The organism is Bordetella ansorpii (assembly GCF_900078315.1).
Taxonomy (GTDB): domain Bacteria; phylum Pseudomonadota; class Gammaproteobacteria; order Burkholderiales; family Burkholderiaceae_B; genus Bordetella; species Bordetella ansorpii.
Genome location: NZ_FKBS01000014.1, coordinates 736188 through 849033 on the forward strand (window position 1 = coordinate 736188; position 112846 = coordinate 849033).

103 protein-coding genes, 1 pseudogene and 2 riboswitches are annotated in these 112846 nt (G+C 68.1%); of the genes and pseudogenes, 46 read left to right on the top strand and 58 right to left on the bottom strand.

Going from position 1 to position 112846, the window contains the following annotated elements; genetic code table 11:
* Positions 1–334: 334 nt before the first annotated feature.
* The 6 genes from A7W11_RS11055 to A7W11_RS11080 all read left to right on the top strand — a co-directional run bounded on the left by A7W11_RS11055 (position 335) and on the right by A7W11_RS11080 (position 6503).
* Positions 335–1171: a DUF4189 domain-containing protein gene (locus A7W11_RS11055; RefSeq protein ID WP_066413917.1), complete on the top strand. Its 837-nt coding sequence runs from the start codon at positions 335–337 to the stop codon at positions 1169–1171.
* Positions 1172–1433: 262 nt separating this feature from the next.
* Positions 1434–1838 (top strand): NUDIX domain-containing protein, encoded by a 405-nt coding sequence (locus A7W11_RS11060; protein ID WP_162270264.1) that lies wholly within the window; start codon positions 1434–1436, stop codon positions 1836–1838.
* Between the two features lie 76 nt (positions 1839–1914).
* Complete coding sequence (locus tag A7W11_RS11065) at positions 1915–2979, top strand: LacI family DNA-binding transcriptional regulator (RefSeq protein ID WP_066411698.1); 1065 nt, start codon at positions 1915–1917, stop codon at positions 2977–2979.
* A gap of 106 nt (positions 2980–3085) precedes the next feature.
* Entirely contained in the window at positions 3086–3991 is a 906-nt protein-coding gene (locus A7W11_RS11070) for a dihydrodipicolinate synthase family protein (protein ID WP_066411700.1), read from the top strand.
* A gap of 82 nt (positions 3992–4073) precedes the next feature.
* The gene (locus tag A7W11_RS11075) at positions 4074–5057 is read left to right on the top strand and encodes a Bug family tripartite tricarboxylate transporter substrate binding protein (protein ID WP_066411702.1); all 984 of its coding nucleotides are present in this window, start codon (positions 4074–4076) and stop codon (positions 5055–5057) included.
* Between the two features lie 18 nt (positions 5058–5075).
* Positions 5076–6503: an FAD-binding oxidoreductase gene (locus A7W11_RS11080; RefSeq protein WP_066411703.1), complete on the top strand. Its 1428-nt coding sequence runs from the start codon at positions 5076–5078 to the stop codon at positions 6501–6503.
* Positions 6504–6597: 94 nt separating this feature from the next.
* Here the strand turns inward: A7W11_RS11080 and A7W11_RS11085 are convergent, their stop codons facing one another.
* From A7W11_RS11085 to A7W11_RS11095, 3 genes are all read right to left on the bottom strand, one after another.
* On the bottom strand, positions 6598–7074 hold the full coding sequence (locus tag A7W11_RS11085) for a hypothetical protein (RefSeq protein ID WP_066411705.1): 477 nt from the start codon (positions 7072–7074) through the stop codon (positions 6598–6600).
* 88 nt (positions 7075–7162) lie between these two features.
* The gene (locus A7W11_RS11090) at positions 7163–7453 is read right to left on the bottom strand and encodes a metal/formaldehyde-sensitive transcriptional repressor (protein ID WP_066411708.1); all 291 of its coding nucleotides are present in this window, start codon (positions 7451–7453) and stop codon (positions 7163–7165) included.
* A gap of 63 nt (positions 7454–7516) precedes the next feature.
* The gene (locus A7W11_RS11095; RefSeq protein WP_066413920.1) at positions 7517–8629 is read right to left on the bottom strand and encodes an S-(hydroxymethyl)glutathione dehydrogenase/class III alcohol dehydrogenase; all 1113 of its coding nucleotides are present in this window, start codon (positions 8627–8629) and stop codon (positions 7517–7519) included.
* Between the two features lie 348 nt (positions 8630–8977).
* Between A7W11_RS11095 and A7W11_RS11100 the strand changes: the two genes are divergently transcribed.
* The 3 genes from A7W11_RS11100 (at position 8978) to A7W11_RS11110 (ending at position 13140) form a co-directional block, all read left to right on the top strand.
* The gene (locus A7W11_RS11100) at positions 8978–10474 is read left to right on the top strand and encodes an ATPase domain-containing protein (protein WP_066411711.1); all 1497 of its coding nucleotides are present in this window, start codon (positions 8978–8980) and stop codon (positions 10472–10474) included.
* The gene (locus tag A7W11_RS11105; protein ID WP_066411714.1) at positions 10467–12539 is read left to right on the top strand and encodes an ATP-binding protein; all 2073 of its coding nucleotides are present in this window, start codon (positions 10467–10469) and stop codon (positions 12537–12539) included. Before A7W11_RS11100 ends, A7W11_RS11105 begins: the two co-directional genes overlap by 8 nt.
* Positions 12540–12723: 184 nt before the next feature.
* The gene (locus A7W11_RS11110; RefSeq protein ID WP_066411717.1) at positions 12724–13140 is read left to right on the top strand and encodes a hypothetical protein; all 417 of its coding nucleotides are present in this window, start codon (positions 12724–12726) and stop codon (positions 13138–13140) included.
* A 77-nt stretch (positions 13141–13217) separates the two neighbouring features.
* Here the strand turns inward: A7W11_RS11110 and dbpA are convergent, their stop codons facing one another.
* The 4 genes from dbpA to A7W11_RS11130 form a co-directional block, all read right to left on the bottom strand.
* Positions 13218–14603, bottom strand: a complete 1386-nt coding sequence (gene dbpA, locus A7W11_RS11115) for an ATP-dependent RNA helicase DbpA (RefSeq protein WP_066411719.1) — start codon at positions 14601–14603, stop codon at positions 13218–13220.
* A gap of 199 nt (positions 14604–14802) precedes the next feature.
* On the bottom strand, positions 14803–16056 hold the full coding sequence (locus tag A7W11_RS11120; RefSeq protein WP_066411721.1) for an Hsp70 family protein: 1254 nt from the start codon (positions 16054–16056) through the stop codon (positions 14803–14805).
* A 120-nt stretch (positions 16057–16176) separates the two neighbouring features.
* Positions 16177–16674 carry a YciE/YciF ferroxidase family protein gene (locus A7W11_RS11125; protein ID WP_066411723.1) on the bottom strand — a complete coding sequence of 166 codons (498 nt, stop codon included), beginning with the start codon at positions 16672–16674 and terminating at the stop codon, positions 16177–16179.
* A 199-nt stretch (positions 16675–16873) separates the two neighbouring features.
* Positions 16874–17959 carry a DNA topoisomerase IB gene (locus A7W11_RS11130; protein WP_066411734.1) on the bottom strand — a complete coding sequence of 362 codons (1086 nt, stop codon included), beginning with the start codon at positions 17957–17959 and terminating at the stop codon, positions 16874–16876.
* Between the two features lie 121 nt (positions 17960–18080).
* Here A7W11_RS11130 and A7W11_RS11135 point away from each other — a divergent pair, with 121 nt between their 5' ends.
* On the top strand, positions 18081–18623 hold the full coding sequence (locus A7W11_RS11135; protein ID WP_066411742.1) for a type 1 glutamine amidotransferase domain-containing protein: 543 nt from the start codon (positions 18081–18083) through the stop codon (positions 18621–18623).
* A gap of 72 nt (positions 18624–18695) precedes the next feature.
* On the opposite strand, the gene A7W11_RS11140 is transcribed toward A7W11_RS11135, so the two are convergent.
* Complete coding sequence (locus tag A7W11_RS11140) at positions 18696–20063, bottom strand: dihydrolipoyl dehydrogenase (RefSeq protein ID WP_066411743.1); 1368 nt, start codon at positions 20061–20063, stop codon at positions 18696–18698.
* 226 nt (positions 20064–20289) lie between these two features.
* On the opposite strand from A7W11_RS11140, the gene A7W11_RS11145 reads away from it, so the two are divergent.
* The 5 genes from A7W11_RS11145 to A7W11_RS11165 all read left to right on the top strand — a co-directional run bounded on the left by A7W11_RS11145 (position 20290) and on the right by A7W11_RS11165 (position 25726).
* Entirely contained in the window at positions 20290–20922 is a 633-nt protein-coding gene (locus tag A7W11_RS11145) for a VTT domain-containing protein (protein ID WP_066411747.1), read from the top strand.
* Between the two features lie 152 nt (positions 20923–21074).
* Positions 21075–23012: an LTA synthase family protein gene (locus tag A7W11_RS11150; protein WP_066411750.1), complete on the top strand. Its 1938-nt coding sequence runs from the start codon at positions 21075–21077 to the stop codon at positions 23010–23012.
* A gap of 47 nt (positions 23013–23059) precedes the next feature.
* Positions 23060–24511 (top strand): sensor histidine kinase, encoded by a 1452-nt coding sequence (locus A7W11_RS11155; protein WP_235816845.1) that lies wholly within the window; start codon positions 23060–23062, stop codon positions 24509–24511.
* Positions 24508–25143 carry a response regulator transcription factor gene (locus tag A7W11_RS11160; RefSeq protein WP_066411756.1) on the top strand — a complete coding sequence of 212 codons (636 nt, stop codon included), beginning with the start codon at positions 24508–24510 and terminating at the stop codon, positions 25141–25143. The genes A7W11_RS11155 and A7W11_RS11160 overlap by 4 nt, the downstream gene beginning before the upstream one ends.
* 88 nt (positions 25144–25231) lie before the next feature.
* Positions 25232–25726 carry a GlcG/HbpS family heme-binding protein gene (locus A7W11_RS11165; RefSeq protein WP_066411760.1) on the top strand — a complete coding sequence of 165 codons (495 nt, stop codon included), beginning with the start codon at positions 25232–25234 and terminating at the stop codon, positions 25724–25726.
* A 148-nt stretch (positions 25727–25874) separates the two neighbouring features.
* On the opposite strand, the gene A7W11_RS11170 is transcribed toward A7W11_RS11165, so the two are convergent.
* From A7W11_RS11170 to A7W11_RS11215, 10 genes are all read right to left on the bottom strand, one after another.
* On the bottom strand, positions 25875–26798 hold the full coding sequence (locus A7W11_RS11170; RefSeq protein ID WP_066411761.1) for an SMP-30/gluconolactonase/LRE family protein: 924 nt from the start codon (positions 26796–26798) through the stop codon (positions 25875–25877).
* A gap of 49 nt (positions 26799–26847) precedes the next feature.
* Positions 26848–27837, bottom strand: a complete 990-nt coding sequence (locus A7W11_RS11175; RefSeq protein ID WP_066411764.1) for a Bug family tripartite tricarboxylate transporter substrate binding protein — start codon at positions 27835–27837, stop codon at positions 26848–26850.
* A 29-nt stretch (positions 27838–27866) separates the two neighbouring features.
* Positions 27867–28832 (bottom strand): tripartite tricarboxylate transporter substrate binding protein, encoded by a 966-nt coding sequence (locus tag A7W11_RS11180; protein ID WP_066411768.1) that lies wholly within the window; start codon positions 28830–28832, stop codon positions 27867–27869.
* A 31-nt stretch (positions 28833–28863) separates the two neighbouring features.
* Positions 28864–29826 (bottom strand): tripartite tricarboxylate transporter substrate binding protein, encoded by a 963-nt coding sequence (locus A7W11_RS11185; RefSeq protein ID WP_066411771.1) that lies wholly within the window; start codon positions 29824–29826, stop codon positions 28864–28866.
* Positions 29827–29916: 90 nt separating this feature from the next.
* A complete protein-coding gene (locus A7W11_RS11190; RefSeq protein WP_066411776.1) occupies positions 29917–30987 on the bottom strand; it encodes a cyclase family protein in 1071 nt (356 codons plus the stop codon).
* 12 nt (positions 30988–30999) lie between these two features.
* Positions 31000–31950 carry a hydroxyacid dehydrogenase gene (locus tag A7W11_RS11195; protein ID WP_066411778.1) on the bottom strand — a complete coding sequence of 317 codons (951 nt, stop codon included), beginning with the start codon at positions 31948–31950 and terminating at the stop codon, positions 31000–31002.
* A complete protein-coding gene (locus tag A7W11_RS11200; RefSeq protein ID WP_066411781.1) occupies positions 31947–32630 on the bottom strand; it encodes an RraA family protein in 684 nt (227 codons plus the stop codon). Before A7W11_RS11200 ends, A7W11_RS11195 begins: the two co-directional genes overlap by 4 nt.
* A 44-nt stretch (positions 32631–32674) precedes the next feature.
* On the bottom strand, positions 32675–33670 hold the full coding sequence (locus A7W11_RS11205; protein ID WP_066411785.1) for a Bug family tripartite tricarboxylate transporter substrate binding protein: 996 nt from the start codon (positions 33668–33670) through the stop codon (positions 32675–32677).
* Positions 33667–34557, bottom strand: coding sequence for an amidohydrolase family protein (locus tag A7W11_RS11210; RefSeq protein ID WP_066411788.1), 891 nt, complete (start codon positions 34555–34557; stop codon positions 33667–33669). The genes A7W11_RS11205 and A7W11_RS11210 overlap by 4 nt, the downstream gene beginning before the upstream one ends.
* A gap of 26 nt (positions 34558–34583) precedes the next feature.
* The gene (locus A7W11_RS11215) at positions 34584–35555 is read right to left on the bottom strand and encodes a Bug family tripartite tricarboxylate transporter substrate binding protein (RefSeq protein ID WP_066411790.1); all 972 of its coding nucleotides are present in this window, start codon (positions 35553–35555) and stop codon (positions 34584–34586) included.
* 100 nt (positions 35556–35655) lie between these two features.
* On the opposite strand from A7W11_RS11215, the gene A7W11_RS11220 reads away from it, so the two are divergent.
* Positions 35656–36378 (top strand): IclR family transcriptional regulator, encoded by a 723-nt coding sequence (locus tag A7W11_RS11220; protein WP_235816846.1) that lies wholly within the window; start codon positions 35656–35658, stop codon positions 36376–36378.
* Positions 36379–36413: 35 nt separating this feature from the next.
* On the opposite strand, the gene A7W11_RS11225 is transcribed toward A7W11_RS11220, so the two are convergent.
* Positions 36414–37646: a D-amino acid dehydrogenase gene (locus A7W11_RS11225; protein WP_066411795.1), complete on the bottom strand. Its 1233-nt coding sequence runs from the start codon at positions 37644–37646 to the stop codon at positions 36414–36416.
* 49 nt (positions 37647–37695) lie between these two features.
* Positions 37696–37778: riboswitch (glycine riboswitch) on the bottom strand.
* A 3-nt stretch (positions 37779–37781) separates the two neighbouring features.
* A riboswitch (glycine riboswitch) is annotated at positions 37782–37873 on the bottom strand.
* Between the two features lie 81 nt (positions 37874–37954).
* Positions 37955–39298, bottom strand: a complete 1344-nt coding sequence (gene aptA, locus A7W11_RS11230; protein WP_066411796.1) for an omega-aminotransferase AptA — start codon at positions 39296–39298, stop codon at positions 37955–37957.
* 112 nt (positions 39299–39410) lie between these two features.
* On the opposite strand from aptA, the gene A7W11_RS11235 reads away from it, so the two are divergent.
* On the top strand, positions 39411–40316 hold the full coding sequence (locus tag A7W11_RS11235; RefSeq protein ID WP_066411798.1) for a LysR family transcriptional regulator: 906 nt from the start codon (positions 39411–39413) through the stop codon (positions 40314–40316).
* A 9-nt stretch (positions 40317–40325) separates the two neighbouring features.
* On the opposite strand, the gene A7W11_RS11240 is transcribed toward A7W11_RS11235, so the two are convergent.
* Entirely contained in the window at positions 40326–41078 is a 753-nt protein-coding gene (locus tag A7W11_RS11240; RefSeq protein ID WP_066411801.1) for an SDR family oxidoreductase, read from the bottom strand.
* 99 nt (positions 41079–41177) lie between these two features.
* Here A7W11_RS11240 and A7W11_RS11245 point away from each other — a divergent pair, with 99 nt between their 5' ends.
* On the top strand, positions 41178–42083 hold the full coding sequence (locus A7W11_RS11245) for an AraC family transcriptional regulator (protein ID WP_066411804.1): 906 nt from the start codon (positions 41178–41180) through the stop codon (positions 42081–42083).
* 20 nt (positions 42084–42103) lie between these two features.
* On the opposite strand, the gene A7W11_RS11250 is transcribed toward A7W11_RS11245, so the two are convergent.
* Complete coding sequence (locus A7W11_RS11250; protein WP_066411806.1) at positions 42104–43090, bottom strand: Bug family tripartite tricarboxylate transporter substrate binding protein; 987 nt, start codon at positions 43088–43090, stop codon at positions 42104–42106.
* 175 nt (positions 43091–43265) lie between these two features.
* On the opposite strand from A7W11_RS11250, the gene A7W11_RS11255 reads away from it, so the two are divergent.
* Positions 43266–43535 (top strand): hypothetical protein, encoded by a 270-nt coding sequence (locus A7W11_RS11255; protein WP_066411812.1) that lies wholly within the window; start codon positions 43266–43268, stop codon positions 43533–43535.
* A 34-nt stretch (positions 43536–43569) separates the two neighbouring features.
* Here A7W11_RS11255 and A7W11_RS11260 read toward each other — a convergent pair whose 3' ends face one another.
* The 5 genes from A7W11_RS11260 to A7W11_RS11280 form a co-directional block, all read right to left on the bottom strand.
* Positions 43570–44343, bottom strand: coding sequence for an SDR family NAD(P)-dependent oxidoreductase (locus A7W11_RS11260; RefSeq protein ID WP_066411817.1), 774 nt, complete (start codon positions 44341–44343; stop codon positions 43570–43572).
* Between the two features lie 72 nt (positions 44344–44415).
* Entirely contained in the window at positions 44416–45216 is an 801-nt protein-coding gene (locus A7W11_RS11265) for an enoyl-CoA hydratase/isomerase family protein (RefSeq protein WP_066411819.1), read from the bottom strand.
* Between the two features lie 20 nt (positions 45217–45236).
* Complete coding sequence (locus A7W11_RS11270; protein ID WP_066411822.1) at positions 45237–45701, bottom strand: MaoC family dehydratase; 465 nt, start codon at positions 45699–45701, stop codon at positions 45237–45239.
* Between the two features lie 4 nt (positions 45702–45705).
* The gene (locus A7W11_RS11275) at positions 45706–46677 is read right to left on the bottom strand and encodes a Bug family tripartite tricarboxylate transporter substrate binding protein (protein ID WP_066411834.1); all 972 of its coding nucleotides are present in this window, start codon (positions 46675–46677) and stop codon (positions 45706–45708) included.
* A gap of 65 nt (positions 46678–46742) precedes the next feature.
* Positions 46743–47966: a CaiB/BaiF CoA transferase family protein gene (locus tag A7W11_RS11280; protein WP_066411842.1), complete on the bottom strand. Its 1224-nt coding sequence runs from the start codon at positions 47964–47966 to the stop codon at positions 46743–46745.
* A gap of 158 nt (positions 47967–48124) precedes the next feature.
* Here A7W11_RS11280 and A7W11_RS11285 point away from each other — a divergent pair, with 158 nt between their 5' ends.
* The 3 genes from A7W11_RS11285 (at position 48125) to A7W11_RS27420 (ending at position 52013) form a co-directional block, all read left to right on the top strand.
* The gene (locus A7W11_RS11285; RefSeq protein WP_156523093.1) at positions 48125–49024 is read left to right on the top strand and encodes a LysR family transcriptional regulator; all 900 of its coding nucleotides are present in this window, start codon (positions 48125–48127) and stop codon (positions 49022–49024) included.
* Between the two features lie 96 nt (positions 49025–49120).
* Positions 49121–50332, top strand: a complete 1212-nt coding sequence (locus tag A7W11_RS11290; RefSeq protein WP_066411847.1) for a putative DNA modification/repair radical SAM protein — start codon at positions 49121–49123, stop codon at positions 50330–50332.
* A 13-nt stretch (positions 50333–50345) separates the two neighbouring features.
* Positions 50346–52013, top strand: coding sequence for a UdgX family uracil-DNA binding protein (locus A7W11_RS27420; protein ID WP_235816847.1), 1668 nt, complete (start codon positions 50346–50348; stop codon positions 52011–52013).
* On the opposite strand, the pseudogene A7W11_RS11295 reads toward A7W11_RS27420, so the two are convergent.
* A pseudogene (locus A7W11_RS11295) lies at positions 51925–52704 on the bottom strand (GntR family transcriptional regulator); the annotation flags it as partial. The gene A7W11_RS27420 and the pseudogene A7W11_RS11295 sit on opposite strands and share 89 nt — an antisense overlap.
* A 161-nt stretch (positions 52705–52865) precedes the next feature.
* Here A7W11_RS11295 and A7W11_RS11300 point away from each other — a divergent pair.
* The 9 genes from A7W11_RS11300 to A7W11_RS11340 all read left to right on the top strand — a co-directional run bounded on the left by A7W11_RS11300 (position 52866) and on the right by A7W11_RS11340 (position 64709).
* Positions 52866–53864, top strand: coding sequence for a ligase-associated DNA damage response exonuclease (locus A7W11_RS11300; protein ID WP_066411852.1), 999 nt, complete (start codon positions 52866–52868; stop codon positions 53862–53864).
* Positions 53861–55465, top strand: a complete 1605-nt coding sequence (locus tag A7W11_RS11305; RefSeq protein WP_066411856.1) for an ATP-dependent DNA ligase — start codon at positions 53861–53863, stop codon at positions 55463–55465. Before A7W11_RS11300 ends, A7W11_RS11305 begins: the two co-directional genes overlap by 4 nt.
* Positions 55462–57927, top strand: coding sequence for a ligase-associated DNA damage response DEXH box helicase (locus tag A7W11_RS11310; protein ID WP_066411863.1), 2466 nt, complete (start codon positions 55462–55464; stop codon positions 57925–57927). Before A7W11_RS11305 ends, A7W11_RS11310 begins: the two co-directional genes overlap by 4 nt.
* Positions 57908–58558 carry a ligase-associated DNA damage response endonuclease PdeM gene (gene pdeM / locus A7W11_RS11315; protein WP_066411865.1) on the top strand — a complete coding sequence of 217 codons (651 nt, stop codon included), beginning with the start codon at positions 57908–57910 and terminating at the stop codon, positions 58556–58558. Before A7W11_RS11310 ends, pdeM begins: the two co-directional genes overlap by 20 nt.
* A gap of 213 nt (positions 58559–58771) precedes the next feature.
* Entirely contained in the window at positions 58772–59809 is a 1038-nt protein-coding gene (locus A7W11_RS11320) for an alpha/beta fold hydrolase (protein ID WP_066411874.1), read from the top strand.
* Positions 59810–59874: 65 nt separating this feature from the next.
* Entirely contained in the window at positions 59875–60846 is a 972-nt protein-coding gene (locus tag A7W11_RS11325; protein WP_066411876.1) for a LysR family transcriptional regulator, read from the top strand.
* A gap of 84 nt (positions 60847–60930) precedes the next feature.
* Positions 60931–61908 carry a tripartite tricarboxylate transporter substrate-binding protein gene (locus A7W11_RS11330; RefSeq protein WP_066411878.1) on the top strand — a complete coding sequence of 326 codons (978 nt, stop codon included), beginning with the start codon at positions 60931–60933 and terminating at the stop codon, positions 61906–61908.
* Between the two features lie 36 nt (positions 61909–61944).
* On the top strand, positions 61945–63396 hold the full coding sequence (locus A7W11_RS11335; protein ID WP_066411881.1) for a sulfatase-like hydrolase/transferase: 1452 nt from the start codon (positions 61945–61947) through the stop codon (positions 63394–63396).
* On the top strand, positions 63393–64709 hold the full coding sequence (locus tag A7W11_RS11340; RefSeq protein WP_066411883.1) for an FAD-binding oxidoreductase: 1317 nt from the start codon (positions 63393–63395) through the stop codon (positions 64707–64709). The genes A7W11_RS11335 and A7W11_RS11340 overlap by 4 nt, the downstream gene beginning before the upstream one ends.
* A 7-nt stretch (positions 64710–64716) precedes the next feature.
* Here the strand turns inward: A7W11_RS11340 and A7W11_RS11345 are convergent, their stop codons facing one another.
* The 3 genes from A7W11_RS11345 to A7W11_RS11355 are packed head-to-tail and all read right to left on the bottom strand — an operon-like array spanning position 64717 to position 67911.
* Positions 64717–65712: a tripartite tricarboxylate transporter substrate-binding protein gene (locus A7W11_RS11345; protein WP_235816848.1), complete on the bottom strand. Its 996-nt coding sequence runs from the start codon at positions 65710–65712 to the stop codon at positions 64717–64719.
* Between the two features lie 46 nt (positions 65713–65758).
* Entirely contained in the window at positions 65759–66970 is a 1212-nt protein-coding gene (locus A7W11_RS11350; RefSeq protein ID WP_066411885.1) for a CaiB/BaiF CoA transferase family protein, read from the bottom strand.
* Entirely contained in the window at positions 66967–67911 is a 945-nt protein-coding gene (locus tag A7W11_RS11355; protein ID WP_066411895.1) for a hydroxymethylglutaryl-CoA lyase, read from the bottom strand. The genes A7W11_RS11350 and A7W11_RS11355 overlap by 4 nt, the downstream gene beginning before the upstream one ends.
* 114 nt (positions 67912–68025) lie before the next feature.
* Between A7W11_RS11355 and A7W11_RS11360 the strand changes: the two genes are divergently transcribed.
* On the top strand, positions 68026–68940 hold the full coding sequence (locus A7W11_RS11360) for a LysR family transcriptional regulator (protein ID WP_066411899.1): 915 nt from the start codon (positions 68026–68028) through the stop codon (positions 68938–68940).
* Between the two features lie 28 nt (positions 68941–68968).
* On the opposite strand, the gene A7W11_RS11365 is transcribed toward A7W11_RS11360, so the two are convergent.
* Positions 68969–69466, bottom strand: coding sequence for a DUF6985 domain-containing protein (locus tag A7W11_RS11365; protein ID WP_066411903.1), 498 nt, complete (start codon positions 69464–69466; stop codon positions 68969–68971).
* A gap of 158 nt (positions 69467–69624) precedes the next feature.
* Here A7W11_RS11365 and A7W11_RS11370 point away from each other — a divergent pair, with 158 nt between their 5' ends.
* From A7W11_RS11370 to A7W11_RS11380, 3 genes are all read left to right on the top strand, one after another.
* Positions 69625–70155 carry a DUF1801 domain-containing protein gene (locus A7W11_RS11370; protein WP_066411905.1) on the top strand — a complete coding sequence of 177 codons (531 nt, stop codon included), beginning with the start codon at positions 69625–69627 and terminating at the stop codon, positions 70153–70155.
* A 231-nt stretch (positions 70156–70386) separates the two neighbouring features.
* Entirely contained in the window at positions 70387–71013 is a 627-nt protein-coding gene (locus tag A7W11_RS11375) for a glutathione S-transferase family protein (RefSeq protein WP_066411908.1), read from the top strand.
* Between the two features lie 44 nt (positions 71014–71057).
* Positions 71058–72371, top strand: a complete 1314-nt coding sequence (locus A7W11_RS11380; RefSeq protein WP_066411911.1) for an MFS transporter — start codon at positions 71058–71060, stop codon at positions 72369–72371.
* Positions 72372–72392: 21 nt separating this feature from the next.
* Here A7W11_RS11380 and A7W11_RS11385 read toward each other — a convergent pair whose 3' ends face one another.
* Positions 72393–73403 carry a helix-turn-helix domain-containing protein gene (locus tag A7W11_RS11385; protein ID WP_066413931.1) on the bottom strand — a complete coding sequence of 337 codons (1011 nt, stop codon included), beginning with the start codon at positions 73401–73403 and terminating at the stop codon, positions 72393–72395.
* Positions 73404–73861: 458 nt separating this feature from the next.
* On the opposite strand from A7W11_RS11385, the gene A7W11_RS11390 reads away from it, so the two are divergent.
* The gene (locus A7W11_RS11390) at positions 73862–74617 is read left to right on the top strand and encodes an aldolase (RefSeq protein ID WP_066411919.1); all 756 of its coding nucleotides are present in this window, start codon (positions 73862–73864) and stop codon (positions 74615–74617) included.
* A 24-nt stretch (positions 74618–74641) separates the two neighbouring features.
* Here A7W11_RS11390 and A7W11_RS11395 read toward each other — a convergent pair whose 3' ends face one another.
* Positions 74642–75088, bottom strand: a complete 447-nt coding sequence (locus A7W11_RS11395; protein WP_066411928.1) for an SRPBCC family protein — start codon at positions 75086–75088, stop codon at positions 74642–74644.
* A 188-nt stretch (positions 75089–75276) separates the two neighbouring features.
* On the opposite strand from A7W11_RS11395, the gene A7W11_RS11400 reads away from it, so the two are divergent.
* From A7W11_RS11400 to A7W11_RS11415, 4 genes are all read left to right on the top strand, one after another.
* Positions 75277–75780, top strand: a complete 504-nt coding sequence (locus A7W11_RS11400; protein WP_066411930.1) for a sigma-70 family RNA polymerase sigma factor — start codon at positions 75277–75279, stop codon at positions 75778–75780.
* Entirely contained in the window at positions 75777–76733 is a 957-nt protein-coding gene (locus tag A7W11_RS11405) for a FecR domain-containing protein (protein ID WP_066411932.1), read from the top strand. Before A7W11_RS11400 ends, A7W11_RS11405 begins: the two co-directional genes overlap by 4 nt.
* Positions 76734–76856: 123 nt before the next feature.
* Positions 76857–79289: a TonB-dependent siderophore receptor gene (locus A7W11_RS11410; RefSeq protein ID WP_082887201.1), complete on the top strand. Its 2433-nt coding sequence runs from the start codon at positions 76857–76859 to the stop codon at positions 79287–79289.
* 322 nt (positions 79290–79611) lie between these two features.
* A complete protein-coding gene (locus A7W11_RS11415) occupies positions 79612–80331 on the top strand; it encodes an HpcH/HpaI aldolase/citrate lyase family protein (protein WP_162270265.1) in 720 nt (239 codons plus the stop codon).
* A gap of 22 nt (positions 80332–80353) precedes the next feature.
* On the opposite strand, the gene A7W11_RS11420 is transcribed toward A7W11_RS11415, so the two are convergent.
* The 8 genes from A7W11_RS11420 to A7W11_RS11455 all read right to left on the bottom strand — a co-directional run bounded on the left by A7W11_RS11420 (position 80354) and on the right by A7W11_RS11455 (position 89971).
* Positions 80354–80851: a TspO/MBR family protein gene (locus A7W11_RS11420; protein WP_066411937.1), complete on the bottom strand. Its 498-nt coding sequence runs from the start codon at positions 80849–80851 to the stop codon at positions 80354–80356.
* Positions 80852–80922: 71 nt separating this feature from the next.
* Positions 80923–81696 (bottom strand): class II aldolase/adducin family protein, encoded by a 774-nt coding sequence (locus tag A7W11_RS11425; protein WP_066411946.1) that lies wholly within the window; start codon positions 81694–81696, stop codon positions 80923–80925.
* Positions 81693–82694, bottom strand: a complete 1002-nt coding sequence (locus tag A7W11_RS11430) for a Bug family tripartite tricarboxylate transporter substrate binding protein (RefSeq protein WP_066411951.1) — start codon at positions 82692–82694, stop codon at positions 81693–81695. Before A7W11_RS11430 ends, A7W11_RS11425 begins: the two co-directional genes overlap by 4 nt.
* Positions 82695–82915: 221 nt before the next feature.
* Positions 82916–85357, bottom strand: a complete 2442-nt coding sequence (locus A7W11_RS11435) for a TonB-dependent receptor (RefSeq protein WP_235816849.1) — start codon at positions 85355–85357, stop codon at positions 82916–82918.
* Positions 85358–85537: 180 nt separating this feature from the next.
* Positions 85538–86548 (bottom strand): FecR family protein, encoded by a 1011-nt coding sequence (locus A7W11_RS11440; protein ID WP_066411954.1) that lies wholly within the window; start codon positions 86546–86548, stop codon positions 85538–85540.
* Positions 86535–87041 (bottom strand): sigma-70 family RNA polymerase sigma factor, encoded by a 507-nt coding sequence (locus A7W11_RS11445; protein ID WP_066411959.1) that lies wholly within the window; start codon positions 87039–87041, stop codon positions 86535–86537. Before A7W11_RS11445 ends, A7W11_RS11440 begins: the two co-directional genes overlap by 14 nt.
* Positions 87042–87243: 202 nt before the next feature.
* A complete protein-coding gene (locus A7W11_RS11450) occupies positions 87244–88848 on the bottom strand; it encodes a gamma-glutamyltransferase family protein (RefSeq protein ID WP_066411965.1) in 1605 nt (534 codons plus the stop codon).
* Between the two features lie 64 nt (positions 88849–88912).
* Positions 88913–89971: a Bug family tripartite tricarboxylate transporter substrate binding protein gene (locus A7W11_RS11455; protein ID WP_066411975.1), complete on the bottom strand. Its 1059-nt coding sequence runs from the start codon at positions 89969–89971 to the stop codon at positions 88913–88915.
* A gap of 155 nt (positions 89972–90126) precedes the next feature.
* On the opposite strand from A7W11_RS11455, the gene A7W11_RS11460 reads away from it, so the two are divergent.
* A complete protein-coding gene (locus A7W11_RS11460; RefSeq protein ID WP_066411977.1) occupies positions 90127–91068 on the top strand; it encodes a LysR family transcriptional regulator in 942 nt (313 codons plus the stop codon).
* Between the two features lie 34 nt (positions 91069–91102).
* Positions 91103–91894: an N-formylglutamate deformylase gene (gene hutG, locus A7W11_RS11465; RefSeq protein WP_066411979.1), complete on the top strand. Its 792-nt coding sequence runs from the start codon at positions 91103–91105 to the stop codon at positions 91892–91894.
* 108 nt (positions 91895–92002) lie between these two features.
* Here the strand turns inward: hutG and A7W11_RS11470 are convergent, their stop codons facing one another.
* The 4 genes from A7W11_RS11470 to A7W11_RS11485 form a co-directional block, all read right to left on the bottom strand.
* Positions 92003–92380, bottom strand: coding sequence for a YXWGXW repeat-containing protein (locus A7W11_RS11470; RefSeq protein WP_066411982.1), 378 nt, complete (start codon positions 92378–92380; stop codon positions 92003–92005).
* Between the two features lie 182 nt (positions 92381–92562).
* The gene (locus A7W11_RS11475) at positions 92563–93105 is read right to left on the bottom strand and encodes a hypothetical protein (RefSeq protein WP_066413939.1); all 543 of its coding nucleotides are present in this window, start codon (positions 93103–93105) and stop codon (positions 92563–92565) included.
* Between the two features lie 56 nt (positions 93106–93161).
* Entirely contained in the window at positions 93162–94679 is a 1518-nt protein-coding gene (locus tag A7W11_RS11480) for a tripartite tricarboxylate transporter permease (protein ID WP_066411984.1), read from the bottom strand.
* A gap of 3 nt (positions 94680–94682) precedes the next feature.
* Complete coding sequence (locus A7W11_RS11485) at positions 94683–95135, bottom strand: tripartite tricarboxylate transporter TctB family protein (RefSeq protein ID WP_235816850.1); 453 nt, start codon at positions 95133–95135, stop codon at positions 94683–94685.
* A 397-nt stretch (positions 95136–95532) separates the two neighbouring features.
* Between A7W11_RS11485 and A7W11_RS11490 the strand changes: the two genes are divergently transcribed.
* The 3 genes from A7W11_RS11490 to A7W11_RS11500 all read left to right on the top strand — a co-directional run bounded on the left by A7W11_RS11490 (position 95533) and on the right by A7W11_RS11500 (position 98821).
* The gene (locus A7W11_RS11490) at positions 95533–96966 is read left to right on the top strand and encodes an ATP-binding protein (protein ID WP_235816851.1); all 1434 of its coding nucleotides are present in this window, start codon (positions 95533–95535) and stop codon (positions 96964–96966) included.
* Positions 96963–98291: a sigma-54-dependent transcriptional regulator gene (locus A7W11_RS11495; protein ID WP_066411991.1), complete on the top strand. Its 1329-nt coding sequence runs from the start codon at positions 96963–96965 to the stop codon at positions 98289–98291. Before A7W11_RS11490 ends, A7W11_RS11495 begins: the two co-directional genes overlap by 4 nt.
* A 191-nt stretch (positions 98292–98482) precedes the next feature.
* A complete protein-coding gene (locus tag A7W11_RS11500) occupies positions 98483–98821 on the top strand; it encodes a hypothetical protein (protein ID WP_066411994.1) in 339 nt (112 codons plus the stop codon).
* A gap of 97 nt (positions 98822–98918) precedes the next feature.
* On the opposite strand, the gene A7W11_RS11505 is transcribed toward A7W11_RS11500, so the two are convergent.
* The 12 genes from A7W11_RS11505 to A7W11_RS11560 form a co-directional block, all read right to left on the bottom strand.
* Positions 98919–99566, bottom strand: a complete 648-nt coding sequence (locus A7W11_RS11505; protein WP_066411998.1) for a DUF2894 domain-containing protein — start codon at positions 99564–99566, stop codon at positions 98919–98921.
* On the bottom strand, positions 99563–100243 hold the full coding sequence (locus tag A7W11_RS11510; RefSeq protein WP_066412001.1) for an OmpA family protein: 681 nt from the start codon (positions 100241–100243) through the stop codon (positions 99563–99565). The genes A7W11_RS11505 and A7W11_RS11510 overlap by 4 nt, the downstream gene beginning before the upstream one ends.
* Complete coding sequence (locus A7W11_RS11515) at positions 100240–103182, bottom strand: DUF802 domain-containing protein (protein ID WP_066412004.1); 2943 nt, start codon at positions 103180–103182, stop codon at positions 100240–100242. The genes A7W11_RS11510 and A7W11_RS11515 overlap by 4 nt, the downstream gene beginning before the upstream one ends.
* Before the next feature lie 10 nt (positions 103183–103192).
* Positions 103193–103963, bottom strand: coding sequence for a DUF3348 domain-containing protein (locus tag A7W11_RS11520; protein WP_066412007.1), 771 nt, complete (start codon positions 103961–103963; stop codon positions 103193–103195).
* Positions 103964–104079: 116 nt separating this feature from the next.
* On the bottom strand, positions 104080–104805 hold the full coding sequence (locus A7W11_RS11525; RefSeq protein ID WP_066412010.1) for an anti-sigma factor: 726 nt from the start codon (positions 104803–104805) through the stop codon (positions 104080–104082).
* Positions 104802–105371: a sigma-70 family RNA polymerase sigma factor gene (locus A7W11_RS11530; protein WP_066412012.1), complete on the bottom strand. Its 570-nt coding sequence runs from the start codon at positions 105369–105371 to the stop codon at positions 104802–104804. Before A7W11_RS11530 ends, A7W11_RS11525 begins: the two co-directional genes overlap by 4 nt.
* 123 nt (positions 105372–105494) lie before the next feature.
* Positions 105495–106046 (bottom strand): DUF3455 domain-containing protein, encoded by a 552-nt coding sequence (locus tag A7W11_RS11535; RefSeq protein WP_066412021.1) that lies wholly within the window; start codon positions 106044–106046, stop codon positions 105495–105497.
* 147 nt (positions 106047–106193) lie between these two features.
* Complete coding sequence (locus A7W11_RS11540) at positions 106194–107201, bottom strand: D-2-hydroxyacid dehydrogenase (protein ID WP_066412023.1); 1008 nt, start codon at positions 107199–107201, stop codon at positions 106194–106196.
* The gene (locus A7W11_RS11545) at positions 107198–108346 is read right to left on the bottom strand and encodes a mandelate racemase/muconate lactonizing enzyme family protein (protein WP_066412025.1); all 1149 of its coding nucleotides are present in this window, start codon (positions 108344–108346) and stop codon (positions 107198–107200) included. Before A7W11_RS11545 ends, A7W11_RS11540 begins: the two co-directional genes overlap by 4 nt.
* Before the next feature lie 49 nt (positions 108347–108395).
* The gene (locus A7W11_RS11550; RefSeq protein ID WP_066412037.1) at positions 108396–109370 is read right to left on the bottom strand and encodes a Bug family tripartite tricarboxylate transporter substrate binding protein; all 975 of its coding nucleotides are present in this window, start codon (positions 109368–109370) and stop codon (positions 108396–108398) included.
* Positions 109371–109495: 125 nt separating this feature from the next.
* Entirely contained in the window at positions 109496–110425 is a 930-nt protein-coding gene (locus tag A7W11_RS11555) for a LysR family transcriptional regulator (RefSeq protein WP_066412047.1), read from the bottom strand.
* Positions 110426–110477: 52 nt separating this feature from the next.
* On the bottom strand, positions 110478–111902 hold the full coding sequence (locus tag A7W11_RS11560; protein ID WP_066412049.1) for an MFS transporter: 1425 nt from the start codon (positions 111900–111902) through the stop codon (positions 110478–110480).
* 187 nt (positions 111903–112089) lie between these two features.
* Between A7W11_RS11560 and A7W11_RS11565 the strand changes: the two genes are divergently transcribed.
* Positions 112090–112812 carry a hypothetical protein gene (locus A7W11_RS11565; protein ID WP_066412055.1) on the top strand — a complete coding sequence of 241 codons (723 nt, stop codon included), beginning with the start codon at positions 112090–112092 and terminating at the stop codon, positions 112810–112812.
* Positions 112813–112846 lie beyond the last annotated feature (34 nt).

Consider the following 112846-nt stretch of genomic DNA (forward strand, 5'->3'; position numbering starts at 1 on the left):
CATCATGCCGGGACTGACCGGAACGGTTCCCCGAAAATTGTGTCGCTTCGTGAACTCCTGGCTGCGGGGCATCGGCGGCGGGCGCGGGTTCGTTGCACCGTAAGCCCACGATTTCACGACAAACGTCCGGGTGCGTCGGCGACTCGGGCCGATACGTCGATGGCAGAGATTTTGTTACGTAATGAGGCCGGTGCGCCCCGCCTCGGTGCGCCTCGCAGGCAACCCCGTTGATAACATCGTGCCGCTTCCAGCCGGACGTTTCATCTTTCGTGGCGCGTCGGGTTGGCCCGGCGCCGCACGGCTCGCGCCGCTTCCCATCTTCCACGACATGACGATGCTTGCACGCCTCCTGCCTTCGCTTCGTATGGGCCTGGCCGCCCTGGTGCTGTTGTCGGGCGCCGGCTCGGTATTCGCGCAGGGCACGGGCAAAGCCTACGCGGGCGCAGCCACCGACGAGAAAAACACCCAGGTGTATTGGGTGACCTCGCAGGCGACCAACACGAAGGCCCAAGCCGCCGCGGTGGCCGAATGCAAGGCGAAGGGCGGCAAAGGCTGCGTGAAGCTGGGATGGTTCAGCGACAGCTGCCTCGTGTATGCCCGGAACTCGCGGGATACGCTCTTTCCGGGCAACAGCGTGTCGCCCGAGATCGCGGCGAAGATGGCCATCCGCCGATGCACGGCCGACAGCGCGGATGGCGGCTGCCGGATCACCACGCTGCCCGTGTGCGTGGGGCCGGGATACGCGGCCGAGCACCGTGCCCAGTCCGCGCTGCGCGCGTCGGCCGAGGCGCGTGAGGCGCTGTCCGCCAAGCTCGACAAGCGCGGCTATTGGGGCGTCATCGCGGAAGACGAGTCAGGCGGCCTGTCGTATGGCGATCAGTATCCCTCCGAGAACGAAGCGGTCGAGCAACTGTTGGGCTGGGAAGACTGCAAGGGTTGCACCAAGGTGCTGACTTATCAGAACAGTTGCGTGGGACTGGCCTGGCAAAAGGGGGCGAAGGGCCGGGGCACCAGCTTCACAGCCCTCGATCCCGATCCCGACACGGCGCGCAATCAGTCTCGTGCCGTCTGCAACAGCAAGACCGGCGGCCAGAGTTGCGTGGCCATGGTGCGCTGTTCGGGCCGCGGCTACATGCAGGGCTATAAAGGCCTGGACGAGAAGGCGAACTGAGCGTCCATCGCGGGCTTCTTCGTAACGGCATCGGCCGGCCAGACACACAGGCGCGTCGGCCGGCCGATTCGCATTCACGCCCGGTATGAATAGTTTCGAATCTATTAACTTAATGCGGGTGTAAAAAACCTTGCGTAGTACGGAAGTGATCCCCGGAAAAGCAAACGAAACCCGCTTTCCAGGCTTGCCCGGGGGCGAGCTGCCTGAGCCGAGACGAAGGTGGCGCACCCATACAATGAAGCCCGTTTCCAGGACGTCGCTCATGATTACCACTGTCAATATTCTTGTTCGCGACCGTCTGGGCCGCGTGCTCTTGCAAATGCGCGATGGCGCCGCGTCCCTCGGTCCGCTGACCTGGAGTTTCTGGGGCGGCGGGGTGGAGCCCATCGATCCGGACTACCTGCACACGGCATCGCGTGAGTTGGAGGAAGAACTGGGGATTGCCGCGAATCCCGCCGACTTCACCGAGATTGGCCGCCGCAAGGGCAGCGATGGCCAGGAGGCTCCCCTGATGCTGCTGCGCCGGTCTGTCGAGTGGGGCGACTTCCGCGTGCAGGAGGGCGCGGGGGCTGGTTATTTCCACCTTGAAGAGATACGGCAGCTTCCGGTCTCGCGGACGGTGTCGTGGTACCTCACGAACCAGCCGGCGGTTTTCGCGCCAGTCTGACCTGATCGTCGGGCAGGCGGGCGTGGGATGGTCGGCTCGGTACAATTTCGGGCCGCCCTGACCGTAGAGAGACCGCATGCCCTCCCATCCCAGCGAGCGAAGCAGCAAGCCTGCTTCGGGCCGTGCGCCTCGGCGAGGCTCCGGCCGGGTAACCATCGCCGACGTCGCACGCGTGGCGGGCATGTCCATGCACACGGTCTCCCGCGTGCTGAACGCGCCCGAGCATGTGCCCGCGCGTACCGTGAAGCTGATCCACGACGCCATTGCCCAGACGGGCTATGTGCAGGATCTGATCGCGGGCGGGCTGGCCAGCGGGCGCAGCCGGTTGGTGGCGGTGACGGTGCCCACCCTGGGCAGCCCCGTGTTCCTCGAGGCCTTGCAGACCCTCAGCCTGCACCTGGGCCGGCACGGCTATCAGATGATGCTGACCGAAAGCGGCTACGACCCCGAGCAGGAAGTCGAGGCCGTGCGGGCGATACTGGGCCGCAGGCCGGATGGCGTGGTCATGATGCGCACGGTGCTGACGGCTGTCGCGCGCACGCAGTTGCGCGCCGCCCGTATTCCCGTGGTCGAGGCCTGGGATTGGAGCGACGATCCGGTCGATACGCTGATCGGTTTCTCGCACGAGGCGGCCGGTGGATGCGTGGCCCGCTTCCTGGCCGAGACGGGGCGGCGGCGACCCGTGGCCGTGATCGGCGACGATCCGCGGGCAGGGCGCCGCTTGCAGGGATTCACGGCGACGGCGCGCGAGCTGGGCTTGATCGGCGCGCAGGCACAGACGCCTCATGTCTTGCTCAGGGCGCCGGCCACGATGGGCGCGGGCCGCAGCGGCCTGGCGGAATTGCTGGCCCGCGAGCCCGCTGCCGATGCCGTCGTGTGCAGCACCGACATGATCGCCATGGGAGTCTTGCTGGAAGCCGCGGCGCTGGGGCGGCAGGTGCCCGGCGACCTGGCCGTGGTGGGATTCGGCGACCAGGCCTACGCGGCGGCCACCACGCCCGCGCTGACCACCGTGCGCATCGACGGCTCGCTGATCGGCGAGCAGGCGGCGCGCGCCATCATCGATCGGCTGGACGGACGCGCCAGTGAAGGCATGCACGTGGATGTCGGGTTCACCTTGATACGGCGGCAAAGCGCCTGACGCGGCTGCGGCATCCTCCGGGAATGTCCTGATTCGAAGTATTAGCGCTAATAAAATATTAGCGCTAATATTTATCCTCAGCCCCTACCAAGAATCAGGAGACAGCATGCTGGACCAAGCTCGTGGCGTGTACATCGTGGCGCAGACGCCTTTCCAGGAAAACGGCGCCATCGACCTGGAAAGCGTCGATACGCTGAGCGACTTCTACTTCACGCACGGCGCCAGCGGCCTGACGGTGCTGGGGGTGGCCGGTGAATCCAACAAGCTCACGCCCACCGAGTCCCTGGCGGTGGCGTCCCGCTACATCACCCGCGCAAAAGGCAAGCCGGTCGTGGTGGGCGTCAGCAATAGCAGCGTCGCGCAGATGGCCGAGTTGACGAAGCAGGTGATGGACGCGGGCGCCGCGGGCGTCATGATCGCCCCGCCGGGCGGCCTGCGCACCGAACAAGAGGTGCTGAATTACTTCGAGGCGGTCTTTGCCCACATCGGCGACGTGCCGACGGTCTTGCAGGACTTTCCGTTTTCCACAGGCACCTGGATGTCCGTACCCGTGATGGGGCAACTGATCGAGCGCCACGCGCAGATCCAGGCGGTCAAGGAGGAAGACCTGCCCAGCATCACCAAGATCACCAAGCTGCGGGCGCTGCCCGGGCGTCGCGTGGCCATCCTGACCGGCAACAACGCCATGTTCCTGCCCCTGGAAATGGGCCGTGGCATCGATGGACCGATGGCCGGCTTCTCGCATCCCGAGATGCTCTCGCAGGTGTACACGCTGTACACGGCGGGGCGCATCGATGAAGCCCACGCGGTGTTCGATCGCTATCTGCCGCTGCTGAGCTATGAGAACCAGAGCCAGTGGGGCGTGGCGGTGCGCAAGGAAATCATGAAGCGGCGCGGCGCCATCAGGCACGCGGGTATGCGGCGGCCTGGCCCGAAGCTCGACGCCACGGATCATGCCGAGATCGATCTGCTGCTGGATCGCCTGAAGCGCAGCCTGGCCGAGGCGGGATAGTTCCCGTCGATGGTCGCGGCAAGCACGGCGCCCGGACGTGTCCAAGCAAACCGGGCATCACAACCATAAGCAAGGAGACAGCATGTTCAAGAGCACCAAGCAGGGCATTGCCTACGCGTGCGCGGGCCTCGTCGCCCTGGCGGCATCGGCGGGCGCGGCAGCGGCCGAGACCTGGCCGACCAAGCCCATCCGCATGGTCATTCCGTTCTCGGCCGGTGGCAACACCGACGTGGTCGCCAGGCTGATCGCGCCGCATATCGAGAAGGCGGTGGGCCAGCCCGTCGTGGTCGAGAACCGGCCTGGCGCGGCGGGCAACATCGCCGCCGAGTACGTGGCGCGCGCCGACGCCGACGGCTATACGCTGCTGATGGGAACGGTGGGCACGCAGGCGATCAACTACAGCATCTACAAGGACATCCGCTTCAAACCGGCCGATTTCTCGCCGATCACCCTGGTGGCATCCGTGCCCAACGTGCTGGTCGTGACGCCCTCGTTGCCGGTCAAGTCGGTGCAGGAACTGATCGACTACGGCAAGAAGAATCCCGGCAAGCTGAGCTTCGCCTCCAGCGGCGCGGGCAGCTCGATCCACCTGTCCGGCGAGATGTTCAAGACCCGCACCGGCGTGGACATGGTGCACGTGCCCTACAAGGGCAGCGCCGCCGCGGTCACCGACATCATCGGGGGGCAGGTGCATCTGATGTTCGACAATCTGCCGACGTCCTTGCCGTTCATCAAGAGCGGCAAGCTGCGCGCGCTGGCGGTGACCAGCGCCGAGCGCAGCACCAATTTGCCGGAGATTCCCACCATGGCCCAGGCCGGCGTGCCCAACTTCGAGGCGGGTTCGTGGTTCGGCGTGCTGGCGCCGGCCGGTACGCCGGCCCCCATCGTGGCGCGCATCGACCAGGCCATCGAAAAGGCCATGGCCACCCCCGAGATGCAGAAGCGCGTTGTCGAACTGGGCGCCGTGCCGATGGTCAAGGGTCCGAAGGATTTCAATGCCTTCATCGGCACCGAGATCGAGAAGTGGAAAGCCGTGGTGCAAGCCGCGGGCGCCTCCGCGAACTGATGCCAGAGCGAGCCGGCCATGCCTGACGATGATTTGAAAGCCTCGCTGCGCACCGCTTTCCGGGGCCGCGTGGTCGAGGATGCCGATGCCCTGGCACCGCACCTGACCGACTATCGCAAGCGCTGGACGGGCCGCGCCCTGGCGCTTGCCCAGCCGGACAGCGCCGAGGACGTGGCCGCGCTGGTGCGCTGGTGCGGCCAGCACCGGGTGGCCATCTATCCGCAAGGGGGAAACACGGGCCTGGTCGGCGGCAGTGTGCCGGATGGCGCCGGACACAGCATCGTGCTGTCGCTGGCCCGCATGAATGCCATCCTGGATGTTGACCGGTACAACAACACGTTGACTGCGCAAGGCGGCGCGGTACTGGCGACCGTGCAGGATGCCGCGGCCCAGGCCGACCGCCTGTTCCCGCTGAGCCTGGGGGCGGAAGGCAGTTGCACCCTGGGAGGCAATCTCGCCACCAACGCCGGCGGCATACAGGTGCTGCGCTACGGCAATGCGCGCGATCTGTGCCTGGGGCTGGAGGTGGTGACGCCCGACGGGCAGATATGGAACGGGCTACGCGGACTGCGCAAGGACAACACGGGGTACGACCTCAAGCAATTGTTCATCGGGGCCGAGGGCTCCCTGGGCATCATCACGGCGGCGACCGTGAAGCTGTATCCGCGTCCCGCCGCTCAGATGACCGCTTTCGCGGCCGTGCCGGATGCACACAGCGCGGTACGGTTGTTGTCCCTGGCGCAATCGTTTCTTTCGGCCAGCCTGACGGCGTTCGAACTGATCAGTGGCCCGGCGGTCGAGCTGGTGCTGCATCACACGCCTGCCGCGCGCAGTCCGGTGCCGGGTGCGTCGCCGTACTACGTGCTGCTGGAGTCCAGCGATGCGGAAAGCGCAGCCCATGCCACCGAGCGTTTCGAAGCCTTGATGCAGGCGGCTTTCGAGACTGGCATCGTCACGGATGCGGCCATTGCATCGACCCTCGCGCAGTCGGCCGCCTTCTGGCAGATCCGCCATCACCTGCCGGAAGCGCAGGCCACGGATGGGGAGAACATCAAGCACGACATTTCCCTGCCGATCTCGCGGATCGGCGAGTTCATCGATGCCGCGCAAGCCGCCGTGCATGCAGTGCTGCCTGGCGCGCGCATCTTCGTGTTCGGACACGTCGGCGACGGCAACCTGCATTACAACGTCTCGACGCCCGCGGGTGCCGACGCGAGGGCCTATCAGGCGATGCGCGCGTCGGAGAAGAACGTTTCGGCCGCGGTGTATGAAGTCGTGGCTAGAATGAACGGGTCGATCTCCGCGGAACATGGCGTGGGGCAGCTACGGGTCGGATCGGTGGCGCGGTACAAGTCGGCCGCCGAAATGGCGATGATGGCGGGGATCAAGCGCCTGTTCGATCCCCTGGGCCTGTTCAATCCGGGGCGTGTGATCGCGGCGGACTGATCTTTCGGCATCCTTCCGGTGAAAACCGTCGCGAGCGTTGCGGATGGCAGCCGCCCGCAACGAGGTGGCGCACGCGGGGGCCACTCCGCCTGCGTCAGTACCTGCCTTCGGGCAGGATGTCCTCGAGGTAGGCCTGTGCATCGGGCGCGGCCCTCATGATGTGCCGCACCCACGCATTGCGTTCATGGGCGGTGACGACCAGTTCCCACACGCAGGCCAGCGCCGGCGCGTCCACGGGCGTGAAACGGCTGGGATCCTTCAGTGGGGCGGACAGCATGCGCTGGCACACGATGCCGCCTGATATCCACCAGTCCACCAGCAGCCAGACGGCTTCCTCGCCGACGTGCGCGATGCAGAATCCCAGCCCCTGGCTGCGCTCGCCGCCGGCATGCTCGTCCAGCACGGCATGGACGGCGGCACGCGCGCAGGTGGCGACGGCATCGGAAAGAATGGTGCCTTGCAGATCCGGATCGCGATGGATGCCATAGGCCTTTATCGCATGGCCTGATTCAAGCCATGTGCCGATGGGCGCGATTCTGCGGGGACGATAGGGTTCGGAGCGTAGGGCCATGTCGACGAAAGACGAGCAAGTGGTTGCCGGACATGGATACTATCCGGTCCGCTCAGGGCGGACCGTGCCGCTGCCCCGGCATGCCCACCTATTTCAGATAGGTGCGCAACGTCTTCATCAGCGATTCGATCTCGGCGTCGGAATCCGACGGCTCCCGGGACCTGCGCGCCTCGCCCGTCGAGCCGAACAGCTCCATCAGGTGGGTCTGCAGGATCTCGGCCATCAGGCCGTTCGCGGCGCCTCGCAGGGCGGCGATCTGCTGCAGCAGGGCGCTGCAGTCGACGCCTTCCTCGACCGCGCGTTCAAGGGCTTCGGTCTGGCCCTTGATACGCCGCAAGCGCACGATGGTCCGTCGCTTGTCCTCTGCGGAATAGGGCATGTTGCCTGTTGCTCCGATGGTTCGCCCAGAGGCCCGGCGTGTTGCCGGGCCTTTGGACAGCGATCACGCGTAGTGGATGACCGAACGGATCGACTTGCCTTCGTGCATCAGGTCGAACGCCTCGTTGATCTCGTCCAGCCCCATCGTATGCGTGACGAACGGCGCCAGGTCGATGTCGCCCTTCATGGCGTCCTCGACCATGCCCGGCAGCTGCGAACGGCCCTTGACGCCGCCGAAGGCCGTGCCCTTCCATGTGCGGCCGGTGACCAGCTGGAAGGGGCGGGTGGAGATTTCCTGGCCCGCGCCCGCCACGCCGATCACGATCGACTGGCCCCAGCCGCGGTGCGCCGCTTCCAGCGCCGCGCGCATGACGTTGACGTTGCCGATGCACTCGAACGTGTGGTCGATGCCCCAGCCGGTCATCTCGATCAGCACCTGCTGGATGGGCTTGTCGTAGTCCTTGGGATTGATGCAGTCCGTGGCCCCGAAGGTCTTGGCAAGTTCGAACTTGGCGGGGTTGGTGTCGATGGCGAAGATGCGCCCGGCCTTGGCCTGGCGCGCGCCCTGGATCACCGCCAGGCCGATGCCGCCCAGCCCGAAGACCGCGACGGAATCGCCTTCCTGGACCTTCGCGGTGTTGTGCACGGCGCCGATGCCGGTGGTGACGCCGCAGCCCAGCAGGCAGACGTGCTCGGGGTTGGCGTCGGGATTGATCTTGGCCAGCGACACTTCGGCCACGACCGTGTATTCGCTGAAGGTGGAGCAGCCCATGTAGTGGTACAGCGGCTGGCCGTTGTACGAGAAGCGCGAGGTGCCGTCGGGCATCACGCCCTTGCCCTGGGTGGCGCGCACGGAGATGCACAGGTTGGTCTTGCCGGACAGGCAGAACTCGCATTTGCCGCATTCGGCGGTGTAGAGCGGAATGACGTGGTCGCCCGGCTTGACGCTGGTGACGCCTTCGCCGACTTCCACGACGATGCCCGCGCCTTCATGGCCCAGCACGACGGGGAACAGGCCTTCCGGATCCTCGCCCGACAGGGTGAAGGAGTCGGTATGGCACACGCCGGTGTGCGTGACGCGGATCATGACCTCGCCCTTCTTGGGCGGGGCGACGTCGATCTCGACGATCTGGAGCGGTTTGCCGGCCTCGAAGGCGACTGCTGCGCGTGACTTCATGGTGTGTTCCTTGGTGAAAGGGGCCGCCGGATCGGCGCGCATTGCGTGCCACGATCATCTCGTGTCGCAGCGCGAGGCGCAGGCGCCTGGATACTATGGGGTAGTATGATAGCCCATACTCTGGCCCAGTATCAATCGACAAGTTTGCATGTACGTGTCAGTCCTCATCATGACGGTTCGCGGATATCGCTGGTAACCAGCATTAACACTTCACAGCCTCGGGAACAGCCAGGGCAGCTAGGATGTAACGCAACGGCATCAGGCCAATCTGGGTAGTGCTTCGCACCGTCGGCCTGTCCGCCTAGGTGGCGGCGCCCTCTGCGCCGATACATCTTCAGGGAGGCCCGAATGAAAAAGATCAGTAGTGGTAATGCCGGACTGGACACGATCCTGAATGGCGGCCTGCCTCCCAGGCACCTGTATCTGCTCGAAGGGGCGCCTGGCTCTGGCAAGACCACCCTTGCGCTGGAGTTCCTGCGCGCGGGCGTCAGGCAGGGCGAGCGCGCCTTGTATGTGACGCTTTCCGAGACGCGCGAAGAACTGGCGATGGTGGCCGAGTCACATGGCTGGAGCGTGGACGAGTTCGATATTTTCGAACTCAGCACGGTCGACCAGGCCATGGGCGACAGCCGCGAGCAATCCATCCTGCATCCCTGGGAAATGGAGCTGGGCGAGACCATCAAGCTGATTCAACAAGAGGTCGATCGTGTGCAGCCCCAGCGCGTGGTGTTCGACAGCCTGTCGGAAATGCGCCTGCTGGCGCACGATGCCATGCGCTATCGCCGCCAGGTACTGTCCTTGAAGCAATTTTTCGCGGGCCGCAACTCCACCGTGATCCTGGTCGATGACATGACCGGCATGAGCGGCATGAGCGGACGGCAGGATTCGGATCTGCACAGCCTGTGCCACGGCGTCATCACGTTGGAGCGCCTGACGCTGGATTACGGCCCGTCCCGGCGCCGCCTGCACGTGCAGAAGCTGCGCGGCGTGGACTTCCTGGCCGGCTACCACGACTTCGCCATCCGCACGGGCGGCCTGGATATCTATCCCCGCCTGGTGGCGGCGGATCATCATGCGCCGTATTCGGGCGAGCCGGTGTCCAGCGGGGTTCCCGCGCTGGATGCGCTGCTCAGCGGCGGTCCGCTGCGGGGCACCAGCACGCTCATCACCGGCCCCGCCGGCACGGGCAAGACCACGATCGCGCTGCAGTATCTGCACGCGGCCTGCGATCGCGGCGAATGCGCCACCATTTTCGAGTTCGACGAGCGTGTCGGCACGCTGGGCAAGCGTGCGCAGGCCTTCAACATGGATATCGACCGATATGTCGAGAGCGGTTGCCTGTCGATCCAGCAGATCGATCCCGCCGCGCTGTCGCCCGGCGAGTTCACCGCGCGAGTGCGCCGGGAAGTCGAGGACCGTGGCGTGAAAATGCTGGTGATCGACAGCCTGAACGGCTACATGGCGGCGATGCAGCACGAGAAGCAACTGATCCTGCAGATGCATGAGCTGCTGTCCTATCTCAGCCAGAAAGGTATCGTCACGTTCCTCATCAATCCTCAACAGGGATTGCTGGGGACGATGGCCACCAACCTGAACATCTCCTATATCTCGGACGTGGTGTTGATGTTGCGCTTCTTCGAGGCGGGCGGGCGCATGCGCAAGGCGATTTCCGTCCTGAAGAACCGGGGCGGGCCGCACGAGGACGCGATCCGCGAATTGCGCATCGATGCCAGCGGCGTCAGGGTCGGCGCTCCGCTGACGGCCTTCCGGGGCGTCATGACGGGTACGCCGGAATACACGGGCGAGCCGGATCCTCTGATGGAAGACCGGAAGCGCCATGGGTGACGCGGGAGAAGGCCGGCAGGTATCGATCTGCGCGCCGTATGGCCGGGACGCGGAGAGCGTGTCGCAGCTGTTGCTGCGAGACGGCTATCACGCGGTGGTCCATCCCGATCTCGCGGCGCTGGCGGCCGGCCTGGACGAACACGTGGGGGTGGTGCTGCTGACCGAAGAGGCGCTGCGGTCCGGCGCCGACGCGCTGCGCGCCGCGCTGCTGCGCCAGCAGGACTGGTCGGACATTCCCTTCGTGGTGTTGGCGGCGGCGCGCTCGACGCGTTCCCGGTCGGTGGAGTGGGCCTATACCCAACTGCGGACCTTGTTCAGCAACGCGGTCGTGCTCGAACGGCCCCTGGGCCGCAAGTCGCTGTTGAGCGCCATCGATTCGGCGTTGCGGTCCCGGCGCAAGCAGTTCGAGATGCGTGACCGTCTGGCCGAACGGGACCGCGCCCGCCAGGAGCTGGCCGAAAGCAATGCGCGACTGCTGCTGGCCGCGGACGCGGCGGAGATCGGGTTCTGGAACGTGGACCCCGCCAATGGCAAGCTGGATGGCTCGCCCCGGATGCGGGCCATGTTCGGATTCGCGCATCACGCCGATCTGTCGCTGGCCGATCTTCACCATGCGCTGCATCCCGCGGATGCGCCGGCCGCCGAGCAGGCGTACGCCGCGGCCTGCGACCCCGCGCGCCGCGCGCCTTATGACGTGCAGTACCGCACGGTGTCCTCGGACGGCGTGGTGCGCTGGGTGGCGGCCAAGGGCCGTGGTCTGTTCGACGCGGACGGCGTCTGCGCACGCGTGATCGGCACCGCGATCGACATCACGGCGCTCAAGGCGTATTCGCTGGAACTGCGGTCGTTGAACGAGACGCTCGAAGAGCGGGTGAAGGAACGTACCGACCGGCTGATGCAGGCCGAGGCCGCGTTGCGCCAAAGCCAGAAGATGGAGGCGGTGGGCCAGTTGACCGGGGGTATCGCCCACGACTTCAACAACATGCTGACCGGCGTGATCGGCGCCATGGACATCATGCGCCGCCGCATGAGCGCGGGCCGCATGGAGGGGCTGGAGCGCTACATGGACGCGGCCTCGGCGTCGGCGCAGCGCGCCGCCACGCTGACCGCGCGGCTGCTGGCCTTCTCGCGGCGGCAGTCCCTGGACGCGCGGCCGCTGGATGCCGCGCAGTTGCTGCGCTCGCTGGAAGACCTGCTGCGCCGCACCCTGGGCGAGCGCGTCGACCTGCGCATCATCACCGGCCACGACCTGCCCTTTGCCGTGGCGGACGCGAACCAGCTGGAAAGCGCCATCCTGAACCTGGTCATCAATGCCCGCGACGCCATGCCGGACGGCGGCCAGCTCACCGTCGAGGCCCACGCCATCGACATCGGGACCGACTACGCCTCGGTGAATCCCGAGCTGGGCACGGGACGCTACGTCGTGGTGAAGGTTTCCGATACCGGCGTGGGCATGGCCCCTGAATTGATCGAGAAGGCCTTCGAGCCGTTCTTCACGACGAAGGCCGTGGGCCAGGGAACGGGCCTGGGCTTGTCGATGGTGTATGGCTTCGCGCGCCAATCGGGCGGGCAGGTCCGCATCCATAGCGAGCTGGGCGTGGGCACGTCGGTGTCTCTCTATCTGCGCAGTGCGCAGGCGCAGTCCGGGCAGCAGGCGGCGAGCCCCGCGCCGGCGCCGCCGCAAGGCGGCGGCGAACACGTGCTGGTGGTGGAGGACGACGCGTCGGTGCGCCTGCTGATAAAGGACGTGCTCGAAGAGCTGTCCTACCGGCCCGTGGAAGCCGCGGAGGCCGACGCCGCACTGGCGATACTGCGGTCGGACGTTCCCATCCGGCTGATGGTGTCCGACGTCGGGCTGCCAGGCATGAACGGCCGCCAACTGGCCGAGGCGGCGCGGCAGCACCGGCCCGACCTGCCCATCCTGTTCGTGACGGGGTATGCCGAGAACGCGGCGATCCGGGCCGGATTCCTGGGCACCAACATGGCGATGATTACCAAGCCTTTTGCCCTGGAGGCGCTGGCGGCGAAGATCTCGGAGATGTTGGCGCAACAGGCCGCCGGTTGAGGCGCGTCAGGCCCGGCGCCCATCGCTGAACGCGCGCATGGTAGCCCGCGGGTCGGTAAGAAATGCCTTTCTTGCACCGCGTCCGCTGCCTTTCATGCCGCGCACACCCGCGCGGGAAAGACCGACCCCGCAGGCACGCCGGATGCTAGTAGTGGTTTCCATCCCACAAGGCGAGGAGTCCCTGATGAAAACCCGCAACTATGTGACCAATGTGCTGGCCGCCGCCCTGGTGGCAGGCGGCATGACGCTCGGCGGCGGCGCCATCGCGCAGTCGTCGGCCAACACCAGCATGCCGTCGAAGTCGCCGAACGATTCGACGGCGGCCCAGCCGAATGCGCCCACGCCGCCGGGCGTGCAACCCGCCGCGCCGGCGAGTCAGACGCCGGGCGGCTCGTCGGCCAGCGGTTCGTCGATGAAGCAGGATTCGATGAAGCATGACGGCAGCTCGTCGTCCAAGCATCGCAGCGGCTCCGGCTCGTCGATGGGCGGCTCGCACGATAGCGGCGCGGGCTCGTCGACCGGAAGCAGTAGCGCGCCGTCCAGCGGCGGCGGCAACGGTTCGCCGCCGGCGGGCTATCCGCGTACGGGCGGTTCCAACTGACGTCCCGTGACACGCGGCTGGCATGAGTGAAGGCGTTCCCTCCGGGGAACGCCTTGTTGCGCCGGCCGCGGACGTCGTCAGCCTTGCATCAGGCGCATCCGGAAACGCTTGCCCTTGATGTTGCCGTTGCCGAGCTTCGCGCAGGCTGTCTTGGCGATGCCGCGTTCCAGCGCCACATACGTGACCTGGTCGCCCACGTTGATCTTGCCGACCTGTTCCTTGGTCAGCCCCGCATCGCCCGTGAGCGCCCCCAGCAGATCGCCCGGGCGCAGCTTGTCCTTCTTGCCGCCCAGGATCACCATCGTGACCATGGGCGCGCGCAGCGGCGTGCTCGAGGTGGCCGTGAACTTCTGCAGATCGGACCAGCGCAGCGGCTTGCCCTGGTATTGCTCGATCAGGTTGGCGGCCTGCATCTCGTGCGGCGCGCACAGGCTCAGCGCCAGGCCGTTCTCCTGGCCGCGGCCGGTGCGGCCGATGCGGTGCACGTGCACCTCGGGATCGCGCGTGACGTCGACGTTGATGACGGCGCCCAGCGCGGGAATGTCCAGGCCGCGTGCGGCCACATCGGTGGCCACCAGCACCGCGCAGCTCTGGTTGGCGAACTGGATCAGCACTTCGTCGCGGTCGCGCTGCTCCAGGTCGCCGTGCAGGGCCAGCGCGCTGACGCCCTGCGCGCGCAGGTCATCGGCCAGGTCGCGGCATTGGGCCTTGGTGTTGCAGAAGGCCAGCGCGGAGGCGGGACGGTAATGGTTCAGCAACTGCGCCACCGCGGCGTTGCGGCCGTCGGGCGCGATCTCGAAGAAGTGTTGTTCGATGCGCGAGGCATCGTGCTGCGCCTCGACGCGGATCTCGGCCGGGTTGCGCAGGAAGCGCGCGGCGTTCTTGCGGATGTCGTCGGGGTAGGTGGCCGAGAACAGCAGGGTCTGGCGCGTGGGCGGGCAGGCCGAGACGATGCTGGCCACGTCGTCGAAGAAGCCCATGTCGACCATGCGGTCCGCTTCGTCCAGCACCAGCGTGCGCAGGGCGCCGAGGTCGATGGTGGCGCGTTCCAGGTGGTCGATCAGGCGGCCCGGCGTGCCGACCACGATATGGGCGCCGTGCTGCAGCGATTCGACCTGCGGACGGATGGGCGTGCCGCCCGCCAGCGTCAGGATCTTGACGTTGGCCTCGGCGCGCGCCAGGCGGCGCAGTTCCTGGGCGACCTGGTCGGCCAGTTCGCGCGTGGGGCAGATCACCAGGCCCTGCAGGGCGAAGCGCGTGGGTTCGAGCGTGTGCATGATGCCCAGCCCGAACGTGGCGGTCTTGCCGCTGCCCGTCTTGGCCTGTGCGATCAGGTCGCGCCCTTCGAGGATGAGGGGCAGGCTTTGCGCCTGGATCTCGGTCATCTCTTTGTAGCCGAGGCTGTCGAGGTTGCCGAGCTGCGCCGGCGACAGGGGCAGGCTGGAAAAAGAGAGGGAAGTCATGGTGTGGGCCGCCGGCGGGTAAAGGTTGAAGTCTAGCAGGCGAGGGCTGTCCGGCCGTGCCGTCCGAGCCGGTAAACGATGTGATATCAAGCGCTTGCGCGATGTGGCCGGCCGCTGCGCCCTGGGGCATCGTCAGGGATGCCGGCCGAAAGGAGCGCGGGACGCTGTCTGCCGCGATCCGCGGGCAGCGGCTACGGTATCAGCCGAACTTGCGCACCGCATCCAACGCCAGGCCCGCGCCGATGCTGCCGAACAGGTCGCCTTCCACGCTGCGGGCCTGCGGCACCAGCGCCGACACGCTTTCGCGCAGGCGCGGCACGCGGCTCGACCCTCCGGTGAAGAACACGGTGTCCACGGCATCGAGCGCCACGCCGGCCTCGCGCAGCAGCGCCGACACGGTGGTCTCGATCCGGCCGACCAGGCCCCCGACGGCTTCGTCGAAGGCAGGCCGCGTCACGTCCACGTGCCGTCCGGGCGCGATGCGCGACAGGTCGATCCTGGTTTCCGAAGCGTCGGACATGGCGATCTTGGCTTCTTCCACCTGGTAGGCGAGCCAGTGGCCGGCGCGCTGCTTGATCACTTCCATCAGCAGGTCCACCTTTTCGCGTTCGGTGGATTGCAGGCGCAGCGTGGCCAGTTGATCGACCGACTTGCGCGCGTAGATGTTGTTGATGGTGTGCCAGCAGGCGAGGTTGCGGTAGGGCGTGGACGGCATGTCCTTGCCGCTGCGCAGTTGGGTGCCCAGGCCCAGCAACGGCATGACCTGCGCCAGGCTCAGCTGCATGTCGAAGTCCGATCCGCCAATGTGCACGCCGCCATGCGCCAGGATGTCTTCGCGGCGGTCGGCCTTGCCTGCGCGCTGCGGGCCCAGGCGGATCAGCGAGAAATCGGAGGTACCCCCGCCGATGTCGATGACCAGCACCAGTTCTTCGCGGTCGATCTGCGACTCGTAGTCGAAGGCCGCCGCCAGGGGTTCGAACTGGAACGCGATGTCGGTGAAGCCCACGCTGCGCGCGATCTCGCCCAGGGTGTCCTGGGCCAGTTGGTCGGCGGCCGGGTTGTCGTCGACGAAGAACACCGGGCGGCCCAGCACCACGCGGTTGAAGGGCGTGCCCGCGGCGGTTTCGGCGCGGCGCTTGAGCTCGGCGATGAAGCGGGTCAGCAGCACGCGGAAGGGCAGGGCGCGGCCTTGCACTTCGGTATGGCCGTCCATCAGCGAGCTGCCCAGCAGGTTTTTCATGGCGCGCATCAGGCGGCCGTCGTAGCCTTCGAGGTAGTCGGCCAGGGCGGCGCGGCCGAAGCTGACGTCGTCGTCTTCGTCATGGAAGAAGATCGCCGAAGGCAGGGTGGGCTTGCCATCTTCCAGCGTCAGCAGGGTGTGCTGGCCGGGACGGCTCCAGCCCACGGTGGAATTAGACGTGCCGAAGTCCAGGCCGCATGCAGGGGAAGTCATCGAAAAACGGGGATGTGAGGCGAAATGGCGCACAAGTGTAGCCGCAAGCGGTGGCCAGCCCGTTTCGGAACATGGGGACACATCGAAAAGCCGCCCACGCGAACGGCGGGCGGCTGGGGATCAGACTGCCGCAGCCTGGAGGTTGGTTTGCGCGGCCGCCAGGCCGCCGAGCTTGTCGTCGGCGCCCTTTTCCTCGGCCAGGGTTTCCTTCAGCAGCTTCACGGCATCGTTGAGGCCCAGCAGCTTGGCGTAGGTGCACAACGTGCCGTAGCCGGCGATCTCGTAATGCTCGACCTTCTGCGCGGCCGCGATCAGGGCCGCATCGCGCACGGGACCTTCTTCCACTTCTTCGATCACCTCCTTGCCTTCCTCGACCAGTCCTTCCATGGCCATGCACTTTATGCGCTTGAGCTTGAGGTCGCTGGCTTCGACGATGCGGTCGATGCGCTCGACCTGGCCTTGCGTTTCTTCCAGGTGCGAGCGGAATGCCTCGGCCAGTTGAGGATCGCTGGAGGCGCGCGCCATCTTCGGCAAGGCACGGGTCAGTTGCTTCTCGGCGCTGTAGATGTCCGAAAGCTCGTGGATGAACAGATCATGAAGGGTCTTGATTTTGGCCATTGCTTGCTCCCAAAAAGTAGGGGTTGCGGGACTGTCGCGTCCGCAGGTTCAGTAGCAACTGCCATTCCCGACGGCACTTCCGGGGGGCGTTTGGCGGCATCGCCGGCCATGCGTTGGGGGACGGGGTCTGCACCGTGTGCATCCGCGCCCGAACTTTACGCATCGCCTCCGGCACGGCAGCCGATGGCGCTGGTCGCCTTTACTTGGCCGGCACGCTATCGGCGGGCGTCCGCACGGGCAACGCCTGCAGAAACGCCAGCAGCCGCCGTTCCTCGGCGGCCAGCCCGCGCGGCGTATCCGGCGCACGGGCTTCGGCCTGCAACGTGCCCTCCAGATACGCTTCCATCACCGCCGGGTGGATGTAGCACGCGCGGCACACCGCCGGCGTGTTCGCCAGCCGTTGCGCCACGCGCTTTATCACTTCGGCCAGATGCTTCCGGGTGGCGGTCGGCGTGTTGGCTTCGTCGTCCAGCACGTCGCTCAACTGTGCCCGCAATGCCGCGTAGGCATACAACGTGCCGGCCCAGGTGCGGTAGTGCTTGGCCGTGAAGTCCGCGCCGCTGGCTTCCCGCAGATAATCGTTGACCAGATCGGAGTCCACCGCACGCGCTTCGCCCGCTTCGTCCAGGTAATGGAAAAGCTGCTGGCCCGGCAGGTCCAGGCAGCGCCGCACCAGGCGGGCGATGCGCCGGTCGGCCACGGTCACGTCGTGCGGGACGCCGCTCTTGCCCACGAAGCGCAGGCGGATGCGGTCGCCCGCGACCTGCGCGTGGCGTCGCGTCAGCGTGGTCAGGCCGAACGATCGATTGGCGCGCGCGTATTCCCGCGATCCCACGCGGATGCGGGTCAGTTCCAGCAAGCGCACCAGCGTGGCGGCAACCTTGTCGCGGGGCAGGCCTGGCAACGCCATGTCGCGCGTGATGCGCGCGCGGATGCGGGGCAGGCACAGGCCGAAGGCCGCCAACTGGCCGTACTTCTGGGCGTCGCGGACCGAGGTCCAGTCGGGGTGGTAGCGGTACTGCTTGCGTCCGCGCGCATCGCGGCCCGTGGCCTGGATGTGGCCCTGCGGATCGGGACAAATCCAGACATCGGTATAGGCGGGCGGGATGGCCAGGGATTGGATGCGCGTCACCTTGCCGTCATCGGTGATGCGCTTGCCGTGCGTATCGAAGTAATGAAAGGTCTTTGCATTGACGCGCTTGCGGCGATAGCCGGGCCGGGTGTCGTCGGCATAGACGAGGCCGGGGGACAGCGCGGGTGGCGGCAACGGTTCTGGAGCGTTCATGACGAGGATTGAGCAAACGGCGTGCCCGCGGGCATGGCGCTTGCGGCGACCGTGCGGTGGCGCGCGCGGCCCCGGCGCGCCGCGATGTTTTTCCTCGGGGGCCATGCAACGGGAGCAAACCATGGCGACACGCAAAGATCTGAACGTGGCAATCCTTGCCGTCGATGGCTTCGAGCAAGTGGAGTTGACCGGCCCGCGCGATGCCTTGCAGGAGCAGGGTGTGCGCACGGTGGTGGTCTCTGCCCGCGCCGATCCCATCCTCGGCATGCATCACGACAAGCCCGGCGACCGCTTCGACGTGGATCTGACCTTCGTGCAGGCGGAAACGGAAACCGGCAATTTCGACGCGCTGCTGCTGCCGGGCGGCGTGGTCAACGCCGATGAGATCCGCATGCAGCCCAAGGCGCAGGCGATCGTGCGCGCGATGATCGAGGCCGGCAAACCGGTGGCGGTGATCTGCCACGGCGCCTGGCTGCTGATCTCGGCGGGCGTGGTGAAGGGCCGCAAGATGACCAGTTGGCCGTCCTTGCAGGATGACCTGCGCAATGCCGGCGCGAACTGGGTGGACCAGGAGGTGGTGGTGGATGGCAAGCTGGTGTCGAGCCGCAAGCCGGACGATATTCCGGCTTTCAATCGCGCGTTCATCGAGCTGCTGCAAGCCTGACCGGATGCGACGGGCGCGCGGCGTGAGTCCTGCCTCGCGGCCTGATCCGGCCCGCGCCGCGCATGCGGGATGTCAGGGTTTCATCTGCCTGGCGATGTCCTTCAATGCGTCTTTCAGCATCTCTTCGATGCTCGGGTGATAGAACGGCATGGCCAGCAACTGCTCGGCCGTCTGGCCGTTCTGGATGGCCCACGCCAGCAGGTGCGCCAGGTGCTCGCCATGCGTGGCCAGCATGCTGGCGCCCAGCAGCTTGCCCGTGCCGCGCGCGGCATAGACCCGCAGCAGATTGTCGGTGGCCCCCATGATGCGAGCGCGTCCGTTCCCGTCGCCTGAAGCCGAGCCGATCAGGGCGCCCTGCTCGTTCGCCTTGTCGAATGGCAGACCTACCGCACAGAGGTCGGGATCGGTGAAGACGATGGTGATCGCGCAACGGCGCGCCAGTGCCTTCGGGGATTCGTCCCGCACACGGGCCAGCGCCGCGCGACCGGCGGCCTGGCCTTCGTCCGCGGCCTCGTGCATCAGGGGACGGTCGGGATTCACGTCGCCCGCGAAGAAGATGCCGTCGTGGCCGGCGGTCAGGCGGGCGGGGTCGATGCGGGGCTGGCCCTTGTCGTCCAGGTCCACGCCTGCGGCGGCCAGGTCCAGCCTGTCCACATTCGCATGCCGGCCCGTGGCGACCAGCAGGCGATCGACGACGGCGTGCCGGTCGGCCTGCCGCAACCGCACGGCATCGCCGTCCGCCTCCGCCGTGACGGCATCGCCCAGCCATAGCTGCATCAGCGAGCCGAAATGCGCCTGCGCGCGCGCCTGTATGTCCGGATCCTTGGCGCCGCCGATGGCGTCCAATTGATCCGCCCCGATCACGTCCAGGCCCAGGCGGGCCAGGGCGATGCTCATTTCCAGGCCGATGGCGCCCATGCCCAACACGCCGACGCGGGCGGGCAGAACGTCCAGGTCGAACAGGTTGTCGGTCGTCAGCAGGCGGTGCTGCAAGGGGCGCAAGGGTTCCGGAATGACCGGGCTCGAACCCGTGCAGATGACGAAGGCACGGGCCCGTATGCGGGTCTGGCCGGCCTGCAGGGTATCGGCCGCGATGAAGCGCGCTTCTTCCATGACCAGGCGGTCGCCGGCCGCCGAGCGGGTGCTTTGCGCGGCCTCGCTGGCGAACTCGTCGCGTATTTGGCGGGATTGTTGCCACGACACGTGGGGGGAGAGGGTCAAGCAGGCAGGGTCCGCCACCAGGCTGCGGGCCTCGCACCAGCGCGCCGCCGCGTGCAGCACGGCCTTGGAAGGCATGCAGCCGACCCGGGCGCAGGTCGTGCCCAGCGGGCCACGGTCGACCAGCAGGACGTCCGCGCCGGCTGACTTCAGTACGTGAAAGGCATTGGTTCCCGCGGTTCCCGCCCCGATCACCACGGCTTCGACATCCCGAGTCTGCATCGCTGTTCTCCTTTTAGTGTGAACAGGCCCTAGGCCAGGCCGTTGGGCGGTGGAGCCGCTGCCGACCCGGCCTGGCGCCCGCACGCGCAGCATTCTTCGTGCCAACGGGACCTGAAGTGTTACGTTTGACACGAAATCGATCCGCGGTGCTGATGGCACGCGGTATCGTTCGGTACTTCGCTGCTTCGTACTCGTTCCGGCCGCAAACCAAGGCAACTCACGCTACATGAATCCCATTGAAATGTTCGCATGGCTCACCGATCCCAACGGATTGATGGCCGTGCTGGCCCAGAACTGGATGCTGGGCACGGCCATCGTCGTGCTGATCATCTTCGCCGAAACCGGCTTCGTCATTTTTCCTTTCCTGCCGGGCGATTCGCTGCTGTTCGCCACGGGGGCATTCCTGGGGATCGCCGGCATCAATCCCATCGTCAGCATCGTCGCGCTGATCCTGGCGGCCATCCTGGGCGATTCGGTGAACTACTCGACTGGCCGCTCGGCGCTGCTGCGCGACCGGCTGCTCAAGCGCGTCAACCCTGCCCATGTCCAGCAGGCCCGGGCCTATTTCGAGCGCTACGGCGCGCTGACCATCGTGATCGCGCGCTTCATCCCCATCGTGCGCACCGTGGTGCCGTTCGTGGCGGGCCTGTCGCAGATGCCGCGCGCGACCTTTGTTTCGTACAACGTGGTGGGGGGCGTGCTGTGGTGCGGCTCGCTGACCACCGCCGGCTATTTCCTCGGCGGTATCCCCTGGGTGCGCGCGAACCTGCACTGGGTCTCCGTCATCATCATCGTGCTGTCCATCCTGCCCATCGCCATCAAGGGCCTGGCCTGGCTGCGCAACCGGCGCCGCGCCTGATTGTCCCGATTCGATGTTGCGTTGCAGCGAAATCTTGTTTCGCTGGCGAAAATTTGAAAATGACAGCATGATGACTTGACGCAAATTTGACGCGACGAGGACTAGACTCGTCGGTTCCTTGTGAATAGTCTGCGGCGGCCACGCCGCGCCTCATGTACGCACAGACACTCGTTTTCATTGCCGCCACCCTGTTGCTGCTGAGCGCCTCGCGCGCCGCGTTGATGGCATGGCAGAGGCCCAGGGTGCAGGCCAGCGGCCGGCCGGCGGCCATCGTGCTGGGCGGCCTGCGCATCGATGCCCACATGATCGCCGTGATCGCCATCCTGCCGCTGACGCTGGCGCCGTGGGTGGGGCAGTCGGCGCTGGCGCAGGCCATCAACGGCATCTGGTTGCTGATCGGCTGGCTGGCCATTGTGTTGCTGGAGCTGTCCACCCCGCAGTTCATCGACGAGTACGACACCCGGCCCAACCGCCTGTATGTCGTCTACCTGACCAATCCCCGGGAAGTCTTCACCATGCTGTGGCGCGGCTACCGTTCCACCGTGCTGGCGGTGGTCGTGGTGACGGGCCTGATGGCATGGGCGGGGTACGCCATGTTCTGGCAGCCGCTGTGGCCATCCGGTCCGCAACCGTTGTGGTTGCGCGGCCTGCAGACCCTGGCCGCGCTGGCTGGCGGCATCCTCGCCATCCGTGGCACCTTGAAGCACCGTCCCATCAATCCGTCGACCGTCGCGTTCTGCGGCGATGCGATGGTGAATGCGCTGCCGCTGAATTCGCTCTACAGCGTGCTGTACGCCGTCTACAGCATGAAGAACCAGCGGTCCAGCAGCGACGCTTACGGTTCGATGCCGGAAGACGAGATGCAGCGCATCGTGCGGCAGTCGGCGGGTCTGCCCGACCCCGCCAATGCCGCGATACCGACGTTGCACCCGCAGGCCTCGGCGTCGCGGCTGGCCCGTCCGCGCAACCTGGTGATGATCGTCGAGGAAAGCCTGGGCGCGCAGTTCGTGGGCCATCTGGGCGGGCGGGGCCTGACGCCGTGCCTGGACAAGCTGATGCAGGAAGGCTGGGCCTTCACCAATGCCTATGCCACCGGCACGCGCTCGGTGCGCGGATTGGAGGCGCTGGTCGCGGGTTTTCCGCCTTCGCTGTCCGAGGCCGTGCTGCGGCTGCCCGATGCGCAGTCGAATTTCTTCACGCTGGCGCAGTTCCTGAAGCGGCAGGGTTACCGGACGTGCTTCGTCTACGGCGGCGAGGCGCACTTCGACAACATGAAGAGCTTCTTCCTGGGCAACGGCTTCGACGAACTGTACGACCTGAAGACCTTCGAGGATCCGGCGTTCGTGGGCACCTGGGGCGCCAGCGACGAGGACATGTTCGCGCGGGTGCATCGCATCCTCGAGGACAGCGCCGAGCAGCCCTGCTTCGTGCTCGCTTTCTCGGTCAGCAACCATTCGCCCTGGGAGTATCCGCAAGGCCGTATCGAACCCGTGGGCGAGCCGGCGTCCGTCGAGAACACCGTGCGCTACGCCGATTGGGCGCTGGGGGAATTCTTCGGCCGAGCGAAACAGGCGTCGTACTGGAATGAATCGGTGTTCCTGGTGGCGGCCGACCATGACGCGCGTGTCGGCGGTGCGGCCCATATCCCGCTGAAGCATTTCCAGATTCCCGCGCTGATCCTGGGAGCGGGGGTGCCCGTGCGGCAGGACGAACGGCTGGTCAGCCAGATCGACATGCCGGTGACGCTGCTGTCGTTGCTGGGCGTCCATGGCCAGCATCCGATGATCGGCCAGGACCTGACCGATCCACGGGCAGGCGGGCGGGCCATGATGCAGTACGGCGATTCCTACGGCTATCTGCGGGACGACATCCTGACCGTGCTGGAACCGCGCAAACCCGCCAGCCAGTTCCGATACGTGCGTCCGGACCGCTACGAAAGGATGGAGCCGGACGCCGGCCTGGCCAGGGTGGCGCTGGCGCATGTCCTGTGGGTCGAGCGTACCTATCGGGATCGCGGTTATGGCTTGCCTGCCGTGCGTGATGGCGCGGTGCCGCGACGCCGTGCCGCCATGCCGACCGTGGCTCCGTAGCGCTACGGAGTCCGCCGCGGCGGGCCCGCTGCGATAATTGCGGCATCGTGACCCTCCCTTTCCTCCGTTGGCGCACCGTGGGCGCTTGGCTGCTGCTGAGCCTGGCCGGCATCGCGGCGCTGGGCCGCCAGGATTACCTGGCGCAGCGCGACCGCTTCCTGCAGGGCGCCAGCATCGCCCATCGCATGCTCAGCCAGAAAGCCGTGCAGCACGAGGCCGTGCTCGACACGCTGGCCGCGCTGTCGCATCCGCCGATGCCCCAGCGCCTGCTGCCCAGCCTGCAGCCCGCGCTGGGCGAGATCGTGGCGCTGGGCTGGCGCTCGCCGCAGGGTTGGCAGGGCAGCCAACCGCCGCCCGCCGACCTGGACGCCGCCATCGCCCGCGCCTCGGCCAGCGGGCATGCCGTGGCCTTGCCGCTGGATTCCCGCCACTACTGGCTGGTGTCCGCGTCTTCGTGGAGCATGCTGGTCGATGGGCAGGACCTGCTTGCGGCATCGGACATCGCCGCCGACGTCGGGCGCCTGACCCTCGCGGTGCAGCCGGGCGCCGAGGCGTTGGCCCTGCGTGCCGATGAGGGGGGCCGCGTGCCGGCATATGGCCCGGTGCTGAACATCGCCAAACCCCTGGGCGCGGCCAGCCAGCCTTTCCTGATGCAGGCCGAGCGCGGCCTCGGCCCCGCGGACTGGCCCTGGCGGGGATGGATGCTGTGGGCCGTCTTCAGCGCCTTGCTGGTCGGCGCCGCGCGGGTTTGGCAGGCCAGCCGCCGCCATGCCCGCCGGCAGGCCGAGCAGGCCCGCATGACGGCCCTGACGCGCCTGAGCACGCTGGGGGAAATGGCGGCCGGCATCGCGCATGAACTGAACCAGCCGCTGACCGCCATCCTGGCCCAGACCCGCGCCGCGCAACGCCTGCTGGACGATCCCGACGAAACGCCCGCGGTGCGGCAGGCGCTCGATGCCAGCGCCCAGCAGGCCCGCCGCGCCGCCGACATCATCGAGCGCCTGCGGGCGCTGGTGGGCCCGGGGGCGGCCGCCGCGCGCCAGCCGCTGGCCCCGGATGTCCTGGCCGGCAACCTGGCTTTCCTGTGCGAGCCTGAGCTGGAGCGTCATGGCATCGCGTTCGACTGGACCAATGCCGCGCCGGGCGCCAGGCCGCTCGGTGATCCCATCGCGGTGGAGCAGATCCTGCACAACCTGGTGCAGAACGCGGTCGCCGCGCTGGCGGGCCAGGCCGGGGCGCCGCGCCGCATCCGGCTGCGTGGGCAGAGGGCGGACGGGCAGTACCGGTTCACCGTCAGCGATACCGGTCCCGGCATCGCCGCCCACGATCTGCCGCGTCTGTTCGAGCCTTTCTACACCACGCGCAGCGGCGGCATGGGGCTGGGCCTGACCTTGTGCGAGACCCTGGCCGGCTCCATGGACGGCCACGTCCGCGCGGACAACCTGCCGGAAGGCGGCGCCTGTTTCACATTGACCTTGCCGCTGGAGCCCCGGCCATGAATGCCTTGCCGACCGACACCCCGGTGGTCTATCTGGTCGATGACGACGACGCCGTGCGCGAGGCGCTGGCGTTGCTGCTGCGCAGCGTGGGCCTGCGCAGCAGCGGCTATGGGGATCCCCTGACATTCCTGGACGAGCTGCCCGCGCACGCCATCGGCTGCGTGGTGCTGGACATCCGCATGCCCGGCATCAGCGGCCTGGACGTGCTGGCGCGCCTGGCCGCGCGCAGCGACCTGCCGGTCATCATGCTGACCGGGCACGCCAACGTGGACCTGTGCCGCCGCGCCTTCAAGGGCGGCGCCATCGAGTTCCTGCAGAAGCCGATGGACGATGACGTGTTCCTGGATGCGGTGCAGTCGGCCGTGCGCGGGCATGTCGCCGGCCGCGAGCGGGCCGCCGTCACCGAGGCCGCGCGGGCGCGCCTGGAACGGTTGTCGGGCCGTGAGCGGGAGGTGGCGCGGCGCGTGGCGCAAGGCCATGCCAACAAGGAGATCGCGCGCGAGTTCGACCTGTCGCCCCGCACGGTCGAGACCTATCGCGCGAATGTGTTCGTCAAGCTGGAGGTCGCGTCGCTGGCGCAACTGATCCGCCAGTACGCGCTGCTGCTGGACGGCGAGGCGCCGGCTCCGTAGCGCTACGGAGGCCGATGCGTAGCCGGGCGAATACCGCGATCCGGCACGCGTCCCTAAGCTGGAGTCTCTTTCCACAAGGACGATTTCCATGCTCAAACCCTCCCTGTTCCTGGCCGCGCTGAGCGCGGCGGCTGCGATGTGCGCCACCACCCAGGCCGCCGTGCTGACCGAAAAGAATGTCTCGCTGGAGGACGCCCGCCACGTGGCCGACGCCGCCGTCGCCGCCTGCCTGGCCAAGGGCTACAACGTGAGCGCCGCCGTGGTCGACCGCGCGGGCGTGCTCAAGGCCTTCGCGCGTTCGGACAACGCCGGTCCGCACACGGTGGATGGCAGCCGCCTGAAGGCCTACACCTCGGCCTCGGCCAAGGCGCCCACGCTGGCGATCATGGAGAATGCCCAGAAGAATCCCGGCGCGGCCAACCTGACCGACATGCCGGGCTTCCTGCTGCTGGGCGGCGGCGTGCCGATCAAGTCGGGCGAAACCGTGATCGGCGCGCTCGGGGTGGCCGGGGCCCCGGGTGGACATCTGGATGCGCAGTGCGCCGATACGGCGTTGCAGGACAACGCGGCGCGGTTCAAGTAAGCCGCGGCGCCTGCCCGCGGGCGATCGCAAGGGCGCCGGATCATGTCGTGCGGCAGGCGGAGGGGAGCTCATGCGCGCATGGCCTCGGACAAGCGTCTTGACGGGTCCTGCTGAAATAAGCCGAGCGCTCGTCCCCCTGCGGCTGCGACTACCGCGTGGCGCCGCGATGCGGCCTCAGCCCCGCATGCGGCGCCTGCGCCATCAGCACCGTCCCGCTGGTCGATTCGGTGCAATACAGCGTGCGGCCATCCTTTCCGCCGAATGCGATATTGGTCGTGGACATGCCCGTCGGGCTGCGCCACACCTGGATGGGCTCGGCCCGCGGATTCAGCAGCCACACATAGCCCAGTCCGGGGTTGGCGACGATGACGTTGCCTGCCACGTCCACCGCCAGTCCGTCGGGGCCGCTCGGCCCGTACGACGTGAAGAACTGGCTGACCTTGCTGACGCTGCCATCCGGCAGCAGCGGCACGCGCCATACGCAGTTGCCGCGCGTCACGGCCACGTACAGCACTTTGCCGTCGGGCGACAGCGCCACGCCGTTGGGGCTGGGCACGTTCGACAGCAGTTGATCGAGCTGGCCGTTCGGGCGCAGGCGGTACACGCGGCCGGTGGGATCGTGCAGGCCGGTCTGGCCCTGGTCGGTGAAATAGAGATTGCCCTCGGCATCGAAGACCAGATCGTTCACGCCCTTGAAGCGCTCGCTGTTGCGGCGTTGCAGGTAGGGCGACACCTGGCCGGTGGCGACGTCCAGCGTCATCAGGCCGTTCTTGTAGTCGGTGATCAGCAGGCGCTGGTCATCCAGGAACTTCATGCCGTTGGGCTCGCCGTCGTATTCGGCCACCAGCGTCCATTCTCCCGAGGGACCGACGCGGAAGATGCGGCCCCACGGGATGTCGGTCACGTACAGGTTGCCGGCGCGGTCGAACACCGGTCCTTCCAGGAACGAGTCGGCGATGGCGCCGCCACGATTGGCGTCGGCCCAGGCGCTGGGCTGGGCGCGGCGCAAGGCCGCCGGCATGGCAGAGAACACGGAGAATTCCGTGACCTGGGGGGGATTGAGCAGGAACATGCGGGTCCTTGTCGTGGCGGCGCGCCGTGGGGGCGGCGCCGCGTGAGGTTCAACGTGCCTCGAAACCGGTCTTCTCGCTGACCGATTTCCACATGGCGGAGCTGTCGCGCAGGATGCGCGCGAAGCCGGCCGAGTCGACCTGGCGCGGGTCGGCGCCCATGCTCTGGGCGAATTCCTTCATGTCGGGGGCATTCATGGCGGTGGCGACTTCCTTTTGCAGGCGGGCCAGCACCTCGGGCGGCGTGCCCTTGGGCGCCCACAGGCCCGTCCAGTTCACCACGCCGAAGTCCTTCACGCCAGCCTCGGCAAAGGTGGGAACGTCCTTCAGCACGGGCAGGCGCTGGTTGCCGCTGATGGCCAAGAGGCGCAGGCTGCCGCCCTTGACCGCGCCCATGACGCCGGTGGTGGAGGCGAACTGGAAGTCCACGACGTTGCCCAGCACGGCCTGCGTGGCCTCGGCGGCGCCCTTGAAGGGCACGTGCATGAACTTGACGCCCGTGGCCTGGCCCAACCCTTCCGCCGCGAAATGCGGCGTGGTGCCGGGGCCGCCCGAGCCGTAGGTAACGGTGCTGGGGGCCGCCTTGGCGCGGGCCACCAGGTCGTCCAGCGTCTTGTACGGGCCGTCGCTTTTCACCACCAGCGCCATGGGCGCGAAGATGAAGGCCGAGACGGGCTGCAGGTCGGCCCCGTGGTCGAACGGCAGCTTCTTGAAGATGAACGGCAGCAGGGAGTAGGTGGTGTCGTTGGCCATCAGCGTGTAGCCATCGGCGGCGCTGCGGGCCACCTGGCTGGCGCCGATGGTTCCGGTGGCGCCGGGCTTGTTCTCGACGATGAAGCTCTGGCCGGTCTGCTCGCCCAGCTTCTGCGCCATCTTGCGCGTGGCCACGTCCACCGCGCCGCCGGGGCCGTAGGGCACGACGATGCGCACGGCGCGCTCGGGCCATTCGGCATGGGCGGCGGCGGCGCCCGCCAGCAGCAGGGTGGCGGCCAGGGCCTGGGCAAACAGGGGCACGCCGCATGCGGTCGGATTCTTCTTCATGTGTCTCTCCTTTGTTGGAATAGTCAGGCTCATTGCGCCTGCAGATCAAGAGCGCGCGCCAGGGCGCGGTAGTCGGTGATTTCCTGTGTCAACTGCCGGCCGAAGTCGGCGCCGCAGACCGGGCGCGGTTGCATGCCGAGCGCCTCCAGGCTCTGGGCGGCGGCGCTGTCCCGCGCGAAGCCGGCGGCCACCTGGGACAGCCTGGCCAGCGCCGGCGCGGGCGTTCCCGCGGGCGCCAGCACGCCATACCAGGCGTCCGCGCGGTATCGCTTCACGCCGGCCTCCTCGAAGGTGGGCACCTGCGGCAGTTCGGCCAGCCGCTCGGGCGCGGCGACCGCCAGCGCCCTCAACTTGCCGGACTGCAACTGCGGCAGCACCGAGCCCAGCGTGGCCAGCGAGCTGTCGACCTGTCCGCCCATGACGTCCGTGATGGCCTGTGAGGCGCCCTTATAGGGAATGTGGTTCATCGACGTGCCGGTCAGGCGCAGGAATTGCGCGCTGGCGAAGTGGCCCGAGCTGCCGGTGCCCGGGGTGGCATAGGTGCGCTTGCCGGGCTCGGCCTTCAGTTTGGCGAGGAATGCCGCCAATGTGTCCGTGGGCATCGACGGCCCCACCACCAGCACGGTGGGGCTGACGGCCACGGTGCATACCGGGGCGAACGAGTCGCGTGCATCGAATTTCACTCGGTCGCCGTACAGGGCCGGAATCATCGTGTGGTTCGTCGCGCCCATCAGCAGGGTGTAGCCGTCGGCGGGGGCCTTGGCCACGGCCTCGGCGGCCAGGATGGTATTGGCGCCCGGTTTGTTCTCGACCACGACGGCCTGCCCCAGCGACTTGGCCGCGTAGGCGGCGAAGGCTCGGGCCACCACATCGGTCGGGCCGCCAGCAGAGAATCCGACGATGATGCGTATCGGACGGTCGGGGTAGTCGGCATGCGCGGCTGGCGCGGCGGCCGCGAGCCATGCCGCGCACAGCGAGGGAAGAAGGGCTTTCATGATGGATGTGTTTCCTTGTCCTGGGCGGCCTTCAGTCGCGCTTGATGCCGGAGTTGGCCAGCACCGTCTCGGCGCGGCGCATTTCGTCGGCGACGAAGGCGCCGAACGCCTGGGCCGACGAGCCGATCGGCTGCGCGCCCAGCTCCTTCAGGCTGGCCTGCAGCGAAGGATCCTGCATCGCCGCGCGCAGCGCCTGTTCGAGCTGGCCGGCGATCGCATCGGGCACGCCGGCCGGCGCGAAGATGCCGTTCCATTCATAGACCTCGTAGCCCTTCAGCCCCGTTTCCGCCACGGTCGGCAGGTCGGGCAGGGCATCGACGCGCGCGCGTGACGTCGTGGCCAGCGCGCGCAGCTTGTTGGCCCTCACCAGCGGATACGACGCGGCCATGTTGCTGAACATCATGTCCACCTGGCCGCCGACCAGATCGGTCAGCGCGGGCGCGCCGCCCTTGTAGGGAATGTGCGTGATCTCGATGCCGGACTGCTGCGCGTAGAGTGCCGCCGCGATGTGCTGGGCGGTGCCGTTGCCGGGCGAGGCATAGTTGACGTGGCCCGGCTGCTTGCGCGCCGCCGCGGTCAGGTCGGCCACCGTTCTGTAGGGCGAGTCGACGGGCACCACCAGCAGATTGGGCGTCAGGCTGACCAGTGTCAGGGGGCGGAAGTCACGCTTGCTGTCGTAGCTCAGCGAGGGATACAGGATGGGATTGACCGCGTGCGCGGTGGCGTCGTACAGCAAGGTGTAGCCATCGGCATTGGCGCGCGCCACGGCGGCGGCGCCGATGGTGCCGCTGGCCCCCGGCTTGTTCTCGACCACGATCTGCTGGCCCAGGCGCTGGCCCAGCTTCGCGGCCACCAGGCGCGATTGCGCGTCGGCCGCGCCGCCGGCCGAGTAAGGCACCACCAGGGTGATGGGGCGTTCGGGAAAAGCGGCTGTGGCGGCGCCGGCGGCGGTGGCCAGGGCAAGGGCGGCCAGGGTCCTGTGCAGGATGTGCATGAGTTTGTCTCCGTGTGTTCTAGGTATTGCCGGCCTCGGCGTTGCGCCGGGTCCGGAGGCAGAAGAAAAAGGACGTGAGGGAAATCCTGGTCAGACGGTGGCGATGGGCGTCGCCGGTGAACCGACGGCGCCCGGCAGCCGCAAGGGCGGGGCGGTCAGCAGGAAGCGGCTGCGGTGATGCGCGCGCAGCCAGCGCGCCAGCGGCGTCAGCCACCACAGTTCGCCCAGGTGGATGCCGTTCTTGAACAGGCAGTGTTCGTGCAGCGGCAGGCGCGGTCCGCGCAGGGGTTGGCCGATGCCGCCGAAGCGAACCGGCTGCACCAGTTCAACGGCGGGGTTGTCGGCGATCAGGCAGGCCAGCTTCGACTCGACGATCCATGACAGCAGCCGTGCGTCGTTGCCGTCCAGACCGCTGCCGGTCGCGTGCAGATGAGCCACGTCCGGTTGGCGCTTCATGGCCATCAGCGTGCCGCCGAAACCGGTGTGCAGGCACACCATGTCGCCGGGTTCCACCGTGACGCCATCGGCATCCATGATCGCCATCAGTTCCGCGTAGCCGACGGCATGGCGCTTGCGCCCCACATGGTGTTCCAGGTCGATCATCACGGCCCGTCCCTGCACGCCGTGCTCGGCCAGGTTCTCGATGCCCAGCGCGTCGGCGCGCGGTTCGGGAAAGCGCGCCCAGTCCGCCGGCGCGTCGGGGTCTTCGTGCGCGGCGTGCAGGTGCTCGCCGGCGCGATAGCCGTTGTAGAACACGGCCTCGGCCTGCCCGTCGCCATCGGCGTCGAAGCGGCTGCCCATGTGCGCCAGGCTGTCCCACTGGGTGGAGTACTGCGTGTTCATCAGCAGCACGTCGTCGCAGACCACGTCGGTCAGCGCCGGATCTTCATCCGCGTACGACCAGCAGAAGCCCTGCGCGCCCGCGCTCTTGCCGTCGCGCAGCGTGGCGTAGCGGCGCGGCGGCAGCCGGCGCGGATTCAGCGCCATGCCGCCTGGCACGTCCAGGGGCAGCGACAGGCAGAACGTCAGGCCCTCGGTGACCTCGGCGATGCCTTGCAGCGTCTTGCCGCCATCCACCAGATTCATGCGCCCCAGTTGGTCGTCGGGGCCGAATTCGCCCCAGTTGCCGCCGGCGGGCGCGTGTTTCCATCGTTGTGCCATGTCGTCGCTCCATCAGGCCGGGTGGGCGATGCCCAGCACGTCCAGCACGTTGCGCGCGGCGCCCACGCCCATGCCGATGTAGGCTTCGGGCGTCACGCCGCCGATGTGAGGGCTGAGCAGGATGCGCGGCTCCTGCTGGAAGGGGTGGCCGGCCGTCATGGGTTCGACGGCGAAGCTGTCCAGCCCGGCCGAGCCGACCTGGCCCGAGCGCACGGCCTGCAGCAGGTCGGCTTCTTCGATCAGGCCGCCGCGCGCGGTGTTGACGAGGATCACGCCGGGCTTGCACAGGGCCAGCGTGCGGGCGTTGACCATGCCGCGGTTGTCGGCCGTCAGCGGGCAGTGCAGCGAGATGGCGTCCGACTCGCGCCAGATCGCGTCCAGGTCCACCAGCGTGACGCCGTCGCCGGCATCCTTGGCATAGGGATCGAAGCCGACCACGCGCATGCCCAGGCCTTGCGCCATGCGCGCCATGCGGCGGCCGATGGCGCCCAGGCCGACCAGGCCCAGCGTCTTGCCGGCCAGCTCCACGCTCTTGTGCGTGGACTTGTCCCAGTGGCCGGCGCGCATGCGCGCGTCCAGCGATACGACCGACTTGGCGCAGGCCAGCAGCAGCGCCAGGGCCTCTTCGGCGACCGCGCCCGCGTTCACGCCGACCGCCGCGCGCACTTCGATGCCGCGCGCCGCGGCGGCGGTCCTGTCGATGGTGTCCGTACCGCTGCCGTGCTTGGAGATCACGCGCAGCGAAGGCGCGGCCTGCATGGCGGCTTCCCCGACCTTGCTGTAGCGCACGATGATGCCGACCGGATCGTGCTGGCGGCACAGGGCCACGATGTCGTCTTCGGAAGGCGTCTTGCCCGCGTACACGACGTCGAAATCCTGTAGCAATGCCAGCGCCTGCGGCGCGAGGTCGTTGGCGGTGACGAGGATGACCGGCCTGGGGCCGGAGGAAGCGGCTGGGCTCACAGCGATTCTCCTTCCTTCAGCACGCCGGCCGTGCGCAGGGCGGCGGCCAGCCACTTGGCGGCGGTGTCGCCGCCCTTGATGGCTTCGATGCGGGCGGCCTCGTCGCGCACCTTCTTCTCGGCGGCGGGCAGCAGGCCCTCGATCTTCTCGCGTTCGACCACGACCACGCCATCGTTGTCGCCGATGATGAAGTCGCCGGGTTGCACCGTGACGCCGCCCACGCTGACGGGATGGCCGATGCGGCCGGGCACGTTCTTGGTGGGGCCGTTGGGGTTGGTTCCGGCGGCGAACACCGGGTAGTTCATCTCGATGATCTCGATGCTGTCGCGCGCCGCGCCGTCCATGACCACGCCGGCCAGGCCGAGCTTCTGGCAGGCGGTCATCATGATGGTGCCCATCAGCGCCGAGCTCAGGTCGCCCTTGCCGTCGATGACCAGCACGTCGCCGGGCTGCGCCAGCGAGATGGCGGCGTGGATCATCAGGTTGTCGCCGGGGCGCACTTCGACCGTGAAGGCCGTGCCGGCCAGCTTCATGCCGGGATGCAGCGGACGGATGCGGCCGCTAAGGGCGCCGCGGCGGCCGGCCACGTCGGCCAGGATGGCGGGTTGCAGTTCGGCGGCGCGGGCGACGATCTCGGCGGGCACGCGGGGGAAGTTCTTGATGATGTCGGAGTGGCTCATGCTGGTTTCCTGGTCGGGGTTGCGGTGTTGCTGTCTGGAAGGGATCAGGGCTGGATGCCCGCTTTGCGTATCAGGTCGCCCCACTTGGCGTAGTCGGCGCGGCGCAGGGCGTCGAGGTCTTGGGGCGAACCGCCGGCGACGGTGATGCCCAGCTTGTCGGCCAGCGCGGCCACGTCGGGCGTCTTCAGCGCCTGGTTGATGCTTTGGTTCAGGCGGGCCACGACGTCGGCGGGCGTGGCGGCCGGGGCGAACACGGCCTGCCATTGCTCGACGACGAAGTCGGCGTAGCCTTCCTCGGTCATGGTGGGGGCGTCGGGCAAGGCGGGCAGGCGCCTGGCCGAGGTCACGGCCAGCGCGCGCAGCGAGCCGGCCTGGATGTGCGGCAGCGCCGCGGCGATGGGCGCGAACATGAAGGCGACCTGCCCGGCCAGCGTGTCTTGCAGGGCGGGGGTGTCGCCCTTGTAGGGCACGTGCAGGAAGCGCGCGCCGCTTTGCTGGCGCAGCAGTTCGCCCTGCATGTGCAGGATGGTGCCGGTGCCGCCCGAGGCATAGGCCAGGCCATCGGGTTTGGCCTTCGCGGCCGCGACCAGGTCCTTTACCGTGCGGTACGGCTGGCGCGCGTTCACCACCAACACATGCGGAATGGTGCCGATGGTGACGACCGGGGCGAAGCTCTCGACGGGGTCGTAGTTCAGCCGGGCCATCATGTGCGGCGCGATGGCCTGCGGACCGATCGAGGTGCCCAGCAGGGTCAGGCCGTCGGGCGTGGCGCGCGACACGTAGGAGGCGCCGATGGTGCCGGTGGCGCCGGGACGGTTCTCGACGATGACGCGGGTGGCCAGCAGCGGATCGAGCTGTTGCGCCAGGGCGCGGCCCAGCACGTCGGTGCTGCCCCCGGGGGGATACGGCACGACCCAGGTGATGGGCTTGCCGCCGGGCCATCTGTCGGCGGCGCGGACAATGCCGGTGAGGCCGGCCAGGCACAGGGCGCTTGCGCCCGCCAGCGCGCGCCGGCGGGAAGGGGAGTGCAGTTCGTTCACATTGTCTCCGTGTTGTCGGGGCCCGTCGGCGTGAAGCCGTAGAGCCTTTCTGGATTGGTGACCAGGATCCGCCGCAGCGTGGCGGCGTCGCCGGCCCAATGGGCCAGCCGGTCGAGTTGTTCCGCGTCGTCGGGCATGGGATGACGGCCCGCCGAGGCCGAGGCATGCGGCCAGTCGCTGCCCCACACCACGCGGCCGGGCGCGGCGTCGATGTAGCCGCGTGCCAGCGGATCGAGGCGCGCATCGCTGGCATCGCCCGTCTCGCTGACGATGTACCCGCCCGACAGCTTCATCCACGCGCGACCATCGCGAAGCAGCGCCAGCAGCAGGGCATGCGCGGGATGTTGGAAAGCCTGGCGCGGGGGGATGCGCCCCAGGTGGTCGAACACCAGCGGCGCGGGCAGGCGCGCCAGGCGCTCACCGGCCCGCGCCAGCAGGTCGGGCGGCATCAGCAACTGCACGTGCCAGCCCAGCGGCGCGATGCGCTCGGCCAGCCGCTCGGCGTCATCGAGGGTATTGGTGACGCCCAGCGACAGGTTCAGGCGGATGCCGCGCACGCCAGCCGCGTGCAGCGCCGCGAGTTGCGCATCGCTTTCGCTGCCGTCGATGACGGCCACGCCGCGCGCGTCATCGCCCATCCGCTGCAGCGCAGCCAGCATCGGCCGGTTGTCGTTGCCATAGGTCGATGGCGTGACCAGCACGGCGCGCCGCGTGCCCAGGCGTTGCTGCAGGGCGCGGTATTGCGCCACGCTGGCATCGGGCGGCAGTAGCGCCGCGCCCGCAACCGCCGGATAACGGCTGTCGTAGACGTGCAGATGGCAATCGCAGGCGGGCGCTGGAACGCGGGTGCGCGGCGTGGCGGTGCCCGTGGTGTAGGCGAGCGGCATGGTCGAGCGGGGCGGGAGGACGAGGGTCAGTCGATACGGGCGCCGGCTTCGCGAACGATGGCGCCCCAGCGGATGCGCTCGTCGTGGATCAGTTGCCCGTAGGCCTGGGGCGTGCTGCTGCGCACGGCCGCGCCTTGTTCCTGGAAATGGCGTTGCGTCTCGGGCGACTGCAGCGCGTCGTTCAATGCCTTGTTCAACTTGGCGACGACGTCGGGCGGCAGCTTGGCGGGACCGACCAGTCCGAACCACGTCACGGCCTCGAAGCCCTTGAAGCCGGACTCGGCGAAGGTCGGCACGTCGGGCAGGTCCTTCGTGCGTTGCGCGGACGTCACCGCCAGCGCGCGCATGCTGCCCGAGCGGATATGGCCGATCAGCGTGGGCACCGACGACATGTACATGTCGATCTGCCCGCCGATCAGGTCGTTGGCGCCCTGTGCCGCGCCCTTGTAGGGGATGTGGGTCAGCTTGATGCCGGCCGCTTTCTGGAACTGTTCGGTGGCCAGGTGCGCCACGGTACCGCTGCCCGAGCTGGCGTAGTCCAGTTCCGTGGGTTTGGCTTTTGCCGCCGCCACCACGTCGGCCAGCGTCTTGAAGGGCGAGTTGGCATTGACCACCAGCACCAGCGGCGCGTCGGCGACCAGGCCGATCGGCGTCAGGTCGCGCTCGGGGTCATACGGCAGCTTGGGGTACAGCGTGGGATTGATCGCCAGGTTGCTGGTCTGGCCCAGCACGATCGTGTGGCCGTCCGGCGCGGCCTTGGCCGCGAGGTCCACGCCGAGGTTGCCGCCGGCGCCCGGGCGGTTTTCCGTCACGATGTTCCAGCCGGTGTCGGCGCCGATCTTGATGGCGACCTGGCGGGCCAGGGCATCGGTGCCGCCGCCCGGGGGGAAGGGCACGATCAGGCGGATGGGCTTGTCGGGATAGGCCCAGGCGGGCGAGCCGGGCAGCATCAGGGCGAAGGCGGCGGCCGCCGCGGCGGCATAGCGCAGGACTTTCATGGTTGTTGTCTCCGGGTGTTGTTTTGGTGTGTCGGCGCATTGTGGTCTCGTGTTCCGTCCAATACAATGCCGTTTCGTATAACGAGACATGTTCCGGCATATGGACGATATCGAAGAGAAAGGCGGAGCCGCTGAGGAGGGCGTCGTGGCGGTCCGCCGCGCCATGCGCATCCTCGAGGCGTTCGGCATCCAGGACTCGGCGCTGTCGCTGGCCGAGCTCAGCCGGCGCACGGGTTTCCATCGCTCCACCGTGCTGCGGCTGGCGCGCACGCTGGCCATGGACGACTACCTGGCGCAGCGCACCGACGGCACGTGGCGGCTGGCGAAAGCGGCGGGATGGCTGGGCGCCTGTTACCAGGCCACCTTCAACGTGCACGACATCGTCGAGCCCGTCTTGCGCGAGCTGTCGATCAGCACCGGGGAAAGCGCCACGTTCTACGTGCGCGAAGGCAACCAGCGCATCTGCGTGGCGCGTGTGGAGGGCGCACGTTCCATCCGCCATCACGTGCGCGTGGGCGCGGCGTTGCCCTTGCATCTGGGCAGTCCCGGGCGTGTGCTGCTGGCGTTTTCCGGCGAGGCGGGCGAACCGTACGAGTCGGTGCGGCGCGCGGGCTACATGATGTCGCTGGGCGAGCGCGATGCCGAGGTGTCCAGCATCTCGGCGCCGGTGTACGGCATCAACTGGACGCTGATGGGCGCCATGTGCATTTCAGGGCCTATTTCGCGCCTGAACGAAGCGGTGTTGCTGTCGCACAAAGAGACCATCCTGGCCGCGGCCAGCCGCCTGTCGCGCGGCATGATGGGGGCGCGGCAGGCGGGTTGATCCGCCCGCGCTTCGCGGGCGCGGGCGGGCAAGGCTCAGTGCCGCATGTCTGCCTGGATCAGGTCCGCCACCCTCGCCGCCGTCACGCCCGACAACGTCCATCCCAGATGGCCGTGGCCGGTGTTGTAGTAGACGCCATCACGCCTGCCGCGGCGCACGCGCGGCATCATGTCCGGCATCATCGGCCGCAGCCCTGCCCAGGGCACGACGCGCGAGGTATTCATCGAGAAGTTGGCGCGCGTCCAGCGCACCAGCGGTTCGATGCGGTCGGCGCGGATGTCGCGGTTTTCGCCGTTGAATTCCGCCGTGCCCGCCACGCGGAAGCGGTCGCGGCCCAGGCGCGAGGTCACGATCTTGGCCTTTTCGTCGAGCAGGCTGGTCCAGGGCGCGCCCTGCACGCTGGCCTCGTCGTCCAGGTGCACGGTGATCGAATAGCCCTTGACGGGATAGACGTTGACGCGGTCCCCCGCCAGGGCGGCCAGCCCGCGGCTGCCTACGCCGCCGCAGATGACGATGGCATCGGCCTGCAGGGATTCGCGGTCCTTGCCGCCGGACTCCGGCGCGGACATGTCGATCCGCACGCCGCCCTGCGCGAAATCCAGTCCCTCCACTTCGCGGCCATACAGGAAGCGCGCGCCCTTGCGTTCGGTGGCCTGGGCCAGCCCGCGCGTGAACTTGTGGATGTCGCCGGTGGCGTCCGATTGCGTGTAGAAGCCGCCGAAGTACTGTCCCGTCAGCGAGGGTTCGATCTGGCGGATCTCGTCGGCGGTGACCTCGTGGCGTTCCAGGCCGCCTTGCTGCAGCAGGGCATTGCTCTTGCGCGCGGCCTCGAAGCTCTTGCGGTCGTGATAGAAGTGCAGGATGCCGCGTTTCTCCAGATCGAAGTCCACGCGTTCCTGCTCGGCCATGGCGAAAAGATGGCGCCGCGCCTCGATGGCCAGTTGCGTGGTCAGCACGGTGTTGTCGCGATACTTGCGGATGGCCCACAGGAATTCGGCAAGCCAGCTGTACTTGTGCCACGAGGGCCTGGGGTTCAGCAGCAGGGGCGCATCCGGCTGGAACATCCAGCGCAGGCCTTTCAACAGCGTGGCGGGCTGGTTCCAGACCTCGGCATTGCTGGCCGACAGTTGGCCGCCGTTGGCGTAAGACGTTTCCATGGCGGCATAGGCGCGCCGCTCGACGACGGTGACGTCGTGGCCGGCCTGGTTGAGCAGATAGGCGGTGGTGACGCCGGTGATACCGGCGCCCAATACGGCAATGTGGGCCATGATGGACCTCGAACAGGATAGGGCAACGGCCATGTGGCCATCGCACCCCATCTGTCTCGGTACCTGAGAGCTTCAACCGCGTGCGTACGCGGCATCCCCTTCGGTGGGCGCGCACGGCGCCACTCTCCAGATCGTCTAGCCTGCGCAGTCCTGGTGCCTGAGAGTTTCCGGGGCGGTTGCTCCGTCGGCGCCGGCCTGGTGGGGCCGGACTCTTCTGCGTGGCGTTGCTTCGACGGGCACAGGATAGCTGGGGGCTGGGAAGAAAGGCAAGCACAAACGCCTGGCGTCCGTGCTCGCCTGTTGCGGCGTTACGCCACGGTGTTCAGCGTGTCGCCCACGGCATCGAACAGCCGGTCCAGGTCCGGGCGTGCCGTGTTGAAGGGCGGCCCGAACTGCAGCGTGTCGCCGCCGAAGCGCACGTAGAAGCCTTTTTTCCACAGGGCCAGGCCCGCTTCGAAGGGACGAATGGCGGGGTCGCCGTCACGCGGCGCCAGCTGGATGGCGCCCGACAGGCCGGCATTGCGGATGTCGACCACGTGCCTGGCCTGGCGCAGCCCGTGGATGGCCTGCTCGAAGTAGGGCGCCAGTTCGGCGGCCTGCTGGATCAGGTTGTCCCGTTCGAGCAGTTCCAGCGACGCCAGCCCGGCGGCCGTGGCGACGGGGTGCGCGGAGTAGGTGTAGCCATGCGTGAACTCGACGGCATGTTCGGGCAGGTCCTGGCCCATGAACGTGTCGTAGATCTCGCGGCTGGCAACCACCGCGCCCAACGGTACAGCGCCGTTGGTCAGTTGCTTGGCGAAGTTGGCGATGTCGGGCGTCACGCCGTAGTGCGCTGAGCCGGTGGTGCTGCCCAGCCGGCCGAAGCCTGTGATGACCTCGTCGAAGATCAGCAGGATGCCGTGCTGCCGCGTGATCTCGCGCAGGCGTTCCAGATAGCCTTTGGGCGGCACGATCACGCCGGCGGAACCGGCCAGGGGTTCGACGATGACGGCGGCGATGTTGCTCGCGTCATGCAGCTCGATCAGCTTGAGCAGTTCGTTGGCAAGCTCCACGCCACCGGTCTCGGCCTGTCCTCGGGTGAAGGCCAGACCGGGCTGCAGCGTGTGGGGCAGGTGATCGGCGTCGATCAACTGGCCGAAGGCCTTGCGGTTGCCGCCGATGCCGCCCAGGCTGGTGCCGCCCATGTTGACACCGTGATAGCCGCGTGCGCGGCCGATCAGCTTGGTCCTGGATGGCTGGCCTTTCACGCGCCAGTAGGCGCGGGCCAGCTTCAGCGAGGTGTCGGCGGCTTCGGAGCCGGAGTTGGTGAAGAACACATGGTCCAGGCCATCGGGCATCAGCCCGGCGATCCGCTCGGCCAGCTGGAACGATCCCGGATGGCTGAACTGGAAGGCGGGCGCGTAGTCCAGCGTGCCCAATTGCCGGGCAACGGCATCGCGGATTTCCACGCGGTTGTGGCCGGCGCCGCAGGTCCACAAGCCGGACAGGCTGTCGAAGATCCGGCGGCCATGCTGGTCGATCAGGTAGGCGCCGTCCGCACCGACGATCAGCCGCGGGTCTTTGTGGAAGCTGCGGTTGGCGGTGAAGGGCAGCCAATGGGCCTTCAGGTTCAGGCCGGCGGCGGTAGGTAATACGGAATTCGTGGTGTCCATGTCGGTGCGTCCTACTGAGTGTTCCGTGGCGGGGATTTCCTGACATTGTGGCGACGGAATCGGATGAGTAAGATTCAAATCTTCTGATATTCACTTTTTGTTTTACTCACCCATGAAATCCAAGCCGCTCGCCCAGGTCACCGACTTCGAACTGCGCCTGCTGCGTGTCTTCAAGACCGTGGCCGGGGTCGGCAGCTTTGCCGCCGCCGAAAGCGCGCTGGGCATCACGCGCTCGGCCATCAGCCTGCACATGAGCGACCTGGAGAAGCGCTTGGGAATGCGCCTGTGCCAACGGGGCCGAGCCGGGTTCGCGCTGACCGACCAGGGCCGCGAGGTGCTGCGCGCCAGCGAAACCCTGCTGGCGGCGGTCGAGGGCTTCCGCGCCGAGGTCAACCAGTTGCACGACAGTCTGCGCGGCGATCTGAACATCGGCTTGATGAACAATCTGGTGACCCAGCCCAGAATGCGCCTGACGCACGCATTGCGCGCCATCCGCCGGCAAAGCGCGGGGGTGCGCATCAACATCAGCATGAGCACGCCCGGCGACATCGAACGGGGGCTGCTCGATGGGCGCCTGCATGTGGGGGCCGTGCCGATGATCACGACCTTGTCCGGCCTGCAGTACCAGCCGCTGTACGAGGAGCGGTCGCGGCTGTATTGCAGCAAGGATCACCCTTTGTTCGCCGACGCGGCCTCGGCGGGCGCCCGGGCCTTGCGCCAGGCGCCCGCGGTGGCGCCGGGCTATCGCATGAGCCCCGAGGCCGTCGATCTGCATCAGGCGCTGGACTGCGCGGCCACCGCCAGCGACCGCGAGGCCATTGCTTTCCTGATCCTGACGGGCGAGTACATCGGTTTCCTGCCCGATCACATGGCCGCGGGCTGGGTCGAGAAAGGCATGATGGCCGCGCTGGCGCCGCGGCGCATGCAGTTCACGACGCCCCTGGCCATCGCCACGCGCAAGGGGCGGCGCCAGAACCTGATCGTGGACCGGTTCCTGGACGCCTTCCAGGCGACGTGAGCGCCGTGCCTACTTCGCCTGCGCGTTGAAGAGTTCCACCGCGTCGTCGCCGGCCGGCATGCGCCACGGCGCCTGCGGATCCGTCGCGGCCTGCCACACGGCGTCGGCCACCTGCGAGGCGCGGGTGACGGGGCCCGAGTAGTTCTCGAAGCCCGACAGCACGCCCGCCAGCATGGGCTGGTACTCCTCGGGAAAATCCTGCGTCAGGCGCGGCATGGCGTTGGCGCCGAACTGCGTGTCGGGGGCCAGGCCGGGCAGCACCACCTTGGCGCGGATGTTCAAGGGTTGCAGTTCCAGCGCCAGGCATTCGGTGAACGACACGACGGCCGCCTTGCTGGCCGTGTACACCGGCAGCAGCGGCAGGGCCTTCAACGTGACGGTCGAGGCCACGTTGACGATGACGCCGGCGCGGCGTTCGCGGAATTGCGGCAGCACGGCGCGGGTCATGGCCATCAGGCCGATGGTGTTGGTTTCGAAGATATCGCGGTACGCCTGGACAGGCGTGGCCTCGAAAATGCTGAGCAGGCCGATGCCGGCGTTGTTGACCAGCACGTCGATGGGGCCGGCGTCGTGGATGGCGCGCTCGATGCTTTGCGCATTGGTCACGTCCAGCGGCAGGATGCGCAGCCTGTCGGATGCCGGCAGCACGTCTTCGCGCGGCGTGCGCATGGTGGCGATGACTTTCCAACCCTGGTCCAGGAAATGGCGGGCGATTTCCACGCCGAAGCCGGACGAGCATCCGGTGATGAGGACGGTATTCATGGGGGTAGCCTTTTGCGGGGGAAGAGTGCTCTACTGTAGGCAGGCGGGGCCGGATTTTCTACAATAGAAAATCCATATTTCTTTTGAGATCGTCCGGATATGTCCGACCCGCTGACCGAAGTCGTGACGTTGCTGCAGCCGCGCATGGCGCACTCCAAGGTGGCCAGCGGGGCGGGGCGCTGGGGTCTGAACCGCATCGAATTCGGCATGCCTTCCTACTTCGTGCTGCTGGAGGGCCGCGCTCGCCTGATGCCTGAGGGCATGGAGCCCCTCGTGCTCGAAGCCAACGACTTCGTGCTGATCCCCTCGGCGCTGAAGTTCACGATGACCAGCTTCGATCCGCCCGACGACGACAAGCTCGACGGCATGCCGATCACGCTGCCCAATGGCGAATACCGGCATGGCGATCCGCGCGCGCCCGCCGACGTGCGCATCCTGGTCGGCATGTGCCATCTCGAATCGCCCGATGCGGCGTTGCTGGTGTCGCTGCTGCCCAAGATGGTGCTGGTGCGCGGCGAGACGCGGCTGTCCGTGCTGGTGCAACTGGTGATCGACGAGTCGCGCAGCCAGCGCGCCGCGCGCGAGGTCGTGCTGGAACGCCTGCTGGAAGTGCTGCTGATCGAGGCGCTGCGTTCCTCGCGCGAGGCGATCACGTCGCCTGGCCTGTTGCGCGGGCTGGCCGATGCGCGGCTGGCCGTGGCGCTGCGCAATTTCCACGAGAAGCCCGATCAGCCGTGGACGGTGGCCTTGCTGGCCAGCGCGGCGGCGATGTCACGCTCGACGTTCTTCGAACGCTTCACGCAGGCCATCGGGTTGGCGCCGATGGAATACGTGCTGTCGTGGCGCATGGCGCTGGCCAAGAGCCTGCTGCGGCGGACCAAGAGCAGCGTGGCCTTGGTGGCCACGCAGGTGGGGTACAGCTCGGCCAGTACGTTCACGGTGGCGTTCACGCGGCATGTGGGGATCTCGCCGGGGGTGTTCGCGCGCCGCCCTCAAGCGGGCTGAAGGGCGCGGCCATCCGGCCGTTACTGCTGGGGCACGCCCGCCTGCTGCACGATGCGCTTCCACAGCGCGATGTCGTTCTTCTGGAACTCGTGCATCTGCGCCGGACCGCCCGTCATGGGCGTGGCGCCCAGGCGTTGGTAGAACGCGCGAGTCTCGTCCATTTTCGAGATGGTGGTGAAGAGTTCCGCCAGCTTGTCCGTCTCGGCCTTGGGCGTCCGGGCACTGATCATGGCGCCCACCCACGTATAGGCTTCGAAGCCCGGCACGCCGGCCTCGGAAGCGGTGGGCACGTCGGGCGAGGTGGATACGCGCTTGTCCGAGGCGACGGCCAGCGTCTTCACGCGGCCATCCTTGGCCAGTTCCTGCACGGCCGTCACTTCGGCGAAGGTGAAGTCCACCGTGTCCGAGGCGACGGCGGTGATGGCTTCGCTGGCGCCCTTGAAGGGCACGTGCACGGTCTTGATCTTCGCCGCGTCGTTCAGCAGTTCGCCCATCAACTGGTAGCCCGCCGAGCCCGCGCCGAAGTTCACTTTGCCGGGGTTGGCGCGCGCATAGGCGATCAGGCCTTTCAGGTCGGTGTACGGCGCCTTGGGGCTGACGGCCAGCATGGCGGGCGAACGCATCATCATGGTCAATGGCGCGAAATCGGCCAGCGGATCGTAGGGCAGTTTCTTGAACAGCGCGGCATTCACGGCCAGCGTGGAGTTGCTGCCGATGAAGACCGTATAGCCGTCGGCCGGGGCGCTCAGCACGTTGTTGACGGCGATGAAGCCGTTGCCGCCGGGCTTGTTCTCCACGACCACGGCCTGTCCCGTCAGGTCCTGCAGCTTGCGCGCGAAATAGCGCGCCGACGTGTCGGTGCCGCTGCCGGGGCCGAAGGGCACCACGAAGCGGATGGGCCGGGAGGGAAAGGTGTCGGCCAGGGCCTTAGGGACGATGCCCCACGATAGCGCCAGCAGGCCGCCGGCCACGGCCGCGGATAGCAGATGTCTGCGCTGTTTGCGCATGATTGTCTCCTCGATGTTTTGGTTGTGGGACGACTCTATGTGCCGGTGTTCCTCTCTGTCCAATAGCAAAAATTCGCTGTGCGATAGTGACTCGGTATCGAGCCACGCCCGGGCCAGGGTTCGTGGCACGAGGTTTGCTGAGCATTGCCATCGATTTCAACGACGCGAGGTTCGCATGCGGAATTCCCTCTTTGACGTTCAGGCGGCTGCGTCCGATTCCACGTTTGCGCGTCTCAAGCGTATCGATGCCCGGCGCCCGGATTTTCCCGGCGAGCATCTGGTCGTGCTGGGGCTGGGCCTGCTGTTGATGCGCGCGGGCATGCGTGGCACCACGTTGCTGCGACGCACCCTGTTTTCCATGGCCGGTACGGCACTGATCGGAAGAGCCGCCAGCGGGACGGGCGGCATTTCTCGTCTGGCGCGGGTGTTGAAACACGTGCGTTGAGCCATTGCGCGAGAAAACGGCGCGCTGACGGGTGCTACAGTCCGATGGTGTAGCCGCCGTTGACCGACAGATGTTGCCCAGTGACGTACGAGGCCGCGTCGGACAACAGAAAGCAGATCGGCCGCACGACCTCGTCGGCCGATCCCCAGCGGCCCAGTGGAATCTGGCTCAAATAGGTGTCGCGAAATTTCTCGCCACGGATGGTCTCGGTCATCGGCGTTTCCACCACGCCGAAGCCCACGGTGTTGACGCGGATGCCATGGCGCGCCCATTCGCGCGCCGCGCACATCGTGAGGCCCAGCACGCCGGCCTTGGCGGCGCCATAGTTGATCTGGCCGATGGTGCCGCGCCGTCCCGCGTCGGACGAGATGTTCACGATGGCGCCCGAGCCGTCCTGGCCGGACTTGGCGCGGGCGAGCAGATGGCGGCCCAGCGCCTGCAGAAAATAGAACGACCCTGACAGATGCACGTCGATGACCTGCTGCCAGTCGGCGGCGGACATCTTGTCTATCATGGCCGTGCGCGTGATGCCGGCATTGTTGACCAGGCCGTTGACGTGACCGAAAGCCGCGACGCCGGCCTCGACCGCACGCGAGCCCAGTTCGGGATCGGACACGTTGCCCGCCAGGATGGCGCAGTGCTCGCGGCCCAGCGTCTCTTGCAGCGCGTGCAACGCGTCGTCATTCATATCCACGGCGACCACGCGGCCGCCCAGTTCGGTGATGGCGGTGGCCAGTGCCCGGCCGATGCCCTGGCCCGCGCCGGTGACGATGACCTGCCGGTGGGCAAGCATGGCGGTGTCCTGCATGATGTCTCCTTCGTGGCGCTTGGCCTGTCGATGTGGAATGCGTGGTGCGAGGTGCGTGTCGATCCGCGCTTGTCATTCGCCCTGGCGCCTGGGCCAGTCGTACAGCGCGGGCTCCTTGGCCAGGAAGCGCCGTGCTGCCTCTTTGTGGAAGGCGCTTTCGCGGCAGAGCGACTGCGCCATTGCCTCCTGCATGTAGACCGTGCGCCGATCGGATTCGAAGGCATGGTTCATCACCGACTTGACGATGCCCAGCGCGCCGATGGGCGCGTGTTCGAAACGCGCGGCCAGCGCCAGCGCGGCGTCCAGCACGGATCCCTCGGCCACCCGTTCGTGTGCGATGCCGATGGCCAATGCTTCCTGCGCATCGACCACGCGCGCCGAGAAGGCCAGTGCTTTGGCGCGCGCCAGGCCGACGGAACGGGGCAGCAGGTACATGCCGCCCATATCCGGCACATAGCCCAATCGGGCGAACACCGCGCAGAAGGTTGCGCGCGGCGAGGCCAGCACGAAATCGGCCGCCAGCGCCAGCGACAGCCCGGCGCCGTAGGCCACGCCGTCCACCGCGGCGATCACGGGTTTCTCCAGATCGACCAGTTCGTCGAACCAGCGGTGGATGCTGCGGATGCGTTCGCGCCCTTCGAACACGTCGGCGTTCGACTGGCTCGCGGCGATGGCCCGGATGTCGCCGCCCGCGCAGAAATGGCCGCCGGCGCCGGTCAACACCACGGCGCGGATGGCATCATCGTCGCGCACGACGGGCAACGCGGCGTCGAAGGCCTGGCGCATCTCGATGTCCAGCGCATTGCGGGCGGCCGGGCGATTCATGGTCAGTACGGCGCAACTGCCGTGACGGGTCAGTTCGAGAACGGACATGAAGGCTCCTGTTGGATGGGTCAGTAGCGCAGTTGCATCAGCCACTGGGCCACCATGACCGGCCGTTCAGCGCCCTGCACGCACACGTCCACGTGCCAGGTGCAGCGTGCTTCGTTGTCGGCCAGCGCATCGACGCGCGTCAGGCTGAAGCGGCCGACCACGGCCGAGCCGCTGGGCACCGGCGCGGGAAACCGCACCTTGTCGAAGCCGTAGTTCAGCGCCAGCTTGCGGTTGGGAAAGGCGAACAGTTGGTGATACCAGCCCGTGATCAGCGACAGGGTCAGCAGGCCGTGCGCAATGGTCGTGCCGAACGGCGAGTCGGTGCGCGCCCGGTCGGCATCTACGTGGATCCACTGTTCGTCGTGCACGATGCGGGCGTAGGCATCGATCATGTCTTGGTCGATGACAATGGGCTGGCCCTGCGCCGCGGGCTGGCCCACGAAGGCCTGCAAGGCTGCGATCGAATCGAAACTGTGTTTGTCCACGGCATCAATCCGCGCGTACGCCCAGCGACTTGGCCAGGGGCATCCATTGCTTGCGCTCGTGGTCGATGAATTGCGCGAACACCTGCCGCGAGCCCGGCATGGGTTGCGCGCCGATGCGGCGCAGCTTCTCGATCAGATCGGGTTTCTTCAGGGCTGCGTTGATGGCCTGGTTCATCGCGTCGACGACAGGCTGCGGCGTACCCTTGCGCGCCATCACGCCGAACCAGGCGGCGGCTTCCAGGCCCGGATAGCCCAGCTCCTTGGCGGTGGGAATGTCGGGCAACTGCGGAAAGCGCTGATCGTCCAGAATCATCAAGGGCACGATGCGTCCGGACAGGGCCTGCTGCATGCACGAGGGCAGGGCATCGAACATGATGTCGATGTTGCCGCCCATCATGCTGACGATGGCCGGCGCGCTGCCGGGATAGGGCACGTGCGTGACCTTGAAGCCCATCTGGTTGGTGGCGTATTCGCCGGCCAGGTGCGTGATGTTGCCGCTGCTGGCCGAGCCCATGGTCAATTTGCCGGCTTCCTTCTTGCCTATGGCGACCACGTCGGCCACGGTCTTGGCGCCCAGGTCCTTGCGCGTGACCAGCAGCAGCGGCGACTTGCCCATGCCGGCCACGGGGATGAAGTCGGCGGCGGGGTCGTAGGGCATGTTCTGGTAGATGGCCTGGTTGATCACCATGGGCGCGTTGGCGCCGACGAAGAAGACGCTGCCGTCGGGGGCCGCCTGCAGCACGGTCTCGGCGGCGATCATGCCCGCCGCGCCCGCCTTGTTTTCCACCACGATGGGGGTGCCCAGAATCGCGCTCGCCTCGTTGGCCACCAGGCGCGTGATCTGGTCGGCCGCGCCGCCGGCCGGATACGGCACGACATAGCGGATGGACGAGGGCTTGGGCTGTGCGGCGGCAATGCCGCAGCAGGCCGCCAGGGCGAACGTCAGGATGCTGCGGATGAAGGTACGGCGCGGCATGGCTTGTCTCCTGCCTGTTGTAGGGAAAAACATGGGCCGGGCTCTGATGGCCCGTGCGTCTGCGATCAGATGGCGCCCGCGGCGCGCAAGGCGGCGATACGTTGGGGCGACAGATTCAGCCGTTCGGCCAGCACGCTGTCGGTGTGTTCGCCCAACAGGGGCGCGGAGCGGCCATACTGGATCGGGGTGTCGGACAGTCGGATCGGGCTGGCCACGGCCGGCGCCTGGACGCCGGCGCCATGCGGCAGCGACAGGCGCATGCCGCGATGTTGCACGTGCGGGTCCTCGAATACCTGCTGCATGTTGTAGATGGGGCCGCAAGGCACGTTGGCCGCCTCCATCAGCGCGACCCATTCATGCATGGTGCGCGCCAGCATGGCCTGCGCAATTTGCGGAATCAGCGTGTCGCGGTTGCGGTTGCGCTGGCCCGGATTGACGTAGCGATCGTCGCCGCCCAGCTCGGGCAGGCCGATCACCTTGCACAGGGCGCGGAACTGGCCGTCGTTGCCCACGGCCACGATCACGTCGCCTTCCTTGCAGCGGAACACCTGGTACGGAACCATGTTGGAATGGGCATTGCCCATGCGGCGCGGGATGTTGCCCGACAGAAAATGATTGATGGCCTGGTACGACGAGATGCCGACCACGCAATCGAGCAGCGACATGTCTATGTGCTGGCCCTGTCCACTAAGGTGACGATGCTCCAGCGCGGCCAGGATGGCGGTGCTGGCATACATGCCGGTCAGCAGGTCGCTGATGGCGATGCCGACCTTCATGGGCTCGTCGCCCGGCGTGCCTTCGGGCTGGCCGGTGATGCTCATCAGCCCGCCCATGCCCTGAAACACGAAGTCGTAGCCCGGTAGCGCCGCGTAGGGCCCGTCCTGGCCGAAGCCGGTGATCGAGCAGTAGACCAGCCGGGGATTGACCTCCTTCAGGCTGTCGTAGTCCAGGCCATAGCGCGCCAGCGTGCCCACCTTGTAGTTCTCGACCACCACGTCGCAGGTGGCGGCCAGATCGCGCAGCAGGGCCTGCCCTTGCGGGTTGGCCAGATCGACCGTGATGGATTTCTTGCCGCGGTTGGCGGCCAGGAAATACGAGGAGTCGGCGGTCTCGCGGCCCTGCGCGTCATGCAGAAAGGGCGGACCCCAGGCGCGTGTATCGTCACCGGCCCCGGGACGTTCCACCTTGATGACTTCGGCCCCCATGTCGGCCAGCGTCTGGGTGGCCCAGGGGCCTGCCAAGATACGCGTCAGGTCCAGTATTCTCAGATGTCCAAGCGCGGTATTCATGCTTTGCCTGTCTCCCTTTTTCAAAGCAGCTTAGGCAGCGGGCATGGGGTCGGTCTAATATTATTTCTCGCTTATCTGATACCGATTACGTATCGGTTGAATCCATGCCAGATTCATACAAACCCCTGGACCCTGCCCGCGCGGGTGCAGCCGGTCCCATGCTGGACCTGCGGCGGGTGCGCCAGTTCGTGGTGTTGGCCGAGACGCTGAACTTTCGCCGCGCCGCGGAAAAACTGCACATGACGCAGCCGCCGCTAACCGTGGCGATACAGAAGCTCGAGGCCGAATTGGGCTTGCGCCTGTTCGAGCGCGGCGGCTCGGGCGGCGTGTCCTTGACGCCCAGCGGGCAGGCCGCCCTGGCCGAAGCGCGCCGCCTGCTGTTTCACAACGGCCAGTTGCTGGCGGCCGCGCGCGGCGCCTCGCAAGGTACCGGCGGGGCGCTGCGGGTGGGCTTCGTGGGCTCGACCACCAACGGCGTGCTGCAGCGCGCCGTGCGCCTGTTCCGCGCGGAATACCCCGGCGTGGAGCTGGTGTTGAAAGAGGGCACCTCGGTGCGCATCGCCGAACGGATCGACAGCGGCGACCTGGACGTGGGGCTGGTGCGCACGCCGCTGCTGATGTCGTCGCGCGCGCGCCTGGCGCCGTTGATCACGGAGGACTTCGTGGCGGCGATCCCGCTGGGGAATCGGCTGGCGCAGCGCCCCGACATCCGTATGACCGACCTGGCGGACGAGTCCTTCGTCTTCTACGCGCGCGAGGACGCCGCGGGCCTGCACGCCATGGCGATGCTGGCGTGCCAGCGTGCGGGATTCCTGCCGCGCATCACGCAGGAGGCCACGCAGGTGCAGACGGTGTTGTCGCTGGTGGAAAGCGGTCTGGGCGTGGCCCTGGTGCCGGCAGTCATGCAGTACAACGCCAGCCCGCGGCTGGCCTATCGCTCGATCGCCGATATTTCGCCCGCCGCGCAGGTGGGCCTGGCGCTGCTGATCGTCGAGCGGGGCAGCCCGGCGGCGCAGCGTTTCCACGAGGTGGCCGTGCGCTGCTTCGCGCAGGCTTAGCGCGGGGCGCCTCCGGCGTTCGCGCCGTTACCAAGGATGGCTTGTCTGGAAGACCAAAGCCCGTACAATACTGGATATATATACAGTATTTGTGCGATGGAACTGTCAACCAAGCTAGAGATCCTGGCCGACGCGGCGAAGTACGATGCGTCGTGCGCCAGCAGCGGGGCGCCCAAGCGGGATTCGCGGGGGCGCGAGGGGCTGGGCGCCAGCACGGGCGCGGGCATCTGCCACAGCTTCACGCCCGATGGCCGGTGCGTGTCGCTGCTGAAGATCCTGCTGACCAACTTCTGCCAGTACGACTGCCAATATTGTGTCAACCGGCGCTCCAGCAACGTGCCGCGCGCGCGGTTCCAGCCGCGCGAGGTCGTCGACCTCACGCTGGATTTCTACCGCCGCAACTACATCGACGGGCTGTTCCTCAGCTCGGGCATCATCCGCAGCGCCGACTACACCATGGAGCAACTGGTGCGGGTGGCGCGCACGCTGCGCGAAGACCATCTGTTTCGCGGCTATATCCACCTGAAGACCATTCCCGATGCCGACCCGCGCCTGGTCGACCTGGCGGGGCAGTACGCGGACCGCCTCAGCGTCAACATCGAGCTGCCCACCGACCGCGGCCTGAAGCGGCTGGCGCCCGAGAAAAGCGTGCACACCATCAAGCGCGCCATGGGCGCGATCCGCCTGGCGCAGGAAGTGGCCCAGGAAGAGAAGCGCAAGCGCGCGCCGGCGGGACAAAGCACGCAGATGATCGTGGGCGCCGACCAGGCCGACGACCGCACCATCCTGCAGACCTCGCAGTCGCTGTACGGCGCATACAAGCTCAAGCGCGTGTATTACTCGGCCTTCAGCCCCATCCCCGACAGTCCGTCGTCCGTGCCCGCGCAGGCCCCGCCGCTGCTGCGCGAGCATCGGCTGTATCAGGCCGACTTCCTCATGCGCGGCTATGGCTTCCAGGCCGAAGAGCTGTTCCAGACGAAAGGTGACCTACCCTTGGATATCGATCCCAAACTTGCGTGGGCGCTGGCCAACCGCCAGGCGTTCCCGGTGGATCTGAACCGCGCGCCGCTGCGTCTGATCGCGCGGGTGCCGGGTATCGGCATGCGCAACGCGCAGCGGCTGGTCGAGTTGCGCCGCCTGCGCGCCATCCGCTATCAAGACCTGATCCTGCTGCGCTGCGCGATCGAGAAGGTCAAGCGCTTCATCGTGGCGCAAGACTACCGGCCCAGCCTGGCCGAGCCGCCGTCCGAACAATTGCGGCGTGCATTGGCGCCTTTGCCCGCGCCGCAGCAACTGTCGTTGTTGTAAGAGGGGCTACAAAATGGGCTCTGCATCGGTACTGGTCGTGCGAGGCGGCTACGCGGATTGGCGCAGGCAGGCCCTGCATGCCCTGGCCGCAGGGTGGCCGCCCGATGCCATCACCTGGACGGAACATGCGAACGATGCCGTCGCCGAACAGATGACGTTGGACTATGCGGCCGCCGAAGCACAGGTTGCCGAGCCTGCGCCAGGTTGTGGCGCTGTCCCGCAGGTACGCATCTCCAAAGACCTGGCCGAGTTGCTGCGCGATGCCGCGCTATTCCGTTCGTCGCGCCGCTGGGCATTCCTGTACCGCGTGCTGTGGCGCTGGCAGCAGGGCGACCGCGCCGTGGCCTCGGCCGCCGACGAGGACGGCGCGCAACTGAACCTGATGGCCAAGGCGGTGCGCCGCGCCAGGCACGACATGCTCGCCTACGTGCGCTTTCATCGCCGCGAGGGTGCGGCCATGCCCGAGTACCTGTCCTGGTACGAGCCCGATCACGACGTGCTGGCCGATGCCGCCGAGCATTTCGCCAAGCGCATGGGCACGTCGTCCTGGTGCATCGGCACACCGCAGGGCGCGGCCTTGTGGGATGGGCACGCCTTGCACCTGACCGGCACGCCGCCCGATGCCGACGCCATGCGCGCGGGGGCGCAGCACGACCGGATCGAGCCGCTTTGGCTGGTCTACTACAAAAGCATTTTCAATCCCGCCCGCCTGAACGAAACCGCCCTGCAGCAGCGCATGCCGGTCCGCTTCTGGAAGGGGCTGCCCGAAGGGCCGCTGATTCCCGGCATGATTGCCGAGGCCCGCCACGGCGCCCGCCGCGTGGGACAGACCGGCACGGTGGGCGAGATGCGCGGCAAGCCGATCGCCATGAATGCCGGGGCCGCGCAACCCGTGCGCGCCGCGCCGACCTCGCTGGATCAATGTCGCCGCTGCGAACTGTGGCGCCATGCCACGCAGGCCGTGGCGGGCGAAGGGCCGGATACGGCTCGCCTGATGGTGATCGGCGAACAGCCCGGCGACCAGGAAGACCTGGCCGGGCGGGCCTTCGCCGGGCCGGCGGGGCAGGTGCTGGACGAGGCCTTGCGCCGTGCGGGCGTGCCGCGCGACGGCCTGTTCCTGACCAATGCCGTGAAGCATTTCAAATGGATCGAGCGCGGCACGCGGCGCATGCACAAGACGCCCGCGCAACGCGAGGTCGACGCCTGTTCGCATTGGCTGCATCAAGAGCTGGCGCGCGTGCGGCCGGCGGTCATCGTCACCCTGGGGGCGACGGCACTGAGCGCGGTGTTGGGGCGTGGCGCCAGCCTGCAGCAGTATTTGCACCAGCCCGTGCGCGTCGGAGAGGCATGGTTGCTGGCCACGTGGCATCCGTCCTATGCGCTCAGGGTGGACGGAGACGAGGCGCGCGATGACGTACGAGAGGCGATCGCCGCTACGTTGGCGCAGGGGTGGCAACTGGCTCATTCAGAGGAAACCGCCGTCGCACGCGCCGCTATTCGCCCAACTGCGCGTGCTTCTCTTTCACGGCCGTCCGCAAATGGCTGCCCATCATCTTCGAGGCCGCTTCCAGCTTGCCCGCCAGCAACAGGTCGATCAGCGCCAAGTGCTCCTGGCAACGCCGCAGGGACTGCTTGCGATCCACGGCCTTGCGGTACTCCATCAGGCGGCGGATGCGATTGATGCGGCGCAGGGAATCCAGGATGAACCTGTTGCCCGAGCACGCCGCGATGGTTTCGTGCAGGCGGGTGTTGGCGTCGAAGATCTGCGCGGGCGACACCGTGTCGATGCCGCCGTTCACCAGCGCTTCCTGCTCGTGCCGGCATTGCGTCAGGCCCGCCACGTCCACCTCGAAATCGGGCTCCAGGATGGCGGCCGGCTCGACCATGAGCCGGTAGCGGTAGCTTTGCGCGTAGGCCACCGACGACGTCATGGCCTCGGTGAACTCCCAGCCGTGGCCGGGCAGCCGCGCCATCCAGCCTTCGTTGGAGATGCGCCGCAGGATGTCCGTCAGTTGGCTGCGCGTGATGGCGTAGCGGCGCATCAGCTCGTTCTCGGACACGCGGTTCGGCAGATCGCCGTCCAGTCGTTCCTGCGCGATGCGCAGATAGATGGCCTCGTCCGGCGATGGCGCCGCCGCCTGCTCGGGCTGCGCCTGCAACGCGCCTTCTCCCACCACGAAACCGCCTTCGGGATGCGGGTCGATCAGCGCCTGGTCGGCCAACTGCCGCAGGGCTGTGCGCACGGGCGAACGCGAGACGCGCAGGGCCTCGGCCAGGCTGCGTTCGGACAGGCGCGTACCGACCGGCAGGGCCTGGGTGTTGATGCGCTGGAGGATGTCCGCCGCGAGTTGGGATTGCAGGGTCTGTGGCATGCGCCGAAGGAGAGGAAAAAGCTTTCGTATGGTAGCGCAGGCCTAGTCGAATCCAGCGTCTCTTCCTGGCTGCCGGACACCTCTGCGGCACGGGCACGGAGCTTGCTGCCGCAGGGTATAACTCAGCGTAGCGATACCGCGCACCGCCGCAGGAGCCAGCCATATCCGACCTCGTGCAACTCCGCCCCGAAGGCCTGTACTGCCCCGCGGGCCAGTTCTACATCGACCCCTGGCGTCCGGTGGAGACGGCGGTCATCACGCATGGCCACGGCGATCACGCCCGGTCGGGCATGGGGCGCTATCACACCAGCGCCGAGGGCCTGCCCATCCTGCAATGGCGGCTGGGCGAGCAGGACTACCGGGTGCACGCCTACGGCGAGGCCTTCACGCTGGGCGAGGCGCGCGTGTCGCTGCATCCGGCAGGACACGTGCTGGGCTCCGCGCAGATCCGCATCGAGGCCGAAGGGCGGGTATGGGTCGTGTCGGGCGACTACAAGCGACAGCCCGATCCCACCTGCAGTCCGTTCGAGGTGGTGCCCTGCGACACCTTCATCACCGAAGCCACTTTCGGCCTGCCCATCTACCGCTGGCCCAGCGCCGCCGATGTTGCGCGTGACATCGCGCAGTGGCGCGACCATTGCGCCGCGCGCGGCGAGGCCGCCATCCTGTACTGCTATGCGCTGGGCAAGGCGCAGCGCGTGCTGGCGGAACTGAAGCCTTTTCTGGACCGGCCGGTATATCTGCACGGCGCCATCGCCGCGGGCGTGGATGTCTACCGGCAGGCGGGCATCGTCATGGCGGATACGCGGCTGGTCAGCGAGGTGGATGACGCGCCCGCGGGCTTCGCCGGTGAACTGATCCTGGCGCCGCCCTCGGCCGCCGGCAGCGCCTGGCTGCGGCGCTTCCGGCGCGCGCAGCATGGCTTCGCCTCGGGCTGGATGCGGCTGCGCGGCAACCGGCGCCGCCGCAACATGGACCGGGGCTTCGTCGTGTCCGATCATGCCGATTGGCCCGACCTGCTGCGCACCATTCGCGAGACCGGCGCCTCGCGCGTGATCGCCACGCATGGCGATACCCAGGCGCTGGTGCGCATGCTGAACGACAGCGGCGTGGCCGCAGAGACCCTGGCCACGCAGTATGGCGACGAGGAACAGGCATGAAGCGTTTCGCCGCCTTGTACCAGGAGCTGGACCGCAGCACCGCCACGCTGGACAAGCGCGCGGCGCTGGTGGCGTACTTCCGCGACGCGCCACCGCGCGACGCGGTGTGGGCGCTATACCTGCTGGCCGGCGGCAAGATCACCAGCGCGCGGCGCAAGATCGCGGGCGTGGGCGAGCTGCGCGCCTGGGCTTCCGAGGCGTCCGGCACGCCATCCTGGCTGGTGGACGCCTGCTACGACCAGGTGGGCGACCTGGCCGAGACGCTGGCGCTGCTGATGCCCGATCCCGAGCATCCCGCGCCGGATCGCGGCCTGGCGGACTGGATCGAGGAAATCCTGGTGCCGGTGGCCAACCGCGACGAGGGCGAACGCCGCGAGGTCATCGTGACCGCGTGGCGCGGCCTGCCGTTTGCCGAACGCCTGGTGTTCAACAAGCTGCTGACGGGCGCATTGCGCGTGGGCGTGTCGCAGCGCATGGTGCAGCAGGCGCTGGCCGAGATGTCGGGCGTGCCCATCGCGCGCATCGCGCAGCGCATGCTGGGGGCGTGGACGCCCAGCCCGGCGTTTCTGCTGGCCTTGCTGAGCACCGAGGAATTGCCTGGCGACAGGCAGCAGCCTTATCCGTTCTTCCTGGCCTCGCCCCTGGAGAACGACCCCGCCAGCCTGGGCCCCATCGGCGACTGGCAGCTGGAGTGGAAGTGGGACGGCATCCGCGCCCAGTTGATCCGCCGCCGCGGCGAGATCGCCGTGTGGTCGCGCGGCGAGGAACGCCTGGATGGCCGGTTCCCCGAAGTCGAGGCCGCGGCGGCCGCGTTGAGCGTGGATTGCGTGCTGGACGGCGAGCTGCTGGCCTGGGAGGAGAACGGTACCGGGCCGATGGCCTTCTCTGCCTTGCAGACGCGTATCCAGCGCCTGAAGCCCGGTCCCAAATGGCTGGCCGAGGCGCCCGTGCGCATGCTGGTCTATGACCTGCTGGAACTGCAGGGGGAAGATCTGCGCGAACTGCCGCAGGCCGAGCGGCGCGCGCGCTTGCAGGCCTTGCTGGCCACGCATCCGGATCCCCGTCTATGTCCATCGCCTCTGGTGAAGCCCGCTTCCTGGGAAGAGGCGGCGGTGTTGCGCGAGGAGTCGCGCGAGCGGGGCGTGGAAGGCTTCATGCTCAAGCGCGCCGGTGCGCCTTATCAGAGCGGCCGGCGGCGTGGCGACTGGTGGAAGTGGAAGATCGATCCGCTGACCATCGACGCCGTGCTGCTGTATGCGCAGGCGGGGCATGGCCGGCGCAGCACCCTGTACACCGACTACACCTTCGGCGTCTGGCAGGACGATGCGCTGGTGCCCATCGCCAAGGCGTACTCGGGCCTGGACGACAAGGAGATCCTGGAGCTGGACCGCTGGCTGCGCGCCCATACGCGCGAACGCTTCGGGCCGGTGCGCTCGGTCGAGCCGGTGCAGGTGTTCGAGCTGGGTTTCGAGGGCGTCAACCTCTCCAAGCGGCACAAGTCCGGCGTGGCGGTGCGGTTTCCGCGCATCCTGCGCTGGCGGCGCGACAAGCCGGCGGCCGAGGCGGACCGGCTCGATGCCTTGAAGGCCCTGGCGCGATGAGGGCGCCCAAGCGCGGCTGGGACGCGCCCCTGGCCAACCTGTTTGCCGGCCGCGGCTGGAAGGCCGCGCCGTTCCAGCGCGAGACCTGGCGGCGCTACCTGGCGGGCGAGTCGGGCCTGCTGCACACGCCCACCGGGAGCGGCAAGACGTTGGCCGCGTTCGGCGGCCCCTTGCTGCAGGCGCTGGCCGATCCCGAGACGGCGGCGTCCTCGGCGGGGCACGGTCCGCGCGTGCTGTGGGTGACGCCCTTGCGCGCCCTGGCGGCCGATACCACCCAGGCCCTGGCGCAGACGGTGCAGGAGCTGGGCGTGCCCTGGACGATGGCCTTGCGCACCGGCGACGCCAGCGCCCGCGACAAGCGCCTGGCCCGGCAGGGCAAGGCCGACGTGCTGGTGATCACGCCCGAATCGCTGGCCTTGCTGCTGTCTTATGCCGATGCCTCGCAGCGGTTTCGGGCGCTGCGCTGCGTCGTGGTCGACGAATGGCACGAACTGCTGGGCAACAAGCGCGGCGTGTTGCTGCAACTGTGTCTGGCGCGGCTGCGCCGCCTGTCGCCGGATACGCGGACATGGGGCCTGTCGGCCACGCTGGGCAACCTGGATGAAGCGCGCGCGGTGCTGCTGCCGCATGTGGCGGAGGCCGCCATGGTGTCCGGCGCGCCGCCGCGCAAGGTCACGGTGTCCACCCTGATGCCGCAGGGCGGGCGTGCGTTGCCGTGGGCGGGGCACCTGGGCCTGTCGCAACTGGCCGACGTGTTCGAGCGCCTGTTCCAGGTGCGCGCCAGCCTGCTGTTCACCAACACGCGCGCGCAGGCCGAGCTGTGGCACCGCGCGCTGGAATCGATCTGGCCGGAAGACCCGGCCACGCTGGCGCTGCATCATGGTTCGCTGGATCCGAGGCTGCGCGCCACGGTGGAGAACGGCTTGCGCGACGGCAGTGTGCGCTGCGTCGTGGCCACGTCCAGCCTGGACCTGGGCGTGGACTTTCCGGCGGTGGACCAGGTGCTGCAGATCGGCAGCCCCAAGGGCGTGGCCCGGCTGTTGCAACGCGCGGGGCGGGCCAGGCATCGGCCCGGCGAATCCGGCCATGTGATCTGCGTGCCGGCGCAGGCGCTGGAACTGATCGAGTACGCCGCCGCCCGCCAGGCCATCGCGCGGGGCGAGATCGAATCGCGGCCGCCGCCGCGCGGCAGCCTGGACGTGCTGGCGCAGCATGCCGTCACGCTGGCGCTGGGCGGGGGCTTCGAGGCCGACGCCTTGTACGACGAGGTGCGCGGCACGCATGCCTATGCGGCGCTGGATCCGGGCGCGTGGCAGGCTGTGCTGGATTTCATCGTGCAGGGCGGCAACGCGCTGTCGAACTATCCCGAGTTTCGCCGCGTGCTGCGCGACGAGGATGGGGTCTACCGCGTGCACGACCGCCGCATCGCGCTGCGCCATCGGCTGTCCATCGGCACCATCACCTCGGATGGCGCGGTGTCGGTGAAGTACCTGCGGGGCGGCGGGCTGGGATCGGTGGAAGAGGGTTTTCTTGCCCGGTTGCGGCCGGGCGACCGTTTCCAGTTCGCGGGGCGCACGCTGCAACTGGTGCGGCTGGAAGGCATGACGGCTTACGTGCGCAGGGCGAAAGGGGGCGATGGCCCGGTGGCGACCTGGCAGGGCGGACGCATGCCCTTGTCCACGCAACTGGGGCGCGAGGTGGAGGGCCTGTACGCGCATCCGGGCAGCCATCCCGAGATGCGCGCGGTGGCGCCGCTGCTGCGTATCCAGGCCGAGGCCAGCGCGCTGCCCGATACGGGCCGGCTGGTGGCCGAGCGGATCGCCACGCGGCGGGGCATGCACCTGTTCCTGTTTCCATTCTCGGGCCGCGCCGTGCACGAAGGCATGGCCGCGGTGATGGCGCTGCGGTGGGGGCGGATGCAGGCCAATACGTTCTCGTACACCGTGAACGACTACGGCCTGATGCTGACGCTGGCCGAGCCCGCCGAACTGGACGAGGCCTTGCTGCGCCGCCTGCTGGACCCGCGGGGCATGGAGGACGACCTGCGCGACGGCGTGAACCTGGGCGAACTGGCGCGCCGGCAGTTCCGCGAGATCGCGCGCGTGGCCGGCCTGCTGGTGCCGTCGATGCCCGGCCGCGAGATGAAGTCGCTGCGCCAGGTGCAGGCGTCCAGCGGCCTGCTGTACGACGTGCTGCGCCGCTACGACCCCGGCCACGTGCTGCTGGCGCAGGCGGAACGCGAGGTGTTCGAGCTGCAACTGGAAGCGCCGCGCCTGCTGGCCGCGTTGCGGGATTGCCAGGCGCGCGCGCTGGCGCTGTGCGCGCCGCGCGCGTTGACGCCCCTGTCGTTTCCGCTGTGGACGGAAAGCCTGCGCGGCCAGCTGAGCACCGAGACCTGGCAGGCGCGCGTGAAGCGCGCCGCCGAGCAACTGGAGAAACGTTATGCGCGAATCGCGGGATGATGCGCTGGCGATGGCGCTGGCGGGCGAAACGATGGTGCTGCTGGGCGACCGGGCAATGTATTGGCCCGCGCGGGACCGGCTGATCATCGCCGACCTGCATCTGGGAAAAGAACGTGTGTTCCGCCAGGCCGGCATCGCCGTGCCCAGCGGGGCCACGCAGGACGACCTGCAACGCCTGTCCGATCTGGTCGCCGAGACGACGGCCAGGGAACTGTGGATCGTCGGCGACGTGTTGCATGGGCCGGCGTCGCAGGCGGTGTGGCGTGATGCCTGGGCCGCCTGGCGGCGGGCCCATGCCGCGGTGGACGTCGCGGCGTTGACCGGCAATCATGACCGCGCGCTGGAGGGCGCGGACCTGGGCGTGCGACAGCTGGGCGAGGCCTGGGCCGATGGGCCGTTCGTGTTCCGCCATCTGCCCGAGCCCGACGGGCAGGGGCGGCACGTGATCGCCGGGCATGTGCACCCCACCACGCGCGTGCCCGGCGTGCCGCGCAGCTGGCCGGTGTTCTGGCTGCGGCCGGGCATGACGGTGTTGCCCGCGTATTCGGCGTTCACGGGTGGGTATGCGGTCGAGACGGGCAGGGAGCGGCTGGTCGCCTGTGTGGACGGGACGGTGCTGGCGTTGGGTTGACAGGCCAACGTGAAGACGTTCAAGGCGGTCGTGGCGATGAGCGTGGTCAAATCCACTCTGGAGGTGCCTCCTGGCGCCTTGGATCGGGGCTCCGGTGACGCTATCGCCGCCTGGACAGGCATACGCGACAGTATTGCTGAACCTGATCCGTCCGGAACGGTCGGTTTCGGATTGCGCCGGCAATGGGCCGGCGCCACAAAAGGAGTCGCCAGCATGACCACCCCCCGACGTATCCGGCGGGCCGTATTCGGCGCCGGCGCGTGTGCCATGGCCGCCACCGCTTTCGCAGCCGAGGTGCCCGACTACGGCCCCAACCTGGAGCGCTTCGAGTATCCGCACGAGGTCAGGCGGTTCAGCCTGGATACCCAGGGCCAGACGCTGGAGATGGCGTACATGGACGTGGCGCCGGCCCGGCCCAACGGCCGCACCGTGGTGCTGATGCATGGCAAGAACTTCTGCGGCGCCACCTGGGAAGGCACGATCAAGGCCTTGAGCGACGAGGGCTACCGGGTGGTGGCGCCGGACCAGATCGGCTTCTGCAAGTCCGACAAGCCGGCGTCCTACCAGTTCACGTTCCATCAGTTGGCGGCCAACACGCATGCGCTGCTGGCGCATCTGGGCGTGCATCACGCCGTGGTGATGGGGCATTCGATGGGCGGCATGCTGGCGGCGCGCTACGCGCTGATGTATGCCAAGGAAACCGACGCGCTGGTGCTGGTCAATCCCATCGGGCTGGAGGACTGGAAACAGCGCGGCGTGCCGTACCGCACCGTGGACCAGTGGTATGCCGGCGAGCAGAAGACCGGTTTCGACGGCATGAAGCAGTACCAGCAGCGCACCTACTACGCAGGCCAGTGGCGGCCCGAATACGATAAATGGGTGCTGATGGCGGCGGGCATGCTGCAGGATCCGCAGGCCCGCAAGCGCGTGGCCTGGAACCAGGCGCTGACCTACGACATGATCTACACGCAGCCCGTGGTGCACGAGTTCCGAGACATCGCGGTGCCGACCACGCTGCTGATCGGCGAGCGCGACAACACCGCGCCGGGCAAGGACGCCGCGCCGCCCGAGGTGGCCAAGCGCCTGGGCAACTACGCCAGGCTGGGCCCCGAGGCGGCGCGGGCGATTCCGGGCGCCAGGCTGGTGACGTTTCCCGAGATGGGGCATTCCCCGCAGATCCAGGATCCGAAGCGTTTTCACCAGGCGCTGATCGAATCGCTGGACGGCATGGCGTCGCGCGGCGGGCGTTGAGGGGCGGGACAGGGCGTGCCCGGGCGCATTACAGTGTTCGCCTCGACCATGCCCGCGCTTTCCCCATGACACCCCGCCAGCTTCGCTACTTCCTGGAGATCGCCCGCAGCGGCAGCCTGTCGCTGGCGTCGCAGGTGCTGCGTATCGCGCAACCCGCGCTCAGCCAGCACGTCACGGCGCTGGAAGGCGAACTGGGCGTGGCCTTGTTCGAGAGGCACGCCAAGGGCGTGAATCTGACCGCAGACGGCAAACGCCTGCAACAGCGCGCCGAGTCCATCCTGGACCAGTTGGATTCATTGAAGGCCGACGTGGTGGGACCGGCGGGCGCGCCGCGCGGCCCGGTGCGCCTGTGCCTGGCGCGCTCGCTGGCTCCGGCGCTGGCGCCGCAACTGGTGCGCCGCATGGAAGACGCCTACCCCGACATCCGGCTGTTGCTGTCGTCCGGCCTGTCCAGCGACATCCGGACCGCGCTGGAGACCCGCCAGATCGATCTGGCGCTGATGCCCAATGCCTTCGAGTTGCCGGGCCTGCATTGCCGGCCGGTGTACGAGGAGGGTTTCTCGCTGTTCGGCCTGGAGTCGCTGTTCGCGCGGCCGGGCAAGACCATCGCCTTCTCGGCCATCGGATCGCGGCCCCTGGTGGCGCCAGACCGCGACCATGACCTGCGGCGCCTGATCGAGCGCACGGCCGTGGATCTGAACTGCCCGCTGAACGTGAAATACGAGATCAACGATCCGGAACTGAACTTCGCGCTGGTGCGCGACGGCGCGGCATTCGCCATCCTGCCCGACAGCGCCGCCCAGGAGCTGATGCGCGGCAGTCCGGCCATCGGCGAGCGCCGGCTGGTGAAACCCGGCATCACCCGCGTGCAGTCGATCGTGCGGCTGGCCGATGGAACGCCGGGCAGCGCCGCCACGGTCACCGAGCAGATGCTGCAGGACGTGCTGCGGGATCGGGTCGCATCGGGCGCGCTGCGCGGCAACCTGCCCGCCGGCGGGGCTAAGGTATCGAGAAAAACTTATACACAGGCCAGATAAATAATATTTGTCTTCATGCTTGGCCGCCGCGTACGCTGGCGGACACAAGGCGTCCATAGCGCCGACAGAAGGATGGAGACAAGTATGGATATGCATCGCAGGCGGCTGCTGGCCGCCATGGCGTCGGCCGGCGCCGCCGTCACCTGTACGGGCCTGCCCCTGGGCGGCGCGCGCGCCAATGGCATGACCCGCATCCTGGTGGGTTTCGCGCCGGGCGGGGCGGCCGACCTCGTGGCCCGCGCGCTGGCCGAGGGCCTGCGCACCTCGGGTTACACGGCCATCGTCGAGAACAAGGCGGGCGCGGGGGGCCGCATCGCCACGGATGCGTTGCTGTCCGCCAGCGACGGCGCCACGCTGCTGTTCACGCCGTCCACCAACCTGACGCTGTTCCCGCACATCTACAAAGACCTGCGCTATACGGTCGATGAATTCGCCGCGTACGGCACGGCCTGCGAGTTCGACATGGGTTTTGCGGTAGGCGCTTCCAGCCCGGCCAGAACGCTGCCCGAGTTCCTGGAGATGGCCCGCAAGGACAAGCAGATGGCGGCCTACGGCACGCCCGGCACCGGCACCATCATGCATTTCCTGGGCGTGCTGCTGTCGCAGGCTTCCAAGGTGCCGCTGACCCACGTGCCCTACAAGGGCGGCTCGATGGCGCTGACGGACGCCATGGGCGGCGTGCTGCCGCTGCTGGTGACCACGCTGCCGGCCATGATTCCCATGCACAAGAGCGGCAAGATCCGCATCCTGGCCAGCTCGGGCAGGGCGGCGTCGCCCGACGTGCCGGAAGTGCCGACTTTCGCGTCGCTGGGCTTTCCCGACCTGACGATCTCCGAGTACTTCGTGCTGCTGGGGCAGAAGGGCAGGGATTCGGCGCGTGCCGCCGCGATGAGCGAGGCCATGGCGGCGGCCGTGCGTTCGCCCGTCTTCGAGCGCGCCGTGCGCCAGCTGTATTTCTCGCCGCTGTCGACCGATCCCCAGGCGCTGGCCCAGCGCCTGAAGCAGGACGATGGTTTCTGGGCCGGCGTGGTCAAGCGCACCGGCTACACGCCGGAAGCCTGACGTCCGGGCCGTTCCCTGATTACCGAAGGAAGCATCATGCGAGGCAAGAACATCGTCGTCATCATGTCGGATGAACACAACCCTGAGTTCATGGGCTGTTCGGGACATCCGTTCATCAAGACGCCGCACCTGGACGCGCTGGCCGCGCGCGGCGTGCGTTTTCCCAATGCCTACACGCCCAGCCCGATCTGCGTACCGGCGCGCGCCGCGTTCGCCACGGGCATGCGCGTGCACCAGACGCGCCACTGGGATAACGCCATGCCCTACGTGGGCGATCCGCGCGGCTGGGGCCACGTGCTGCAGGAGCAGGGCATCGCGGTGGAGAGCATCGGCAAGCTGCACTACCGCAACGAGGAAGATCCGGTGGGCTTCGACCGCGAGCATATTCCCATGCACGTGCTGGGCGGCTACGGCATGGTGTGGGCCTCGATCCGCGACCCCTACCTGCCGGTGGAAGGCCGCAAGCGCATGCTGGGCGACCGTATCGGCAGTGGCGAATCCACCTATACCGCCTACGACCGCGACGTGACGGGACACACGGTGCAATGGCTGCGCGAGGCCGCGCAGGCCGGCAGGCCCTTCGTGCTGTACGTGGGGCTGGTGGCGCCGCACTTTCCGCTGATCGCGCCGAATGAGTTCTTCGCGCTGTACGAACCGAGCCAGATTCCGCACGCCAAGCTGCATCCCAAGGACGGCTACGCGCGCCACCCCTGGGTGCAGGCCTACGCCGAGTTCGAGCGCAGCGAAGAGACCTTCCAGAGCGAGGCCGAGCGTGTCGATGCCTTCCTGGCCTATTACGGCTTGTGCAGCTTCCTGGACAGCAACGTGGGGCGCATCACGAAGGCCTTGCAGGAATCGGGCCTGGCGGACTCGACCCACGTGATCTACACCTCGGACCACGGCGACAACGTGGGCGCGCGCGGGCTGTGGGGCAAGTCGACGCTGTACCAGGAAAGCGTGGGCATCCCCATGATCGTGGCGGGTCCGGACGTGCGGCCCGGCGTGTGCGAGACGGCGGTGGATCTGCTTGACCTGTATCCCACCATTCTGCAGGGAGTCGGCCTGGATGCGGCGCCGCGCATGGGGCCGCGTCCGGGGCGCTCGTTGTTCGAGCTTGCCGAAGCGCCCGTGGATGGGCAGCGGCCCATTCTCAGCGAATATCACGCGGCGGGTAGCAACACTGCCGGCTTCATGCTGCGCAAGGGAGACTGGAAGTATCACCATTACGTGCGCTTCCAGCCCGAGCTGTTCAACCTGCGCGACGATCCGCAGGAATTGCACGACCTGTCCGCCGACCCCGCGTATGCCGGCGTGCTGGCGGAGATGCGCGCCGCGCTGTATGCGATCTGCAACCCCGAGGCCGTGGATGCTCAGGCCAAGGCCGACCAGACCGCGCTGATCGAACGCATGGGCGGCACGGAAGCCGCGTCCCGACTGGGTTCCAGCGGCGCGACGCCCGCGCCGCGCAAGACGGAGACGGCCGCATGAGCGTGGATGAGCGTTACCTGAAGGACTGGAGCGGCCTGATGCGCGGCGTGCCCGCCGAGGTGCATCGGCCCGAGTCCACCCAGGACGTGGCCGCGCTGGTGCGCCAGGCGGATCGTGACGGACGCAAGATCACGATCCAGGGCGGTATGACGGGCCTGGCCGGCGGCGCGGTGCCAGCGGACGGCGATGTGGTCGTCAACATGGAACGGATGAACCGCATCGAATCCATCGATGCGGTGGAGGGCGTGATGCAGGTGCAGGCCGGCGCCACCTTGCAGCAGGTGCAGGAAGCCGCGGCGCAGGCCGGCTGGTTCTTTCCGGTTGACCTGGGCGCGCGCGGCAGTTGCCAGATCGGCGGCAACGCGGCCACCAACGCCGGCGGCACGCAGGTGATCCGCTACGGCACCATGCGCGATTCGGTGCTGGGCATCGAGGCCGTGCTGCCCGATGGATCGATCGTCACCTCGCTGACGCGGCTGGTGAAGAACAGCTCGGGGCTGGACCTGCGCTTCCTGTTCATCGGCTCCGAGGGCACGTTGGGCATCATCACCCGGTTGACGCTGCGCCTGCAGCCCGATCCGGGCGTGGCGGCGGCCGCGCTGGTGCGGGTGCCGGACATGCCGTCGATGGCGCTGCTGCTGCGCCAACTGAAACGCACGCTGGGCCCGCAACTGAGCGCTTTCGAGTTCATGTCGCGCCCCTTCCTGGAGCAAGCCAGCGCATTGACCGGCGTGCCGCTGCCGCCGGGCGAGTCGGCGCCGTGGGGCGTGCTGGTGCAGGCGTCCGGCCTGGGCGGCCAGGATCCCGAGGCCGCCTTGCAAGGTGCGCTGGAAGCCGCGTTGGAGGACGGCACGGCCGTGGACTGCGCCATCGCGTCCAGCCTGTCGGATACGCAGAAGTTCTGGCGCCTGCGCGAATGCATTCCCGAGCTGATGAGCGCGCTCAAGCCCACCGTGAACTTCGATTGCGGGCTGCCGTGGGCCGAGATCGCGGGCTTCGTGCAGGAGATCGAGGCGCGATTGACGCAGCGTTATCCGGACGCCACGCATCTGTTCCTGGGCCATCTGGGCGACAACAACATCCATGTGATGACGGGGCCGCACGCGCCGTCCGAATGGGAAGCCGTGGAAGAACTGGTGTACGACGCGCTGCGCGGCCGGCAAGGCACGATCAGCGCCGAACATGGCATCGGCTTCGTGAAAAAGCCGTTCCTGTCGTACACGCGCAGCGAGGGCGAACTGGCCCTGCTGCGCAGGCTGAAGCACGCGCTGGATCCGAACGGCACATTGAATCCGGGGCGCGTGCTGGACTGAGCCGCGACTACATCGGCTCCAGCCCCGCGCCCTTCACCACCGAGGCGTACCGCTTCATTTCGGAGCGGAAGTACGCCGCGGTCCGGTCGGGCGGCATCAGCAGGATGGTGTTGCCCTGCGTGGCCATGGCGGCCTTCACGTCGGGCGCGGTGAACGCCACCTTCAGCGCCTCGTGCACGCGTTGCGTGATGGCCGCGGGCAGTTTGGCCGGCCCTGCCACCGCGAACCAGCCGCCGATCTCGTAGTCGGGCATGCCCTGTTCGCGCAAGGTGGGCAGATCGGGCAATCCCGCCATGCGCGAGGCGCCACAGGCGCCGACGGCCGCCAGCGCACCGCTCTGGATGTGCGGTAGAACGGATGGCAGCGACAGCACGCCCAGGTCGACCTGGCCGCCCATCAGGTCCGTCATCATCGGCCCGACGCCCTTGTAAGGAATATGGCGCACGCGCACGCCGGCCTGCTGCAGGTACATCTCGGCCGCCAGTTGCAGGATGGTGCCATTGCCCGACGAGGCGTAGTTGTATTTGTCCGGCGATTGCTTCAGTTCCGCCGCCAGCGCCTTCGCATCGCGCGCCGCCAGCTTGCGCGGATTGACCACCAGCAGGAAGGGCGTCATGCCCACCATGCAGATCGGCGTGATGTCCGCGATGGGGTCGAAGGGCAGCGAGCGGTACACGCTGGGAAAGATCACGTGGTTGTTCGACAGCATGCCCAGCGTGTCGCCGTCGGGCGCGGCGCGCACCAGCGCCGAGGTGCCGACGATGCCGCCCGCGCCGGGCTGGTTCTCGACCACCACCGTGCGGTGCAGCGCGGCCGACATCGCCGGACCCGCCGAGCGCGTGATGGTGTCCACGCCCGAGCCCACGCCCACGGGCAGGATGAACTTGATCGGGCGGTCGCCCTGGGCGCGCAACAGCCCCGGCGCACCCAGCGCGGCGGCGCCCGCCGCACCCAACGCGCCCAGCAGCCTGCGGCGGGCAAGGCCCGCATCCGGCATTTCCATGATGTTGTCTCCTCGTTGTTATGGGTACTACGATGCGGCGCCGTGGTCAGCGGATCGTGCCGCGCGCCTGCATGTCCTCGATTTCCTTGTCCGTATAGCCCAGTTGGCCCAGCAGTTGCGCCGTGTGCGCGCCCAACGGGGGAGGATCGCTGCGCACGCCCAGCCGCGCGCCGTCCATCAGCAGCGGGAACAGGGCGGTGCCCACGGTCTGTCCCGCCTTGTCGCCGTCGGGCAGGCGGATGTCGGCCAGGCCGCCGGTGGCGCGCAGGTGCGGATCGTCGTACAGCGCCTCGGGCTTGGTGATGGGGGCGTAGGGCAGGCCGGCCGCCTCGAAGCGCCGGGCCAGTTCGGCGGCGTCGTACTCGGCCAGCCGCGCGCGCAGGTCCGGCAACAGGGTGGGCCGCGCCCGCACCCGGGCATTGTTGGTGGCCAGCGCCGGATCGGCCTTCAGGTCGCCGAAGCCGAAGGCGTCGCAGAAGGTGTTCCATTGCGCGTCGCTGACGGCCGCCAGGAAGATCTGCTCGCCGTCCCGCGCCGTGAACACGTCGTACAGCGCCCAGGCCGATACGCGGTCGGGCATGGGCGCCGAGGGTTGTCCGGTGATGGCGTATTGCAGCATGTGCTGCCCGACCAGGAAGACGTTGTTCTCGAACAGCGCCGACTGCACTTCCTGCCCGCGGCCCGTGATGCCGCGCTGGATCAGCGCCGCCAGGGCGCCGATGGCGCCGAACATGCCGCCCATGATGTCGTTGACGCTGGTGCCCGCGCGCAGCGGATCGCCGGGCCGGCCGGTCATGTAGGCCAGCCCGCCCATCATCTGCACGACCTCGTCCAGCGCGGTGCGCAGGGCATAGGGACCGGGCAGGAAACCCTTGTGGCTGACGTAGATGAGCTTGGGGTTGCGCGCGGACAGGCTGGCGTAGTCCAGTCCATACTTGGCCATGGTGCCGGGCCGGAAGTTCTCGGCGACCACGTCCGCGCTGGCGGCCAGCCGGCGGGCGGCCTCGGCGCCTTCCTCGCTCTGGATGTCCAGCGCGATGCTCTGCTTGTTGCGGTTGAACATGGGAAAGAATCCCGCGCCCACGCCCAGCAGGTGGCGCGTGCGGTCGCCCTGCACGGGCTCGACCTTGATGACCTCGGCGCCCAGGTCGGCCAGCACCATGCCGCAGGTGGGGCCCATCACCATGTGGGTGAACTCGACCACGCGCAGGCCGGCCAGGGGCAGGGAGCGCGCGGGATGGGAAGCGACGGCGGTCATGCGGGGATCTCCAGATTCGAATCGACGCGGCGGGGCAGGCCGGCGCGCCACAGCGAGCCATGCATGGGCGTATCGCCCAGCCAGGATTGCAGTTCTGCGCGCAGCGCCAGCAGGGCGGCCGTGTCCTGGCCGGTGGCCACGCCCATGCATTGCAGCATGTGCACCAGGTCTTCGGTCGCGGCATTGCCGCTGGCGCCGGGCGCATAGGGACAGCCGCCGATGCCGCCCAGCGAGGCGTCGAAGCGGTTCACGCCCGTCTGCAAGGCGGCCAGCGCGTTGGCCAGCGCCAGGCCGCGCGTGTCGTGGAAGTGCGCGCAGCACAGCCTGTCGCCGGCGATGGCGCGCGCGGCCTCGAACAGGCGGTAGACCGAGGCCGGATCGGCCTGGCCCACGGTGTCGGCCAGGCTGACGCGGTCGGCGCCGGCATCGAGCAGCGCCTGCATCAGCCGCAGCACTTCATCGGGCGCGACGCGGCCCTGCAAGGTACAGCCGAAGGCCGTGCCCACGCCGCCCTCGATCAGCGCGCGCGACCCGCTGGCGTCGCGCTGGGCGCGGATCTGCCCGACCATCGCCACGACGTCGTCGGGCGTCTTGCGCAGATTGGCCAGGCTGTGCGCGTGGCTGGCCGACAGCGGCACCAGCATCAGGTGCGCGCCCGCGTCCAGCGCGCGGTCGGCGCCTTGCACATTGGGCACCAGCACCGAGACCGACAGGCCGGGCAAGGTGCGCGCATAGGCCACCAGCGCATCGGTATCGGCCATCTGCGGCAACAGCCGCGCCGGCACGAACGAGCCGACCTCGATCTCGCGCTGCCCGGCGTCATGGGCCGCGCGGATCCAGCGTTGCTTCAGTTCGGTGGGCAGTGTCCGCGGCAGGCTTTGCAACCCGTCCCGCAGGCCGACTTCCCGCACGATGGCGCTCGAAGGGAGCACGAGAGGCATGAAACGTTCCTGTCCAGGGCGATAAGGAACGCCCAGTTTTAGATATTCTGGTTCGTGCTACAAGTGCAATTTTGGAACGCATGAAGTTCCAAATGGGAATATCAGGAGCCGTCCATGCGCGACCTCGACATGACTTCGCTACGGCTGTACGTGACGGTGTGCGAGACCGGCAACATCGCCCGCGCGGCCGAACGCGCCAGTATCGTGGGCTCGGCGATCAGCAAACGCCTGGCGCAACTGGAGGACACGGTGGGCACGCCGCTGCTGGTGCGCGAGCGGCGCGGCGTCAGCCCGACCGCGGCGGGCGAGACCCTGCTGGAACATGCGCGCGCCATCCTGGCCAGTTCGGCGCGTGTCGAGCGCGACATGGCCGCCTACGCCAGTGGCATCCAGGGACAGGTGCGGGTGCTGGCCACGGCGTCCGTGCTGGCCGAGTCGCTGGCCGAGGACGTCGCGGCCTTTCTGCAGGCGCCCGGGCACGGCAGCATCCGCGTCGACATGGAGGAACGCGTCAGCCAGGACGTGGTGCGCGACGTGCGCGAGGGCATCGCGGCGCTGGGCATCTGCTGGGACGCGGCGGATTATCGCGATCTGCAGACGCGGCCGTATCGGGGCGACCGGCTGGCCGTGGTGACGCATGCGGGCCATCCGCTGGCGCGCCGCAAGCGCGTGCGCTTCGAGGACACGCTGGACTACGAGCACGTGAACATGCCGGCCGCCAGCGCCGTGCTGCGCATGCTGCAGGAGGCCGCCCGCGGCTGCGGCAAGCCCTTGCGGCACCGCATGACGGTCAGCAATTTCGATTCGGCGTTCCGCGTGGTGGCGGCGGGGTTGGCGATCAGCGTGGCGCCCGCCGAGGTGGCCACGCCGTACGCGATGGCGCATGGTTTGCAGGTGTTGCCGCTGGCCGATGCGTGGAGCCGCCGGCGCTTCGCCATCTGCATGCGCGACGAGCAGGCGCTGCCCGCCGCGGCAAAGCTGCTGCTGGATCACCTGGTGGCGGTCGGCGCCACGGACGACGCGCGCTGATGCGCCCCGCCCAGGTGAACGCGGTGTTTTACGGCCGGTAGATCACGCCTTCCAGGTCGTCGTCGGCGAACGCGTCCGACTGCGAATAGTGGCCGTCGTACGGACCGATCTTGGTCACTTCCTGGCCGTTGCGCAGCACGATCTGCAGGCCGTGTTCGGGCTCCCAGTCGCAGTTGCATTCCAGCGAAACATAGACCAGGCCGTCCTTGGCGCGGCGGCCCAGTTCGATCTCGCCGCCGAATTCGATGTGCCGCCACACGTCGGCGGGCGAGGCGATCTCGGGCATATCGTCGTCATCCCAGGATTCGCGCATGTCCTGGTAATAGCGGTAGATGTGGCCCTGCGCGGCATGCAGTACCGAGACGTCGCAGGCCAGCAGGTTTTTCAGCGCGGTATCGTAGTCGTCGGGCCGGTCGTCATCGTCGTAGTCGTCGGCGAATACGCCGAACTCCTGGCCATCGAGCATGGGCAGCTTCAGGGGTTCGCCCTCCTGCCAGTCGGGCAGGTCTTGGTCGGATGGTTGCATGGCGTTCCTCGGTGCGGGGTGGGCGATCGGCAGGCCGATCAGGGACTGACCGCGCGATGTTAACCGCGGGACAAGACAGGCGGCGGAGCCCTCGACGGGTTCCTGGCCGAGGGAATGTCGGCTAAGGTTGTCCGCTGGACTTCCGGGAGACCGACGCGATGCCCAGCCAGACGAGCAGGACGCCGTCCAAGACGGCGAATAGGCCCCAGGCGGCCGGTAAGGCGGCCAAGACCGCGAAGCCGGCGGCCGGTACGAAAAAATCCGCATCCGCCAGCGCTTCCCGCGACAGTCCCAGGCTGCTTTCGGGCGGCAACCCGCAGATTCCCAAGGGCGATGGCGATGCGCCGGTACAGGCCTACATCGCCGCCATGCCGGAATGGAAGCGCGCCATCGGCGAACGCCTGGACGCGCTGATCGTGCACACCGTGCCCGGCGTGCGAAAGGCCGTGAAGTGGAACACGCCTTTCTACGGCATCGAGGGGCAGGGCTGGTTCATCGCCTTCCACTGCTTCACCAAGTATGTGAAGGTGACCTTCTTCAAGGGAACGTCGCTGGATCCGCCGCCGCCGGGCGAGTCCAGAAGCGAAGGCGTGCGCTATCTCGACATCCGGCAGGACCAGGCCATCGACGACGCACGGCTGGCCGATTGGATACGGCAGGCGTCGCGGCTGCCGGGCTGGACGCCGTAAGGGCCTGTTCATCGTGAACGCCCGCCTTAATGGCGCGCGGCGGCGTTGCGCCGCTTCCTGGCAGGGGAAACCTGCCCCGCGCTCGTCGGGGTAAACCCGCGGCGCGGGCATGCACGCGCGGTGGCGCCGCCTATCTGTCGCGTGCGGTCAATGCCTGTGCGCACCCTGGCAAGGCAGGCGGCCCGCCGGACGCTAACAATAGCCGCACCCCCACACGCGCCCGGCCTGCCCATGATCACGCTCTACGACCATCCCCGTTCCGGCAACTGCTACAAGGTGCGCCTGTTCCTGTCGCTGATCGGCGTGCCCTTCCGGCGCGAGTTCGTCGACGTATTGGCGCGCAAGAACCAGACCGAGGCCTACGAGCGCATCAGCGCCTGGCGCCAGGTGCCTGCCATCGAGGACGATGGCCTGGCGCTGTGGGACAGCCAGGCCATCCTGCTCTATCTGGCGCAGAAGCACGCGCCGCAATGGCTGGCGCCGCTGCCGCACAGCGGCCAGATGCATGCGTGGCTCTCGGTGTCTTCCAATGAAATCGCCAACAGCCTGCAGCCCCTGCGTCTGACGCGCGTGGTGAGCCTGGCCGAAGCGGCCCATCACCTGGGCGTGCGGGAAGAGATGCTGGACCTGGAAGGCCTGCGGCAGCGCACGGACCGTCTGTTGAACCAGCTTGAGAAACGGCTGGCCACGCATGAATGGCTGGCCGGCGCGCGCAGCGTGGCCGACCTGGCCTGCTACGGCTACCTGTCGATGGCCGAAGAGGCCGGCATCGATATGCGCGCCTATCCGGCGCTGTCCGCCTGGCGCCGGCGGATCGAGAAATTGCCCGGCTACGTCCCTCCCGGCCATCCCGGCTGAGCCGCGCGCCCTGCATACCCACAACATCACATCGAGGAAAACACATGGACGCGATCTCCAATGCCGGCGCGGTGGCGGCGCCTGCCCACAAGCCGAACCTGTTCCGGGTGTCCGTCGCCACGGTGGTCGGCACGGCGGTCGAGGCCTTCGACTTCCTGGCCTACGGCACCGCCGCCGCGCTGGTGTTCAACAAGCTGTTCTTCCCGCAGTTCGATCCCCTGACCGGTACGCTGGCGGCCTTCGCGGCGTTTGCCAGCGGCATGCTGGCGCGCCCCGTCGGCGGCATTCTGTTCGGCCATTTCGGCGACCGCATCGGGCGCAAGTCGATGTTGACGCTCAGCCTGCTCATGATGGGCCTCTGTACGGTGCTGATCGGCCTGCTGCCCACCTACAACCAGATCGGCGTCTGGGCGCCCATCCTGCTGGTGCTGCTGCGCGTGGGGCAGGGCCTGTCGTTCGGCGGGGAAATGGGCGGCGCCATGCTGATGGCGGTGGAGCACGCGCCGCCGCGCTGGAAGGCGCTGTTCGGCAGCCTGCCGCTGGTGGGGGCGCCGCTGGGCATCCTGCTGTCGGTCGGCGCCTTCGCGCTGGTGACGCGGCTGCCCGAGGCCGACTTCCTGTCGTGGGGCTGGCGCCTGCCGTTCCTGGCCAGCGCCGTGCTGGTCCTGGTGGGCTTCCTGATCCGTCGCGGCATCGACGAGTCTCCCGATTTCGCGCGGGTCAAGTCGCAGCGAAGCCAGGTCAAGCTGCCGGTCGCGGAGCTGTTGCGCAAGCACGGCAAGGCCTTGCTGCTGTGCATCGGCTGCAAGCTGGCCGAAGTGACGCTGATCTATACCTTCCTGGTGTTTTCCGTATCCTATGCGGTGTCGACCCTGGGTTTCAGCCGCAGCGATGCGCTGCATGCGCTGCTGTACGGCGCCGCCGTGCTGACCTTCACGATTCCCCTGTTCGGCGTGCTGGGCGACCGCTACGGCGCGCGCCGTGTCTGCGGCTGGGGCGGCATGCTGCTGGCCGTGATGGCCATTCCCATCTTCATGGCGGTGGGCAGCGGTTCGCTGCTGGCCTACAGCATCGCGGTGTTCATCGCGATGGCGCTGAACTACGCCATGATGATCGCGCCGCAATCGAGCCTGTACGCCGCGCAGTTCCCGGCCGAGCTGCGCTACTCCGGCCTGTCGATCGGCGTGCAGTTCTCGGCGGCCATCGGCGGTGGCCTGGCGCCCATCGTGTCCGCGATGCTGGTGGCGAAGTTCGGCAGCATCGTGCCGGTCGGGGCCTATCTGGCTTTGCTGGGCGTGGTCGCGGGAACCTCGGCCTTCCTGATGAAACCGACTGGCCGCGATCCGCGCTCGGAGTAAGGCTTGCGCGCGCGCGGCCCGCTATGACGCAGGCTGCGCCGACGTTCGGTAGCGGTTGGGCGGACAGCCGAAGCGCTGCTGGAAGCGCCGGCTGAAGTGGCTGGCGTCCTGGAAGCCGCATGACAGCGCGATGTCCTTGACGGCCAGGTGCTGCTTGCGTGGATCGTCGAGCGCGGCGCGCGCCAGTTGCAGCCGGCGCTCGCGCACATACTGGTTGTATTGCGTGCCCTGCATCTGGAACAGGCGGTGCACCCAGCGGCTGGACGCGCGCAAGGCGCGGGCCACGCCGGCGACCGACAGATCCGGGTCGGCGATGTGGGCATCGAGATAGCTGGTGAGCGCCTGCCAGCTTTCGAGCGGGCCACGCTGCGCGTTGGGGATCTGTTCGAGCGCCTGGCTGGTGTAGATCGCGGCCAGCAGCGACAGCAGAGCCTGCTCGGCGAACATGCCCGAGGCCGGACTGGTCTGAGCCGCTTCGAAGAACACGTGCTCGAGGCAGCGATGCGCGGTGCGCACCATGGGCAGCGTGGAGGCGGCCCGCTGCGCCGTGAACTGCGAGCTGTCCTGCAGGTGCATGCCCAGCAGGTGCAGCAGCGAGCCCTTGATCACCACCAGCCGCGAATCGGTCAGCATGCGCACCTCGGAGGGCAGCGCCGTGGTGCGGAAAATGATGTCGCCGGTTTCCACCGGCAGGCTGGCGCCGTTCTGCGTGATGACGCCGCGTCCCTCGATGATGAAGCTGGCCAGGAACTCCGCGCGCAAGGCATCGGCGGCGTGCTCCGCGCGATGCTGGACCGCGATGGGCGTGGATTCGAGCGTGACCGCCAGCCCGCCCGCGCGCAGCCTGCAGGCCTGCAATTGCAGGCGCGGATGCATGGTCAGCGCACGGAAATCGCCCGGCAGCACCAGCTTGTCGAGCTGCGCCTTGTAGCCCGATAGCTCGGCCTCGTAGAACGGCCGGAAACGCGGGGCGAAATTGAGGTCGGGCTCGGACGGCAGGCCGGCGGACGGAGGCGGAGACAGGACTTGCATTGCGGGAACCGGACACATGCGCTGCGGGCCCAGCGCCCGCGAATTCATTGTATCGGCCGTGAAATCCGCGACATCCTGCCGTTTACCCTAGGGCCTGTTAACGCTAAAAGGAGCCTGGCACAGGCGGGGAATCGGGCGGCAGGGTAGGCGTGCGGGCCGCCGCGTGGTTAATCCACGCAAGGCCTGCGCAACGACGCCTGCCGCCCGATTCCCCGCCTGCCCGCAGGGTGCGAACGGAAACGCACGCCTGGCTGCGTTGCGAATGCTCGCCGTGGCACCACCACGGCTGCGCTTCGCGCCTTGCCATCCGCGCGTTTCCGTTCGCATGCCAGGCTCCTTTTAGCGTTAACAGGCCCTAGGGCCTGGCGCGCACGGACAAGCGCCGTGCGCCTGCGGTCAATCGCCCCACGCCCGGCGCGCGGTGTAATGCCGCATCAGTCCTTCATCAGGAGACGAGTGTGGACGACAAGCAGCTGCAATCCGACGCGTTTTTCCAGCGTTCGGCCAACAAACTCGATTTCGGCAACTGGAGCGAAGCGGAAAAGATCGCCCTGAGCTGTCGCATCCTGGCCAGTGAGGGACACTCGGAAACGCTGGCCGGCCAGATCACCGTGCGCAACGATGACGGCACTTACTACACGACGGCGCTGGCGCAGGCCTTCGACGAGGTGCGGCCCGAGAAGCTCATCCGCATCAACGAGGACATGGAGGTGCTCGAGGGCGAGGGCACGCCCAATCCCGCCGTGCGCTTTCATTTCTGGGTCTATCGCGCGCGGCCCGACGTGCGCTGCATCATCCATACGCACCCGCCCTACGTCTCGACGCTGTCCATGACCGGGCGGCCGCTGGTGGTGTCGCACATGGATGCCACGCCGTTCCACAACGACTGCGCCCATCTGGCCCAGTGGCCGGGCCTGCCCATCGCCGACCAGGAAGGCGAGATCATCTCCGCCGCGCTGGGCGGCAAGCGTAGCGTGCTGCTGGCCAACCATGGCTTCCTGGCGGCCACGTCCTCGGTGGAGGAAACGTTGTACCTGTCGGTGCTGATCGAGCGCGCGGCGCGCAACCAGCTGCTGGCCGCGTCGGCCTACGGCGAGGTGCGTCCGGTCGACGATGCGCTGGCCGCCGAATCGCACGACTTCCTGCTCAAGCCCAGCATCGTGCGCGCCAGTTTCGCCATGTTCGCGCGCCGTATCGAACGGCGCCCGGACTGAGCCAGGCGCCGTCACCGGTCCGGATCAGCCGGGAATCTCGGGCTCCACCAGCCGCGCCAGCTTCGCCAGCGATTCCTGCCAGCCCAGATAGCACATCTCCACCGGGATCGCTTCGGGAATGCCCGTCTGTTCGACATGCATCTCGGTGCCGCCCGTGACTGCCTTGAACTCGATGGTCACGGTGATATCGCCGGGCAGGTTGGGATCGTCGAACCGGTCCGTGTAGCGGATCCGCTCGTTCTGCATCAGCTCCAGGAATTCGCCGCCGAATCCGTGGCTGTGTCCCGTGCCGAAATTGCGGAACGACATCTTGAATGTGCCGCCCACTTTGGCCTCGATGTGTTCGACGGTGCACGTGAAGCCGTACGGCGGCAGCCACTGCGCCACGGCGTCGGGTTCGAGGAAGGCGCGGTAGACGCGGTCGCGGGTGGCGCGCAGCACGCGGTGCAGTTTGACGGTTCCGGTAGCCATGATGATTCACCTTTCAGGAAGAGAGTTCGTATAGCCACGACGATCCGGCGAGGCCCGAATCGACACGAATGAATCTAGGGAAAACCCTGGATGAACAACACACGGATGTATCCGCGCTTTTCGCCACCTCCCGCATTTCGATAGAATTGATACTAATTCTTATTTGCGACACGGGCTGAGAGCCTTTCATGAGCGGAATCACCACGCGCCAGGCGGTGCACGATCTTTACACCGAACACCATGGCTGGCTCAAGTCGTGGCTGGCACGCAAGCTGGGCAATGCCGTGGACGCCGCCGACCTGGCGCACGACACCTTCCTGCGCCTGATCGCCTCCCAGCGCGCCGCCGCCCTGCGCGACGAGCCGCGCGCGCTCATCACCCACATCGCCAAGGGCCTGGTGGTGGACCACTGGCGCCGCCGCGACGTCGAGCGGGCCTACCTGGAGGCCATCGCGCATCTGCCCGAGCCGCAGGCGCCGTCGCCCGAGGCCGGCCTGATCATCGTCGAGACCTTGATGCGCATCGATGCCATGCTGAGCGGTCTGCCGGCCTTCACGCGCGAGGTCTTCCTGATGGCGCAATTGGACGGCTGCACGCTGGCCGAGATCGCGCTGCACACGGGCAAACCCGTCATCACGGTGCGGCGCCACGTGCAGAAGGCCTTGGTGGGCTGCATGGTGGCCGCGCAATGACCGCCGGTGCGTTGCCCCCGCAGGCCTTGCTGGAAGAGGCGGCCGACTGGGCCGTGCGGCTGCGCTTCGAGGCCCCCGGCGACGCCGAACGCCAGGATTTCGCGCGCTGGCTGGCGCGCAGCGACGCCCATGCCCAGGCCTGGGCGCGGGCGCAGTCGGTGCTGGGCGTGTTCGACCAGGTGCCTGCCAGCGTGGCCGGGCGCGCCGTGCGCGGCGCCGTGGCGCAGCGCCGCGGCCGGCGCGCGCTGCTGACGCTCGGCCTGGCGGCAGGGCCGCTGGCGTGGCTGGCCTGGCGCGAAACGCCGTGGCAGGCCTGGACGGCGCAGGTCACCACGCGCACCGGCCAGCGGCGCGACCTGCAACTGGACGACGGCACCTTGCTGACCCTGAACAGCGGCACTGCCATCGACGTGATCTACACGGCGAGCGAGCGCCGCGTGGTCTTGCAGGCGGGCGAGATCCTGGTGGCGACCGCCCGCGAGACGTCCGCCCATTACCGGCCGTTCATCGTGCAGACCCCCCAGGGCGAGTCGCAGGCGCTGGGCACGCGCTTCACCGTACGGGTGCTGGACGATCGCACGCGCGTGGCGGTATACGAGCATGCGGTGCAGGTGCGGCCCTCGGCGGGCCAGGCGCGGCGCCTGGAGGCCGGGCAGCAGGCCGAGTTCGATCGGCGCGACGTGCATGCCCCGTCAGTGGCGGACGAAGGTGCCCTGGCGTGGCGCCACGGCATGCTGCTGGCCCGCGACATGCGCATGGACGCCCTGGTGCAGGAGCTGGGACGTTACCGCCCCGGCATACTGCGCTGCGATCCCGACGTGGCGGCCCTGCGGGTGTCGGGCGCCTTGTCGCTGGACGACACCGACGCGGCGCTGCAGGCGCTGCAGGCCCAGTTGCCCGTGAAGGTGCGCCGTTTCAGCCGGTATTGGGTGTCGGTGGGGCCGCGGGCCTGACCCTTTCGGGGCCCTGTTCAAAAATATTGTCGATTCAGGTGATCACTTTTCTCGTCTTGTCCGGAGTAGGGCATAGAGGCGCGTTTGCGCCGCCTTCATGCCCTAGACGAAAGGACTCCTGACATGGCACCGCTCACCCGCGGCTTCACCGTTTCCCAACCCGCTTGCGCCCGCCTGTTGCGCGGCGCCGCCCTGGCCGTGGCGCTGGCCGCTGCGTGGCCCAGCCTGGCGGGCGCGCAGTCCGCCGCCGCGCCGGCCCAGGCCGCGCGCGGCTATGCCATCGGCGCCGGACCGCTGGGCGACGTCCTGGCGCAGTTCGCCGCCACGGCGGGTGTGCAACTGGTATTCGATCCGGCCTTGCTGGCAGGCCGCCAGAGCGCCGGCCTGCGCGGCAATTACGCTGTGCAGGCGGGTTTCGACTATCTGCTGCTGGGCAGCGGTTATCGCGCGGTGATCGGTGGCGCGGGCCACTACACGCTGCAGCCCGCGCCTGCGGGCGCCACCGCCGAGCTGGCGCCGGTGCGCGTGCTGGGCATCAGTTCGCCCGTGACGACCGAAGGCTCGAACAGCTACACCAGCGAGGCGGTCAGTGTCGGCAAGGGCGCGCAGCGCCTGCGCGAGATCCCGCAATCGGTATCGGTGGTCACGCGCAAGCAGATGGACGACCAGAACATGAACACGCTGGCCGATGCCATGCGCAACGTCACGGGCGTCACGGTCGATACCTTGAGCAGCGGTTCGGACCTGTACGGTTTCGTCTCGCGCGGCTATACCCTGGACACGCTGCAGGTGGACGGCCTGAACTATCCGGCGGGGGCGGGTAACCTGTCCAGCGGCATGGACCTGGCGTTGTATGACCGCATCGAAGTATTGCGTGGCCCGTCAGGCCTGTATCAAGGCACCGGCGAGCCTGCCGGCAGCGTGAACCTGGTGCGCAAGCGTCCGCTGAGCGGCTTCGCTTTCGAGACGCAAGCCACCGTGGGCTCGTGGGACTACTACCGGGCCGTCGCCGACCTGAGCACGCCGTTCGATAGCGAAGGCAAGGTGCGCGGGCGCTTCGTGGCGGTCTACAACGACCGGGGCTCGTACGTAGACGGCGTGGACATGCGCCAACCCACGATCTACGGTGTGGTCGAGGCCGACCTGGGATCGCGTACGACGGTGGCCGCGGGCGTGGCTCACCAGCGTTCGAAAAGCCGTCCGGCCTTCGGCCTGCCTCTGTACGCCGATGGGTCCCTGCCTGACGTGAAGCGCTCGACCAGCCTGTCCGCCGACTGGGCGCGCGTCGAGGAGGAGACCACCGAACTGTTCGCCGATCTGGAGCACCGGCTGGGTGGTGGCGGCGTCATCAAGGCCAGCGTCTTCCACCGCGACATCGACAACCCCACGCGCCTGACCACCTGGCCCAACTCCGCGGTCAATCCCACGAATGGCAATACCAATGTGGTCGCCTGGTCGTACCGCAACCATTGGAAGACCACGGGCGCGGACGTGAACCTCAACCAGCCGTTCACCCTGTTCGGTCGCCAGCACAGCTTCCTGGTGGGCGCAGACTACGCCTACACGATCAAGGATTTCAGCTACGGTGGCGGTGCGCTGTTTCCGACCAACATCCATGACCCCAGTACCGACTTCGCGCAGCCCGACATGCCGCGCATCAGCAGCAGCGAGGGCCGCGTCAGCCAAGTCGGCGCGTATGGCCGCCTGAACGTGCAGGCCACCGACTGGCTCAAACTCATTGGCGGGGCGCGGGTGTCGTCGTGGAAGAGTGACGCGCGCAACAATAATCCGTACTTTGGCGACTTCAGCCAGAACGTCGACCGCATCCATGCCCGTACCACGCCGTATGCGGGCGTGGTGGCCGACCTGACCTCCGAGCTGTCGGCCTATGCCAGCTACACCAGCATCTTCCAGCCGCAGACCAGCACCGACGCGCAAGGCCGCACGCTCAAGCCGCGCCAGGGCCGCCAGGTGGAAACCGGCCTGAAGGGCGAGTTCCTCGAAGGCCGCATGAACGCGCATGCAGCGCTGTTTCAGATCGTCGACCGCAACCGCGCCATGACCGATCCGGACAACCCGCTGTTCTCTATCGCCGCAGGCAAGGTGCGCAGCCAGGGCTTCGAAGCCGAGGTCAGCGGTTCGCCGCTGCCGGGCTGGAACCTGATCGCGGGCTACGCCTACACCGACACCAAGTACCTGGAGGCCAACGATAGCCAGAAGGGCCTGGCCTACAGCACCATCACGCCGCGCCATGCCATCAACCTGTGGAGCCGCTATGCCTTCCAGGCGGAGACGGCGCGCGGCTTCAGCGTGGGCGCGGGCGTGCGCTACAACAGCGGTTTCTACTACACCAACGGCACGACGCGCTGGGACCAGGGTAGCTACACCGTGGTGACCGCGCAGGTGGGCTACCGCTACGACCGCCACCTGGACGGCACGCTGACCGTGGACAACCTGTTCGACCGCAAGTACTACGAGAAGCTGGGCGGCCTGACGCGCCAGAACTACTACGGCCAGCCGCGCAGCGTGATGTTGAACGTGCGGTACCGCTACTGAGCGGCGCGTGGCGGGCGGGTGATCCTGGCGATGGGCGTCTATTCCTTCGCCTGCGCCAGCACCGAGGTCTTGAAGGTGATCAGTGCTTCTATGGGGATCTGTTCGGGCATCTTGCCTCAAAGGTAAATGTGGTTGCTGCGGCAACTCATTTATTCTAGTATCGCCCCCTTTGACACCGAGACGGCAGGCCTTGACGCCAGACGCGTCCGTCCTGGGCTGCCGGAAAGCTTGTGCCGAGGAGCCGCCGCGCGCGGACGCCGGCCGGCCGGGATATTCCCCGCGCACGGTCTTGGCAGGCCTCGCTCGCGAAGGGGACACGTCAGTGCCTATCCACGAATTCCGATCCTTGTTGCTGTTGCCGGCCAATGCGTCCGCGGCGGTCGAGCGCGCGCGCGACAGCGGCACGGATGCCGTCATCCTCGATCTGGAGGACTCCGTCGCGCCCGTGCGCAAGCCTGCCGCGCGGCGGCAGGTGGGCGCTGCCGCCCAGGCGCTGGCCGCCGCCGGCGTGCCCGTCGTGTTGCGCGTGAATGCCAGTCCCGCCGACTGGCGTGCCGATCTGGCGGGCGTGGATCTGGCCGACATCCGGGCCGTCATGCTGTCCAAGACCGAGTCGCCCGAGCAGGTCATTGCGCTGGCGGACTACCTGGATGACCGCCATCCGGACGTGTCCATCGCGGCGTTGATCGAATCACCGCTGGGCGTGGTCCGCGCCAGCGAGATCTCGCGGTCTTCGCCGCGGCTGTGCGCCCTCGGTTTCGGCGCCGCGGATTATGCGCGGGCGATGGCGATCATCGCCAGTCCGCAGAACGTGGGCAGCGCCGCGCGCTACGTTGCGGGCGCCGCGCGTTCGGCCGGCCTGGCGAGCTGGGGCCTGGCGGATGACCTGGCCAACCTGACGGAAGACATCGAACGCTTCGCGGGCGCGGTGCGCCAGGCCAGGCAGATGGGCTTCACGGCCTGCATGGTGATCCATTCCGAACAGGTGGCCGTGCTGAACCGGGTGTTCGCGCCACTGGTCGTGCCGGGCGCGGCGCGATAGGCCGGGATCCCGAGAGCTTGCCTCAGCCCAGCACCTGCGGATTGCGCTGCCATACCGAATAGCACAGGAATCCGGCGAAGCCGACCCAGGCCAGGTACGGCAGCAGCAGTACGCCAGCCAGCGGCGCGGCCCGCCAGAAACCGACCAGCGTGGCCACGATCAGCACCCACAGCAGCGCGATGTCGGCCACCGCCAGCGCGCCCAGGTGCCACACGAAGAACAGCCAGCTCCAGAGGGCATTGACGGCCAGTTGCACCACGAACAGGGTCAGCGGCCTGCGTTGCGCGCGCCAGCCGCCCTGGCGCCAGCACAGCCAGGCGGCGATGCCCATCAGGGCGTACAGCGTGGTCCAGACGGGGCCGAACACGCTGCCCGGCGGCGCCCAGGCAGGCTGGTCCAGGCTGCCGTAGAACGACCGCGCCTGCACCGAAGCGACGGCGCCGATGGCCGATGCCGCGAAGCTGAGCGCCAGCCAGCCGATCAGTCCGGATATCTGCTTCCGGGTGGAGAAAGAGGTCATGCGCGGCTCCGGACTCGGGTCGATGAGGCAGTGTAGCCGTCATCCTTTCCCAGGGACCGGCCGCCGCACGGTCAACTGCGGAAGCTGGGATCGCGGCGGTCCAGGTAGCGCAGCATCGCCGGCCACTCCATCTCGCCGAAGGGGCGGCGGGTGGTGGGCTTGTACAGGTGGCAGGTCTTGTCGATGACGGCCTGCGGGGGCGTGACCAGTTCGACGCCGCCGGCCAGCGCGTCGACCTGCGCCTTGCAGGCCATCTCCAGCCAATACATGCTGTTGAACGCCTGGGCGATGGTCGCGCTGGCGACCAGCAGGCCGTGGTTGCGCAGGATCATCGATTCCTTGTCGCCCAGGTCGCGCACCAGCCGCGCGCGCTCGTCCAGGTCGAGCGCCACGCTTTCGTAGTCGTGGTACGTGATGTCGGCGAAGCGCAGCGAGGTCTGCGTCAGCGGCAGCAGGCCGCACTTCATGGCCGACACGGCCATGCCGGCGCGGGTGTGGGTGTGGATGACACAGCCCACGTCGTGGCGCGCGCCGTGCACGGCGCTGTGGATCACGTAGCCCGCCTGGTTCACGCCGAACTCGGGGTACGGGTTGTGCAGCACGTTGCCTTCGATGTCGATGCGCACCAGACTGGACGCGGTGATCTCTTCGTACATCATGCCGTACGGGTTGATCAGCAGCTCGTCGTCGGTGCCGGGAATGCGCGCCGTGATGTGGTTGTAGATCAGGTCGCTCATGCCGAACACCGCGATCAGGCGGTAGCAGGCGGCCAGGTCGACGCGCACCTGCCATTCGGCATCGGAGATGCCCAACGGACGCTCGGGCAGGGGATGAGGTTTGTTCATTGCGATTTGGCTCCGGTTTCTTTTACGAGTTGGCCCCACATGGCGTAGTCCTGCTTCATCATAGTCGCGAATGCGGCAGGGCTATCGCTCAGGCGTACCTCGGATCCGATGGTGGTCATCTTCTGGCGCACCTCGGGGTCTTTCATGACGGCCTGCGTGGTGTCGAACACTTTCTTCACGATGGCATCCGGCGTGCCCGCGGGCGCGAACAGGCCCAGCCAGGCGCCCACCTCGAAGCCCGGGAAGCCCTGTTCGGCCACGGTGGGCAGCTCGGGCGCGAGGTCGGTGCGCTGGCCCTTGCTGACGGCCAGGGCGCGCAGGCGCTGGCTCTGGATCATGGTGAGCTCCGAGGCCAGGGTGTCGAAGGTCATGTCGACGTTGCCGCCGATGATGTCGGCCTGGCTTTGCGAGCTGCCCTTGTAAGGCACGTGCGTGAGCTTCATGCCGGTCTTGGACTGCAGCAGGGCCATGATCAGGTGGCTGTTGGTGCCCACGCCGGTGCTGGCGTAGGTGAGCTTGCCGGGCTGCGACCTGGCCAGCGCGATCAGCTCCTGCAGGGTCTTGGCCTTGAAGTCGGGGCGCACCACCAGCGCGTAGGGCAGCCAGGTGGTCTGCGTGATGGGCGCGAAGCTGCGCGCGCTGTCGTAGCCTACGTTGTCGTACATATGCGGGTTGATGCTCATGGGGCCGGAGGCGCTGAGCAGCAGCGTATAGCCGTCGGGCGGCATGCGCGACGCCGTGGCGGCGCCCAGGCTGCCGCCCACGCCGGGCTTGTTCTCGACGATGACGGGCTGGCCCCAGCGTTTGCTGAACTGCTCGGCCAAGAGGCGCGCCACCATGTCGGTGGAGGTGCCGGGGGGAAAGCCGATGTAGAGGCTGACCGGCTTCTGTGGCCAGCCGATGGTGGCGGGGGCGTCGGCCGCCTGGGCGGCGGGAATGGCCGTGCATGCTGCCAGCGCGCAGAGGGCGCGCACAGCGAGGCTGCGAAACGTGTGCATCTTGTCTCCGTTTATAGGTTTACTCAGCCCTGCTCTGGGGCCGACCCTAGACGGTAGGCGCTTCTTGCCGCCCAAGGCTATTAGAAATGCCGAAAGGCGGCGTTAGGGACAGGCGAACCTGTGCGCCTCATGCCGAACGGGACAAAAGAAAACGGCCAGAGGGGCCGCGCAGTGCGCGGCCCCTCTGGCCGGATGAGGCGCGGCGAAACGCCGGCAGCGGTTTAGTAGTTGATCGAAGCGGACAGCATGTACGTGCGCCCCGCCGCGTTGGTCACGAACGAGCCAGAGGCCAGCCAGTAGCGCTTGTCGGCCACGTTCTCGACGTTGGCGCGGAAGACGACGTCCTTGCCTGCGATCTGGGTGTGATAACGCGCGCCCAGGTCGAAGCGGGTGTAGCCGGGCAGGCGCAGCGTGTTCTGGTTGTTGAGATACACGGAGGACGTACGGATCACGCGGCCGTTCAGGCTCAGCCCATCCACCCAAGGCGTGTCCCAGTCCAGGCCCAGGTTGTAGGTGCTGGCCGGTACGCCGGCGGGGCGGTTGCCTTGGTTCACGCCATTCGGCGTCGAGGTCAGTTCGCTGTTCATGAACGACGCGCTGGCCATCAGGCGCAGGCCGCGCGTGATCTCGCCGAAAGCGCTGAGTTCGAGCCCGCGATTGCGTTGCTCGCCGAAATAACCGTAGACATTGTCGTCGTTGGCTTGCCCCGCGGGCCGGGCGATCTGGAAGAGCGCCGCCGTGGTGGTGAGGGTGCCCCAGTCGACCTTGACGCCGGTTTCGTACTGCTTGGATTTGAAGGGAGCGAGCACTTCGCCGCGGTTCTCATACGTGTTGCCGACGATGGTGCCTCGCGTCAGGCCTTCGGTGAAGTTGGCGTAAACCGAAACGTTCTCCAGCGGCTTGACGACTAGGCCGGCGACCGGGGAAGTCGCGTTGGCCCGGTATCCGCTGGTCTTGACGCCCGTTGTCGTGTCGAAGCTGTCCACGTCCACGGTCTGCCGGCGTGCGCCCACGGTGAGCAGTACGCGGTCGTGCGCGAACGACAGGGTGTCGGCGATGGCGATACTGGTCAACGTGGTGTCGGACGCCTTCTGCGGCGTCAGCCGGGTGGAAGGACCGTCGGCGATGCGAACGGGGTCGTAGATATTGGACGCGACAATGGCCGAGCCGGTGCTGTACGCATTGCCGGCCTCCTGCTCCATATAGGTGAAACCCACCGCCAGCCGGTGCTTGATGGCCCCGGTGTTGAAGCGGGCGCTGATGCCGGTGTCGCCGCTCGTGGTCTTGGAGTACGAGTCGTAGAACGTGGTCATGACATTGAAGTTGCCGTCAGCGTCCACGGAAGAGCGGGCGCCGGTGAGCGGGTTCACCGTCACCGGGAATATCTGGCGCACCTTGCCATCCCGGTACCCCAGGGCAATGTGCCCGGTGACGTTATCGGTGAAGTCGTACTCCAGGCGCGACATGACCGTGCTGTCGCGCTGCGTGAGCCGCGTACCGGGATAGAAATTGGTGCGGCCGTCGGGCGGGGAGGGCAGTTGCAGGACATCGGCCTGCCAGCCAATCTGCGACCGGATGTTCTCGAGTTCGTCTTCCTGGTGGATGGCATCGATGGACCAGCGCAGGCGGCTGCCGCGGTAATCCAGGCCCAGTGCGCCCATGTCGAGGTTCTGCTTGCCGTCACGCAGGGTAGCTTCGCCGCCACGCTTGACGCCATTGAATCGGATGCCCCAGGCATTGTCTTCCCCGAAGCGGCGGCCCAGGTCGAGCTGTCCGGTCAGGTTGGATTCGCTTGCGTAGGTGAGCGTCGTGCGGGCCAGCGGTTCGTCGTCGGCACGCTTGGTCACGACGTTGATGGCGCCGCCGATGCTGCCGTTGGGAGGAATACCACGCATCAGTGCGCCCGGGCCTTTCAGGACTTCGACGCGCTCGAGGATCTGGACGGGTACACGGCTGGAGGACACCAGGCCATACAGGCCGTTGACGCTGACGTCGCCGCTACCCACCGGGAAGCCGCGGATCTGGAAGTCTTCGCCGAAGCCACCCGTCGACGTCAGGCTGCGCACGGAAGCATCGTTGACGACGACATCGGCCAGCGTGCGGGCTTGCTGGTCATATAGCAGTTCAGAGGTGTAGTTGGTTGTGCTGAACGGCGTGTTCATCACGTCTCCGGATCCCAACAGGCCCAGGCTGCCGCCGGTGGCCATCTGGCCGCCGGCATAAGGCACGGCCAGATCGCCAAGAATCCCGGCGCTGACAGCGACCGGCGCCAATTCAACCACGCCGCTTTGGCTGGTCTGCGCGGTTGCGCCCTGACCGGGCTGCGACAGTGTCACGTTGTTGCCATTGCGGACGTACTGGATGCCGGTTCCGTTCAGCAACTGGCGCAACGCATCTTCGGGTGCGAGGCTGCCGGACACTGCGGTGGCCGTGCGTCCTGCAACCACGTCTTGCGAAAAGAAGATCTGCAACGGGGTCTGTTGACCGAGCTGCAACAGGGCATCGCCCAGCGGTTGGGCCTGGATGTTGATGCTGAGGGTCTCGGACTGGGCGTGGGCCGGGGCGTAGGCCATGCTCAGCGCCACGGAAAGCGAGAAGGTCAGGGTGAGCAGCTTGGCGCGTCGCGGAGCTTGGCGAACGCGTCGGGACGAAAGGGTGGTCAAGATCTGGGATTCCTGTAGGGGATCGCGCCGCGTGACGGCGCGTGAGGTACGTGGATTCGGCGGAAGCAGCTGCCCGAGCCGCCTCCCTATCCATGTAGACGCATACCCCCCCATTCCACCGGAATGGGAATCGCTATTATTTTGTAACTACGTCTTGTAACAGAACGGCCTGGGTGAAACTCAACGTGATGCGACGGTGATGCGTCCATCGGCCAAGTGCTGTACGCGTACCGGCGCGATTGCGGGAAGCGCGTCGATCATCGCGCCGGGGTCATCCACGTTGAAGACGCCAGAAATGCGGTACGGACCCAGGTCCGACGTGGCGAGGTTGGCCGGTTGAGGCAGGTAGCGATTCATTTCGCGGATGACGGCCGACAGCGGCATGTCATTGAAAATGACTTTTCCGACCCGCCAGGCCACGACGTTGTCCACGTTGACCCGCGCCGTATCGCTGAGCGAACCGTCGGACTGCGCAACCGCTTGCTGACCGGCAACCAGCCGTCGTCTACGCGATTGCGGCCAGTTACCGAGACTGAGCTGGGCCTCGCCGGATGCCACGCTGACCTGCAGTCCTTGCGCATCACGGCGCGCGTTAAAGCGCGTACCGGTTGCCGTGATAAACCCGAAGTCACCATTGACGATGAAAGGACGGGCGGCATCACGGATCACGTCGAAAAAGACTTCACCGCCCCGTAGGGTGACTCGCCGTTCGTATGCGTCAAAGCACACGGTAAGCCGGGTGTCGGAGTTCAGGTGGAGCATCGACCCGTCCGCCAGGCTGATCTGCCTGCGTTCGCCCTTGTTCGTCACGAAGTCGATGGCGTCGACAGTGGGTCTGAACAAGCGTTCCGGGCCGGCCAGGCTAGCTACGAGGGACAGCGCACAGCCGGCCGCGAGCCCCAGGCCCATGCGCCGACGCGCGGGTACAGGACCGGCAGAGCGGCTGGGGCGATCCTGCGCCAATGCCCGCAACCGTGCCTCGGGAATGGCCGCCGAGGAGCGCCAGAGGTAGACCAGCCGACGATACTCGCGCTCGTGGCTGGGATCGGCGTTGAGCCAGGCGTCGAATGCGTGATGGTCGGCCTCCGTCACCTCGCCGGATTGCATACGTGCGAACCATTCGGATGCGTCGCGTGGAGGGTGCGCAGCGTTGGCTGCCTGGGAAGAGGGGCCGCTGTCAATGGGGGGCATGATCGCGCATCCGCTCGTTGATGTGCCGTATCGAACGCGTCATGTACTTCTCTACCATGCTGCGGGAAAGCCCCATCGAGTGGGCGATCTCGGTGTGCGTAAGCCCTTCCAGACGGCACATGATGTAGACCTGCCGGCATTTGAGCGGTAGTTCCGCAAGGGCCGCCTCGAGTGAGTCGACCAACTGCCGAAAGCGGATGCCGTCGTCAGCCGGCACGGCGGCCGGATGCTCGACTTCGTCCATGTCGTCCAGCGAAGAGAACTCCAGTGCGGTGGCATGGCGATGCCAGCTCACCAGGCGGTTGGACATGCCGCGAGACATGTAGGCACGTGGGTCGTGGATCGCACCGACGCCACCTTCCAGCATGCCCACCACCGTGTCCTGCATGGCATCTTCGGCTTCCGGGCGAACGCGCCCGCCACGCCGCCACTTTGTCAATAATTCCGCGTAATGGAACAGCCAGTCTTTCCTGGGCTTGGCGGCGGGCGGCATGATCGAAGCAGGGCAACAAATAAGAATCAGAGAAGCGTCACATTCTAGTACTAATTCTTATTCTCGCTATGATGAGGCGGCATACCGGGGCGTATTGAGTCGAAATTGCAACACTGATGCAATGTTCAGCGATGCATCCCGTCCTTGCTGTGATAGGGCCCCACCGCGAGAGTCGAACGTTCGCGGTGAGCCGCCAAGTCCATCAATACCCGGCCGGATACCCATCCTTGCGATGGTCCGACGCCGCCAGATAGCCGCCTTGCTCCAGCTTCATGGCCAGCTGGGCGCTGCCGAATTCCAGGTTGAAGCGTTCGGACACCTCCACGTCATGGCCGGCGGCGCGCAGGAATTCCACGGTCTCGGCCGGGCAGTTCCATTCGACGGCCACGCCGACGTTGTCGTCCTTCACGCGCCAGCGCGGGGCATCGCTGGCGGCCTGGGGGTTCTGGCCGAAGTCGGCCAGGCGGCTGACCATCTGCACGTGGCCCTGCGCCTGCATCGAGCCGCCCATCACGCCGAAGCTCATCAACGGCTGGCCCTGCTTCATCAGGAAGCCGGGGATGATGGTGTGGAACGGACGTTTGCCCGGCGCGACCACGTTGGGATGGCCCGCGCGGGTGGCGAAGCCCCAGCCGCGGTTGTGCAGCGCGATGCCGGTATCGGGCACGACCACGCCCGAGCCGAAGCCCTTGAAGTTGGACTGGATGAACGAGACCATCGTGCCCTGCTGGTCGGCGGCGGTCAGGTAGACCGTGCCGCCGTCGTGCGGGTTGCCCGGCTTGGGGGCGCCCGCGCGGCGCGGGTCAATCAGTTTGGCGCGTTGCGCCAGGTAGGCCGGATCCAGCAGGTCGGCGCTGGACAGCCGCATGTGGTCGGGATCGCCGACGTGCTCGTACAGGTCGGCGAAGGCCAGGCGCATGGCCTCGATCTGCAGGTGCATCGTCGCGCCCGTGTCGGCGCCCGTGGCGGCCAGGTCGAAGTTGTCCAGCATGCCCAGCGCCATCAGCGCGCCGATGCCCTGGCCGTTGGGGCCGATCTCGAACAGTTCGACATCGCGGTAGCGCACGCCGATGGGCTCGACCCAGTCGGCGCGGTGCGCGGCCATGTCGGCCTCGGTGATGTCGCCGCCCGTGTTGCGGGCATGCCGGGCGATGGCCGCGGCCAGTTCGCCCTGGTAGAAACTGTCGCCCTTGCTGCGCGCGATGCTTTCCAGCGTGGCGGCCTGGCCGGGGCAGCGAAAGCGCTCGCCGGGCCGCGGCGCGCGGCCGCCGGGCATGAAGGCCCCGGCGTAGCCGGGCTGGCCGGACAGCTTGTCCACCTGCTTGTCCCACTGGCGATGCACGGTGGGCGAGACCAGGTAGCCGTCGCGCGCGTAGCGCAGGGCGGGCTCGAACAGGTCTTCGAAGGGCAGCGAGCCGAAGCGTTCCCAGATGGCGCGCCAGCCCGACACGGCGCCGGGCACGGTGACGCTGCCCCAGCCGATCGGATCCATGCCGTCCAGATGCGCGAAGCGCGAGGTTTCCCAACTGGCGGGCGCGCGGCCCGAGGCGTTCAGGCCGTGCAGCTTGCCCTCGTGCCACACGATGGCGAACATGTCGCCGCCGATGCCGTTCATGCAGGGTTCGACGACCGTCAGGGCGATGGCGGTGGCCAGCGCGGCGTCGATGGCGTTGCCGCCACGGGCGTACATCTGCAGGCCGGCGGCGCTGGCCAGCGGCTGCGAGGTGCTGACCACATTGTCGGCCAGCACGGGCTGGCGTTGCGAGGGATAGGGCAGTTGCCAGAAGGGCGTGTCGGAAAAGGGCATGGCGGAGGTATCCACGGAAACGCCCGGCGCGGACCGGGCCGTTGAAACGCAAAAGAGGGTTCGATTACTTGCCGGCGGTGACGTTCAAGGCGCGCACCTTGGTCAGCCAGAACGCCTGCTGGTCCAGGATGAATCCGGGCAGGGCATCCGCAGCGATCTCGCTGGCCTGGAAGCCCTGGGCCTCGATGGCCCGGCGGAAGTCCGCGTTGGCCTTGGTGGCTTCCAGGGCGCGGCGCAAGACGGCGATGCGGTCGGGCGGCGTGCCGCGCGGCGCCATCAGCGCGAACAGGTTCTCGGCGTCCAGGCCCTGCACGCCCAGTTCCTTCAGCGTGGGCACTTCGGGCATGGCGGGCAGGCGCTTCTGCGAGGCCACGCCCAGCACCAGCAGGCGGCCGGCCTGCTTGTGCGGCAGCGTGCTGGCCACGCTGTCGAACATGAAGGCCGACGAGCCTTCGATCACTTCGGGAATGGCCTGGCTGCTGCCCTTGTAGGGAATCTGCAGCGCGTCCACGCCGGCCTGCTCCTTGAAGATCTCGCCTTCCAGGTTGGACAGCGTGCCCGCGCCCATCGAGGCGTAGTTGTACTTGCCCGGCGCCTGTTTCAGGTACTGCACCAGGCCGGCATAGTCCGGGATGCCCAGCTTGGTGGGCGTGACCAGGATGTGCGGCGCGCTGGCGATGGCGCCGACCGCGTCGAAATCGCCGTCCAGCGAGACCTGCGCCTTGCCGTTGATGGCCTCGTTGATCGAGTTGGACATGACCGACGAGATGTACAGCGTGTAGCCGTCGGGCTCGGCGCGCGCGCCCGCCTGCATGCCGATCAGGCCGCCAGCGCCCGGCCGGTTGACGATGACCACCGACTGGCCGAGCGTCTGGTTCAGTTCCTTGCCCAGTTCGCGAGCCAGCACGTCGGTGGCGCCGCCCGGCGGGAAGGACAGGATGATCTGGACGGCGCGGTCGGGAAAGCCCGCGGCGGGCGATCCCGCGGCGGGCGCTCCCGCAGCTTGCGCCAGGGTGGCGCCCGCCGAGAAGGCCAGGACGAGGGCCGCGCGCGCGAAGCGTCCGGCAAGGACGCGCAGGCCCGGACGCTCCGAGGCACGCCGGCGGTAAGCCGTGATGGACATGTGTGTTACCCCTTGTGTGATCGATGAGGCGGCGCCCGGCGAAGTCGTGTTGTGCTTGCCTTCAGCGTCCGTCTTGAAGGATTCTATGTATTGCCATTTCTGCAAGCAATAACAATAATTCGCACGCAGATTGCCTTTTTTGGAATTGGTCGGCCATGCTCAGCACCGCGCATCGCTATTTCCTGCAAGTCGTCCGGCACGGCAGCATCAAGAACGCGGCCGTGTCGCTGCACGTGGCGCCGTCGGCGGTCAGCCGGCAGGTCGCCAAGCTGGAGCAGCAATGCGGGGCGGACCTGTTCGAGCGCCGGCCGCAGGGCATGGTGCTGACGGCCGCCGGCGAACTGCTGGCCAGCCATGCCCGCCGCATGGCCATCGACACCGAGCAGGCCCTGCGCGAGATCCGCAACCTGCACCGCGCCGAGATGACCCTCATCCGCATCGGCTCGAACGAGGCGGTGGCGCGCAACCTGCTGCCGGCCATCATTGGCGGTTTCCGCCAGGACTGCCCCGAGGCCGAGTTCCAGGTGCACGTGGCCTCGCCCGGCGTGGTGGCGCAGAAGGTGCGCGACGGCGGGTTGGACGTGGGGCTGGCTTTCAGCCTGCATCCGGGCGGCGCGCAGGTGCGCCACGAGATCGCCTCGCCGCTGCGCGCCATCATGGCGCCGCATCATCCCCTGGCGGTGCTGGCGTCGATCACCATCGGCGACCTGCGCCCGCATCCCGTCGGGCTGACCGACTCGGGTTTCACGGCGCGCCTGCTGTTCGACCACTTCGCGGAGCAGGGCGAGGGCCAGCACATCCGGCTGACGTACTCCAGCAATTCGTCGTCGGTGATCCGCGCGCTGGTCGAGGCGGGCGATGCCGTCACGCTGGCGGGCGAATTGCCGCTGGCCGATGCGCTGGAGGCGGGCACGCTGGTGGCGCGGCCGATGGCGCTGCCGGCGTTCGAGGCGCGCTATCTGCAGGTGCTGGCGGGCGCGGGACTGCCCGACACCACCGAGCGATTCGTGCAGCGCCTGGTTCGCGAACTGGACGCGGCGGCGGCATGCGTGCGCGTACCGCCCCCGCCGTGCGCCATCGCCGCCAGGCGAGGATAATGACGGGCTGACGTCGCTTCATCAGCAGAACTCCATGACCGATACCTTCCATTTCGAAGCGGGCAACGCGCCGCTTCTCATCTCGATCCCCCACCTGGGCAGCCTGATTCCCGAGGCGCAGCAGCCGGCGATGACCGATCTGGCGCTGCGTTCGGGCGACACCGACTGGCATCTGGACCGCCTGTATGCCTTCGCGCGTTCGATGGGGGCGTCCTTCCTGTGGGCGCGCTATTCGCGCTACGTGGTGGACCTGAACCGGCCGCCCAACGATGAAAGCCTGTATCCGGGCCAGGCCAAGACGGGCCTGTGTCCCACGCATACCTTCGATGGCCAGCCGCTGTATCGCGATGGCCGCGAGGCCATCGACGTGCAGGAGCGCGATGCGCGCCGCGCTGCCTATTGGCTGCCTTATCACGCGCAACTGCGCGCCGAGATCGACCGCCTGCGCGCGGCGCACGGCAAGGTGCTGCTATGGGAGGCGCACTCCATCGCCAGCGTGATTCCGCGCCTGTTCGACGGCAAGCTGCCCGACCTGAACATCGGCACGTCGGCGGGCGCGAGCTGCGCGCCCGCGATGGAAGCGGCCATCCGCGCCGAGTTGGAAGCGTGCCAGGACTACACCTGGGCGATCAACGGCCGCTTCAAGGGTGGCTACATCACGCGCCACTACGGCGCGCCCGCGCAGGACGTGCACGCCATCCAGCTTGAGATGTGCCAATCGACCTATATGGAAGAGCAGCATCCGTATGGCTGGCGCGACAGCGAAGCGGGCAGGGTGACGCCCGTGGTCGAGCGCCTGGTGCGCGCGGCATTCGAGAAGATGTAGATCGGACGCGGCTGCAAGTGCGGCGGCCAGTGCAACCGCACTCGCCGTCGATCGGAATACGGACGGGGCCGCTGCATGGGGATGCCGCGGCCCCGTCCGTTTCAGCCGTCAATAGCGATGCGGGTTGTTGGGACGATGGTCGTGGCGGTTCGGCACGCCGTCGCGATCGCGGTCCCAGCCGCCACGGGCGTAGGCCCAGCGGCCGTGGTCTTCATGCCAGACCGGCGCACGGTAGACGTAGCCGGGGCGTGCCTTCAGCCAGACGCCCTGCGTCCAGACGTGGCGGTTGCGATGCCATTCCCAGTGGCCGGGGGCCCACACGTAGCCGCGGCGCGGGGCCGGCACCACTTCGACGCGGGGCGGCGGGGGCGCCACGCCGATCGTGACGGAAACCTGTGCCTGGGCGGTCGAGGGCACGGCGAACGTACCCAGCGAGACGGCGGCGGCCGCGGCGGCGGCCATGGCGAATTTCGTGTAGCGGTTCATGTCGGGGACCTCCTGAGAATCGGCCCGTCGGCGGCTTGTCGGCGGATGCCTTGGGGCGCGATTTCATTATCTCGGCGGGAACCTGACTGCGGGGTTACGGCGGCGGTCTTTCGGATTTCAATGGATTTCGCCGCGACCGCCCGGATTTCAATTCGTTGCGCCTGTCGCCTGTCGGGCGTCCATCAGGCTCGGGCGACGTCGATCCAGAGGCGCGTCCTGACGACCTGTTGCACCAGTTCGAAGACGTGGGCGGGAACCTTGGCCGGCACCACGATCCGCTGGATGAGCGTGCCGAGATCGACACGGAGGTAAGGCAATGCCCGCTTTCTTCTGGGCCGGGCCGATGCCACGGCGCACAGCCGGACATGATGGGTCCGCGAGGCGGTCGGCGCCGTCTGCGCATGGGTGGACATGTCGAAATGCAACCGTGTGTCGTCCGGCGGCAATACCGCATCGTGCAACGCTGCCAGCGTCGAGCAGACATAGACGTCGAAGGCTTCCGTCGCGGGCAGTGTGCCCGCCGCATCGGGACAGAGCCAGTCCTGCGTCCCCAGTACCAGGCCGGTTGCCCGGGTCGGCGCGGCGGCCGGCGGATCGAGCCGAAGGCGGCTGAATTCCAGCAGTTCCATGAGTTCGAGGAAGGGCAGGCGACGCATCACGCATACGCCGGGACTGGAATTCGGCCCCGGCGCCGGGGCCGGTAGCGGGAGGGAGGGGCGTTGCATGAACGGGCTCTCGTAAAGGAAACGGGCCGCCGTTTCCACGGCGGCCCGGCGCGGCGCTATTGCGGCTGCTCCTGCATCAGCAGGCGCAGTTTGCGGCGGTTGCGCACGGTCGAGTAGATCAGCCATGCGGCCAGCGCGAAGATCGCGTAGATGAAGCCCGCGCTGATCGGCCGGTCGACGAAGATGGCCAGGTCACCGCGCGACAGCAGCAGTGCGCGGCGGAAGTTCTCCTCGACCATGGGGCCCAGCACGAAGCCCAGCAGCAAGGGGGCCGGCGAAAAGCGCAGCTTCAGGAACAGATACCCGAGCACGCCGATCACCAACACCATGCCCACGTCGAACAGCGCGTTGTTGGTGCTGTAGACCCCGACGCAGACGAAGAACAGCGCGGACGGGAACAGGTACTTGTACGGCACCTTGAGCAGCTTGGCCCACATGCCGATCAACGGCAGGTTCATCACCACCAGCAAGGCGTTGCCGATCCAGAAGCTGGCGATCAGGCCCCAGAAGATGTCGGCATGTTCGGTGACCATCTGCGGCCCGGGCTGGATGCCGTGGATGATCAGCGCGCCCAGCATCAGCGCCATGACCGAGTCGCCCGGAATGCCCAGGCTCATGGTGGGAATGAAGCTGGTCTGCGCGGCCGAGTTGTTGGCGGCTTCGGGACCCGCCACGCCTTCGATCGCGCCGTTGCCGAAGCGCTGCGGCGTCTTGGAGACGCGCTTCTCGATGGCGTACGACATGAACGACGCGATGGTCGCGCCGGTGCCCGGCAGAATGCCCAGGATCGAACCGATGGCGCTGCCGCGCGCGATCGGCGCCGCCGATTGGCGCATGTCGCCGGGTTCGGGCCGCACGGACATGCGCTTGCCGGAATCGACCGTGGTCGCCTTGCCGATGCGGTTGACGTTGGCGAAGAAGTCGGCCAGGCCGAACAGGCCCATCGCCAGCGCGACCAGTTGCACGCCGTCGCTGAGTTCGATGACGCCGAAGGCATAGCGGATGACGCCGGTGTTGACGTCGGTGCCGACCACGCCGCACAGCAGGCCCAGGAAGACCATGGCCACGCCCTTGACGGCCGAGCCCTTGGCCAGCGTCGCGCCGGCGAACAGGCCCAGCATCATCATCGAGAAATACTCGGCCGGCCCGAACTGGAACGCCACCTCGACGAGCAGCGGCGAGAACAGGATCATGATGAGGATGCCCACGCACGCGCCGATGAACGACGCCATGACCAGCATGAACAGGGCCGATCCCGACTTGCCTTGCCGCGCCAGCGGATTGCCGTCCAGGCAGGTGACGGCGTGCGACGGCGTGCCGGGCAGGTTGAGCAGGATGCAGGTGATGCCGCCGCCGTACTGGGCGCCGTAGTAGATGCCCGCCAGCATCATCAGCGCGGCGGTGGGCGTCATCGCATAGGTCAGCGGCAACAGGATCGAGATGGCGGCCAGCACGCCCATGCCGGGCAGCACGCCGATCAGGTTGCCCATGAAGACGCCGAACAGCGACCAGGCCAGGTTCTCCCACTGGAAGGCCACGGAGAAGCCATGCAATACGTTATCTAGCAATTCCATGTGTCAGCCCCAGCGGAACATCGGGAACTGCAACTGCAGCGCCCAGGAGAACACGACGGCGGCGAACAGCGTCATCGCCGCGGCCAGGATGGCCGCCGACTTCGGCGAGTTGGACGTGTCGCCCATCGCGGCGGTGAACACCAGCGCGAAGGCCGCTGGCAGGAACCCCAGGTGGTGGCCCAGCACGATGAACAGCCCGATGCCGCCCGCGATGCAGGCCATGCCACGCAGCCGCTGGCGGCGCGTGGGCTGCGGCAGATCGGCGGCATGAGTGTCCTCCAGCACTTCATCGGGGTCGGGGCTGAGCGGGACCAGCACGCCCAGGACGACCAGGAAGCAGCCGATCATCAATGGAAAGTACCCTGGCCCCATGCGGGCCAGCTCTCCGATGTTGTAGCTGTAGGCGTGCAGGATGGTCAGCGCGCCGCAGCCCGAGATCAGCAGTCCTCCCCACAAGTCGCGTTTGATTGTCGGTATTCGGTTTCGCATCGTGTTTGCCCCCTTTGGTGGAATCGATCGCCGTGCCCCGTCCGGAACGCCGGCGGGAAGAGCGGGCACTGTAAGAAGGAGGGCTTGCAATCTGCTTTCGGGGAGCGGGACGCGAAGGCCGGGTAATTACCAGGTTCGGGGGCCGTGGCGTTCAGTGGTGTTCATGAAAGTGAACATGTTCACGATGGGTCTGTTCGCAAATCCGGACATTCTTCGACGACTGCAGCGACATGCCCCCGGCGATGCAGGGCCTGGCACGGTTCTTGTGCGGGCCGCATCCGTTTTCCATCGCTTGCAAAATAATCCATGCTTGCGCAGCGCCTCGCGCGGGCATAATCGGAGGGTTTTTTCGTTGGATATTGCCGTGATCCGCCTGGGCCGCCTGCCGCTGACCGTACGTATTCCGCTGGCCGTGGCCGCCTTGTTCCTGGCCATTGCCAGTGCGCTGATCTCGCTGGCGCTGCACGGTCTGTCGCGCCAGTTCGACAAACAGATCGCGGATATGGGCCAGGTCTATCTGGATGGCCTGTCGGCCGCCGTGCTGCCTGCGGTGCGCGCGGACGATCGCGGACAGATCGCCGAAGTGCTCGAGCGCGCCCTGGATACGCATGTAGGCGTCGTCGACCGCACGCTGGCGGTTGTCGGCAACGATGGCCAGGCGCTGGGCCTCGTGGCGCGGTATCCCGAGGTCGAGTCCATTCCCTACGCCGCCACGCTGGCGGCCGCGTCCGGCGGGGCCTTGTTGAGCGAGCACGCCGACGGCGTCTGGACGTGGCGCGCGCTGGACCAGGACCATCCGGAATGGGGTACGGTCATCGCCAATCTGGACGTGGGCGATTTCCTGCGCCAACGCCGCGAACTGGCGATAGAACTCGGGTTGGTCGGCCTGGCCATCAGCCTGGCGGGCGCGGGGCTGGGCTTCGTGCTTGCGCGGCGATTGCAGCGCCCGATCATGCTGTTGACGCAGCGGCTGCGCGAGGCGCGGCGCGAGCAGCCACGGCAACTGGGGCCCGAGACGTTCGCGCACGATCCCGAAATGGCCGATCTGCTGGCCGCCTACAACTGGATGGCGCAAGGGGTGCAGGAGCGCGAGGCCCTGGCTGGCCGGCAGGCCCGCTTCGAACGCGAGGCGCTGTTGGGGCGGATGTCGGCGGCGCTGGCCCACGAGATCCGCAATCCCCTGGGCGGCATGCGCACGGCGTTGCAGACGTTGCGGCAGTTCGGCGACCGCCCGCAGGCCAGGCACGAATCGCTGGCGTTCGTCGAGCGTGGCGTGGATGCCTTGCAGGCCGTGGTGGATGCCAGCCTGCGCACCTTCCGGCCGGGCGATGGCTGGCAGCCCCTGAGCGCGGCGGACATCGAGGACGTGCGGCTGCTCGTGTCCGCGCAAGCCAGCCGCAAGGCAGTGTCCGTGCGCGTCGACAGCGCGTGGCCGCTGCAGGAGGCCGCCCCGCTGCCCGCGGCGCCCGTGCGGCAACTGTTGCTCAATCTCGTGCTGAATGCGGTGGCGGCGTCTCCGGATGGCGCTGTCGTGGGCGTGCGCGCCCATGCGGGGCTCCGCGCCTTGGCGATCCACGTATACGACCAGGGCCAGGGCTTGCCCGAGGCCGCGCAGGCCGTGTTGCGCGGCCAGGCGGGAGCCTGGAGCCAGGCGTCCACGGATCAGCGCCTGGGGCTGGGCATCGTGCGTGATCTGCTCGACGGCCTGGGCGGCGGTTTGAAACTGGGCGGCGGCGCCGGCACGGGCACGCGTATTTCGGTTTGGCTGCCGTATTGGCGGACGGAGTTGCATTCATGACGTATTCGGACGTGCTGCTGATCGAGGACGACGCCGTACTGGGCGGCGCCTTGCGCCAGCGCCTGGCGCTCGAGGACATCTCGGTCCAGTGGGTGTTGAACTGCGCCCAGGCGATCGAGCTGCTGCGCCGTACCCGTCTGCATCCCGCTTTCGTACTGGCGGACATCAGGCTGCCGGACGGTTCGGGCGAAGACCTGTATCGACGCCTGGTTCCCTACCTGTCGCGCACCACGGTCGTCTTCGCCACGGCGTACGGCGACATCGCCCAGGCGGTGCGGCTGGTGGCCGCCGGCGCGAACGATTACCTGACCAAGCCCTACGATGCCGACGCGCTGGTGGCGCGCATCCGGGTGGCGATCGGCCGGTTCGGCGATCCCGAGCGCCCAGCGGCAGTGCAGGGCAATCCTTTCGCGTCGAGCCTGCGGACTGCCGATACCGCGAATGCCATCGAGCGCCTGGCGAGCGCGGAGATGCACGTGTTGCTGGAGGGCGAGACGGGCGTTGGCAAGGATCTGGCCGCGCGCTACATGCATGCGAGGTCGCCGAGAGGCGGCGGCCCGTTTCTGGCGATCAACGGCGCCGAACTGAACGACGCGCTGGCCGAGACGCAATGGTTCGGCCACGTGAGGGGCGCGCTGGGCGCGCCGGCCGCCGCGCGCGACGGCGTATTCGCGCAGGCCGCCGGCGGCACGCTGTATCTGGACGAGGTCGGCGAGCTGCCGCCCAGGGCGCAGTCTCTGCTGCTGCGCGTGCTGGAGAGCGCGGGCTATCGTCCCGTGGGGGCGCCGGACGCGCTGCCTGTCGATTGCCGGGTGGTCGCCAGCACCAACGCGGATCTGGGCGCCGCCGTGGCGCAGGGCCGTTTTCGCGCCGACCTCTACTACCGCCTGGCGGCGGGTCGGATCATCCTGCCCGCGCTGCGTGAACGTCCCGACGACATACCGGTCCTGGCGGTCCGGTTCCTGCAGGAGCAGCGCGGCTCGGGGCGTACGCGCGCATCGGGATATACCGACGCCGCCCTGGCCGCGTTGGCCGAATATGCCTGGCCCGGCAATGTGCGCGAACTGAAGAATCGCGTGGCGCGCGCCGCTGTCATGAGCGATGCCTCGCAACTGGATGCCTCGGATCTGTTTCCCGAGCAACTTCTGCAGGACGCCGGCGCGGCGGATCTGGCCGCCGTGCGCCAGGATGCCGAATGGCGCGGCATCCAACGTGCGATCTCGGCGTCGGGCGGGCATCTCGGCCACGCGGCCAAGCGCCTGGGTATTTCCCGCACCACTTTGTGGAAGAAGATCCGCCAGGCGCGCGGAAAGCAGGAGGGTTGAGGCCGGCTCACGCGCCGGGAAAAGGCGCGGCCAGATGTTCGCAAACGTAGCGGCATCGCCGGGCTGGCGCGATGACGGCCTTCGGCGCAGCGCCACATCTTGTCACGCCGTACTGGCTATTCGGCCGGGCATGGGCCAGAATCGGGGCGAGAGCCAGTCTGGCATTGCATACGTATCGAGTGGGGAAAAACATGCGGACAATCACGAGCGTCATCCTGGGCGCCATGTGGGTCGTGGCAGGCCATGCGCAGGCGGGCACGGCGGATCAATCCCAATGGAGCGACACGCGTGCGCCGCTGTCCGGTTTGCCTTGTGCGGGCGCCGCGCAGGCCAAGGCCACGCCGATCAGCGATTCCGCGGAGCCCGGGCAGGCTCTGCATGTCTACGATGCGCTCGAGCGCCTGGTGGAAAGCGGCCAGATCATGAATCTGCGCCATACGATGACGGGTGCGGACCTGTGGCTGGCCGAGCCCGCCGGCAAGCGCTGCACGCCGGGCACCAGTTCACGCCGCGGCAAGTGCTCGTCCTGATGGCTGAATGAATCGCGCCCGCATGGCGCTGGCCATGCGGGCGCGTTGGTTTCAGGGGCATCTGCGGCGCCTTTCTTTTTCCGGGCGTGCGTGCGCGTCAACGTGCCTTGCGGCCGCCTTTCTTGTTGCCGTCCAGCTTCGCCACCAGCAGGCCCGCGGGGTCGCCTGCCTGGCACAGCCGTTCCAGGGCGGACAGACTGTCCAGATAGGTCATGAACTGGCGCAGGTACTCGGGCGACACGGCGCGCATCAGCGACAGCGAACGGTGCACGATGTTGCCGGCGTTCAGTGGGCCGGCGTTTTCTCCGGGCATCTGCTGCAGGGATTCCTGCACCTGCCTGTCGGTGCGCAGGTGTTCCCAGATGGCGCGGAAGTCGTCCAGGGCCGCCAGTTCAGGATAAGCGTCCTGCCGCGCCTGATCGGCCCGGGCGTCGGTTTGCTGGCTGTCGCGGGGGCGGCCACGTAGATAGGCCGTCAAGGTGGACAGGTTCTGGTCCTGCGGGATCGCGCCGTCTTCAAGGATGTCTGCTGCCGCGCTGGCAAGCGGGGCCTGATGCGCGTCCGCGTGCGTTTTCGCGTAGGCCGCCATCAGTGTGCCGATGCGTTCATCCAATACCTTGCGAGCCGCACCGGCATAGCCCTCGGCGCGCTGCGCCAGCACTTCGATCAGGCGAAAGCGTACCGGATCGCGGCGGTCCAGGCCGCCGTCCCGCCAGGCTTGCAGCGTGGCGTGGGGATCTGTCATGGCGTCTTCGGCGAGCCAGGCGCCGCCGCCGTCGCATCGGGCTTGCGCACCGGCGCGATTTCCACACGGCGGTTCTTCGCGCGGCCGTCGGCATCGTCGTTGGAGGCGGCGGGCTGCTGCGAGCCGAACGCGGCCGAGAAGACGGACGACGCAGGAATGCCTTCCTCGATCAGCACGCGCGTGACCGTCAGCGCGCGCTGCGCCGACAGTTCCCAGTTGTCGGCGAAGCGCCGGTTGTTGTCGTGAATGGGACGGTCGTCGGTGAAACCGCTGACCATCAGCATCTCGTGGCGGTCGCGCAGGTAGGCGGCCAGCGGGCCGGCCAGGCTGCGCAGCAGGTCGCGGCCCTCGGGTTGCAGTTGATCGGAGTTCAGTGCGAACAGCACGTTGCCGTTGATCCCGATGCGGCCGTTGACCAGCGTGACGCGGCCGGCCGCCACGGGGCCGGCCAAGGCATTTTCCAGCGCCTCGCGGCGCTGCGTTTCCGCCTGGCCCTGCCGGACGGCTTCTTCCAGTCTGGTGGAAGCGTCTTCCAGCTTGGCCGTCAGGTCCAGTTGCATGCCGACCACGCCGACCAGGATCAGCACGAAGGCGCCCAGCAACACCGACATCAGGTCGCCGAAGACGGCCCAGACGGGCGCTGTGGCGTCCGGATCGGTGTCGAACTCGTCTTTCATTGCGGGGCCGCGTCCGTCGAGGCCGCCTGGCGGGCGGCCAGTTGGCGCAGGTCTTCGATGATCTGCTTCTGCGACAGCACGCTCAGGTCCACGACTTCGCGGGCCTGGGCGACGTAGTAAGCCAGTTGCTCATCGCTGCGGGTCATGGCGCGGTCGAGCGCAGTCTCGATGCCTTGCAGGCGCGTAGTCAGCTGTTCGCTGGACTGGCCGAACACCTGGACCGCGGCGCCGAACGCCTCGCCCAGGCTGGACATCTCGACGGCGCTGCCGGTGACCTGCGCGGCCGCGTCGGCCAGCTTGCCGGTCTCGGCGCCGACCTGATCGGTCATGCGCGCGCCAGCGCGCGCCATCAGTTCGCCGGCGCTGGCGACCAGCGCCTCGACCGCCGCGCGTTGCTCGGTGCCGGCATGGGTCAGGTCGCCCAGCAGGGTGTCCAGCGTTTGCAGCAGGCGGGCGCGCTCTTGCAGCATGGAGTTGTCGCGGGCCGTGGCGTCCGCCAGGCTGCGGCGCAGTTCGTCGATGGCTTCGGCGGCGGCCTTGGGAGCCTGCGCGGCGGCTTCCACCAGGCGCGCCACTTCATCGACCGTCTCGCGGGCGTGCGCCTGGGTCTGCCCGGCCAGTTCGCGCGCGGTGTGCGTCAGCGATTCGCCCAAAGCCTGATGGCGTTGTTCGGCCTGGGCGCCCAACCGGGCCCATTCGCCGCGCAGGTCGGCGGCGACGGCGCCCAGCGTATCGGTCCAGGCTTGCAGGCGCTGCGCGTCCTGCCCGGCCAGCGTGGTCTGCAAGGCCGCGTGCGAATCGTCGACGTTGCGCAGCAGGCCGTCCAGGCGCGATTCGAAGCCGCTGGTGAAAGTTTCCAGGGTGTCGCGCAGGCCGCCAGCCAGGGTTTCGCCAGCCTGGCGCTGGCGCGCCAGGGCTGCGTCCCATTGGTGAGCCACGGCATTGGCGGCGCTGTCCAGGCGGGCGGCGATGCCGTCGACCTGTTGCTGCGCCGACTGGCCGATGGCTTCGTGCAGCGTGGCGGTCTCGCGCGCCAGGGCTTGCATGGTGGCCTCGACGGCCGGCTGGATGGCCGTGCCTGCCGCGCGCACGGTGGCGGCGGCGGTTTCCTGCACGGCCAGTTCCATGGCATGCGACAGGCGCTCGCTGGCGGCGTTGTGCGCCTGCAGGGTCTGGTCCAGCGTGTTGGCGTGGGCTTGCAGGGCCTGGTCCAACGCGTCGGTCAGGCGGTTGCCGGTGGCGGCGCTTTCCTGCAGGGATTGTTCGAGCGTGCTGGCATGGGCTTGCAAGGCCCGTCCCAGGGCTTCGGCCACGCGGTCGCCCGCCGCGGCGCTGGCTTGCAGTGCCTCGTCCAGCGTGGCGCGGTGCGATTGCAGCGTCTGTTCGACGGTGCCCGCGTGCGCGCCGAGCGCCTGCTCCAGGGTCTTGGCCAGTTGCCCGCCGGTGGCGGCATTGCCTTGCAGGGCCTGGTCCAGTGTCCGGGTGTGGGCTTGCAAGGTCTGGCCCACCGTGTCCGCGTGGGCCTTCAGGGCGCTGTCCAGCATCTCGGTCAGGCGGTCGCCGGTGGCGGCATTTTTCTGCAGCGAGGCGTCCAGCGTTTCGGTGTGCGCCAGCAGCGTGCGGTCCACGGTGGCGGCGTGCGATTTCAGGGCTTCATTCAGCACCTCGGCCAGGCGGTCGCCGGTGGCGGCGTGCTTCTGCAGCGAAGCGTCCAGCGTTTCGGTGTGCGCCAGCAGCGTGCGGTCCACGGTGGCCACGTGCGCCTTCAGCGCTTCGTCCAGCACCTGCGTCAGCCGATCACCCGTGGCGGCGTTGTCCCGCAGCGATTGTTCGATCGCACGGGCGTGCGCCTGCATGCTCTGGTCCATGCCGGCGGCCAGGCGGTTGCCGGCGGCCACGTTGTCCTGCAGGGCCTGGTCCATGGTCTGGGCCAGGCGATCGCCGGCCGCGACGTTGTCCTGCAGCGCCTTCTCCAGCGACTGCGCCAGGCGGTCGCCAGCGGCGGCGTTGTCGTGCAGGGTCTTGTCCATGGACTGCATCAGGCGCTCGCTGGCGGCGCTGTTCTGTTGCATGGCGCGGTCCAGCGCCTGCACCAGCTCGCCGCCCGAGGCGGTGTGGCTTTGCAGCACCTGCTCCACGGCCTTGACCAGCCGGTCGTGCGCGGCATCGGCGCGGGCCTGGGCGCTGTCCTGGCTGGCCGCGATGCGGTCCTGCAGGGCGCGGTTCTGCTGCGCCATGTCGGCGGCCAGGGCTTGCAGGCGTTCCAGCATGGCTGGCACGGCGTCGGCCTGGCGTTCCAGCAGGGTGACGACCTGTTCACGTTGATGCGCCGGGGTATGGATGCGCAGGCTGGTGGCGATGCGTGCGTCCAGCGCCCGAGCGGCCTGTGCGCGTTCGCGGCGGCACAGCGCGGCCAGCAGGCCCAGCATGGCCGAAGTGGCCACGCCGGTCACCGAGGTGCCGAAGGCGAAGCCCAGGCCCTGCACCGGCGCGGCCAGCGAGGCGCGCATGGCTTGCAGGTCGGTGGCGGTCTGCAGCGCGGCGCCCGTGCCGCGCAGGGTGACGACCATGCCCAGGAAGGTGCCCAGCATGCCCAGCAGCACCAGCAGGCCCACCAGATAAGGGGTTAGCGCGGGCGCGGGCAGGCCGGCGCGGATGCCCTGCACGCGCAGGCGTACGGCGTTGCGCAGGCTGGCGGGCAACTGGTCGAGCCAGGCGTCCAGCGCACCTTCGGGCGGATGGGCGGACACGGCCTGCGCCAGCGAGCGGGTGGCCACGTGGTAATGGCGCAGCTCCAGCGCGCCAGCCAGGTAGAACAGGCCGATGAGCAAGGTGATGGCCAGGGCCAGCGGGTTGGTGCCGACGTAGCCGGCGGCGGTCCAGCCCAGCACGGCCAGGCCGGCCAGGAAAACGACGGTGGGGACGAAGTAGCGGGTCATTGCGTTCTGTTCAGCGGCTTTGCAGGGCGGCCAGCACCCCTTCCACCGGTTGTAGGCGAACATCCAGTTCGGCGAGCAATACCTGTTGCATGTGCGTGCGAAACGTTTCCAGCCAGGCGGGCGGCACGGTGGCGGCCGATGCGGCTTGCGCGTCGGCGCCGGCCTGCGCGGCCTGGCGCAGTTGATCGAAATGCTTTTCCAGCAGCCTCGGCACGGAGGTCAGCAGCACGCGCTCGCGCGCGCCCAGTGAGCGCTCCATGACGGCATCCACCAGGGCCAGCCCGGCGAAGTCCGGCATCCGGGCATCCGGCGTGCGGGCCTCCGATGCGCGGGCGGCCAGCATGCCGCGCAGGCGGCTGCGCAGATTGCCGATGCCCGTTTCCATCGTCTGCTGCAGCGCCAGGTAGCGCTGGCGGTAGACGGCGTACTCGGGTTCGGCATCGGCGGCCGGGGCCGACATGGCCACGGGGGGCGGACGCTTCGTGCCGGAAGGCTTGGCCGGGGCGAATACGCCGTCGTGGACGATGGCGTTGGTCAGGTCCGCGCGTAGCCGCGCGACGTCGCGCGCGGGATCGTCGTCTTCGCGGGCCGTGGCTTTCACGACCGGACGGCCTTCGCCCAGGACGGCGGACAGCGCAACCGCGTCGGTCCAGGTCAGCCATTGGCCGAGCTGGTCAGACAGGGGTTGTCCGGATTCTGGGACGTGGGTCGCGGTCAGGCGTGCCAGCAAGCGTATGAACGCCGGGCCGCCGGACCCTGCGCGCCTGGCGGTCTGCTCCATGCCGTGAGGGTCAAAAGCCCAGCAGTTTACACAAAGGCAGGCAGGGAAACGGAGGTGGCCTCGCTTTGGCGGGCATGGGTTGGTAACAGGTGGTAGCAGACTGCCCGCCGGCCCGCTTACATCACCCGGACGGCGCGCCCGATGAACTGGATGGGCCCCGTGGGCCTGCCGACCGGCGAGCCGGTGGCGGGTTCGAGCGTCAGTTCGAACAACTGGTTCGGCACCAGGGGCGGCAGCTTGTCCAGCGGGATCTCCACGGCCTGGCCCGGTTGCACCAGCCCCAGCGACACCGGCGCCTGCCAGTCGTCCGCCTTGGTCCAGAACTCCAGGGCCCGGCCCTGGGGAACCGTGGTCATGCCCAGCGGCACCAGCTTGACGGCGTCGTGGCCGGCGGCCTGCACCATCCAGCCCGGGGCCTGCGTCTGCGATTGCGGGGCCACCAGCACCACCACGTAGCGCGGCGGCATCAGCGGCTTGCGCACGTAGAGGACGACCGAGAACAGTACCGCGAAGGCCACGCCGGCCGAGACCAGGCCGCGCCAGAAATTGAAATCGCCCCAGGCGGGCCGCAGGTTGCGGCGGATGCGGAAGGCGGGTTTCGCACTGCGGCCGCCGATGCTGCCCGAGATGCGCTTCCACAGCTTGTCCGAGGGCGTGACCGGTTCGGCCAGTTCCGCCAGCGGGGCCAGGCGCGCTTCCCACCAGGCGACGGCCGCGCGCAGTTGCGCGTCATGCTCCAGGGCCGCTTCCACGTACTCGCGTTCGTCCTCGGGCAGCGTGCCCAGCACGTATTCGCTGGCCAGCGCGTCGTGTGCGTCGTCGAATTCCAGGGGGGCGCTCATGACAGGCACTCCCGCAGGGACTTCAGGCTGCGCGTGATCCAGGCCTTGACGGTGCCCAGCGGCGTGTTCACCAACTGGGCGATTTCGGTGTGGGTCAGGCCCTCGACATAGGCATGCACGATGCAGCGGCGCCGTTCGGCGGGAAGTTGGTCCAGGCAGGCGGACAGGCGGTGGGCGTCGTCGCTCCAGTGCGCGAAGGCGCCGCGTTGCCGCCATTCCTGCAGGGCGGCTTCCGCGTCCAGGCGTTCGACGGTGTCTTCGTCCAGCGTGTAGGCGCGGCCGTAGTCGCGCACGGTGTTCAAGGCCTGGTTGCGGGTGATGCTGTAGATCCAGCCGCGCGCGGAGCCGCGCGACGCATCGAAGCGGCCGGCGTGGTTCCAGATGTTGACGAAGGCGTCGTGCACGATGTCCTCGGCCAGCGCGGTGTTGCCCGCGATGCGGCGCGCCACGCCCAGCAGCCGCGCGCCTTCCTGACGATACAGCGCATGCAGCGCGTCGCGCTGCTGGCGCGCGCAGGCCTGCACGGCGGCTTCATAGTCGAACGCTTCGTCTGGAGAGGGCGGCATGCAGGGCGAAGAGGGCGTCTGGGCGCGCCGCGGTGCACGGCGCACACTTGAGGGCTGCCCATCTTACAGGAGAACGTCAGGCGGCTGGCCCGCGAGGCCGCCGCCCGTGATCCGCCCTGCCGCTCAGTTGGCCTTCCAGAAGATGTAGTCGGCCTGGTATTTCACGACGGTGCGCTGGCCCATCGAGGCGCTGGTGCAAGCCGGCGACATCGGCGCCACGCCACCCTTGAGCGCGACGCGCTGGATGTAGGTCACGCCGGTCATCGCGCCGCTGCCCATGGCGGGATTGGCCTTGACCAGCTGATAGGGCAGGTTGCCCGCGCCGGCCGGCGCCACCGCGACCTGCGTGCCGGTGATCTTGGAGCCGTCCATGGCTTCCCAGGTGGCGGGCGGGCCGTAGTACTTGCCGACCTGCTTGCCCATGCGGTCTTCCAGCACCGCGTCCGGTCCGGCGAAGGTCCATTCGGGTTGCCCGGCCTTGTTGGCCTTGCATTCGTACGTGACATCGCCGCGGCCCACGGTTTCCCAGGCGACGCGGTTGCCGGACGGCACCTTCACTTCCGCGGGCAGGCGGGATTGATCGTAAGCCATGGGGGACATGGCGCCGCAGGCGCTCAACAGGCCGATCGTGGCGACGGCGGCGGTCCGGGCGAGGGTGGCATGCGTGAAAGTCATGGAAAGTCTCCTGCATCTGAAGGAAGGGGGATGACGGCGTTTGCGTGGCCCGTCATAGGGACTACACGCCAGCCCCGCATCCGGATGCAGGAAAGAAAAAATATTTTTGCGGGCAGGCGAAACCGCCTGCCCGAGCGTGCGCCTGCGTCAGCCCGCCGTTGTGCACATACGCAGTTCGGTCTCCAGTTCGCGCACGAAGGCATCCACGACGCGTTCCTCGTGTCCTCGCGAGGCCGCGCTGTTGTGCGGGCTGACCCACACTTGCGGCATGCCCCACAGCGGCGAGGCTTGCGGCAGCGGCTCTTCGACGAAGGTGTCGAGATAGGCGCCCGCCAGCCGGCCGTTTGCCAGCGCGTCGGCCAGCGCGGGTTCGTCGATCAGTTCGCCGCGCGCGATGTTGGCGATGCGCGCATGGGCGGGCAGCAGCGCCAGGCGGCGGGCGTCGATCATGCCGGCGCTGTCGGGTGTCAGCGGCAGCGCCAGCACCAGCCAGTCGCACTGCGGCAGGGCCTGGTCCAGCTGGTCCAGCGGCAGCACCGCCGCGTAGGCGGGATCGGGTTCGGGACGGCGGCGCACGCCGGTGACGTGCAGGCCCAGCGCCGTCAGCAGGCGCGCGATCTCGCCGCCGATGGCGCCCGTGCCGACCAGCAGCACGCGCAGCGACTCCAGTTCGCGCGGACGGGCGTCGCCGCTCAGGGGCGACCATTCGCGCCGCGCCTGCGCGGCCAGCCAGTGATCGAAGCCGCGCGACTGCGCCAGGATGGCGGCCACGGCGGTCTGGGCGATCGGCTTGGCGGAGACCCCGGTGGAACTGGTGACGCGCACGCCGCGCGCCAGCGACGCCGCGTATTGCGGCAGGTCGCGGCCCGACGAGAACACGTGCAGCCAGCGCAGGTTGGGCGCGGCATCAGCCACCTGGAAGAAGGCGTTGGACAGCGGCCCCGGCTTGCGCAGCGAACTGCCCGCGTACAGCTCGCGCGAGAAGAACGCCGCATGCAGGTCGGGCAGCGCCTGCGCCGCGCGCGACAGCGGATGGCGCTGCAAGCGCACCCCCGCCGATTGCGCCAGCGCGTCCAGGCGCGGGCCGTGCTGCTGGTCTACGGAATCGGAAAGCAGCAGGCCCAGCGCGGGCCCGCGGGTGCGTGTATCGGTCATTGAATGGTTTGCCAGATGTCCTGAGCGCCAGGGTAGACCACACCATACTCCTTCAGCGCGGCGGGGTCGAAGTTGAAGCCCAGGCCGGGTTCCTTGGGCAGCAGCAACTGGCCCTCGCGCGCCTGCAACTGGCGGTCGATCAGGCGGCGGAAATTGACGATGTGGTCGTCCGGCATCCATTCGACGTAGGTGGCGTTGGGCGTGCTGGCCACCAGGTGCACGTGCACGTCGTGCCAGGCATGCGGCGCCACGGTGATGCCGTGGCTGTCGGCCGTGGCGCAGATGCGGCGGAATTCGGTGATGCCGCCGCACACGGTGGCGTCGGTCTGCAGCAGCGTGGTCGCGCCGCGCGTGATCAATTCCTGGAAACGCCAGCGGCCGGCCTCGATCTCGCCGGTGGCCACGGTGACGGGCGTGGCGCGCGCCAGCCGCGCGTGGTTCTCGATGTCGTCCGGCGAGAACGGTTCCTCGATCCAGAAGGGATGGTAGGGCTCGAAGGCGCGCAGGTATTCCAGCGCGGTGGGCAGGTCGCGCCAGGCGTTGTTGGCGTCCAGCATCAGGCGGACGTCCTCGCCGATGGCTTCGCGCACGGCGGCGATGCGTTTGCGTTCGTTGGCCACGCTTTCCAGGCCGACCTTCATCTTTACGGCGCGAAAGCCCTCGGCGACGTGTCCGGCCATCTCGGCGGCCAGCTTGTCGGGCGTCTTGCCTGGCAGGTAATAGCCGCCGCTGGCGTAGGCGGGCACGCGGTCGTGCGCCACCGCGCCCAGGTACTGGTACAGCGGCAGGCCCACGCGGCGGGCGTTCACGTCCCATAGCGCGGTGTCCAGCGCCGACAGCGCACGCACCACGCCGCCGGCGCGGCCCAGCAGCAGCGCCTCCTGGTACAGCTCGCTCCACAGGCCTTCCACGCGCAGCGAGTCTTGCCCGATCAGGCGCGGCGCCAGCAGGTCGGTCACGGCCACCGCCAGCAGGCGGCCCGCGCTGTTGACGGCGTAGCAATAGCCCAGGCCTTCATGGCCATCGCGGGTGCGCACGCGCACCAGGCAGTATTCGCGCGCCTTCACCTGGCGGGTGGCGAAGGTGACGGGGTTCGACAGGGGCACGCGGGCAATGCAGACGGAGACGGATTCGATGAGGGACATGGTCGGGTCGCTTCTGGTGAGTATTCGAAGAGGGTCGTTCGAGGAGGGCTCAGTCGAGCTTGATGTTGGCCTGCTTGATCACGCCGGACCATTTGGTCTGCTCGCGGTCGATCAATTGCTGGAACTGCGCGGGCGATTCGTTCAAGGGCGTCAGGCCCAGGTCGGTCAGCTTGGCCTGCATCTCGGGTGTCTTCACCACGCGGGCGATTTCCTTGTGCAGGAAGTCCACCACCTTGGGCGGCGTGCCGGCGGGCGCGATGATGCCGAACCACACGTCGGCCTCGTAGCCGGGAATGCCGGACTCGGCCAGCGTGGGCACGTCGGGCAGTTGCGGCAGGCGCTGGGGGGACGTCACGCCCAGCGCCTTCAGCTTGTTCTGCTTCACGAAGGGCATGCTCTGCGTGGGCGTGGCGAAGATCAGCGGGATCTGGCCGGCCAGCAGGTCGCTCTGCGCGGGCGCGCCGCCCTTGTAGGGAATGGGATTGAGCTTGATGCCCGCCATCTGGTCCATCATTTCCATGGCGATGTGCTGCGTCGAGCCCTGGCCCGGCGTGCCGAAGTCGATGGCGTCCTTCTGCGACTTCGCCTTGGCGATCAGCGCCTTCACGTCATTGGGCGGGAAGGCGGGGTTGGCCACCAGCAGGAAGGGCGTGTTGGCGATCAGCGAGACCGGCGCGAAGTCCTTCAGCTCGTAGTTCAGCTTGGGATAGAGCAGCGTGTTGGTGACGTGCGAGGAAATCACCAGCATCAGCGTGTAGCCGTCGGGCGTGGCGCGCTTGAGTTCGTTGGTGGCGATGGTGCTGTTGGCGCCGGGCTTGTTCTCCACGATCATGGGCTGCGGCCACGACTTGGACAGTTCGGCGGCCACCAGGCGGGCCACGGTGTCGTTCGAGCCGCCGGGGGCCATGCCCACCATCAGGCGGACGGGGCGGTCGGGAAAGGCGTCGGCTGCGGATGCGATGGATGTCGCGCCCAGCGCGGCGGCCAGGCAGGCGCCGGCAAGGGCGCGAGCAATGCGTTGCATGGTGGTGTCTCCTCGGAAGCGTCGATGTTTGTGTGTGCTTCTGAGGGGAATCCTAGCGCCGTGCTCTCAGTCGATAGATGGATAATTTTGATGAATTCAGTTGGTAATTAACTGAATTGGATTTGTCACCGGGCCCGCTTGCCTGCCGGGGGCGGCGCCATGGCTTGTACCGCCGGCGGCAGGTGTTCGCGCATCAGTCCGATGAACGCCTGCGCGGCCAGCGAGTCGGCCGCGTCGCGGCGCCGCGCCAGGCAGATGTCGCGTTCGTTGATGGGCAGTGTCAGCGGCACGGCGCGCAGGCCCGCGATGCGGAACTGGTACAGCGCCAGCGTGGGGGCGATGGTCACGCCCAGGCCGGCCGCCACGAAGCCCGCCGCGGTCGACAGGCTGTTGACCTGATGCCCGCGCCGCCACTGGCGGGGATACACGGCCGCGTCCAGGTGTTGGCGGATGCTGCTGTTGCGCTCGAAGCCGATGATGGGCAGGTCGATCACGTCCCGCACTTCCAGGTGCCGGCGCCGGGCCAGCGGGTGGCCGTCGGCGCAGATCAGGTAGAAGGTGTCGCGCGCCAGCACCTCGATGTCCAGGTCCACGCTGGGCGAGGCGGCGGCGCACAGCGCGAAATCCACCTTGCGGTCGCGCACCATGTCCAGGCACACCGTGCTGGCCACGTCTTCCACGTGGACCGCGATGCCGGGATAGGCGGCGGAGTAACGCGCGATCAGGCCGGGCAGGATGCCGGCCGAGATCGAGGGCAGGGCCGCCAGCGCCACCTTGCCCTTGCGCCGCTCGACGTGGTCGCGCATCTCGGCCAGCGCCCGTTCGGTCTCGGGCAGCAGGTGCGCCACGATCTCCTGGAAGGCCTGGCCCTCGGCGGTGAGCTCGACGTTGCGCGTATTGCGCGAGAACAGCTTCACGCCCAGGTCGCTTTCCAGGTTGGCGATCAGGGCGCTGAAGGCGCTTTGCGTCAGGCAGCAGTGCTCGGCCGCGCGGGTGAAGCTGCGCAGGCTGGCCAGGGCCGTGAAGGCCCGCATGTGGCGCACGGATAGATTCATGGCGTCTCCCGCGGCCGGTCGCGTTGCGCCGGCCGTCATGTTGCGCCGTATGTTACCGGTTGCGGCCGGCCCGCTCGCGCCGGGCGTAGAGGGCCGTCGACACGGCCAGCACCAGGATCACGCACACCTCTGCCACCAGCACGGCAGTGATGGCGTGGTGGTAGTCGCGGCCGGTGCGGCCCAGGAAGTGCGTCAGCACGGCGCCGGACAACGCCGGGCCCAGGCCCAGCGCGGCCTGCTGGACGGTGGACAGCGTGGCGCTGCCCGCGCCGGCCTGCTCGGGCCGCACTTCGGACAGGCCGATGCGAAAGAAGCTGGCCACGATGAAGGCCTGGCCGAAGCCGATCAGCACGGTGGCCGGGATCAGGTTGAACAGGCTGGGCTCGGGCCACACATGCCACAGCGTCAATACCAGGCCCGTCACGCCCGTCATCGTCACGACGCAGCCGAACAGCAGGATCGAGGTCTTGCGAAAGCGCGCCGCGGCGCGGTTGGTCAGGATGGAGCCCACGAAATACGCCAGGCCCATGGCCACGAAGCAGTTGCCGCATTGCAGGGCCGTCAGGCCCGCGCCGGCCTGCAACGTCAGCGCCATGGCGAACATGAAGCCGCTCCAGCAGGCAAAGAACAGCACCGCGATCAAGAGGCCGAACCGGATGCTGGACAGGCGCAGCAGGTTGGGCGGCAACAGCGGCAACCGGCCGCGTTTCTCCAGGCCCAGTTCGGTGCGCCACAGCGCCGCCAGCAGCACCGGCACCGCCGCCAGCATGGCCACGTAAACCCACGGCCAATGCTGCAGCGGCCCCAGCGACAGCGGCAGCAGCAGGCACAGGATGACCAGCGCGAGCAGCAGCGTGCCGGGCCGGTCGACGCTGGCCGGATGCGGCGAGCGCGTTTCGGGAATCAGCCTGCGGGTGTAGGCCAGCACCACCAGTCCGATGGGCAGATTGATGAGGAACACCAGGCGCCAGCCCAGCCCGCCTACGTCCGCCGACACCAGCAGGCCGCCCAGCACCTGGCCGATCACGAAGGCCAGGCCGCCGATGGCCCCGTACAGGCTCAGCGCGCGGGAGTGTTCGCGGTCGCGCAGGCAGACGTGGATGGTGGCCAGGATCTGCGGCACCGCCAGCGCGGCGGCCACGCCCTGCAGGGCCCGGGCAGCCAGCAGCAGCCACACCGAATGGGCCAGGCCGCACAGGGCCGAGGCCACCGTGAACAGCAGGATGCCCCATGAGAACAGCCTGCGCCGGCCGTAGTTGTCGCCCAGCCGGCCGCCCATGGCCAGACAGACGGCGAAGGCCACGCCGTAGACGGCCACGATCAATTCCAGATCCACTTCGCTGGCATGCAGCGAATGGGCCATGGCATCCAGGGCGACGTTGACGATGGAAAAGTCGATCATGGGCAGCAGCTGTCCCGCCAATAGCAGGTACAGGCCGGCCCGGCCCAGAGGGGCGGTGGTGGAGGCGGAGGTCATGATGCGGCGCCGGCGCGGCGGCAAGGGCGCGCGGCGAAAAGAGGGGAGAGGCGCGCAGTATATTGCGGCGCAGCGAAAAAAACAGGATAGACCCTGACGGGGGTGATGTTGCCCGTCACGGGCCGTTCGCGCCAGGGCCGGGGCGGCTTCTGGCAAGATGCTTCCTCTGCCCCGACGAGTACATTCCATGCGCAATCTGGATTTCACTTCCTGGCAAGGCCTGCTGTCCACGCTGCTGGGCCTGGCGCTTATCACGCTGATAGGCGTGGGCATCCGTCTGCTGGTGATGCAGACGATCCAACAGCGGCGCGAGCGCGAGAACCGGCAGATCAATGAGCGCCTGCGCACCCTGATCGCCGCCTACAAGACACTGGGCGGCTCGTTTACCGGCAACCTGTCGGTCGATCCCAGACATCTGCGCGACCTGCGGCTGGCGCAGCGGGAGGCGCTGGCCGGCCCCCCGGTTGCCTCGGCGCAGGACCCGCTCGCGGTGGAACCGCCGGGGGCGCTGCCGCTATCCGACCGCGCGCGCCGCATGCGGGATACGGTCGAGGCGGCCCTGTCGGACATCATCCTGCTGGGCACGGAAGAGCAGGTCCGGCTGGCCGCGCATGCGGCGACGGAGCTCGCGGCCGGACGGCCGATCCACACGGCGGAACTGGTCGTGTCGCTGCGAGATTTCATTCGCGCCGTACTGAACCTGGAACCGGTGCCGGCCGGCGTCGTGATTCCACGTCAAGGGCCGGCCCGTGCCGTGGCGTCGTCCGCGCGCGGCAAGGCGGACGGTGGCAAGGAGGGGGGCGGTGGCGCGGGCCGAGGCGGCATGGGCGGCGGCGGCGCTGGTGCCGGGCTGGGCCTGGGGTTGGGCGCCGGCCTGGCGGCCGACGACCCGGATACCCCGCATCGCTGAATGTTCAGCGCTCGCGGATGGAACGCTTGCGGGT

Coding starts and splice junctions, on each gene's coding strand:
- A7W11_RS11055 (WP_066413917.1), top strand. CDS start 335: ATGCTTGCACGCCTCCTGCCTTCGCTTCGTATGGGCCTGGCCGCCCTG.
- A7W11_RS11060 (WP_162270264.1), top strand. CDS start 1,434: ATGATTACCACTGTCAATATTCTTGTTCGCGACCGTCTGGGCCGCGTG.
- A7W11_RS11065 (WP_066411698.1), top strand. CDS start 1,915: ATGCCCTCCCATCCCAGCGAGCGAAGCAGCAAGCCTGCTTCGGGCCGT.
- A7W11_RS11070 (WP_066411700.1), top strand. CDS start 3,086: ATGCTGGACCAAGCTCGTGGCGTGTACATCGTGGCGCAGACGCCTTTC.
- A7W11_RS11075 (WP_066411702.1), top strand. CDS start 4,074: ATGTTCAAGAGCACCAAGCAGGGCATTGCCTACGCGTGCGCGGGCCTC.
- A7W11_RS11080 (WP_066411703.1), top strand. CDS start 5,076: ATGCCTGACGATGATTTGAAAGCCTCGCTGCGCACCGCTTTCCGGGGC.
- A7W11_RS11085 (WP_066411705.1), bottom strand. CDS start 7,074: ATGGCCCTACGCTCCGAACCCTATCGTCCCCGCAGAATCGCGCCCATC.
- A7W11_RS11090 (WP_066411708.1), bottom strand. CDS start 7,453: ATGCCCTATTCCGCAGAGGACAAGCGACGGACCATCGTGCGCTTGCGG.
- A7W11_RS11095 (WP_066413920.1), bottom strand. CDS start 8,629: ATGAAGTCACGCGCAGCAGTCGCCTTCGAGGCCGGCAAACCGCTCCAG.
- A7W11_RS11100 (WP_066411711.1), top strand. CDS start 8,978: ATGAAAAAGATCAGTAGTGGTAATGCCGGACTGGACACGATCCTGAAT.
- A7W11_RS11105 (WP_066411714.1), top strand. CDS start 10,467: ATGGGTGACGCGGGAGAAGGCCGGCAGGTATCGATCTGCGCGCCGTAT.
- A7W11_RS11110 (WP_066411717.1), top strand. CDS start 12,724: ATGAAAACCCGCAACTATGTGACCAATGTGCTGGCCGCCGCCCTGGTG.
- dbpA (WP_066411719.1), bottom strand. CDS start 14,603: ATGACTTCCCTCTCTTTTTCCAGCCTGCCCCTGTCGCCGGCGCAGCTC.
- A7W11_RS11120 (WP_066411721.1), bottom strand. CDS start 16,056: ATGACTTCCCCTGCATGCGGCCTGGACTTCGGCACGTCTAATTCCACC.
- A7W11_RS11125 (WP_066411723.1), bottom strand. CDS start 16,674: ATGGCCAAAATCAAGACCCTTCATGATCTGTTCATCCACGAGCTTTCG.
- A7W11_RS11130 (WP_066411734.1), bottom strand. CDS start 17,959: ATGAACGCTCCAGAACCGTTGCCGCCACCCGCGCTGTCCCCCGGCCTC.
- A7W11_RS11135 (WP_066411742.1), top strand. CDS start 18,081: ATGGCGACACGCAAAGATCTGAACGTGGCAATCCTTGCCGTCGATGGC.
- A7W11_RS11140 (WP_066411743.1), bottom strand. CDS start 20,063: ATGCAGACTCGGGATGTCGAAGCCGTGGTGATCGGGGCGGGAACCGCG.
- A7W11_RS11145 (WP_066411747.1), top strand. CDS start 20,290: ATGAATCCCATTGAAATGTTCGCATGGCTCACCGATCCCAACGGATTG.
- A7W11_RS11150 (WP_066411750.1), top strand. CDS start 21,075: ATGTACGCACAGACACTCGTTTTCATTGCCGCCACCCTGTTGCTGCTG.
- A7W11_RS11160 (WP_066411756.1), top strand. CDS start 24,508: ATGAATGCCTTGCCGACCGACACCCCGGTGGTCTATCTGGTCGATGAC.
- A7W11_RS11165 (WP_066411760.1), top strand. CDS start 25,232: ATGCTCAAACCCTCCCTGTTCCTGGCCGCGCTGAGCGCGGCGGCTGCG.
- A7W11_RS11170 (WP_066411761.1), bottom strand. CDS start 26,798: ATGTTCCTGCTCAATCCCCCCCAGGTCACGGAATTCTCCGTGTTCTCT.
- A7W11_RS11175 (WP_066411764.1), bottom strand. CDS start 27,837: ATGAAGAAGAATCCGACCGCATGCGGCGTGCCCCTGTTTGCCCAGGCC.
- A7W11_RS11180 (WP_066411768.1), bottom strand. CDS start 28,832: ATGAAAGCCCTTCTTCCCTCGCTGTGCGCGGCATGGCTCGCGGCCGCC.
- A7W11_RS11185 (WP_066411771.1), bottom strand. CDS start 29,826: ATGCACATCCTGCACAGGACCCTGGCCGCCCTTGCCCTGGCCACCGCC.
- A7W11_RS11190 (WP_066411776.1), bottom strand. CDS start 30,987: ATGGCACAACGATGGAAACACGCGCCCGCCGGCGGCAACTGGGGCGAA.
- A7W11_RS11200 (WP_066411781.1), bottom strand. CDS start 32,630: ATGAGCCACTCCGACATCATCAAGAACTTCCCCCGCGTGCCCGCCGAG.
- A7W11_RS11210 (WP_066411788.1), bottom strand. CDS start 34,557: ATGCCGCTCGCCTACACCACGGGCACCGCCACGCCGCGCACCCGCGTT.
- A7W11_RS11215 (WP_066411790.1), bottom strand. CDS start 35,555: ATGAAAGTCCTGCGCTATGCCGCCGCGGCGGCCGCCGCCTTCGCCCTG.
- A7W11_RS11220 (WP_235816846.1), top strand. CDS start 35,656: ATGGACGATATCGAAGAGAAAGGCGGAGCCGCTGAGGAGGGCGTCGTG.
- A7W11_RS11225 (WP_066411795.1), bottom strand. CDS start 37,646: ATGGCCCACATTGCCGTATTGGGCGCCGGTATCACCGGCGTCACCACC.
- aptA (WP_066411796.1), bottom strand. CDS start 39,298: ATGGACACCACGAATTCCGTATTACCTACCGCCGCCGGCCTGAACCTG.
- A7W11_RS11235 (WP_066411798.1), top strand. CDS start 39,411: ATGAAATCCAAGCCGCTCGCCCAGGTCACCGACTTCGAACTGCGCCTG.
- A7W11_RS11240 (WP_066411801.1), bottom strand. CDS start 41,078: ATGAATACCGTCCTCATCACCGGATGCTCGTCCGGCTTCGGCGTGGAA.
- A7W11_RS11245 (WP_066411804.1), top strand. CDS start 41,178: ATGTCCGACCCGCTGACCGAAGTCGTGACGTTGCTGCAGCCGCGCATG.
- A7W11_RS11250 (WP_066411806.1), bottom strand. CDS start 43,090: ATGCGCAAACAGCGCAGACATCTGCTATCCGCGGCCGTGGCCGGCGGC.
- A7W11_RS11255 (WP_066411812.1), top strand. CDS start 43,266: ATGCGGAATTCCCTCTTTGACGTTCAGGCGGCTGCGTCCGATTCCACG.
- A7W11_RS11260 (WP_066411817.1), bottom strand. CDS start 44,343: ATGCAGGACACCGCCATGCTTGCCCACCGGCAGGTCATCGTCACCGGC.
- A7W11_RS11265 (WP_066411819.1), bottom strand. CDS start 45,216: ATGTCCGTTCTCGAACTGACCCGTCACGGCAGTTGCGCCGTACTGACC.
- A7W11_RS11275 (WP_066411834.1), bottom strand. CDS start 46,677: ATGCCGCGCCGTACCTTCATCCGCAGCATCCTGACGTTCGCCCTGGCG.
- A7W11_RS11280 (WP_066411842.1), bottom strand. CDS start 47,966: ATGAATACCGCGCTTGGACATCTGAGAATACTGGACCTGACGCGTATC.
- A7W11_RS11285 (WP_156523093.1), top strand. CDS start 48,125: ATGCTGGACCTGCGGCGGGTGCGCCAGTTCGTGGTGTTGGCCGAGACG.
- A7W11_RS11290 (WP_066411847.1), top strand. CDS start 49,121: ATGGAACTGTCAACCAAGCTAGAGATCCTGGCCGACGCGGCGAAGTAC.
- A7W11_RS27420 (WP_235816847.1), top strand. CDS start 50,346: ATGGGCTCTGCATCGGTACTGGTCGTGCGAGGCGGCTACGCGGATTGG.
- A7W11_RS11305 (WP_066411856.1), top strand. CDS start 53,861: ATGAAGCGTTTCGCCGCCTTGTACCAGGAGCTGGACCGCAGCACCGCC.
- A7W11_RS11310 (WP_066411863.1), top strand. CDS start 55,462: ATGAGGGCGCCCAAGCGCGGCTGGGACGCGCCCCTGGCCAACCTGTTT.
- pdeM (WP_066411865.1), top strand. CDS start 57,908: ATGCGCGAATCGCGGGATGATGCGCTGGCGATGGCGCTGGCGGGCGAA.
- A7W11_RS11320 (WP_066411874.1), top strand. CDS start 58,772: ATGACCACCCCCCGACGTATCCGGCGGGCCGTATTCGGCGCCGGCGCG.
- A7W11_RS11325 (WP_066411876.1), top strand. CDS start 59,875: ATGACACCCCGCCAGCTTCGCTACTTCCTGGAGATCGCCCGCAGCGGC.
- A7W11_RS11330 (WP_066411878.1), top strand. CDS start 60,931: ATGGATATGCATCGCAGGCGGCTGCTGGCCGCCATGGCGTCGGCCGGC.
- A7W11_RS11335 (WP_066411881.1), top strand. CDS start 61,945: ATGCGAGGCAAGAACATCGTCGTCATCATGTCGGATGAACACAACCCT.
- A7W11_RS11340 (WP_066411883.1), top strand. CDS start 63,393: ATGAGCGTGGATGAGCGTTACCTGAAGGACTGGAGCGGCCTGATGCGC.
- A7W11_RS11345 (WP_235816848.1), bottom strand. CDS start 65,712: ATGGAAATGCCGGATGCGGGCCTTGCCCGCCGCAGGCTGCTGGGCGCG.
- A7W11_RS11350 (WP_066411885.1), bottom strand. CDS start 66,970: ATGACCGCCGTCGCTTCCCATCCCGCGCGCTCCCTGCCCCTGGCCGGC.
- A7W11_RS11355 (WP_066411895.1), bottom strand. CDS start 67,911: ATGCCTCTCGTGCTCCCTTCGAGCGCCATCGTGCGGGAAGTCGGCCTG.
- A7W11_RS11360 (WP_066411899.1), top strand. CDS start 68,026: ATGCGCGACCTCGACATGACTTCGCTACGGCTGTACGTGACGGTGTGC.
- A7W11_RS11365 (WP_066411903.1), bottom strand. CDS start 69,466: ATGCAACCATCCGACCAAGACCTGCCCGACTGGCAGGAGGGCGAACCC.
- A7W11_RS11370 (WP_066411905.1), top strand. CDS start 69,625: ATGCCCAGCCAGACGAGCAGGACGCCGTCCAAGACGGCGAATAGGCCC.
- A7W11_RS11375 (WP_066411908.1), top strand. CDS start 70,387: ATGATCACGCTCTACGACCATCCCCGTTCCGGCAACTGCTACAAGGTG.
- A7W11_RS11380 (WP_066411911.1), top strand. CDS start 71,058: ATGGACGCGATCTCCAATGCCGGCGCGGTGGCGGCGCCTGCCCACAAG.
- A7W11_RS11385 (WP_066413931.1), bottom strand. CDS start 73,403: ATGCAAGTCCTGTCTCCGCCTCCGTCCGCCGGCCTGCCGTCCGAGCCC.
- A7W11_RS11395 (WP_066411928.1), bottom strand. CDS start 75,088: ATGGCTACCGGAACCGTCAAACTGCACCGCGTGCTGCGCGCCACCCGC.
- A7W11_RS11400 (WP_066411930.1), top strand. CDS start 75,277: ATGAGCGGAATCACCACGCGCCAGGCGGTGCACGATCTTTACACCGAA.
- A7W11_RS11405 (WP_066411932.1), top strand. CDS start 75,777: ATGACCGCCGGTGCGTTGCCCCCGCAGGCCTTGCTGGAAGAGGCGGCC.
- A7W11_RS11410 (WP_082887201.1), top strand. CDS start 76,857: ATGGCACCGCTCACCCGCGGCTTCACCGTTTCCCAACCCGCTTGCGCC.
- A7W11_RS11420 (WP_066411937.1), bottom strand. CDS start 80,851: ATGACCTCTTTCTCCACCCGGAAGCAGATATCCGGACTGATCGGCTGG.
- A7W11_RS11425 (WP_066411946.1), bottom strand. CDS start 81,696: ATGAACAAACCTCATCCCCTGCCCGAGCGTCCGTTGGGCATCTCCGAT.
- A7W11_RS11430 (WP_066411951.1), bottom strand. CDS start 82,694: ATGCACACGTTTCGCAGCCTCGCTGTGCGCGCCCTCTGCGCGCTGGCA.
- A7W11_RS11440 (WP_066411954.1), bottom strand. CDS start 86,548: ATGCCCCCCATTGACAGCGGCCCCTCTTCCCAGGCAGCCAACGCTGCG.
- A7W11_RS11445 (WP_066411959.1), bottom strand. CDS start 87,041: ATGCCGCCCGCCGCCAAGCCCAGGAAAGACTGGCTGTTCCATTACGCG.
- A7W11_RS11450 (WP_066411965.1), bottom strand. CDS start 88,848: ATGCCCTTTTCCGACACGCCCTTCTGGCAACTGCCCTATCCCTCGCAA.
- A7W11_RS11455 (WP_066411975.1), bottom strand. CDS start 89,971: ATGTCCATCACGGCTTACCGCCGGCGTGCCTCGGAGCGTCCGGGCCTG.
- A7W11_RS11460 (WP_066411977.1), top strand. CDS start 90,127: ATGCTCAGCACCGCGCATCGCTATTTCCTGCAAGTCGTCCGGCACGGC.
- hutG (WP_066411979.1), top strand. CDS start 91,103: ATGACCGATACCTTCCATTTCGAAGCGGGCAACGCGCCGCTTCTCATC.
- A7W11_RS11470 (WP_066411982.1), bottom strand. CDS start 92,380: ATGAACCGCTACACGAAATTCGCCATGGCCGCCGCCGCGGCCGCCGCC.
- A7W11_RS11475 (WP_066413939.1), bottom strand. CDS start 93,105: ATGCAACGCCCCTCCCTCCCGCTACCGGCCCCGGCGCCGGGGCCGAAT.
- A7W11_RS11480 (WP_066411984.1), bottom strand. CDS start 94,679: ATGGAATTGCTAGATAACGTATTGCATGGCTTCTCCGTGGCCTTCCAG.
- A7W11_RS11495 (WP_066411991.1), top strand. CDS start 96,963: ATGACGTATTCGGACGTGCTGCTGATCGAGGACGACGCCGTACTGGGC.
- A7W11_RS11500 (WP_066411994.1), top strand. CDS start 98,483: ATGCGGACAATCACGAGCGTCATCCTGGGCGCCATGTGGGTCGTGGCA.
- A7W11_RS11505 (WP_066411998.1), bottom strand. CDS start 99,566: ATGACAGATCCCCACGCCACGCTGCAAGCCTGGCGGGACGGCGGCCTG.
- A7W11_RS11510 (WP_066412001.1), bottom strand. CDS start 100,243: ATGAAAGACGAGTTCGACACCGATCCGGACGCCACAGCGCCCGTCTGG.
- A7W11_RS11515 (WP_066412004.1), bottom strand. CDS start 103,182: ATGACCCGCTACTTCGTCCCCACCGTCGTTTTCCTGGCCGGCCTGGCC.
- A7W11_RS11520 (WP_066412007.1), bottom strand. CDS start 103,963: ATGGAGCAGACCGCCAGGCGCGCAGGGTCCGGCGGCCCGGCGTTCATA.
- A7W11_RS11525 (WP_066412010.1), bottom strand. CDS start 104,805: ATGAGCGCCCCCCTGGAATTCGACGACGCACACGACGCGCTGGCCAGC.
- A7W11_RS11530 (WP_066412012.1), bottom strand. CDS start 105,371: ATGCCGCCCTCTCCAGACGAAGCGTTCGACTATGAAGCCGCCGTGCAG.
- A7W11_RS11535 (WP_066412021.1), bottom strand. CDS start 106,046: ATGACTTTCACGCATGCCACCCTCGCCCGGACCGCCGCCGTCGCCACG.
- A7W11_RS11540 (WP_066412023.1), bottom strand. CDS start 107,201: ATGACCGATACACGCACCCGCGGGCCCGCGCTGGGCCTGCTGCTTTCC.
- A7W11_RS11545 (WP_066412025.1), bottom strand. CDS start 108,346: ATGTCCCTCATCGAATCCGTCTCCGTCTGCATTGCCCGCGTGCCCCTG.
- A7W11_RS11550 (WP_066412037.1), bottom strand. CDS start 109,370: ATGCAACGCATTGCTCGCGCCCTTGCCGGCGCCTGCCTGGCCGCCGCG.
- A7W11_RS11555 (WP_066412047.1), bottom strand. CDS start 110,425: ATGAATCTATCCGTGCGCCACATGCGGGCCTTCACGGCCCTGGCCAGC.
- A7W11_RS11560 (WP_066412049.1), bottom strand. CDS start 111,902: ATGACCTCCGCCTCCACCACCGCCCCTCTGGGCCGGGCCGGCCTGTAC.
- A7W11_RS11565 (WP_066412055.1), top strand. CDS start 112,090: ATGCGCAATCTGGATTTCACTTCCTGGCAAGGCCTGCTGTCCACGCTG.